Genomic DNA, 83,798 nt, shown 5'->3' with positions numbered 1-83,798 from the left:
GGCGAGAGGCTGGGCGAGAGGCGGGGCGACAGGGTGACACGTGACACCCACCTGTCACCCTGTCGCCCACACGGCCAAGCCATTGAGGCGCAGCGATTTTTCGCCCCCGAGCGCGCCGCAGGGTGACAGATCGGCGATTGGGCACCCCGCCTTCGCCCCTGCCCCCGCATCGCCCGCCAACATCACCTGCGGCCCCAGCGGCGGGAATTCTCCGCCTCGTCGAGCGCGTGGCGCTGCATCATCTCCTCGCCCAGCTTTGCATCGTCGCCGCGCACCCGCACGCCGTCCTCGTCCTGCCACACGAGCGGCCCGTGCTCGACCCGATCGAGCATCTTCTCCCACCGGTCGGACCAGAACTCGGCCGCCGCGCCATAGCGCGAGAGCCGCTGCGCCCCTTGCGCATTGCGGCGCGAGAGGAGGAAGACGGTCAGCCGCTCGTCATAGCGACGCCGCGTGCCGACCTGCTCGCCCGCATGGAACACCGGCTCCTCCACCCCGTGCAATGCGCGTTCGAGCGCGGCCTGGTGGAGCGCGTCATAGCCATGCTGAAACGCCGCCTCCCACGCGATATCGAACGGCTCCCCCTTCAGCCGGTTGCGTAAGCGGTAGGCGGACTGGCGCGACATGCCGACCGCCCGCGCCGCCGCCGCGACGCACTGATGCGCCGCGAGCTGGCGCAGGAACTCGGTCATCCTGGGCTTGGTCCAGCGGTCTTCCTTGGGGACGAAGGGAGCCGCGACCTGAGGGGGAACGGCGGGCGGGCGGGGTTTTTCGGTGCTGCTCATCGCGCAGGTTAAGGCAGATTTGCGCGGAGTAGGAAAGTTTGGGGGGCAGAGAGGTGGCACCACCCCTCCCCATCTCGTCATCCCGGATCCCCCGCGCAGGCGGGGGATCCGGGGTCCAGCTTACTTCTCGGGAAGGGCCGCGAAGAGCGTCAGGACGTCCCGCCGGCAAACCGATCCCTACCGGCTGAGCCGCTTGCGATTGGCGCGCACCGGCTTGCCGTAATGCGCCAGCGCGCGGCCGGTGGTTTCCTCGGCCGACTGGTCGAAGCCGCCCGCCATCAGCGCGGGCCACAGCGTCATCGCGGCGACGAGCTTCTCGCTCACCATCCGCTCCGCCTCCCGCTCGGCCAGCTTGCCGCCCGCCATCATGCGGAGGGATCGCAGCCAGATGACCATGCTCATCTCGGCACCGAGCATCCAGCTTTCGACCGCGAGTTCGGGCCAGGTCTTGGGGGTGGGCTTGGTCATTGGGAGCACTCCGGCAGCGTGATGCTGCTGAGGGGTAACGCGGGGGGAGCGGGAATGGGTGCGGGTGCCTTGAAACAACGGACGGCCCGAAGCCTGCGCAGGACCCTTGTTTGGAATATTTCACAAAGCACTGGTAGGGCGCGTGCGTTGTCAAGGAGAACCGTGCGCGTGCCAAACTCATCAATATGGAAGATCGCCGTTGCCTTCGGCCTGGCTCTTGTCGGACTATCGATGGGTGCTTCCGCACAAAGTCCTGCCGACGAATCTCTCACCGCAATACGCGCAGCTCATCTTGTCGAGGTGCGCAGCGGCCGGATACTCGACGATGTGACGGTCGTCATAGCGGGGGATCAAATCCGTTCGATCGAAGAGGACGGCGCGACCCCGCAAGGCGCGCGCGTGATCGATCTCGGCGAGGCGACACTCCTTCCGGGTCTGATCGACCCGCATACCCATCTGCTGCACCAATATTACCGCGAAAACGGCAGCGACAATGCCAACACGATCATCGAGATCGTCCAGATGAAGGGCGCCGACCGAGCGCTGCTGGGGGCGAAGATCGCGCGCGACATGCTGGAGGCGGGCTTCACCACGGTGCGCGACCTAGGCAATTCGGGGGTCAACAACGACGTCGCGCTGCGCGACGCGATCGCCGCCGGCTGGGTCGCGGGCCCACGCATGTTCGTGTCGACCCGCGCGCTTTCGCCCGTGGGTGGCCAGTTCGAGAGCCTGGCGCCGGTGGCGCAGGATCTGGTGGCGCGCGAATATGTCGAGATCGACGGACCCGCGGACGCGCGCAAGGCGGTGCGGCAGGCGGTGTTCGACGGGGCCGACTGGATCAAGGTGATCGTCAATAGCGGGCCCCGCGTGCTTTCGGAGGAGGAGCTGGCCGCGATCGTCGACGAGGCGCACCGGGCGGGCGTGCGCGTGGCCGCGCATGCGACGAAGGGCGACCGCGCGGCAATGATCGCGGCGCGCGCGGGAGTCGATTCGATCGAACACGGTTACACGATCTCCGACGAGGTGCTGGCGGTGATGAAGGAGAAGGACATCGTGCTCGTCCCGACCGACAGCGCGACCGCCGACCACCACAAGGCGCGCATCCGCCGCGCGGCGGCCATGGGCGTGCGGATCGCGATCGGATCGGACCGCTATTACGAAGTTGACGGCCTGACGCGCGGGCAGGAGGCGGCGCAGATGTATCCGCGCTATGTCGAGGCGGGCATGTCCACCCTCGCCGTGCTGCGCTCGGCCACGATAATTCCCGGCCGCTTGCTCGATCCGAAGGGCAGGCTCGGCACGATCGAGCCGGGCGCATGGGCCGACATCATTGCCGTGCGCGGCGATCCGCTGAAAGACATCGGCGCGCTCGAACGCGTCGATTTCGTGATGAAGGACGGCGAGGTCGTCTTGGACCGCATCACCTGGGCGCAGGCTGTGCCGCAGCGCGACGGTTCTACCCAGTAGCGCGCGCCCTCTCAGTTCCAGAAGCGCAATCGGCGATAGTGGGAAATCCGTTCGTTTGACTCGGGTGCCGGCAGACGTTCCGCTCACTCCCCACCCGCAATTCGCCGATGCTCGTCCACACTGCGCCGCATCTCGCGGGCCTGCAGGTGGAGTGCCTGGTTGCTCAGGCGGATCTCGCGGCTTTGCTGGAAGAAGCCGAGCACCAGCCACAGGAACGCGAGCGGGCTGGATACGCCGCCCAGGAAGTCTCCCAGCTCGTTCAGCCGCAGGTCCGCCGGGTTCTGCCCCTGCACGGCGAGGTACACCACCAGCCCCACGACATAGAGCGCGCTCAGCCACAGGCCGATCACCGGCAGGCGGCGGCGTTCGCGCCGTTCGTCCGGGGCCGGATCGTCGAGTATGTCCTGCGGGTCGCTCTCGCTCATGTCATCCTTGCTTTCAGTCGGCTTCGACGATCTCCAGCACGCTCGTCTGGCGGGCGGTGACGCCGGCGATCTCGTCGGTCACGGCCAGCTGCACGGTGTATTCGCCCAGCTGATCGCCATCCTCGATCACCAGGCCGATCGAATTGGGGGCGAGGCCGAAGCCCTGCGCCACGGGGGGCGAGAGCGGGAGCGCGTCGAACGCCAGCGGATCGCCATAGGGCGTACCGTCGGGCGCGGTGATGGTGACGACGGCGGACAGATGGCACTGCGCCGCAAAATCGCGCTGGCAGCCGGAATAGAGGATGAACTGCCGGATCGGCCGGTTGCGGGCCGTCCGCGTTGTCGTCGGCGCAGTGGTGGTCGGCGGGTCGGGCTGGTTCCACTGCGCGAGGAACGCCTCGGGATCGGCGGACCACAGGTGGACGATCCGCAACTCGCCCGCCTGCGCCGCAGCGCTGCCCGCCTCCTGCGCCGCCGCCGCACGGGGCACGAGGGCGAGCCAGAGCGCTAGCGGGAGCGCGGCGGCGATGGCGGACGGCTTCATTCGGTCTCCTGCTCTTTCTGCGCATGCTATCGGGGCGAGTCTTCGCCCTTCAGGTTCTCGCTCGCCAGATAACTGTCGCGGTTCTGTTTTGCGACGAACCGCCCACCAGCTTACCCCGCAGAGCGGGCCTTGCAAACGGCCTCCGGAACAGCGCGGGTAGTTGCGGCACTGAAGCATCCGAAGTGGATATAATCCGCCGGGGCTCCGACCGCTTCGCCCCGGTGCGGCGCGCGTGTCGATCTCCGCCCCGTTATCTCCGCAGTTCCGCGCGCCGGATTGCCAGCCTCGCACTTCGCGGCCTGCCCAGGTCCGGTCCGCACGGCCCCCTCCATCCCCCTCTCGGACCCGGTCCGGCATCCAAAACCGAGGCAGCCGTGCGCGACAAGGGCAGGCCGCCCGGCGCAGTCTGGCATCGGACCCGGGCGGCGAGCGCTGCGGGCATCAGCCTCGGCAGGAGGGGCCGCGATGATCAGGTTCACCGATCTGGTAAACGGTATCCAGAGCGCGATCACCGGCGCCGTCCGCGGGGTCGAGGGCCAGCAGCTCGAAGCGCTGTTCGACTTCTTCCACACCGCCTCCGACGAGCAGGAGGGTGAGAGCACCGCGCGCTCCGAAAAGCACGACGTCGAGTACGAAAAGGTCAGCGTGAGCCAGGGCGTCGGCGGGGATACGCGCTTCCTCAGCCCCAAGCTGGTCGAGATGCGCTTCGCCCGCGAGACCGCCGAGGGGCCGCAGAGCCACTCGGTCTTCGTGCCGCTGATTTCGCTGGTTCCGATGAACGAGCTGCAGATCGAGTCTCTCGAACTCGAAATGGATGTCGAACTCGTCAACCACGAGGACGAGATGCTGGTGAACTTCCCGCAATCGCGGCGCAATTTCCTCAATCGGGAAAATGCCGTCCAGGCGACGAAGGCGAATGCGAAGCTCAAGCTGCACGTCACCGCTGGCCCGCGCCCGCCGGGCGTGGATATCGTCATGCAGGGCTACGAACGCGCGCTGAAGGCGCAAATCCCGTGATCCCCCGCCCCCCGTCAGCATCGCATCTGCGCCCCGCCCGTGCGCGGCGGCCGATCTCGCGACCGACCGACCAACTGCCCCACCCGATTTTCTAGAGGAGGATAAACAGAATGCCCGAAGCACCCGCAGTACCCGGCCCCGCCCTTGCGTCGATGGCGCAGCAATTTGCCGGGCTGCCCATGCCTGCGCTGATCGGGGGGCCGCTGATGGCCGCCTGTTCGGCGAACCAGCAGATGGCTCTGACCCAGATCGACTTCCTGATGAAGACCTGTTTCGTCGAAGGCACCGACGGAACCGACAAGAGCCCCAGATACGCACCGGTGATGGTCAACATGACGCTGTCGCAGGGCATCATCGTCCCGCCCGGCGAGGGATCGACCACGCCCACCGTGTCGCATGTCGACACCACGATCATGATTCCGCTGCTCACCATCCTGCCGATCAATTCGCTGGCGGTCGACAATGTGACGATCAATTTCGACATGGAGGTGAAGAGCAGCTTTACCGACGATACCTCCAGTTCCACCTCGTCGTCGACCAAGGAAGACGCCAGCTTCGATGCCAAGGCGGGCTGGGGCATGTTCTCGGTCGAGATCAAGGGCAACGTCAGCCACGACAGCTCTTCGGCCTCGTCCGACAAGCAGCATTACTCCAAGAGCAACGACGCGAAATATTCGGTTACCGTGCATGCGGGCCAGCTGCCGCTGCCACCGGGTATCACCACGATCATCCAGGCGATGACCAGCACGATGGCACCGATCCAGCTGCCCGCCGGCCCGGCGAAGGACAGCGGGGGGGATGAAGGTTGATGGGTGTCACCATCCCCTGCCCCGCCTGCAACGTGGGCTCGATCCTGATCGAGCCCCGGATGCTGGCCTCGGGATCGCGCTTTGCCTGCAACCATTGCGGCGCCGCCCTGGCGATCGCGCCGCAAAGCGTCGAGACGCTGGAACGCGGCATCAACGCCTACGAGAAGATCAGGACCCGCGCCGCCTCGCTCGTGGAACAGGACTAGGCGGATGGCCATCTACGTCGCCTGGTTCAATGTGGAGAAGGTCGGTCGATCTTCTCCACAGGACAAGGAAACAATCGCCAGTCATTTCCTGGATTACTGTTTCCGCAGCGAATTTGACATCGTCACGCTGCTGGAGATCCATTCCATGCGCAAAACGGATATCGCGAGCTACATCAACAGCGTCTACGGAAGTCATTACAGCGCCGGGTTCATCAACGGCGGCTATAGCAACGCCTATGTCTGCGCGATCAGGAATGCGACGACCACCTACGATGGCTCGGTCCCCCTCGTCGGCCTCAACCGCCAAGTCGCGGAATTCAGTACCAGCGTGAGCGGCGGTTTCAGACTGAAAACTTACCTCGCCCATTTCAAGTCGGGCCAGACTGGCCTTACATCGACGCAAATAAGACGCGCGGTCCGCGCTGCGGAGACAAATTCGGGCGGAACCTGGATGATCGGCGGCGACATGAACTGGGATTTTCACCGCAGGGATGAGCTTGACCTCCCAAGAGGGGTCAAGGCTTTCAGTTACTGGCCTGATTCGACACAACGCAGCGGCAACATTCTCGACTGGACTGTCTACAGCAACAACCTGAATATCAAGGGCGCCGGAATAAGCGAATTCAAGCGCAGGCATCCCGAATTCGGCGCCATGGCGGGACCTGATCACAAGCCCGTGGCGCTTCAGATCGGCAACACATTTCGATGACCAAAAATTTCGCCTAGTCTTTGAATAACTTGAGGGTTCAGCAAACGGGACAGGAATCTACTATTCCCGGCAAGGGCGCGGTTCGTGAAAACCGCGCCCGTCGCTGCAGATTTCCAGCCCCTCAATCGCGTTCGCGATCGCCCTGACCGATATAGAGCTCGCGGCCCGATTGCTCATAGACGCGGCTCATCTCCTCCATCCCCTCGCGCGCTTCCTCGGCCTCTTCGGGTGAGGTCTCGGCACGCAAGTTCTCGCTCGCCAGATAGCTGTCCGAATTCTGCCTGGCGGCGAATTCGCGGACTTCCTGGCTGATCTTCATCGAGCAGAATTTGGGGCCGCACATCGAGCAGAAGTGGGCGGTCTTGGCGCCTTCTGCGGGCAGTGTCTGGTCGTGGTACTGCTCGGCGGTGTCGGGGTCGAGCGACAGGTTGAACTGGTCGCGCCAGCGGAATTCGAAGCGCGCCTTGCTCAGCGCGTCATCGCGCACCTGCGCTGCCGGGTGGCCCTTGGCGAGGTCTGCTGCGTGGGCGGCGAGTTTATAGGTCACCACGCCGACCTTCACATCGTCACGGTCGGGCAGGCCGAGGTGCTCCTTGGGCGTGACGTAGCAGAGCATCGCGGTGCCGTACCAGCCGATCTGCGCCGCGCCGATGCCGCTGGTGATGTGGTCGTAGCCCGGCGCAATATCGGTGACGAGCGGCCCGAGCGTGTAGAACGGAGCCTCGCCGCATGCCTCCAGCTGCTTGTCCATGTTCTCCTTGATCTTGTGCATGGGAACGTGGCCGGGGCCTTCAATCATCACCTGCACGTCCTGCTCCCACGCCTTCTTCGTGAGTTCGCCCAGCGTGTAGAGTTCGGCGAACTGCGCCTCGTCGTTGGCATCGTAGATCGATCCGGGGCGCAGGCCGTCGCCCAGCGAATAGGCGATGTCGTAGGCCTTCATGATCTCGGTGATCTCGTCGAAGCGCTCGTACAGGAAGCTCTCCTTGTGATGCGCGAGGCACCACTTGGCCATGATCGAGCCGCCGCGGCTGACGATCCCGGTCATGCGCTTGGCCGCCATCGGCACGTAAGGGAGGCGCACGCCCGCGTGGATCGTGAAATAGTCGACGCCCTGTTCGGCCTGTTCGATCAGCGTGTCGCGGAAGATCTCCCAGGTCAGGTCTTCGGCAATACCGCCGACCTTTTCCAGCGCCTGGTAGATCGGCACGGTGCCGATGGGGACGGGGCTGTTGCGGATGATCCATTCGCGCGTGTCGTGGATGTTGCGCCCCGTGGAGAGGTCCATCACCGTGTCCGCGCCCCAGCGGATCGACCAGACCATCTTGTCGACTTCGTTCGCCACGTCGCTCGCCACGGCGGAATTGCCGATATTGGCGTTGATCTTGACCAGGAAGTTGCGCCCGATCGCCATCGGCTCGGTTTCGGGGTGGTTGATGTTGTTGGGGATGATCGCCCGTCCCCGCGCCACTTCGTCGCGGACGAATTCGGGGGTGATGAAACCGGGGATCGCGGCGCCCCAGCTGTCCCCGTCGCGGTCCTGCGCGATCTGTTCGCGGCCCAGGTTCTCGCGCTCCGCAACGTATTCCATCTCGGGCGTGATGATGCCCTTGCGGGCGTAGTGCATCTGGCTGACGTTCGCGCCCGATTTGGCGCGCAGCGGCCGCTTCACCGTGCTGGGGAACTGAGGCACGCCGCCGCTGCGATCCGGGCCGAGCTGGCCGTTATCCTCCGGCTTCACCTCCCGCGCGTCGTATTCCTCGACATCGCCGCGCCCCATGATCCACTCGCGGCGCAGCTGCGGCAGCCCAGCGTTGATGTCGATGGCGGCGTTCGGATCGGTATAGGGGCCGGAGGTGTCGTAGACGCGCAAGGACGGCTCACCGCCCTCGAGGTCGATCTCGCGCATGGCGACACGGACGCCGCTGCCGGTCCGCGCGGCGACATGGACCTTGCGGCTGCCACGAATGGGCCCGGTGGTGACGCCGATTTCGGTGCGTTCGATCTCGGTACGTGCGGGGATGTCGGCCATTAAATAACGCTCCTCAGAATCGGAGCGAGGGCGGCAGCCGGGCGTTTTTCCGAAAACCGCTCCCTCCCTCCGCCCGTATTACCGGGATCAGGTTCGACGGGTCGCGGTGTATTCCGCTCTCAACCTGCGATTGCACGACAGGCTCCCCGGGGATGGCGGCAACTGTAGGGAAGGCAATGCCCCGCGTAAAGCGGGCGCCGGATCAGTCGAGCGCGTCGCTCGCCTTCTTGCCCGCGAAAATGCCGAGCAGCAGGAAGACCACGAACAGCACCACGGCAATGATGGCGATCCAGACCGCGATATCGACGAAAGCGCCGGCGACCCCGCCGAAACCCAGGATCGCGGCAATTGCGGCGACGACGAGACACATGATGGCGAGTTTGATCATGCCGGTGAGAACCGCCGACGCGAGCCGGGGTTCCCCTCGCCTCTCCAGTTCGAAACCCGTTCTGCCAAGGTTCAGGCGCACTCGGGCCTGTTGAGCTTTGCGCATCACCGACTTGCGCTTTTCGAGCCATTCGGGCCAGAGCGCCCGCACGACCCCGCCGCCAATCCCGACGGAGCCATGATGACCGAATTTCCCCCGCCCGCAGACGATGGCCAGCCCGAAGCCGGGGTGCCGAAAAAGCGCAATGCCTTCACCCGCTTCCTCGACGCGGTCGAATGGCTGGGCAACCTGCTGCCCCACCCCGTCACTTTGTTCGCGCTGCTGGCGGTGGGCATCGTGCTGCTGTCGGGCCTGTTCGGCTATCTCGGTGTCGCGGTGGTCGATCCGAGACCCGCAGGCGCGCCCGGCGTGGCCGAGGACGGGATGATCCGTGCGGTCAGCCTGATGAATGTGGAGGGGCTGCAACGCATCTTCACCGGTCTGGTCGACAATTTCACGTCCTTCGCGCCGCTCGGCGTGGTACTGGTCGCGATGCTGGGCGTCGGCGTGGCGGAGAAATCCGGCCTGCTGAGCGCGGCGGTCCGCAGCCTCGTGCTGGGCGCGCCGCCCAAGCTGGTGACCGTGGCGATCGTGTTCGCCGGGATCATCTCCAACACTGCGAGCGAGGTTGGCTATGTGGTGCTGATCCCGCTGGGCGGCGCGATCTACTACGCGCTCGGCCGCCATCCGCTGGCCGGGATGGCCGCCGCCTTCGCGGGCGTTTCGGGCGGCTACAGCGCCAACCTGCTGATCGGCACGATCGACCCGCTGCTGGCCGGGATTACCGAGGAAGCGGCGCAGCTGATCGACCCCGACTACACCGTGCTGGCGACCGCCAACTGGTACTTCATGGTCGCGAGCACATTCCTGATCACCGCGATCGGCAGCCTCGTCTCGATCTACATCGTCGAGCCGCAGCTGGGGAAATTCGACGCCTCCAAGGCCGATCCCGACATCCTCGACGACGGGATGATGCAGCCGCTGCAGCCAGCCGAGCGCAAGGGCCTGCGCTGGGCGGGCATCGCGATGCTGGGCGTCTTCGCGCTGATGGCGCTGACGCTGTGGCCCGAATGGGGCGTGCTGCGCAATGTGGAGACGGGCGAGCGGATGGATTCGCCCTTCTTCGACGGGTTCGTGGTGTGGATCCTGATCTTCTTCGTCGTCATCGGCTATGCCTATGGTCGCGCGGCGAACACGATGAAGACCGACCGCGACGTGATCGACGCGATGGCGGGCGCGCTCAGTTCGCTCGGCCTCTACATCGTGCTGGTGTTCTTCGCCGCGCAGTTCGTCGCCTTCTTCGGCTGGACTCATCTGGGCGGGATCACCGCCGTCACCGGCGCGCAGTTCCTCAAGGACACCGGGATGACCGGCCCCGCGATGTTCTTCGCCTTCATCGGCATCTGCGCGCTGATCAACCTCTCGCTCGGCAGCGCGAGCGCGCAATGGGCGGTCACCGCGCCGATCTTCGTGCCGATGCTGATGCTGATCGGCTATTCGCCCGAGGCCATTCAGGCCGCCTACCGGATCGGCGATTCCACCACCAACATCATCACCCCGATGATGAGCTATTTCGGGCTGATCCTCGCCTGGGCGACGCGATACCAGAAGGACCTGGGCGTCGGCACGCTGATCGCGATGATGCTGCCCTATTCGATGGTCTTCTTCGTCGCGTGGTCGATCTTCTTCTATCTGTGGACCTTCGTCTTCGGCCTGCCGGTGGGGCCGGGTTCGCCGACCTACTATCCGGCGGGCTGAGGCCCGGGCTTCCTTTTGCCCCGCGATCTGCCTAGGCCTTTGCTTCGGAAGGAATAAACGAGGAGCACGGCGGGCGTGATCGCGATCACGACATTCGGACGTCTGCGGGTGTGGCACGATGGCGGGGAGCTTGTGCTGCCCTCGTCGCGCAAGACGCGTGCGCTGCTCGCCTATCTGGTCGTGATCGACCGGCCCGCCTCGCGGCAGGAGCTATGCTCGCTGCTGTGGGACCTGCCCGACGATCCGCGCGGGGCCCTGCGCTGGTCGCTTTCCAAACTGCGCCCGATCATCAATGCCGGGGGCAGCGAGCGGATGATGGTCGACCGCGAGTCGATCGAGATCGATCGGTCGAGGGTTTCGATCGACGTCAGCTCGCTCCACCTCCTGCTCGCCGATCCCGAGACCGACATCGCCGCGACGGCAACGGCGTGGAAGCTGACGGGCCGTCCCTGGCTGGAGGATTGCGAGCTTCCCAACCTGCAGGAATATACGCTGTGGCTGGAGCGCGAGCGGCACGAGATCGAGGGGCTGCGCGCATCGCTCACCCGGCGGCTGGCGCAGTCGCCGGACATCTCGCCGGCCGAACGCGAATTATGGGCCGATCGCTGGCTGGGCGATGCGCCGCTCGATCCCGATGCTGCTGAGGAAGCGGTCGCCGCGCGCATGCGGGCGGGCAAGCCCGAAGCGGCACGCAGCCTCGCTGGTACCCTGACCGAGACTTTTCGCGACGCAGGCATCGCAACGCCGGAATTCGCGGAGAAACCGCGGACCGATGCCAACCGCATCCCGCGACGAACCTCACTGCCATCGCAGGACGTCGGCTTCATCAAGACCACCGACGGTGTCTCGATCGGCTGGGCCGTGACCGGGGACCGCGCCAATCCACCGCTGGTCAAGGCCGCCAACTGGCTCAGCCATCTCGAGCTCGACTGGGAAGCCCCGATCTGGAGCCCGCTGTTCCGGCGCCTGTCGGCCCATCACTGCCTCGTTCGTTACGACGAGCGCGGCTGCGGCCTGTCGGACTGGGACGTGCCCGATATCAGCCAGGAAGCCTTCGTCGCCGATCTCGAAGCGGTGGTCGAGGCGAGCGGGCTGGAGCGGTTTCCGCTGCTCGGCATCAGCCAGGGTGCGGCCGTCTCGATCGAATATGCCGCGCGCCATCCGGAGCGTGTTTCGCACTTGATCCTGTTCGGCGGCTACGACCGTGGCTGGCGGTTGACCGCAACCCAAGAGGAACAGCGCATTCGCGAAGCGGTGACGACGCTGACCGAAGCGGGTTGGGATGTCGACAACCCTGCCATACGGCAGATTTACGGGCACACGATGATGCCGACAGCGAACTCGGCGGAGATGAGCTGGTTCAACGATTTCCAGCGCCAGACGACCTCGGCCGCCAACGCGGTGCGCTTCCTCGAAGCCTTCTCGCAGATCGACGTGTCCGACAGGCTGGCCGAAATCCGCTGCCCGACACTGGTGATCCATAGCCGCGGCGATGTGCGCATTCCGCTGGAGACCGGACGTGCGCTGGCGGCGAAAATTCCCGACGCGCGTTTCGCCACGCTCGATACGGAGAATCACCTGCTGCTGGGGCGAGAGCCTGCCTCGGCGGAATTCGTCCGGCTGGTCACGGATTTCATCGCGAGCTAGCGCGAAACGACTGGAATCCAGCTCGAAAAATGCATCGAGCGCCAATTTCCACGCTCGTTCACACGGTTCTTCACACGCTCGTTCACACGCTTGCCTGTCATGGCGCTCCGCACAGGGACGCCGTCTCGTGCCTGAGGGGCGGGCCGTTATTCGACCCGACGCGACTCGCCCCGTTCGGCAAGACGGCACCCCTAATCTCTCTCATCGAACACCAAGACAGGACTTCCCCCCCCATGACCAAGACCCTTCTCCTATCGACCGCGGCGCTGGCCGCCATGGCCATCTTCCAGCCCGCCCCGGCAGCGGCCGAGGACTGCCATCTCGACACCAACGACAACGGGACCGGCGATGGCGTGGCAGGTGCCAATTCGGACGGCATCGACACCGCACTCGCCTGTGGCAGAGATGCGAGTGCCGCGGTTGACGGGGCTACGGCGGTTGGCGCTGACTCCCAAGCTTTCGGCGATGAAAGCGTAGCGCTTGGTTATTCCTCCCGTGCAAACGGAAGCCGCGCCGTGGCGGTTGGGACCAGCACCCAAGCGGTAGCCGACGATGCTACCGCGCTGGGCGCGATTGCTGTGGCGTCAGAAGTCGGTAGCACTGGGGTGGGCGCGAACTCGATTGCTGCTGGCGTGAACTCCACGGCGGTGGGGTTTCAAGCCGGTGCTAATCGTCAGAACGCCACCGCACTGGGCTTTAGCTCCAGGGCTCTCGGCGAAGATGCCACCGCGCTGGGCGCGAATGCCGCTGCTAATCGTCAGAACGCCGTGGCGCTGGGCGTTGATGCTACGGCCGATGGCGCCTCTGCAATAGCTCTTGGCAGAAGTACGCAAGCGGCAGGCTTTGCATCCATAGCATTTGGCGCTGACGCCAAGGTGGACGAGGGTGCCGAAGGCGCTGTCGCCATTGGCAACTCCAGTTCGGCCAAAGCCCAATTTGCCACTGCCCTGGGCGACTCGGCTTTGGCGCGCGCACCAAATTCCTTGGCCATCGGGCGTAACTCAAATGCGGGTGGCGTAGACGCGATCGCGCAAGGAGCCAGCGCGTCTGCTGGCGGCTCCTCGGCGGTGGCGATCGGGCGCGGTTCCAAATCGGATGGCAACGCATCCATTGCTATCGGGGCCCAGGCGACCGCAGAGTTCGGCGGCGGTGGCAATATCGCAATCGGCACCGGAAGTCTGAGCAAAGGGGTGAGGGCCAACACCTTGGGGGCCTTTGCCATCGCGGATGGCGACGAGACGGCAGCCCTGGGTTATGCGACAAAAAGCGTAGGCAAGCAGGCTACATCCGTCGGCGCGAATGCCAATGCCAACGGCCAGTTCAACACCGCGATGGGCGCAAACAGCGTGGCGAGCGGATTGAACGCCACGGCGGTAGGCCAGGCCGCTTCGGCCACCGGAGTGCAGGCGGCCGCCTACGGCGCGGGATCGAGGGCACAGGGCGGCGGCGCGCTGTCCTTCGGCGCGTTCTCGGTCGCAGTGTCGGATTTCACCACCGCGCTCGGCTACGCCAGCTACGCCAACAGTGCCCAGGCCACTGCGGTAGGCAACCGCGCAGCGGCGCAGGCCGTCAATGCCACCGCCATCGGCACCCAGGCGAAGGCGGCCCACTTCGGCTCCACCGCGATCGGCGCGGGCGCGGTCACCACCGCCGTCAACCAGGTCGCCATCGGCAAGGCCAGTGATACGGTAAAGGTCGCAGGGCTGGGCGCGGCGAGCGATCAGCAGAGCGGCACGATCTACCTCGTCACCGCCGACGAGGATGGCACGCTGGGCCGCACCGCCTTCGCCCCTGCCGCCGCAAGCCAGATGTTGATGATGGCAAGCCCCGCCCCGCGGAGCAGCTTCGCCAGCGCGCTCGCCGCGCCCAGCGACGCGCAGTTCGATGCGCTGACGACGCGGGTCGGCACGCTGGAAGGCCGGGTCGACGCGATGGACGGGCGGATCGACGATCTCGACGGACGCGTCGCCGGGCTCGAAGGCCAGTACGACGAGCTCTCCTTCCGCCTCGAAGACCTCGACAAGCGGATGAGCGGCGGGATCGCGCAGGCGATGGCGATGGGCAATGCGCCGATCATCCCGGGCAAGTCGGTTTCCGTGTGGGTCAACGCTGCGACCTATAATGGCGAGCAGGGCCTCTCGGGCAGCTTCACCGGACAGGTGAGCGAGGCGGTCTATGTCTCGGGCGGCTTCGGCACCAATACCGGCAGCGACCAATGGGGCGCGCGGGTCGGCGTCGGCTTCGGCTTCTGAGCGCTCGCCACGCCTGAACGCAGCGGCGGCGGTGCCCGAAGGGTGCCGCCGTCCGCTTGCAGACCTGATCGACCGGGAGGCCTAGAACGTCTCCAGCCGCGACAGCGCCACCAAGATCATCCCCGCGCCAAGTACTGCCGTACCCCCGGCCCACACATCGCTCGCGCCCCCACGAGCCCGGCGGGCCAGCGCAACGAAGCGATCCCCCGCAGCGAGCAGCAGGATGCCCATCACCGTCAGCACCCCGCCAAACGCCGCGACGGCGATGCACAGCCAGTCGCCGGATCGCCACGGTACCGCCAGATACAAGATCGCGCCCAGTGCCAGTGCCACAAGCCCGGCGATGAAGCGCATACCGGGCGACCGCTCGAAATCCTGCATGATCCCGCTCCACGTGCCGGGCATCCGCAGCTCGCCCATCGCGGGGGCGAACGCAGAGATCCCCAGAAACAGCGCGATCCATGCGGGAATGGTGTCGGCAGTGGCCATGGCGCTGTCGGCCCTCCTCACAAAACGTGTCACACCGTCAGGCGGGCGGCGCACCTTTGCGGGCCGAACCTTTCGCGTCGGCGCATGGACCGCCCATGCCGATCGGGATGCGCGCCGGCCCGGCCTGTGACCGGACCGGCGGCACCCCCTCCCGTCCTATCGCCACACCGCGAACTGCGGGTGACGATCGGCCGGAACCGATGGTTAACGGGCATTTCATGCCCAAAGCGCGCGGGCCGTGCAAGCGCGTGGCACCGAGCCGCAGCGCCCCGCCCCACAATGCGACAAATGGCGCGGCCCCCTTGCCGGACGGCGCGCGCGCCGGATCAGCCGCCCCCGTTCGCGATCCAGCGATCGATCTTGGCTTCAAGCACGGGCAGCGGCAGGCCGCCGGTGTTCAGCACCTGCGCGTGGAAATCCTTGATATCGAAGGCATCGCCCAGCTGCGTCTCGGCCCGCTCGCGCAGTTCCTGGATCTTCAGCGCGCCGATCTTGTAGGCCAGCGCCTGGCTCGGGATAGCAATGTACCGCTCGACCTCGGAGACGACTTCGGTGCGCGTCATGCCCGAATTTTCGAGCATGAAGTCGATCGCCTGCTCGCGCGTCCAGCCCTTGGAATGCAGCCCGGTGTCGACCACCAGCCGCATCGCGCGCAGCTGTTCGTCCTGCAGCGTGCCATAACGCGCCCACGGATCGTCGTAGAAGCCCATCGGGAAGCCGAGCGTTTCGGCATAGAGCGCCCAGCCCTCCACGAAGGCGGTCGTCCCGCCGAAGCGCATGAAGGCGGGCAGGTCGGTATTCTCCTGCGCGAGGCTGATCTGGAAGTGATGCCCCGGCGCGCCTTCGTGCAGGTACAGCGTGACATTGCCGGTCGTCAGGCGGCTGGGCAGATCGTAGGCGTTGAAGAAGAAGGTGCCCGGGCGCGATCCGTCGGGCGTGCCGTTCTGGTAGGAACCGCCCGCGCTGAACTGCTCGATACTGCGGTCGTAGGGCTCGATCTTGAGCTCGGATTTGGGCGTGAGCGAGAAGTAGTCGCCGATCTTCGCGTCCACCTTTTCGCCGATGTCGTAATAGGTCTGCGTCAGCGCCTCGCGGCTTTCCGGCTTGAACTTGGGATCGGTGCGCACGTAGTCGAAGAATTCACCGAGGGTGCCCTCGAAGCCGACTTCGGCCTTGAGCGTTTCGAGCTCGCCCTTGATCCGCGCGACTTCGGACAGGCCCAGCCGGTGGATCGCGTCGGCTTCCAGCGGCAGCGTGGTCGTCTGCTCGATCAGCAGGGCGTAGAGCTTGTCTCCGCCCTTCATCGCGCCCAGCCCGACATCCTCGCGCGTCGCCGCCAGATATTCGTCGCGCAGGAAATCGCGCAGCCGCGCGTGCGCGGCGTAGATATCCTCGGTCTTGGCGCGATAGGCCTTGGTCAGACGGGCCTTGTCGGCGTCCGAGAAATCCCCGGGATACATCTTCGTCGGCCCCAGGAACTGCGAGCCTTCGACCGGAATCGCGAGCTGGGTGTCGAGCTGCGAGATCACGTTGCCGATCGTCAGCCTGGTCTCGACGACGCCGGTCTCCATCCCTTCGCGAAACTTGTCGATCGAGCGGTCGGTGATGGCGATGTAGTCGTCGTGGCGGCTGAGATTGTCCTCGTAATTCGCGATCGTCTTGAACGGTGCGGCACCCGTCCCGCTCGCGAAATTGGGGTAGAAGGTGTGGAAGCCGCTGAAGTGGTTCACCGGGCGCACTTCGGTCAGCGCGCGGATTTCGGGCGTGCTGCCCTTCAGCGATTCCTGCTGGTTGTAGAGGAACACGTCGTAGGCGAGCTGGTCGGTCGGGGAGAGCTTCGCCCGGTCGATCTGTTCGAGCAGCGCGACGTTGAGCTGCGTGTCGCGCAGGCTCGCGTAATAGGCAGAGTCGGTCAGGAAATCGCCCAGCCGGTCGGCATTGGTGTCGTCGCCGCGGAATAGGCGGCCGAGCGGATTGAGCTCGAGGCTGCGCGCGTCGGAATCGGCGAACAGCGCGAACAGCCTGTCATGCTCGGTCTGCTGCGTGGCGGCGGGCGCATCGAGATCGACATCGAGGCGCGGCTGCGCGGCGGTCTGTGCGAAAGCGGCGCCCGGCACGGCGAGAAGCGCCAGCGCGGCGGTTCCGGTGAGCAGGTTGCGGATGGTCAAGCTGGTGGTCTCCCCTGAATTCGATCAGGCGCGACGTTAGGCGGCCCGCGCCGTTCCGCCAATCGGGTTCTGCGAAGGCCTGCGCTCAGCCGACCAACGGTGCCTCGCTCACTCGATCACCCGCCCGCGCACCATCACGAAACCGACATCCTCGAGCACGCTCACGTCCTCCAGCGGATTGCCGTCCACCGCGATGATATCCGCCGAGTAACCGGGTGCGATCCGCCCAATCTCCCCCTCCATGTCGAGCACCTGAGCGGCTACCGTGGTCGCACTGGCGAAGGCTTCGCGGTCGCTCATGCCCTGTGCGCGCATCAGCGCGAATTCCTCGGCATTGCGGCCGTGCGCGAACACGCCTGCGTCGGTGCCGAAGGCGATCGGCAGGCCCCACTCGTGCGCCTGCCGCATGAAGACCTGCGCCTGGTCGTAGACCGCGCGGATCTTCTCCTCGACCACGGGGGTGTAGATGCCCTTGCCTAGCCCCTCGCTCACGCCCTTGAACGCCATCAGCGTGGGGATCAGGATTGCGCCGTTCTCGCGCATCGCACGCGCCGCTGCCTCGTCCACGAAGGTCGAATGCTCGATCGTGTCGATCCCTGCGCGTGCCGCCGCTTCGATCCCGCGCGCGCCGTGTGCATGCGCCATGACCTTGAGACCGAGCGAGTGGGCAGTGTCGGCGATCGCCGTCATCTCTTCATCGGAGAAATGCGCGCCCAGCCCGCGCCCCTGCTGGCTCAATACGCCGCCGGTCGCGGTGATCTTGATCACGTCGGAGCCGTTCTGGCTGGCGAGGCGCACCTTGGCCGCGCATTCGACCGGGCCGGTGCAGGTAAAGCCGCTATCGAGCAATTCGTTCACGTCGGGCCGGAAGCCGTTGACGTCGCCATGCCCGCCGATGATCGCGAGCGGCGGACCTGCGGCGACGATGCGCGGACCGGGGATCAGCCCCTCTGCCGTGCCGCGGCGCAGGGCGAAGGCCGATTGCGGCCCGCTGCCCGCCTCGCGCACGGTGGTGAAACCGGCGAGCGCGGTCAGCCGCGCATTCTTGGCACCGACCACCACGCCCCATTCGTCGGCCTCGGTCGCGCCTTTCCAGAAGTCCCCGCCCGGATCGCCGGTCAGGTGGACATGCAGGTCGATCAGCCCGGGCAGCACGGTCTTGCCGGTGAGGTCGATCACCTGCGCATCGGCCTTGCCCTGCCGGATGCCCGGCTCGATCGCGGTGATGCGCCCGTCCTCGACGACGATCGTCGCCGGGCCGCTCGGCTCGCTGTCCGCATCGGCGAGCACCGATCCGGCGTGGATGATGGTGGTCTGCGCCGCCGCGGGCGCGGCCAGCAGGGCCATGCCGCCGGCGATCATCGTGAACAGGTTGCGCATCGTCTTTCCCCCTCGTTGCACGCGTGATGCATGCGCCGACGGCCGGGCGCAAGCGGAACCGCCCCGCCGGTTGTCGTCGCCTCGCCAGTCTGTATGACGGCGCGCAATGCGACCGAACGAGAGGACATTCATGACCCGCAGACTTGTTGCCGCCGCCGCCCTGCTTGCCGGTGTTTCGCTGACCGCCACCGCGCAGGCGCGCCCGATGACGCCCGAAGATGTCGCCGGACTGGAAAGCCTCGGCAGCATCGCCGTCTCCCCCGATGGCAGCCGCGTCGCCTACACCGTCTCCAGCCTGCCCGACGTGACGCAGGGCGAGAAGGACGGCAGCACCGACCACCAGCTGATGGTCGCCTACGGCCCCGACAATACCCGCACCTTCCTGCCCGAGGATGTCTCCGTTTCGAGCGTGGCGTTCTCGCCCGACGGGCGGATGATCAGCTTCCTGTGGTCGAAGGAGGACGAAGATCGCGCGGTCTGGGGCATCCCCGTGGACGGCGGCGCACAGGTCAAGCTGGCGGCCGTGGAAGATGCGGGCGTGCGCAGCTACGCTTGGGGCCCCGATGGCCGGACGATCTACCTGCTGGCCTACGCTGCGCCCGACAAGGACCGCAAGGCGGAGGCCAAGGACGGCTTCAAATCGGTCGTCTACGAAGAGGAATCGCGCTTCAACCGCTTGTTCTCGGCGCGCGTCGGCGGGGCGGAGATCGACGCCGAACCGGCCGAGATCGCGATCCCGGGCTATGTCTCCAGCATCGCGGTCACGCCCGACGCCCGCTACGGCGTGATCGAAAGCCAGCCGACCCCGCAGATCGACGACACCTATACTTCCAAGCGCGTCAACATCCTCGACCTTGCCAGCGGCGAGGTGCTGCGCGAGGTCGAAACCCCGGGCAAGCTCGGCGATATCGAGATTTCGCCCGACGGACGCCAGCTCTCGATGGTGGCCGCGATCGACCAGAACGATCCCGCGGCGACCACGCTGCACCTCGTCGATCTGGCGAGCGGCGCCTACCGTGCGCTGAACGAAGGCGCGGCCGAGGCGGTGACCGATACCGAGTGGATGGCCGACGGCAGCCTTGCGGCGATCGTCGATCAGGGGGCGGACACGATCCTGCGCTTCTACAACGCCGACGGCAGCGTGGCGCGCGAGGTCGACCCGGGCGAGCTGATCCTCACCGGGCTCGAGAACGGCGGGAGCGAGCGGATGTTCGTCGAGGCGAACAGCCCGCGCCATCCGGGCGAGCTGTTCGCCTTCGACGGCAACACCTTCGCGCGGTGGACGAAGCTTAATCCCTGGCTTTCCGAAATCGACTTCGGCGAGCAGCGGACCTACACCTACACCGCGCGCGACGGACAGCAGATCGAAGGCGTGCTGATCGAACCGGTCGGCGGCGCACCACGCGGTGGCGCACCGCTGATCATGGATGTGCACGGCGGGCCCGAATCGCATGAATCGAACGGGTGGCTCACCAGCTACAGCAACCCCGGCCAGGTCGCCGCAGGCCAGGGCTATGCCGTGTTCCTGCCCAATTATCGCGGATCGACCGGCTATGGCACCGCCTTCGCCAAGGCGCACCAGAACGACTATGCGGGCAAGGAATTCAACGACATCGTCGATGCCAAGCGGGCGCTGGTGGAGGATGGCATCGCCGATCCAGAGCGCACCGGCATCACCGGCGGCAGCTATGGCGGCTATGCCAGCGCATGGGGCGCGACCGCGCTGAGCGAGGAATATGCCGCTGCCGTGATGTTCGTGGGCATCTCCAACCAGATCAGCAAGTTCGGCACGACCGACATTCCGATGGAAATGTACAATGTCCACGCCCGCAAGTGGCCGTGGCAGGACTGGCAGGGGATGCTCGAAGTCAGCCCCATCTATCACGTCGACAAGGCCGAGACCCCGATCCTGATCATGCATGGCGAGGAGGACACCCGCGTCTCTCCGACCCAGAGCTACGAGCTGTATCGCAACATCAAGGTGAGGAAGCCCGAGACCCCGGTGCGGCTGGTGCTGTTCCCGGGCGAAGGCCACGGCAACCGGCGCGCGGCCAATCGCTACGACTACAGCCTGCGCATGATGCGCTGGTTCGATACCTACCTGAAGACCGGCGACCGCACCGCAGAGATGCCTGCCCCGCGGCCCGAGCTGGTAATTGAGGACAAGAGCGAGGACTGACGCAGAGCGAAACCGCGTTTCTTTCCGGTTTGGAAAGTTATCTCTTGCCAGGTTGGAAAGTGACGATTAGTTCCTTTCCAATCTGGAAAGGGATGATGCGATGCAACCTGTCTACCTGGCTGTTCTGAGCGCGCTGATCTTCGCTCTGGCATGGCAGACGCTGCGCGACCGCCGCGATTACGAGGTGTTCAAGCAGCTTGCCGATACTAGGAAGCGCCGCAGCTTTTACGCCCGCTGGACGGTCTTCCTCTGGCTGGCCTTCGGCGGCGGCGCGCTGGCTATTCTCGGCGTGATGGGCAGGCTGGATGCGCTTACCCGCTTTCCGGCGGAATTCCGGGCGGACCTGCCGGTGACGGCGCCGCCGGAGGCCGAGACAATGAGCGCCGACACCATGATCGGCTTCGCCGTTGGCGCTGCGATCGCGCTGACGGCATTGTTCTTCCTTTGGCGGATGCGGATCCGCACGCTGCGCCAGCCGGTGATTGGGGATATCGAGCCGATGCTGCCGCGCGAACATGGCGAATACCCCTATACCGCCGCGCTGTCGGTCGCCGCAGGCTTTACCGAAGAGCTGTTCTTCCGCCTCGCGCTGCCATTGCTGGCATTCTACGCGACCGGCAGTGCCATTGCCGCGTTCGCGATCGCTACCGTGCTGTTCGGCGCGATGCACTGGTACCAAGGGGGCAAAAGGCGTGCTGGCGACGATGCTGGTCGGGGCATTCTTCGCCTATCTCTATGTCGACAGCGGATCGCTGGTGAAGCCCATCGTGCTGCATGTGCTGATCGACCTGATGGCGCTCGTCGTGCGCCCCGCCCTATCATCCCGGCTGGCTGCTCGGACCGAAACCGGCGATAGCACTCTTGCAGGAGGATAGTCGCATGGATCGTGACGAAGCGCTGGCGTCGCTCGACGCTGTCAGGAATGCCGATCGCCGCATGGCCGGGCGGATGCGCTGGCCGTTCTATCGCCACGCCATGTTCGGAGTTTCCGAGGCGCTGATCGTGATGGGCATCGGCATTCCCGGAAGCACCGGGATCGCGTTCATCGCGGCCGGCCTCGCGTTGCTGGTTGTGCAATTCTATGGCGACAAGCGGCGGGACGGGATGTTCGTTTCCGGATACAAGGGCACAAACACGCGGCGGCTTACCTTAAGCCTGGTCCTGCTGCTGATGATGGCGGTCGGTGCGTCGCTGATCCTGCGCTGGGATCACGGTACCAATCCACTCGTCGTCGGCCTGGGGGCGTTGGTGGCCATCGTCTGCACGTTCGCCAGCCTGTGGTGGGAGCGGCTCTATCGCGCCGAATTGCTGGGCGGCGGTCTGCGATGAGCGCCCCTGCCATCGATCCCGTCCTGCACCCGCCCGCTCGCCTGCAAATCGCTGCTGCGCTGGAGCGTGTCGACGATATCGAATTCCAGACCTTGCGCGACATTCTCGAAGTCAGCGATTCGGTACTGTCGAAGCACCTGTCGGCGCTCGGCGATGCGGGTTATGTCGAACTTGCGAAGGCCAAGCAGAACGGCCGCCAGCGCACCTGGGTCAAGGCAACGAAGGCGGGGCACAAAGCCTTCATCGACCATATGACGGCTTTGCACGAACTGGTCCGCGCGACCCAGGAGGCTGCGCTCGCTGCGGAGTGACCGCTAGAAGGTGTAGCCCACCCCTGCGCCGACCATCCACTGGTCGGCAGAGCCGCGCTGCGCGACGAAGGGCGAATCCGCCGCATCGCCGATCATCCGCGAATATCCGCCCAGCGCAAAGATCGCGAGACCGCCGTTGGTGAGGTCGCCATCGAGGTCGAAGCCGCCCAGCAGCGTCGCGCCGACCTTGTTGAAGCCGCCGCCCGCATTGTAGACCGGCAGGCCGCTCGCCGCGGACTGCGCGGGCGTGACCGAATAGTAGTATTGGGCGAAATCGTCGTCGCCATGCTCGGCCGAGAGTGCGAGGCTGACCGCTGCTCCGCGGCTGACGGGCGTGAAATAGGTGACGCCCGGGCTGATCGTCATCCCTTCATGCGCGCCCGCCACGTCCCACTTCGCATCCACGTTGAGCGTGATGCTGTCATAGGGGTTGAGCAGGCCCGAATAGCTGACCCCGGCGGTCGGCCCGACCTCGACAGCGGTGTCGAGCTCGCCCGCGGCGGCCACGACCGGATCCTCGATATCGCCGGTGCGGCTGGTGCGCAGGCGGACCGCGGGGCCGAATGTGAACGAGACGTCGCCGTCGCCATCGGGCACGAAGTCCAGCGCGACGCCCGCAGCGCGCGGCTGGATGCCGATCCCGCCGATGCTGCCGCGGACCAGCGGCAGGGGGAACACCTCGTAATCGTCGGACCCGTCGTAATCGGCGGCATAGGCGATGCCGACGCCGACCTGCACCCAGTCGCCATCGAACACGGTGCCTTCCTCCCGGTCATCGGGATAGGCATCGTTCGAATTGTCGCTCTGCGCGAATGCGGGCGTGGTGGTCGCGCACAGCGCGAGGACGGCAAAGGCCGGGGCGATACGACGCATGTGGGTATTCCTCCTGTAGAGTCAGCCGAACGGGTTTTCTTGCGCAACGTTCCTTCAAGGTCGCGCAGAATCGCAATAAGCTTCACATCCAATTGCACCTTTCCGGCCAGCACCCTACGAGCAAGGCATGACAGGGGCACGCGCCGACTTTGCAATCCTTGGCGGGGGCCTCGCCGGAGGGCTGATCGCACTTGCGTTGAGGCGCGCCGATCCCGCGCTGTCGGTCGTGCTGGTCGAGGCGGGCGAGATGCTGGGCGGCAATCACCGCTGGAGCTGGTTCGAAAGCGACCTGCCCGAAGGGGGCGAGGCGCTGCTCGCGCCCTTCCGCAAGCTGCACTGGCCGCTAGGCTACGACGTCCACTTCCCCGATCATTCGCGCCAGCTCGGCAGCGTCTATGTCTCGCTCTCGTCGGTCGATTTCGACGCCGCCTTGCGCCGCGAACTGGCGCAATCGACGATCCGCACAGGGCGCGAGGTCGCTTCGGTCGATGCGCGCGGCGCGACGCTTGCGGACGGCGGGCGGATCGAGGCGCGCTGCGTGATCGATGCGCGCGGACTGATCCCATCCGATGCCTTCGAAGGCGGCTGGCAGGTGTTCATGGGCCGGCACCTGCGCACCGATCGGCCGCACGGGGTCGATCGCCCGATCATCATGGATGCCAAGGTGCGCCAGCACGGGGCCTTCCGCTTCGTCTACACCCTCCCCCTCTCCGCCGACGAGCTGTTCGTCGAGGATACCTATTACCAGGACAGCCCCGTGCTCGACCGTGCAGCGCTTTCCGCCCGGATCGACCGCTATTGCGCGGCGATGGGCTGGCTGGGAGAGCCGCTGGCCTACGAAACCGGCGTGCTACCGGTGGTGACCGGGGGCGACCTCGCACGCTACCAGCGCGAGGTGCGCGTGCCCGGCGTCGCGATGGCGGGCGCGCGGGCGATGATGGCCCATCCGCTGACCAGCTACACCCTGCCCTTCGCGGTCGATACCGCGCTGCTAGTGGCTGAGAACCGCGATCTCCCCGGCGACCAGATGGCCGCACTGCTGGAGACATCCGCCCGCCGCGCGTGGAAGCGCACGGGCTTCTACCGGATGCTGGGCTCGATGCTGTTCGGCGCTGCGAAGCCGGAGGAGCGATATCGCATATTCTCGCGCTTCTACCGCCTTTCTCCTGCGTTGATCGAACGCTTCTATGCCGCCAGATCGACGCGGGCCGACAAGCTCAGGACTTTGACGGGCAAGCCGCCCGTGCCGATACCAAATGCCTTGCGCGCGCTGGCCTCTCACCGCCCGCCGCTCGCATCACACGAAGGAAACCACTCGAATGGCTGAAGGCCGCACAGCATGCGTGATCGGGGCCGGTTTCGGCGGGCTCGCGCTCGCCATCCGCCTCCAGAGCGCCGGAATCGCGACCACCGTGATCGAAGGGCGCGACAAGCCGGGCGGCCGTGCCTATTACTGGGAGCGCGAGGGCTTCACTTTCGACGGCGGCCCCACGGTCGTCACCGATCCGGACTGCCTCAAGGAGCTCTGGGCGCTGACCGGCCACGACATTGCCGAGGATGTCGAGCTGGTCCCGGTCAAGCCGTTCTACCGCCTCAACTGGCCCGACGGGACCAATTTCGACTATTCGAACGACCATGAAGAGCTGTTCGCCGAGATCGCGAAGCTCAACCCGAAGGACGTCGAAGGCTACCAGCGTTTCCTCGAATATTCCGCCGGGGTTTACGAGGAAGGCTACGTCAAGCTGGGCACCGTGCCGTTTCTCGACTTCAAGTCGATGCTGAAAGCCGCGCCCGCGCTGGCCAAGAAGCAGGCCTACCGCAGCGTCTATTCGATGGTCTCCAGCTTCGTCGAGAACGAGAAACTGCGCGAGGCGCTGAGCTTCCACACCCTGCTGGTCGGCGGCAATCCGATGAAGACGTCCAGCATCTACGCGCTGATCCACAAGCTGGAAATGGACGGCGGCGTGTGGTGGACCAAGGGCGGCACCAACCGGCTGATTGCGGGGATGGTGCGCCATTTCGAGCGGATCGGAGGGAAGGTCCGCCTCGGCGATCCGGTCGCCAAGATCGACGTCGACGAGAACCGCGCGAAGAGCGTGACGACGGAAAGCGGCTTCGTGCAGGGCTTCGATGCGGTCGCCAGCAATGCCGACATCATGCATTCCTACCGCGACCTGCTCGGGCGATCGCAGCGCGGGTGGAAGATGGGCCGCAAGCTGGCCCGCAAGAGCTACAGCCCCGGGCTGTTCGTGGTCCATTTCGGCCTCGAAGGCAGCTGGCCGGGCATCGCGCACCACATGATTTTGTTCGGCCCGCGCTACAAGGGCCTGCTCGACGACATCTACACGCACGGCGTGCTGCCCGAAGATTTCTCGATCTATCTCCACCACCCGAGCAAGAGCGATCCGAGCATGGCACCGCCGGGGATGAGCACGTTCTACGCGCTGGTCCCTGTCGCCCATCAGGGCAAGCTGCCGGTCGACTGGGACGAGATCGGGCCCTTGCTGGAGAAACGCATCCTCGACGAGGTGGGCAAGCGGCTGGTGCCGGACATCCACGAGCGGATCGTGACCAAATTCCACTACGCGCCGAGCGACTTTTCGGCCGATCTCAATGCCCACCTCGGCAGCGCCTTCAGTCTCGAGCCGGTGCTGACGCAGAGCGCCTACTTCCGCGGCCACAACCGCGACGATGTGATCAAGAACTTCTACCTCGTCGGCGCAGGCACCCATCCGGGTGCGGGCATTCCCGGCGTTGTCGGCAGCGCGAAGGCAACCGCCGGGCTGATGATAGAGGATTTGCTCAAATGATGATGCTCGCCGCCCTGCTGCTTGCCGGAGTGACTGCTCCCGGGCCAGATGTTTCGCCACTGGCCGAGGCTGATCACGTTCACGAATGGACGGAAGCCTATGCCGATGACGTAGGCACCCTTTGGGTAGATTCCACGTGGCACGTTTCGCAGGCGGTCGATGGCATCGAACTGCCGCTGTTTCTGATGCGCATGGAAATGACCCCCGATGGCATGACGACGACTGTCGTCGCCGATATGGCGATGGCGGTGGATTGCGAGCGGGACCGAATGGGGATCGCCGGAATGTGGACTGAGGCTCCGGAAGCAGGCACCCCTGGTACGGTATGGGCGGACGAGATCGATATGAACTTCGTCGAGAAACCGCTCGGCGATGACGATATCGCGATCTTCCAATTCGTCTGCGGATCGACATGGCAGGCTTGAACCGCCTCGCCATCTATTGCGGCGCCGCGACGCCGCCCGACCCGCGCTATATCGAGCTGGCGCGGGACGTCGGTTCCGAGTTGGCCCGGCGCGGCATCGGTGTCGTCTATGGCGGCGGACGGCTCGGCCTGATGGGTGCGCTTGCGCAAGGTGCGCTGGCCAAAGGGGGCGAGGTGATCGGGGTTATCCCCCATGCGATGGTGGAGCGTGAATTCGCCAATCACGACTGCACGCAGCTGATCACGGTCGATTCGATGCACGAACGCAAGGCCCGCTTCACCGATCTGGCGGACGGCTTTATCACTCTGCCCGGCGGCATGGGCACGATGGACGAACTGTTCGAAGCGCTCAGCTGGGCGCAGATCGGCTATCACGACAATCCTGTCGGCCTGCTCAACGCTTTCGGTTTTTACGATGATCTTGTGCAATTCGTAAACCGGATGGCAGATACGGGTTTCGTCCGCGCGGTGCATCGCGATATTCTTCAGGTTGCGGGCCGCTTGCCGGAACTGCTCGACAAGCTCGCCTCTTATACTCCTAATACCCCGATCTATCGCATGAGTGCCGACCAGTTGTGACCCAGCCCCGCCCGCTTGTCCCCTCGCGCTTCGTGCGTCCGTCCGTCCCCCGCCCCGGTGGCGGGCGCGAACGCTCGGGTCTCGTACGCCAGTCCTACGAGGCGATCGCGCAAGGATCGCGCAGCTTCGCCTTCGCCTCGAAGCTGTTCGACAGGCCGACGCGCGAACGCGTGTGGATGCTCTACGCCTGGTGCCGCCGGTGCGACGATCTGGCGGATGCGCAGGACAAGGGCGGCGGGCTGGGCGATCAGGCGGGGATCGAGGACCGGCTGCAGGCGATCAAGGTGCTGACCCGCCGCGCGCTGGAAGGCGGCGCGACCGCCGATCCCGCGTTCGACGCGCTCGGCCAGGTCGCTGGCGAGGCGGGCATCACGCTCGACATGGCGAACGAGGTCATCGCCGGCTTCGCGATGGACGCCAACGGCTTCAGCCCGGCGAGCGAGAAGGAGTTGATGCGCTATTGCTACCACGTGGCGGGCGCGGTCGGCGTGCTGATGGCGCGGGTGATGTTCGCGCCCAACGACAGCTTCATCTACGACCGGGCGTGCGACCTTGGCCTCGCCTTCCAGCTCGCCAATGTCGCGCGCGACGTGATCGAGGATGCGCAGGCGGGGCGCTGCTACCTGCCCGACGAATGGCTCGCGCGAGCGGGGCTCGACTGCGACACCTACGCCGCGCCGGAAAATCGCTTCGCGCTCGCGGGCGTCGTCGCCCGGCTGGTCGACCGGATGGAGCTGTACGAGGATGCCGCGCGGCTGGGCGCGAAGCACCTGCGGTTCCGCCAGCGCTGGGCGGTGCTGTCCGCCATGCGCATCTACGGCGCGATCGGGCGCAAGGTGCGCGAGCGGGGCCAGCTGGCGTGGGACCGGCGGGTCTATGTGCCGTCGTACCAGAAGCTGTGGCACGTGATCGCCGCCTTCGGCGAGGCGGTGACGAAACATGCGCCCGAACCGCGCGAATGGCCGCCCTACACCCGCGAAGACCTGCGCCCCATCGCGGGGTGGTAGACCTGCGCGCCGCTTGGCGGTAGCGCTGCGGCCATGATCCAGAAGCTCCTGATCGCCAATCGCGGCGAAATCGCCTGCCGCATCATCCGCACCGCACGCTCGATGGGTATCGCCACCGTGGCGGTCTATTCCGATGCCGATGCCGGCGCGCTGCACGTGCGCTCCGCCGACGAGGCGGTGCATATCGGGCCCTCGCCTGCCGCCGAAAGCTACCTCGTAGGCGAGAAGATCATCGCCGCCGCCAAGCAGACGGGCGCGGAGGCGATCCACCCCGGCTACGGCTTCCTGTCCGAGAACGCCAATTTCGCGCAGGCCGTGAAGGACGCAGGGCTCATCTGGGTCGGCGCGCCGCCCTCCTCGATCCGCGCCATGGGGCTGAAGGATGCCGCCAAGAAGCTGATGCGCGAGGCGGGCGTGCCTGTGACTCCCGGCTACGACGGCGACGACCAGTCACCTGAGCGCCTGAAATCCGAAGCAGATGCGATTGGCTACCCCGTCCTCATCAAGGCGGTCGCGGGCGGCGGCGGCAAGGGGATGCGCAAGGTGGATGCTGAGGAGGATTTTCTCTCCGCGCTCGAATCCTGCCGCCGCGAGGCCAAGGCCAGCTTCGGCAATGACGACGTGATCCTCGAAAAATGGATCACCTCGCCCCGCCACATCGAGGTGCAGGTGTTCGGCGACAGCCACGGCAATGTCGTCCACCTGTTCGAACGCGACTGTTCCTTGCAGCGCCGCCACCAGAAGGTGATCGAGGAAGCGCCTGCGCCGGGCATGGACGAGGCGACGCGCGAAGACATCTGCTCCGCCGCCGTACGTGCGGCCAAGGCGGTCGATTACGAGGGCGCGGGCACGATCGAATTCATCGCCGACGCTTCGGAAGGCCTGCGCGCCGACCGCATCTTCTTCATGGAGATGAACACCCGCCTGCAGGTCGAGCATCCGGTGACCGAGGAGATCACCGGGGTCGATCTGGTCGAATGGCAGCTGCGCGTCGCGGCGGGCGAGCCGATCCCGAAGAAGCAGGACGAGCTGAGCATCGCCGGCTGGGCGATCGAGGCGCGGCTGTATGCCGAGGACCCCTCGAAGGGGTTCTTGCCGTCGACCGGCCCGCTCCACCATCTCGACCTCGGCCACGAGGGGCGGATCGAAACCGGCGTCGAAGAGGGCGACGAGATCAGCCCGCATTACGACCCGATGGTCGCCAAGCTGGTGGCATGGGGCGAGACGCGCGACGATGCGATCGACCAGCTGATCGAAATGACCGACGGGGTCGAGATCTGGCCGGTCCGCACCAACGCCGCCTTCCTCGGCAATGCGCTGGGCGAGGACGATTTCGCCGACGCGCAGCTCGACACCGGCTTTATCGAGGCGAAGGGCGATGCCCTGCTCGCCGATCCGGAGCCCAATGCCGCGATCCGCGCGGCGGCTGCCGATATTGCGCTGCTCGCTGCGGGCGTGACCGAGCAGCCGATGGCGGGCTTCCGCCTCAACCGGCCGATGCGGCTGACCGTAGCGCTGGGCCAGGGCGGTGAATTCACCACCGTCGATCCGGCCGAGGCCGCGCCCTTCGAACCCCTCCCCGGTTTTGCCGACGATGCGCGCGTCGTCGTTTTCGCCGACGGTCAGGCGCACGAGTTCGATCTCGCCGCGCGCGGCGGCGGGGCGCTGGCTGCCAGCGATGGCGCGATCCTCGCCCCGATGCCGGGCAAGGTCATCGCGGTCGATGTGGCGGACGGCGACAGCGTTACCGCAGGCCAGCGGTTGATGGTGCTCGAAGCGATGAAGATGGAGCATGCGCTCACCGCGCCGTTCGATGGCACCGTGACGCAGCTTGCCGCCAGCGAAGGCGGTCAGGTGCAGGTCGAGGCGGTGCTGTGCGTGGTGGAGCCTGCGGAATAGAACCCACCCCCAACCCCTCCCGCATGCAGGAGGGGAGCGAGACTTGCGAGCTTGCTCGCTAGTCGCAGCGGGGTGGGCTCACCCTTAGCTCAAGCCTCGTGCACCGGCGGGCCGAACAGCTTGCCCCGCTCCGCAAACAGCACCAGGCCGATGCAGATGAGCGCACCACAGAACAGCGCGGTCGCGAGCGGGACTGCGGTGCCGTTGTAGGCATAGCCGATGCTCGCGCCGATCACTGCCGCGGTGGTCATGCGCACGAAGGTCTGCACGCTGGCCGCCGCGCCCGCCGTCTCGCGGAAGGGCTGCATTGCGATCGAGCCGAAATTGGCGCCGATAAAGCCCAGCAGCATCATGTTCGCCGCCATCAGCGGGACGAAGGTCCACAGCGTTTCCTCGGTCATGGTCGCGAAGAACAGCTGCATCGCGGCGACGAGCAGGAACAGGAACAGGCCCGTGTGGCTCACCCGGCGCGCGCCGAAACGCTCGACGATGCGCGAGTTGGTCCAGCTCGCGATCGCCATCGCGCCCGCACAGCTCGCGAAGATCAGCGGGAACCACGGGCCCGCGCCGAAAGCCTCGCCCACCAGCTGCTGCGCCGAGTTGATGAAGCCGAACAGCGCCCCGAAGATCACCGCGCTGCCCAGCGTGTAGCCGAGCGCCTGCCGCATGGTCAGCGTGGCGCGCATGTTGCGGGCGATCACGCGTGGCTGGATCGGCTGCTTGTCTTCGGGGTGCAGCGTTTCAGGCAGGTTGCGCCATGCCCATGCGCCCATGCACACCCCGGCCAGTGCCGTGAACACGAAGATCCAGCGCCAGTCGCCCATCAGCATCAGAACACCTTGCCCTATGCTTGGCGCAATCGCCGGCACCATCAGGAAGATGACGAAGATCAGGCTCATCATCCGGGCCATCTTGTCGCCACCCACCCGGTCGCGGATGATCGCGGGCGGCAGCGCGACGATGCCCGCCGCGCCGAAGCCTTGCAGGAAGCGCAGGACGAGCAGCGATTCGAAGCTCCAGGCGAGCGCGCACAGGATCGAGAATGCGATGTAGAGCGCCAGCGCGGTGAACAGCACCGGGCGCCGTCCGTAGCGATCGGCGAGCGAACCGGGCACGAGCGCGCCGATCCCCGCTGCGAGCAGATATGCGCCGACAACGAACTGACGGGAATTGCCCGTCGCGCCGAGATCGGCAGCGAGGTTGTCCAGCGCCGGGAGAACCGCATCGATGCCCAGCGCGTTGAGCGCCATCAGCAGCGCCATCATGCCGATCAGCTGGCGTTCCCCGATCGGCCTGCCCGAGGGAGGCAGGGGAAAGGGCGAACGCGCAGCGCGCGGCGCTTCGGGCTGTTCGTCGGCCCCGCCGGGTGTCTCGCCCGGCCCATATTCGTTATTTCGCATTTGCACAAAACCGCAAATGGCCTCGGCGGTTCCGATTGGCAACCTGTGTGCTATCGAAGACCTGCGATGAGCGATGCCGAAACAGCGTTGGACGATGGCGGGAATGCGCCCGCGCAGCGCAAGATCATCCATGTCGACATGGATGCCTTCTTCGCCAGCGTCGAACAGCGCGACAACCCGGAGCTGCGCGGCAAGCCGGTCGCGGTCGGCGGGGCGAGCGGGCGCGGCGTGGTGGCCGCCGCCAGCTACGAGGCGCGCAAGTTCGGCGTGAAATCCGCCATGCCATCGGTCACCGCCAAGCGCCTGTGCCCGGACCTGATCTTCGTGAAGAGCCGCTTCGATGCCTACCGCGAGGCGTCAGACCAGATCCGCGCGATCTTTCGTCACCACACCGACCTCGTCGAACCGCTCAGCCTCGACGAGGCCTATCTGGACGTCACGGTCAACAAGCTCGGCATCGCCTCGGCGACGCAGGTCGCGCAGATGATCCGGCAGGAAATCCGCGCCAAGACGCGGCTGACCGCCAGCGCGGGGGTGAGCTACAACAAATTCCTTGCCAAGCTGGCGAGCGACCAGAACAAGCCCGACGGGATGTGCGTGATCCGCCCCGGCGAAGGCGCGGCCTTCGTCCAGACGCTGCCGATCCGCCGCTTCCACGGCGTGGGGCCGCGCGGCGAGGAGAAGATGGCGCGGCTCGGCATCGCGACCGGCGCCGATCTTGCCACGAAGGACCGCGCGTGGCTCACCCAGCATTTCGGCAGTTTCGGCGACTATCTCTACCGCGCTGCGCGCGGGATCGACCACCGGCCCGTGCGCGTGAACCGTATCCGCAAGTCGGTCGGCGGTGAACGGACCTTCTCGGTCGATCGGCACGAAGCGGAGGAGCTGCGCACCACGCTGGCCGAAATCGTCGAGATCGTGTGGGACCGGATCGAACGCTCGCAGGCGCGCGGGCGGACCGTGACGCTCAAGCTGAAATACAACGATTTCCGCCAGATCACGCGGGCGCGGTCGCTGCTGCGCAATGTTGAGGGGAAGGCGGAGTTCGCGCAGCTCGCGGGCGAAATCCTCGAAGACCTGATGCCCCTGCCCCGCCCCATTCGGCTAATGGGGCTGACGCTCTCCAATCTGGACCGGGACGATGCCCAGGACGAGGAGGAAGCACGGCGGCGCGACGGGAAAAACGGCCAATTGGCGCTGTTCTAGGCGCGGTCGCTCCGGCGCAGAACGTCCAGCCGGCGGCGAGTCAGCGCGCTGATCGGCCCGGGCACCTCGTCCATTGCGAAGAACTGCGCGGCCACCACCTCGCGCCCGTCGGGCACGGGCTCGGCATCAAGCCGCGCGGTGAAGACGTGCGCCCGCTGCGGCGCGCCCGAAACGGTCTCGTCGAAGGTTTCGAGCAGCTCCAGCCCGTCCAGCCGCACACCCAGTTCCTCGTGCATCTCGCGCCGGGCCGTCTCTTCGGGCGCTTCGCGGGCGGACATGCCGCCGCCGGGCAGCGTCCAGCCGGAGGGGCCGTAGCTATGACGGATGAACAGCACTCGCCCGCCGCGATCGCGCAGCAGAACCGTGACCGAATAGAGCTGCGGCTTCGCAATCCGGCGCCAGTGGTGACGCAGTCGGTTCGCGATCCGCAGGGCGAACCGTTCGACCGGTTTGGGGAGCAGATGCCTCATGAAGACGAACGATAAAGCAAAGGGCCGACCCGACACAATGCGGATCGGCCCTTCGGCTTTTCAGTTTGCGCGACTTAGCCGAGCGTGGACTTGAGGAACCACGCGCGTTCCTCGGCCATGTCGGTCCAGTCGTCCAGCAGGCCGTCGGTGGCATTGTCGCCGGCCTTTTCGGCCAGCGGCTTCATGCCCTTCAGGCGCTTGACCATCGCGACATTGTCGGCGTGCAGTTCGCTCACCATCGCGTCGGGTTCGAGATCGGTCGAATCCTGGTCCTTCACCTGGGTCGCACGGGCGACCGAACCGATCGAGGTCAGCGTAACATCGCCCAGCTTGCGGACGCGCTCGCCGATCGCGTCGATCTGATCGCGAATTTCGATCGCCTGCTCGTCGAACAGCAGGTGCAGGTCGCGAAAGCGCGGGCCCTTCACGTGCCAGTGGAAGTTCTTGGTCTTGAAGTAGAGCGCAAGGTGATCGGCCAGCAGGCCGTTAAGTTCCTGCACCAGTTCGGTTTTCGAATTATCACCGGCTTCGGCCATGATCGGTTCTCCTATTTTCATCATTTGGCTTTGAGGATGTTTCACTTCACCAACGCCGCAACCCGGCCCGGTATCCGAGCGAAGCTTCGATCACTGTGATTGACAGGTTTCGCGGTCAGAGGATGCCGCGTGCGCCCAGCCCCAGCCCCATGCCCGCAATCAGGACGATCGCCCCCATTGCGAGGCGGAAGGGGCGCAGCGGCAGCGCGTCCAGCTCGTCCCCCAGCGCCCAGCCGCCGGCCAGCGCGAATGCCGCGCCCAGAGCGCCGCCTGCAGCGACGAGCGCGGGCAAGGTGGTCGCCGCAGCCAGTGCGAACAGCAGGAACCGCGCGGCATCGCCCCACTGGCGCAGCAGCAGGACGACGAACGCCGCGAAGGGCGAATGCGTGGGCTCCTTCGGGCGCTTCTCGCGCGTGGGCCAGGACAACTCGAAGGCGGCGACCACCAGCGCGATGGCGACCAGCATGTGGCGCGCCGCAGCGGGCATGATCTGAGCGATCATATCGCCCAGCATGGCCATCAGTCCGGCGGTGAAGATGGCGGAGAGGATCGCGGCGAACAGGATCGGCGCGCCAAGCGGCCGGGATAGCCGCGCGACGAGCAGCTGGTCGCGCGCGCCGATGGTCAGCAGCAGGGCTGCCGCAAAGCCGAAAAGGAAAGACGCCATGGCCCGCGCCGCCGGTTCAGGCGGCGTCCCCCACCCGGCCCGTCTCGGGTGCGATGAGCACCTTGTTGCGGCCCGTCTTCTTCGCCTCGTACAGCGCATTGTCCGCGCGGCGCAGCGTCTCCTCGCTCGTCTCGCCATTCAGCGAGACGCCGGCGGAGAAGGTGATTGCGCCCATCGGCTCGTCGGTTTCGCGCAGCTTCAGGTTGCGCTCCGACAGGGCGTCCTTGGCGAGGCTCACCTTGTCGGCCAGCCGCTTGGGATCGGCCACTTCAGCGATGACGAGGAACTCCTCCCCGCCCCAGCGCGCCACCGGCCACGGGGCCAGCGATTCGGTCAGCGCCTCGGCCACCAGCCGCAGCGCGCGGTCGCCGACCGCGTGGCCATAGGTATCGTTGATCGCCTTGAAGTGATCGATATCGATCATCGCGGCGCTGTAGCGGACCTTGCGAATCTCCAGATCCTGGATCGTGGAGCGGGTCGCCCGGCGGTTCGGGATCCCGGTCAGCTCGTCCACCAGCGCCTTGTTGCGCGCCTCTTCGAGATCGCGCTGCAGCCGGTCGATCTGGCTCGATGCGGTCGAAAGCTCGCGCTCGGCCTCCGCTGCGCGCGCGACGATCCGGCGGATCGAATCCTTCAGGTCCTGCCCTTCGGCCCCGTCCCTGATCGCCTGGCTTTCCTCGGCAATGTCGCGCCCTGCACCATCGGCTTGGCGCTTGGCATCACGCGCCAGCTCTCCAGCGGCGGAAAGGAACAGCTCGACCGCTTCGTCGCGCGCGGCAATCCGCTCTTCGGGATCGTCGGAGGCAGAGGCGTGCTTGCCCATGAACTCGATGATCGTCTCCTGCTTAAGGCGCAGGCCGTTCTCGATATAGGTGTCGGTCTCCTCCACGATCACCTTGCTCGACCGGGTGAGGTAGAGGTAGCCGAAGCGATAATTGAGCGGCGTGGGATCGAGCAGATTGCCCGAAAGGAACGTGAGGACGTCGCGCCCGATGCTAGCCTGTTTCATCACCCCAACCACTTGTTGTTCGCTGGGCGCGGCATCCTGCCCGCCCGCAAGAGCTCTCTTACCCGCCGGGAGTGAATTTTTAGCGAAGACGAAACCGGAATCCCAACCGGGACGGGGTGAAAAAGGGGGGGATATTCCAAACCGTTAGGCGGACCGGCGGGCCACCGGCGCACGCCATCACCGATGGGCGGGCCGCGCCGCTTCCTGCCGGGTCCCATAGGGCAGGTCGAGGACGGTCTGGGCCCCGGTGCGGGTATCGTCGACCGTCAGCCGCAAGCCCTGCGCCCCGGTCTCGAACTCGATCGTCGCATCGCTCGTGACGATCAGCCCATGATCGGCGCTGCCGGCATCGGCGCAGAAGGCCCCGGCGAAGCTTTCGCACGCCGGTGGCCCCGCCGGTGCGGCGACGGCGAGTATCGCCATCGCCGCGAGGCGCGCTTCAGTTCTCATCGCGCTCGTCCCGCGTCTCCCCGCCGCTCTGGACGATGGAGTACCCTCCCCCGCCCTCGCTCGGGCCCGAATAGGCGATGCTGAAGGCGTTGTTGTCGCCGCTCTGGCTGATGGTGACGTCGTAGCCTTCGCCGCTCTGGGTCACATCCACCGAATTGCCGCTGCCATCCTGCGAAATCGTCGCGCCCAGCTGGCTGCCGTTCTGCGTGAAGGCGATCTGGTTTTCGTCCCCCTGCTGCTGGAACTCGCCCTGCAGCCCCCCCGAACCCTGCGCGATCTGGGCGATGCGGGTCTTGTTGCGCGCGCCCGACATCTGGACGTTGGCAGTGACCTCGTTGCCATCGCCGGACTGCTTGATCTCGCCATCGTTCTCCTTCCCCGACTGCGTGAGCGAGGCGCTGCGCACCGTACCGCGCCCCGACTGCTCGATCCGCGCCTTGTTCTGCACGTCCGAGCTCTGGTCGATATCGGCCTCGACCGTGCCATTGGCGGGGGCCGCGTTGATCTGCTTGATCGTGGCGGTGTTGTTGGGCGAGATCTGGTCGATCGCGGCGATCGTCCCGCCGCTTTGCTGCTCGATCCGCGCGAGGTTGTTGTCCGTCCCGCTGCCGGTCTTCACCGACGCCTCGGCCGCCGGACCCGATCCGGTCTGCGCGATACGGCCCTCGTTCGCGTTGCCGTTCTGGTCGATCTGCGCCTTGAGCGAGGGGCCGTCTTGTTCGACCTTCGCCTTTCCCCGCATCCCCGGCTGGGTGATCGTGGCATTGCTGCCGGTACCGCCGCTGGCACGGCTCTGCTTGGCCTCGGCACTGTTGGCGCTGCCGCCTTGGTCGATATCGACCGTGTCCGTGCCCGACCTGGCATCGATGACCTGTTCGACCAGCGCCTCGTTCTCGTCGGTGCCGTCGGTCGACTGGTCGATCCCGGCAACACTGCCGCCGCCCTGGCCGCTCTGCCGGATCGCCGCCGAATGCGTTTTGCCGGTCTGGTCGATATCGGCCTCGTTGCCGCCGCCGGCGCCGGTCTGTTCGATGGTGCCCTCCAGGCTGCGGGACGCCCCGCCCTCCTGGTCGATCTGCGCCTTGTTGGCGGGCGAGCCCTTCTGGACCACCACCGCCTTTCCGTCGCGGCCATTCTGGTTGACGGAGCTGACATTGCCCTGTCCGCCATCCTGCACGATGCGGACCTGCGAGTTGGTGCCCGTCTGGCTGACGCCCGCTTCCTGCCTGCCCGCGTCGGAGCGCTGCGTGACCCGGGTATCGTTCTTCGCGCCGTCGATATCCGCGTCGGCACCATTGCCCCGGCCGCTGCCCGCCTGGACGATCTTGCTGCGGCTGCCGGGTCCGTTCTTGATCGCGATCGACGCCTTGGCCCCGGCCTGGGTCTGCAGCACGAGCCCGGTGCTGTTGGTGCCCTGCGACAGCGTGACATCGGCTTGGGTCGCGACCGCCCGCTGGATGATCTCGCTGCGGTGATCCTTCCCGGCGAGCGTATGGGTCTGCTCGGCCCCCGTGCTGCCCCCGTCGAGGTTGGCCCGCTGGATGCCGAGCGAGAGGTTGCCGTCACCCTGCTGGTTGATCGCGACCACGCCCTTGTCGCCGCGCTGGTCGATATAGGCGGTGCTGTTGGTCGCAAGCGCGCTGTCGTTGCCCAGCGCGATCGTGGCCGAGGCGCCGCTGGCCCCGTCGCCGGTATCGTCGGCCTGGCGAATGGCGGCGGCGTTGCCGGTGCCCGACAGGTTGATCCGCGCGGTCGACCCGCGCCCCTTCTGGTAGATGCCGCTCGCGGGATCGGGATCGATCCGCTCGCCGGTGAAGGCATCCATCGCCGGCACCTCTTCGAGCGCGCCGGTCTCGTCCGACTTGCGCGCGATCTGGGCGGTGCTGGTCTTGCGCGTCACCTCCCCGTCCTGGCGTACCGCCGGATCCCCATCTGCAGTCGTGCCCGCGCCCGCGTCCCCACCGTCGGACCGGTTCTGCTCGGCCGAGCCGGGCTGGCCACAAGCCGCAAGGCTCAAGGCCAGGGCGTAGGCGCCCGTCTGGCTGGCGAATTGTGCTGAAAGTTTCATGTCGTCTTCTCCTGTGCTGGATCGAACCTCCCGCGCGGGGTGCTAACCCGCGTTTTCCGTCTCTTCGGCGTTCTCCGCCTCGCGCTTCCCGCGATCCTCGTTCTCACCGCCATCGTTGGCGAACAGCTGCGCGTTGAGCGGCTGGCCGACCTGATCCTCCCAGAAATCGAGGCAGAAGCGTTCGAACCGTTGGCCGAGGGCGAGATGCGCGCGCTCCTCGTCCCAGCCCTGCTTGCGGCCGAACAGGTCCTCGACGCGGTCATATTTCTCGAGCCGTTCGCGGCACTTGCCGGCCTGTTCGCGGGCCAGTGCCACGACATCCGCCGGGCCCACGATGCCGGCGAAGTAGAGCCGCAGCAGGCCCGGATCGTTCATCGGTTCGCGCAGCCATGTCCTGAGCGCCGCTTCGCCCGCGGGTGTCACGATGAAGGAATGGCGCGGGCGGCCGACGCGGCGCTCCTCCTCTTCGTAGAGCAGGCCCGCCGCCGCCAGCCGCGCCATCTCGGCGTAGAAGGGATCGCGATCACGGTCGGCATAGGCATGCTTGTCGTGCCGCCGGACGGTGACGACGAGGTAGGCTAGCAGCACGAAGATGCAGGCGATGATGAGGATGATGATGAGCATGGCGCCTATTCCCCCTGTGAATCGGATTCGTCTGAATCGGACCGGTTTTGATCGGACTGGGCGTCGAGCGAGTGCTCCGTCGCGATGTCGTTCCAGAAATCGAGGCAAGCGCGCTCGAACCGGATGCCGAGGCGGCTGGCGGCCAGCGCGTATCGCCACTCGGGCCGGTTGATCAGCAGCTGTTCGAGCCGCTCGTATTCGGCCTTGCGCGCGAGGTGGATCGGCCGCCTGCTCTTAGCGACCTGACGCGGTTCGTGCCGGTCCACGATCCCGGCATAGTTCGCCATCAGGAAACCGGGATCATTGGTCGGCTCGCGCAGCCAGGCGCGCAGGCCCGCCTCGCCCGCCGGGGTCACCGTATAGGTGTGCTGCTCGTTCCCCTCGTAATTCTTCTGCGAATAGAGCAGCCCGCCTTCGACCAGCTCGTCCGGCTCGGCGTAGAAAGGCTGGCGGTCCTGGTCGAAATAGTTGTTGCTGTCGTGCCGTCGCAGCGCCGCGACGACCAGGCTGGCGAGGATGACCACGATGGCCAGGATGAGGATGATCGTGAGCATGGTGGATTACCTTTCCGTCTCGAGCTGGTCGGCATTGTCGATGGGCTGCGCGGGCGGATTGTCGATCGCGCCGCCGGAATCGGATTCGGGCCTTTCGGGCAGCGCGGCGTCGGCATCGTCGAACAGCGCGGCGACCGCCGCCTTCAGCGTGGGGCGCATCAGCACTCGGTCGCCGAAGACGATCACGACCTGCTTGAGCTCGGGCACGCTGGCGAGCTGCGCGCCGCGCAATTCGGACACGCTCGACTTGTCGGCCTGCACGAACAAAGGCTCGACATAGATGATCGCATTGTCGAGCGGGACGGCGAGCAGCCTGCCGCGCGACACGCGCGAGCCCGATTGCATCCGCAATGTCATCCAGGCCGAAATGCGCGCGTCCTGATCGATCCGCGCCTGCGCCTGCGCCGGGCCGAGAATGGTGACGTCGGGCGCGAAATTGTACGAGGTCAGCTTGCCCAGCCGGTCGCCGTCGCTCCCGCCGACGAGGTAGCCCGACAGGACATTGCGGCTTTCCGGGCTGAACGGCTGGACGATCGCGAATTCCGCGGCGTCGTGCCCGGGGAAGCGGGTCTTGAGCCAGTAGGGTCGCAGATCGACATTGCGCTTCTCGTGCTCGGGCCGGTCGCGTTCGCGCCGCAACGAGATGAAGTCGGCGTCCTGCGGAATGCGCCATGCGCCTTCGCGGGTGTAATAGGCCTCCGGCGCGCGCATGTGATAATCGGCCCAGATCACCGACTGGATCTGGAACTGGTCCTGCGGATAGCGGAAATGCGCCCGGACCTGCGCGCTCGCCTCCTCCACCGGCCGGAAGGCGTGCGGGAAGGCATTGCGCCACGCCTGGAGCACCTTGTCGCTCTTGTCGGTATAATAGAGGACGACGCTGCCGTCATAGGCGTCGACCACCGCCTTCACGCTGCCGCGCACGTAATTCGCGCGCGTCGTGCGGCGTTCGAGCAGGCGAACGAACTCTGCCGGGATCACCCCTGCGTCGTCCTGCTTGCCTTCGAAGACCTGCGAAAAGTCGCTCAGATTGATGCGCTTGGAATAGGGCATCATGTCGCTGACGGTGTAGCAGTCGACGATCCACTTGATCCGCCCGTCCGCCGCGATCGGATAGGGATCGGCATCCACTTCGAGGAACGGGGCGACGCGCTGCACGCGTTCGCGCACGTTGCGATGATAGAGCACCCGGCTGTCGTCGCTGAGCAGCGTGGTCAGCGCGAGGCGGATGTCCCAGAAGCGGATCGCGAAAAGCACGCGGGAAAACAGCCCGTCGATCGCCACGCCGTTGCTGGATTTGTAGTCATGCTTGGCGAAGCTTCGCCCTTCGCGCGGACGGTCGAGCTCGATCGTGTCCGACCGCACGATCGAGAATTCGGGCGAGTTCTCGCCGAAATAGATCTGCGGTTCGCGGACCGACAAAGGCCCGGGGCCCGAACTGGGCACATCGCCGGTAAGGAACAGCGGCAGGCCCGCCGGGCTCGCCTTGGCCACCGAGGCCGAAACGAGCCCGTAGCTATGGGTGTAGATCAGGTGCTCCGACTGCCAGCGGCGCGAATGTTCGGGCAGGTTTTCGGTATCGAGCTCGCGCGCGGCGATCATCACCGGCTCCAGCTCGCCGTCGATCAGATAGCGATCGACGTCGATGTCGGTGAAATCGTAGTAGGCGCGAAAGGCCTGCATTTCGCGGAAATTGATCAGCAGAGTCGCCGGGTCCCACAGGCGCAGCTTTTCCAGAACCTCGCGATCGCCGCGGATCGCTTCGACATCGCCGGTATCCGCAATGCCCGCGGTGCGCCGTTCGACATCGTCGAGCGCGAAGCCGTAGCGGGTGAATTCGAGATGATCCTCGATATAGGGCCGCTCGCGCTCAAGCTCCTGCGGCTCGACGATGATGAGCTGGAACAGGTTGGGATAGAAGCGGATGATCGAGAGCGCGACGAGGATGAGGTAGACCATCACGATCGTCGGGATGATCCAGCCGGGCTTCCGGATGTTGACCTGGAACATGAAGAACCCGGCCACCACTGCTGCGGCGACGAACTTGTAGGCCAGCAGGCTGGCGTTGGAATCGGTAAAGCCCAGCCCGGTCACCACCCCGCGTTCGGAATAGCTGAGCAGGTGCAGTTGCAGCAGCATCCCCCAGCCGAGCAGCGCCATCAGCGCGAAGACCAGCATCGAGATGTGCAGGTTGACCTGGAAGGGCAGCATCGAACGGGGCGCCTGCGGGCGGATGCCGCCGAAAACGTAGCTGGTGATGACGGTCAGGATCAGGGACACCAGCACGCACACGAACAGCCAGTGATTGATCATCACATGCAGCGACAGCTCGAACATGAAATAGCTGAGGTCGCGCCCGAACTGCGGATCGTTGCGGCCCCATTCGACCTTGTTCGACCACAGGATCCAGGTCTGCCAGTGCGGGTAGGTCCGCAGCCCGACCAGCAGCCCGCAGAAAAGCGAGATGGTCAGCACGATCGGCTGGAAATAGGGTTCCGCGGCGCGGCGCCACGCATCGACGCGCCGCTCGTCCGCAGTGATGATGCGATCCACCCGCGCCAGCTTGTGCGCCAGCAGCATGTTGCCCGCGACCATTGCGGCCATGATGATGAAGGGGACCACCCCCATCCAGATCTTGGTCTTCACCACGGTGAGGTACACGTCGAGATACCCGATCTCGTCGAACCACAGCACTTCGGTGTAGAACCGGGCGGACAGGATCACCGTCAGCAGGAAGGCGGCGAGGCCGACGACCCAGTAGAACAGCCGACTGGTGACCCCGCCGATGAGGAAGAAGGTCGCTGCGCGAACCGTGGCGGCAGGATGTATGCTCATGACACGCTCGGCGGCTTGCCGGACAGGGCGGTCTCGACCGCATCGGCCGCCTCACCGATTTTCCGGACGTCCTCGTCCTCGGCCACGGCGCGCGCCACGGCACGCTCGACCAGCGCCATCTGATGCGCGACATGCTCGCTCTGCTCGTCGCTCTCGACCGCGGCCCGCCCGACATCGGCGAGCATTTCCGACAGGCGCAGCATCACCGCCATGTCGGCGGGGCAGGTCCGCCGCAGCGGCGTGACCACCATGTCGAGATAGGATGCGAAGTTGCGGCGCGGCACCGCCACCCGCACGACGCCGTCGCCATCGCGCAGCAGCAGGTTGCCCAGCCGGTGCTTGCACAGCTGGACCAGCACGATCTCCGCCGACCGGATCGATGCGCAGGCGGTCGTCGGATCGTTGATCGCGGTGGAGACCGCGCGCAACGCAATATCGACCAGCTGGGTGAGGCCGAAGGCGACATCGGCCTGCACGCTGCGTTCGCGTCCGAACTGTACGGTCTTGGCAATCCGGGGGCCCAGCTCCCCTTCCGGATCGGGCAGGCGCCCATCGGGATCGCAGGTCCACACCCAGGCGAGCGCGGTGTCCTTCACCGCCTGGTCCCCCAGCATGTAGACATACTGGATGACCAGATCCTGCGCGGCCGCATAGTCCAGCAGAAGCTCGGCATTGATGCGCTGGATGATGCCGGAGGACGTCGTCATGATCGGCACGGCGCGATCGGGAATTTCGGGCAGCCGGGGCTCGGGATCGTCCTTCTCCCGGCGCTCGTAATTCGATCCAAGCGCCTCGACCGTGCGCTCCTCCACGTTGCGCAGGATCTGTTCGATGCGGATCGCGTGGACGATGTGGTGGATGAAGTAGACGAAGGCGGCGACGCTGATCAGCGCGAAGATGAAGGCCAGCGTGACCGCGAATTGCGGCACGACCTGCGTATCCTCGCGGATCGATCGCAGCACCGCGAGGCAGTAGACGAAGGTGAAGATGAACACCGCCAGCGTCAGCTGTGTGGCGCGGTCGCGGATGAACTGGCGCGGCACCCGCGGCGAATATTGCGCCGCGGCCACCTGCAGCGCGACGATCGTCACCGAAAAGGTGATCGTCACGACGGTGAGAGACGTCGACGCAACGGTTTCCACCAAATTGCGCGCGCCCACCGGCCCGCCGGTGCTGAGCAGGCCTCCAAGGCTGGCCGAGGTCGTGAAATTGAGCCGCGCGACGAAGGTCGCCGTCAGGATGCCCGCGAAGATGGCGATCATCGGGAAGATCCAGAACGCCTGGCGAACCGCCATCCTGATCCGCCCGAGCCGCGCCGAATAGTTGACCGGTATCGTCATGACGCCGCCCGCCTGACCTTGAGCGATTGCGGGCGCTGCTTGGGGCCCCTGCTCAGCAGGCCGAGCAGAAAAGAGGACCGGCGCGGGCGTAGGCTCTCCTCATATCCCAGATCGCGCGCGACGGTGGCGACGAAGGCCTGCGTCCGCCGGTCCGCCGGCAGCCATTCGCAGTACCGCCGGTAGGCATCTGCCGGATCGGGCGATTGCCCGGTCATCTCCTTCAAGGCGCAGCAGGTTTCGATGAAACGGTGCACCGACTTCGGGACCGCCCAGTCTTCCCCGCGCACGGCGGCGTCGAACTCCGCCCATGACACCGGGGGGCTCCGGTCGATGTGGTGCACGGGCACGTAGGCGTCGCGCAGATCGCTCACCAGATCGTACATCCCCGCCTTCAGCGCCCGCAGCGCGGGGATCGGGCGCGACCGGCCCGGCCAGCAATAGGTCAGCCCGTCGGCGATCGTGCCCAGCGCGTTCAGCGTATGGGGCAGCCCCCGCTCGCTCGCCTGCGGGCGGTAGAAGTAGACGATGGGATAACGGCTGAGCCCCTGGTGCATCCCGATCAGCCCGTCGTGCAGGCGTTCCAGCCAGTGCTCGAGCCCGGCCGTGTCGCCACTGGCGAGATGGTCCGCCACGCTCGCCATGGGGCCGCCCTTGCCCCCCATGCGGTGATGCAGGTCGGCGACGAGCCGGTCGTAGAGCAGCACGCTGCGATGGACGCTCAGGAAGTAGGTGATCGAGAAGGTCAGGATCACGCTGCCGAGCAGCGCTTCGAGCGCCACGGCGACCGAATACATCATGTTCGACGGGCTGATCTCGACGAAGCCGATCGTCGACAGCGTCACCCAGCTGAGGCGGAAGGCGGCGGAAAGGCTCGGCTGCGATCCGCCACCCGTGATGACGTCACCGAACGACATCCCGCCGTAGAAGATGAGCGCGAAGCCGGTCACGATGCCGCCGATCCAGACCGAGATCATCATCACGATCATCAGCGGCGCGGCCATGCTGAGCATGCGCTGCGCCATCGACGCCGGCAGTAATCGCGCGGTGTAGCGCCAGATCCACCAGAACAGGCGATAGGCCCTGGCTGAAAATATGCTCCGCCCGCTGGCGTCGAGGATGGTCAGCAACGCATCCAGCACGGTCAGTGCAAGGAACAGAATTCCAATCGATGAAAGAAGCATTTCCCAATCGCCCAGATGGCTGTTTGCCGAGCGTTCAAGGGCTATTATTTATTAGTTTATTTCTTATGTATAAATATTAACTACAAGTAGAATGAATTTATAAAGCACGTTTCTTATCACTTATTTCGCCATAAGATGACCTCCGGAAGGGCGGCGGCGGGATACGTCGCAAGCGGCGGCACGGCTGCAGAATCGAGCGCTGGCTGGCGGACCACACGCCCGGTCGACCGCGTCCTCAGACGCCGCAGAAACGCCGTTCGGGCGTTGGGATTTGCGAGCTATCGATGGGGGATGGAGCGGGTGAAGGGAATCGAACCCTCGTCGTCAGCTTGGGAAGCTGCTGCTCTACCATTGAGCTACACCCGCATCGGCACGCGCCATTAGCGCTGTGCGAAACAAATTGCCAGCACAAGCGCTGACTCCCCGTAACCATCCGCGAATGCTTTGCAAGGCGTCAGAAGCGACGCTAAGCCGCGCGGCAAATCAGAATATCACGCTCGCTGCGTCGCGATGCGAGAGATTACGGAGAGAACCCCCATGCGCAATATCGACCATTTCATCGTCGGCGGCCCGGCGAGCAGCTCGGGCCGCACCCACAAGGTCTGGAACCCGTCCACGGGCGAAGTGCAGGCCGAAGTGCCGCTGGGCGATGCCGCGCTGCTCGACCGGGCAGTGGCGAAGGCTAAGGAAGTGCAGCCTGAATGGGCCGCGCTCAATCCGCAGAAGCGGGCCCGCGTGTTCTTCAAGTACAAGGAACTGATCGAGGCCAACATGCAGGACCTCGCCGAGCTGCTTTCGAGCGAGCACGGCAAGGTGGTCGACGACGCCAAGGGCGACGTTCAGCGCGGGCTCGAAGTGATCGAGTATGTCTGCGGCCTGCCGCAATTCGCCAAGGGCGAATACACGCAGGGTGCCGGGCCCGGGATCGACGTCTATTCGATGCGCCAGCCGCTCGGAATCGGCGCGGGCATCACCCCTTTCAACTTCCCGGCGATGATCCCGATGTGGATGTTCGGCATGGCGATCGCGGCGGGCAATGCCTTCATCCTCAAGCCGTCCGAGCGCGATCCGAGCGTGCCCGTCCGCCTCGCCGAACTATTCGTTGAAGCCGGCGCGCCCGAGGGGCTGCTGCAGGTGGTCCATGGCGACAAGGAGATGGTCGACGCCATCCTCGATCATGAAGACATCGCGGGCGTCAGCTTCGTCGGCTCGTCCGACATCGCGCACTACGTCTACAAGCGCGGCGTCGCCGCCGGCAAGCGCGTCCAGGCGATGGGCGGGGCGAAGAACCACGGTGTGGTGATGCCCGATGCCGATCTCGACCAGGTGGTGAACGACCTTTCGGGCGCGGCTTTCGGTTCGGCGGGCGAGCGCTGCATGGCGCTTCCGGTCGTCGTGCCGGTGGGCGAGGACACGGCCGAGCGCCTCAAGGAAAAGCTCATCCCGGCGATCCACGCGCTCAACGTGGGCGTCTCGAACGATCCCGACGCGCATTACGGCCCGGTCGTCACGCCCGAGCACAAGCAGCGGATCGAACAGTGGATCGACACCGCCGAGAAGGAAGGCGCCGAGGTCGTGATCGACGGGCGTGGCTTCAGCCTGCAGGGCCACGGGAAGGGCTTTTTCGTCGGCCCGACGCTGCTCGACCGCGTCACCACTGACATGGAAAGCTACAAGGAAGAGATCTTTGGCCCGGTGCTACAGATCGTGCGGGCAAAGGATTTCGAAGAGGCCGTGCGCCTGCCGAGCGACCACCAGTATGGCAACGGCGTCGCCATCTTCACCCGCAACGGCCACGCCGCGCGCGAATTCGCCTCCAGAGTGAATGTCGGCATGGTCGGCATCAACGTGCCGATCCCGGTACCGGTGAGCTACCACACCTTCGGCGGCTGGAAGCGCTCGGCCTTTGGCGACACCAACCAGTACGGCACCGAAGGCTTCAAGTTCTGGACGAAGGTGAAAACCGTGACCCAGCGCTGGCCCGACGGCACGGCGGATGCGGACAACAAGGACGCGTTCATCATCCCCACGATGGGATAGGACGGAGACGAGCGGGAATGAGCGAGGAGCCTTCTGCGCCCGATGCGGCGCAACTGATCGACGCGGCGCGCACGATCGTCATCAAGGTAGGCTCCTCGCTGCTGGTCGACCGCGACCGGCGCAAGGTGCGCGCCGCGTGGCTGGCCGCGCTGGCGGAGGATGTCGCCGCGCTGCGCGAAATCGGCAAGCGGGTGATCTTGGTCTCTTCGGGCGCGGTCGCACTCGGCTGGCATCACATGGGGATCGAACGGCCCGCATCGCTCGAGAGCAAGCAGGCGGTCGCAGCGATCGGCCAGGGCCTGCTGATGAACGCCTGGCGCGCGGCCTTCGACCCGCATCACGTCGAGGTCGCGCAGTTGCTGCTGACGCGGGGCGACACCGAATCCGACCGACGGCGAGCCAATGCGCGCGCGACGCTAACCATGCTGCTCGAAATGGGCGCCTTGCCGGTCATCAACGAGAACGACAGCGTCGCCACCGAGGAACTGCAATATGGCGACAACGACCAGCTCTCTGCTCTCGTGGCCGAGCTTGCCGGGGCCGACGCGCTGCTGCTGCTCTCCGATGTCGACGGGCTGTACGATGGCGATCCCGCACAGTCCGATGCGCGCCATATCGGCCATGTCCCGCAAGTGACGCCCGAGATCGAAGCGCTAGCCCGCAAGCCGATCGAAGGGAGTGTCGGCACCGGCGGCATGGCCTCCAAGCTCTCGGCCGCGAAAATCGCGAGCGCCCGCGGCTGCGGCACGATCATCGCCTCGGGCCGTCCGATGCATGCGCTCGCCAGCCTGAAGACCGGCGCAGCGCGCTCGACCGTGATCGGCGTGCCGTCCGAAGGAGCGGAAACCGCCGCCACTCGTTAACCACCCAAAACCACCATACGAAGGTTCGCCATGCGCACGATTTCGCTCTTCGCTACTGCCGCCCTGATCGCCCTTGCGGGCTGCTCGATCTCGCAGACCGGGCAGGACGATGACGCAGCCGAGGGCGATAGTGCCGGCACGCAGCAGCCGGGCACCGCAGGCAGCCCGATCCCGGTCGAGCCGGATGGCGGAATCGGCGATGGCGCGCCTCCTCTCGAAGACATGGTCCTGGGGCAGGAAGAAGGCGAGGTCGAGGAGCCGAGCGCCTTCGCCAAGACCTTCCCCGTGGCAATCCGTGGCAAGTGGCGCGAGACGAGCGGCGCCAAGCCGACCGCAGCACAGTGCGACGGCTACAAGCAGGATAACATGGGCAAGGTGCTGACCGTGCGGGAGGACAGCTATTCCTTCTTCGAGACCGGCGGGCACTTCATCGCGATCTCCGATCGTGCGCCGGGCCACATCCGGGCGGTGTACGATACGACCTATGCGGACGAGCCGACCCGTGACGAGCTGGAATTCCGGGTCGATCCGGTCAAGCGGACGCTCACGGTCGAGAACTTCGACGCGGGCGAAAAGGGCACCACGGTCTATCGCCGTTGCGCGGCGGAATAGCGCGACGCGCCTGAGATTCCGCTTCGCCCCCGCCCGCCGACCGGCGGCGAAACGCCACGGGTGACCGCTTTGGCCGAGCATGCGCGCAGCCATGCCGGTACCGATCGGATCGGCGCAGGATCGATCGAGGGGGAATGGACATGACTTCACTGCGACGGGGCATTGCCCTGCTGCTCGCCCTTATGCTTTCGGCCTGCGCGTTCGCGCAGGAGCAAGCGGCGGCGCCGCCCGCCTCCACCCAACCGGCAGAGAAGCGGATCGCCTTCAGCTTCGACGATGCGCCCCGCGCCCCCGGTGCCTTCCTGACCGAGGACGAGCGGACCAGGCTGCTGATTGCAAACCTCGCGGCGGCGGGCGTCGATCAGGCGGTGTTCTTCGTCAATCCCGGCAGGATCGAGACCCCGCAGGACGCACGGCGGATCGCCGCCTATGTCGACGCGGGCCATGTGATCGCCAACCACAGCGCCACCCATCCGCGCCTCTCGCAAACCGACGTCGACACCTACATCGCCGATATCGACGCGGGCGAGCGCTGGCTGCGCGGGCGGGAAGGCTATCGCCCGTGGTTCCGTTACCCCTTCCTCGATGAAGGGCAGCAGGACAAGGCGAAGCGCGATGCGGTGCGCGCCGCCCTCGCCCAGCGCGGGCTCGCCAATGGTTACGTCACCGTGGATGCGAGCGACTGGTTCTACGAAGGCGCGGCCAAGGCGGCGGCGGTCGACGGCAAGGACATCGACCGCGAGGCGCTGCGCGATCTCTATATCCAGACGCACGTCGAAGCGGCGGAATATTACGACGGGCTCGCGCGGGAGGCCATCGGACGCTCCCCGGTGCACATGATCCTGCTGCACGAGACCGACATCGCCGCGCTGTGGATCGGCGATCTGGTCGCCGCGCTGCGGGCGAAGGGCTGGACCGTCGCTGACGCGGACGACGCCTATGCCGATCCCTTCGCGCACTATGCGAAGACCTACGACACCCCTTCGGCACAGGGCACTCTGACTGAGATGGTCGCGTGGGAGAAGGGCCTGGCCGCCCCCCGCTGGTATCGCGGCAACAATACGCGGCTGGCGCAGGAATGGTTCGACACCCGCGTGCTCGGCCTGCCTGTGAAACAGGCGGACTGACGTCATAGCCGACCTCTGGCGGCTACTCGATCAGATGCCAGCCTGCGGCGGGGAATCGCGGCCCGCGGGCGGCTGAGCGAAGATTTTTGATCAAATCGAACCGTTCGACTATAACCGGCGTTTACGCCTGGTGTGCCGGGCCGCAACGGGGGAAACGAAATGAGGGGGATCGCCACCTGCCTGTTTGCCGGCACCGTACCGCTTGCCGGGTGCGATACCGATCGCCCCGCACCCGCCCCCGAGGCCAGCGCGACCACGGCGCGGAGCGAACAACCCGTCGTGATCGCGCCCGCACCGGAGACCGTTCCCGCTGCTTCGGCGGAGATGACTGTGCCGGAGCCAGACGCAACACCGACATCGCAGCCCACGCTGTTCAACCTGCCCGACGTGCCCGCAAGCGACGTGGCGGAAGATCGCGCGGCGCTCACCGCGATTCCGGCGCGCTTCCTCGGCCAGTGGGACGCGCCCGCGGGGCCATGCTCGCCCGAATCCGACATGTTCCTCACCATTCGCCCCGGCACGATCACGTTCTACGAATCGCTGGGCGAGGTCAGCGCGGTCCGGCGCGGCAATCCGGGGATCGTCGTGCGCCTCGAGATGGAGGGCGAAGGCGAGCGCTGGACGAACGAATATGCGATGCGCCTGGTCAGCAACAGCGAACAGCTGGCGATGCGCGCAACCGCGGGATCGGCCTCCGCGACGACCCGCCGTCGCTGCCCACCCCTTGCCGCTGCGTCCGAAGCGAGCGGCGCCTGATCGACTGCCCCCTTTTATTGGCTCGCCGGTGGGGCTAGGTCGCCCGCATGACCGGACAATTCCAGCTTTCAGACGACCAGCTCGCGATCCAGGACATGGCGCAGCGGTTCACCGCCGACAACATCACGCCCCACGCGGGCAAGTGGGACGAAGATCACCACTTCCCCGTCGACACGATCAAGCAGACCGCCGAGCTCGGCTTCGGCGCGATCTACGTCAGCGAGGAGAGCGGCGGGATCGGCCTCGGCCGGCTCGAAGCGGCGCTGATCATGGAGGCGATGGCCTATGGCTGCCCCACCACCAGCGCGTTCATCTCGATCCACAACATGGCGAGCTGGATGATCGATCGCTTCGGCGGCGAAGGGGTGAAGGAAAAGTACCTTCCCCAGCTGGTGACGATGGAGAAGCTGGCTTCCTATTGCCTCACCGAACCGGGTAGCGGATCGGACGCGGCGGGGCTCAAGACTCAGGCGGTGCGCGATGGCGACCACTACGTGCTCAACGGCACCAAGCAGTTCATCTCCGGCGGCGGGGTGAACGACATCTACGTCACCATGGTCCGCACGGGCGAGCACAAGACCAAGGGCATCACCTGCCTGGTGGTCGACAAGGATACGCCGGGCGTTTCCTTCGGCGCGCCAGAGAAGAAGCTCGGCTGGAATGCCAGCCCGACCGCGCAGGTCATCTTCGAGGATGCGCGCGTACCGGTCGAGAACCGCGTGGGCGACGAAGGCGAAGGCTTCCGTTTCGCGATGATGGGGCTCGACGGCGGGCGGCTGAACATCGGCGCGTGCTCGCTCGGTGGGGCGCAGCGCTGCCTCGACGAGGCGGTGAAGTACACCAAGGAACGCCAGCAGTTCGATCAGCAGATCGCGGACTTCCAGAACACGCAGTTCATGCTCGCCGACATGGCGACCGATTTGGAAGCGGCGCGCGCCCTGCTCTATCTCGCGGCGGCGAAGGTCACCGACAATGCGCCCGACAAGTCGCGCTTCTCCGCGATGGCGAAGCGGCTGGCGACCGATAATGGCAGCAAGGTCGTCAACGACGCGCTGCAGCTGTTCGGCGGCTATGGTTACCTCAAGGATTACCCGATCGAACGCTACTGGCGCGACCTGCGCGTGCACTCGATCCTCGAAGGCACCAACCAGGTGATGCGGATGATCGTGGGGCGGGATCTGCTGCGGCAGTGACCGGCCTTGCCATGACTACCTTCCTCGTCCCCGATTACGACGAGGCGATCGCTTTCTTCCGCGAGGCGCTGGATTTCGCGGTCGAGGAAGACAGCGATCTGGGCGGCGGCAAGCGCTGGGTCGTCGTGGCAGGGGCACGCGGCGGGAAACTGCTGCTCGCTCGCGCCGCAAACGACGAACAGACCGCGGCGATCGGCCATCAGGCAGGGGGGCGCGTCGGCTGGTTCCTCCAGTCGGACGATTTTGCGACCGACCATCGGCGCATGACGCAATGGGGCGTCGAATTCACCGAAGCACAGCGCGAAGAGCCCTATGGCACCGTCGCGGTTTTCAACGATCCGTGGGGCAACCGCTGGGATCTGATCGAACACAAGGACGCAGCATGACCGACCAGCTCAACATCCACGCCCACCAGAACGTGGGCCATATCTCATTGAACCGCCCCAAGGCGATCCATGCGCTGACCACCGAAATGTGCGTCGCGATGGCCGATGCGCTGGGCGAGTGGGCCGACCACGCCGGCATCGCGGCGGTGATGATCGACCACGCTGAGGGACGCGGCTTCTGCGCGGGCGGCGATATTGCGATGCTGCGCAATTCGGCGCTGAACGATGGTGGCAAGACGGGCCGCGAATTCTTCCATGCCGAGTACCAGCTCAACCACCAGCTGTTCACTTACAAGAAGCCGGTGGTCGCCTTCATGGACGGGATCACGATGGGCGGCGGGGTCGGCATCAGCCAGCCCGCGGCCTACCGCGTGGCCACGGAGAACACCAAGTTCGCGATGCCCGAGACCGGGATCGGCCTGTTCCCCGATGTCGGCGGCGGATGGTATCTCAGCCGCCTGCCGGGCCAGACGGGCAAGTTCCTCGCGCTAACCGGCGCGCGGCTCGACGGGGCGGAGTGCCACGCGCTCGGCCTCGCCACGCACTATATCGCTAGCGAGAACCTCGCCCGCGCGAAGGCCGCGATCATCGACGATCCGGCCAATATCCAGGTAATCCTCGACGAGGCATCCGAAACGCCGCCCGAACCGCGCATCCTCGCCAACCGCGAGACTATCGACCGGCTGTTCGCGGGCCGCACGCTGGAGGAGATTCTCGCCGCGCTCGAAGCCGACGATTCCGAGTGGGCCGCGAAGGAACTCAAGACGCTGCGCGCCAAGAGCCCGCAGAGCTGCAAGGTCGCGCTGCGCCAGCTGGCGGACAGCCTGACGCTGGGCAGCTTCGCGGACGAGATGCGGATGGAATACCGCATCGGCAGCCGCGTGCTCGTCAGCCACGATTTTGCCGAGGGTGTGCGTGCCGTGATCGTCGACAAGACCGGCGACCCGCAGTGGAACCCCGCCACGCCCCAAGGCGTAACCGACGAACAGATCGAGGCGATCTTCGCCGCCCTGCCCGAGGGCGAGGAGTGGACGCCGCTCGGCAACTGAACTTGCCGTCGCCCCTGCGAAGGCAGGGGCCCAGATGCGGCCGGCAGGTCGTACAACAGACGTTATCTAGGCTCCTGCCTTCGCAGGAGCGACGAGGAGCAGACATGGCCTACGAAACCATCACCACCGAGACCGACGGCGCGGTCACGACGATCACGCTCAACCGCCCGCAGGCATTGAACGCGCTCTCGTCCGTTGTGCTCGATGAGCTCATCGAGGCCTTCGCCGCCTACCAGAATGACGACAGCCAGCTGTGCGCGATCCTGACCGGGTCGGGCGACAAGGCCTTCGCTGCGGGCGCGGACATCAAGGAGATGTCGGACAAGGACGCGGCGGATTTCTTCCTGCAGGATTTCTTCGCCAAGTGGACCAGCCACATCGTCGAAGCCGTTCGCAAGCCGTGGATCGCGGCGGTCAATGGCTTCGCGCTCGGCGGCGGGTGCGAGCTCGCCATGATGGCGGACTTCATCATCGCGAGCGACAAGGCCAAGTTCGGTCAGCCCGAAATCAAGCTGGGTGTTGCGCCGGGCATGGGCGGATCGCAGCGCCTCACCCGCGCGGTCGGCAAGGCCAAGGCGATGGAAATGTGCCTTACGGGCCGGATGATGGATGCCGAGGAAGCCGAACGCAGCGGCCTCGTCGCGCGTGTCGTGCCGCATGACACGCTGATGGACGAAGCGCGCACCACCGCCGCCACCATCGCCGGGATGCCGCCGATGGCCGCGATGGTAAACAAGGAAATGGTCAACGCCGCCTACGAGACCTTCCTCGGCCAGGGCCTGCTGCACGAGCGCCGCCTGTTCCAGATCCTCACCGCAACCGAGGACAAGGCCGAAGGCATGAAGGCCTTCATCGAGAAGCGCGACGGGCAGTGGAAGGGGCGGTGAGCCTCTAAGCCCTCTCCCCTTGAGGGGAAAGGGTTGGGAGAGGGGCCTGCAAGCCATCGGCCTGGCATCACCCCTCTCCAACTTCGGCTAGCGAGCGGGCTCGCAAGCCTGCGTATCCTCTCCCCGTACGGGGAGAGGGCAATTGGAGAGATGCTATGAAAATCGCCTTTATCGGCCTCGGCAACATGGGCGGCGGGATGGCCGCGAACCTGGTCAAGAACGGCCACGAAGTGCGCGCGTTCGACCTCAGCGAAGACGCACTCGCCAAAGCAAAGTCGAACGGCTGCGAGACCTTCACCGATGCCAAGCAAGCCGTGCAGGACGTCGATGCCGTGGTCTCGATGCTGCCCAATGGCGGGATCGTGAAGTCGGTCTATTCCGACGCCGTGATCGGCCACGCGCCCGAAGGCGCGGCGCTGCTCGACTGCTCGACCATCGACGTCGCCACCGCCAAGGAAGTGACCGAAATGGCCACCGCCAAAGGCTACAAGATGGTCGACGCGCCCGTCAGCGGCGGGATCGCGGCGGCGGATGGCGGCACGCTGACCTTCATGGTCGGCGGCACCGAAGACGCCTTCGCAGCGGCCAAGCCGATCCTCGAAGGCATGGGCAAGGCCGTGATCCATGCGGGTGACGCGGGCGCGGGGCAGACTGCCAAGATCTGCAACAACATGCTGCTCGCAATCTCCATGATCGGCGTTTCCGAGGCGATGCAGATGGCGCAGAAACTCGGCCTCGATCCGCAGAAGTTCTACGAGATCAGCTCGCAGTCGAGCGGCTATTGCTGGTCGCTCAATGCCTACACCCCACTGCCGGGCGTGGGCGTCGAGAGCCCGGCGGACAATGGCTACCAGGGCGGCTTCGCGACCGCGCTGATGCTGAAAGACCTGCGGCTCGCGATGGCAGCAGCCGAAGAGGTCGATGCAGGCGTGCCGCTGGGTTCGCGCGCGGCGTCGCTCTACGAAGATTTCGCGGGCGCGGGCAACGTAGGGCTCGATTTCTCGGCGATCATCAAGACGTATAAGTAGTCTAACGATCCTCCCCGTTTTCGCGCCAGCGCAAAAGGGGAGGTGGCACGCAGCCGTAAGCTGCGTGACGGAGGGCAATCGCTCGCAAAGCCCCTCCACCACCCTGAGGTGGTCCCCCTCCCCGTTTATCCTGCGGAGAAACGGGGAGGATCAGATTTCTGCAATCACCCGCGCGAGCCATTCACGCGGGGCCTTGCGGCGCCCCACATCGGCGACAAACTCCTGCCCCCGGCTGACTGCGATCAGACGACCCGCCTCGGCCCAGCGCCATTCGGCATCGTGGTAGGAGAGGTCGCCTCGCCTTAGCCACTTGGGCCGCTCCCACCGGCTAAGCGCTTCATCTGGCGCGGTCAGCCGCAACGCATCGGATGCCCGCGCTGCCATGCGCCCCGGCCCGACATAGAGCGTATCATTGGTCCCATGCATGCCCAGCGCATGCGGATGGCCGAGCGCGGCGTACTCCGCGCGCACCGCATCATCGCAGCATGTCAGGTCGATCACCCGCTCGACTTCCAGGTATCCGAAAATGCGGTGGTGCGGCCCGTGCCCGTCACCCTCGAAGCGCCCGAAAAACACGAACACATCGCCCCGTCCCACGCCGTGATTGGCAAGGTGCGTCTGCGCCGCGCCGACCTGCCCGAAAATGCAGCGGGCCTCGCTGGTGAACATCGGATCGTGGTGGCACAGGCTGTCCGCGCCATAGGCACCCCGGCTGGCGGCATGCGCCAGCTCCCCGAGCCCGAGATCGCCATAGGTCGTGCGCGCGATCCACTTGGTGTCGGGGATCGGGAGCGAGACCGGGCGACCGTCGATAATCGGCGAAGATCCGCCGCCCGATCCGCTGTCGAACCCCTTGCGGCTGAAGACGATCTTCATGCCGCGCGAGTGCTACTGCCCGCCGATCTCGCTCGCCACCGGCTTGCCTGCGGGGGCGAGCTCGCCCTCCCACGCCAGCACCGGCTTGCGCGCCGCCTGCGTTTCGTCCAGCCGGCGGCGCGGCGCGAAGTAGGGTGCGGCCTTCAGGCTCTCGTCGCCCGCCTTCGCCCGCTCTGCGACCGAGCGCAGCGCACCGATGAACTGGTCGAGGCCCGCCTTGCTCTCGGTCTCGGTCGGCTCGATCAGCATCGCGCCGTGGACCACCAGCGGGAAATACATCGTCATCGGGTGGTAGCCTTCGTCGATCAGTGCCTTGGCCAGATCGAGCGTGGAGAGACCCTCGGCAAAGCCTTTGTCGCCAAACAGCGCCTCGTGCATGCACGGGCCGCTCTCACCGAACGGTGCGTGGAGCAGGTCCTCCAGCGAGCGCAGGATGTAGTTGGCGTTGAGCACCGCATCTTCCGCAACCTGCGCCAGCCCGTCGGCCCCATGGCTGAGGATGTAGGTCAGCGCGCGGGTGAACATGCCCATCTGCCCGTGGAACGCGGTCATCCGCCCGAAGGCGTCCGAATGGCCGAACTCGTGCGCGTTTTCTTCCTCGACCAAATGCACCGTGCCGTCCGCGTCCCGTGCGGTGAACGGCAGCGGGGCGTAAGGGGAGAGAGCTTCCGAGAGGACCACCGGGCCCGAGCCCGGTCCGCCGCCGCCGTGCGGGGTGGAGAATGTCTTATGCAGGTTGATGTGCATCGCGTCGACGCCGAGGTCGCCCGGGCGCACCTTGCCCACGATCGCGTTGAAGTTCGCGCCGTCGCAATAGACGAAGCCGCCCGCCGCGTGGACCGCGTCGGAGATTTCCTTCATGTCGCGCTCGAACAGCCCGCAGGTGTTGGGATTGGTGATCATCACCGCCGCGACATCGGGGCCGAGGCGTGCTTTCAGCTTCTCAAGATCGACGCGGCCTTCGGCGGTCGCGGGGATATCCTCCACCTCGTAGCCCGCGAAGGCGGCGGTGGCGGGATTGGTGCCGTGCGCGCTCTCGGGCACCAGCACGACCTTGCGGGCATCGCCACGCGCTTCGAGCGCGGCGCGGATGCACAGGATGCCGCACAGCTCGCCATGCGCCCCCGCCTTGGGGCTCATCGCGACCGAGTGCATGCCGGTGAGGCTGAGCAGCCAGTTGGCCAGCTCGCTGATGACTTCGAGCGCGCCGGGGACCGTATCGACCGGCTGCAGCGGGTGAATATCGGCAAAGCCGGGCATCCGCGCGACTTTCTCGTTCAGGCGCGGATTGTGCTTCATCGTGCAGCTGCCGAGCGGGAAGAGCCCGAGGTCGATCGCGTAGTTCTGCCGGCTCAGCCGCGTGTAATGGCGCACGCATTCGGGCTCGGACAGGCCGGGCAGGCCGATCGGGTCGGCGCGGTCGAGCCCGGCGAGGCGGTTGGGCGCATCGGCCTGCGGTTCGGGCAGGTCGACCCCGGTGGTCTCGGTATGGCCGATCTCGAAGATCAGCGGCTCTTCCAGCATCAGCGCGCGGTTGCCGGTGAAGGTCGGGCTTTCGCTGTCGCCAGAGACGGGCGCGCTGGGTTTCCAGCCGGACTTGTTGGGCGCGTTCATGCCAGCACCTCCTTCAGGGCAGCGCAGAGGGTGTCGATATCCTCCTCACTGGTGGTTTCGGTGAGCGTGACGAGCAGGCCTTCGGACAGCGCATCATTGGCCGGGAAGAGCCGTCCGAGCGAGACGCCTGCGAGGATGCCCTGATCCGCCAGCTTGCGCACGACCTTGCGCGCGTCCTGCCCGATCATCAGCGTGAATTCGTTGAAGAAATTGTCGTTCAGCACGGTCACGCCGGGCACCTGCGCCAGCTTGTCTGCCGCGAGGCACGCGAGCCGGTGGTTCTCCGCCGCCAGCTGCCGCAAGCCCTTCTCGCCCAGCAGGCTCATGTGGACATTGAAGGCGAGCGCGCACAGCCCGCTATTGGTGCAGATATTGCTGGTCGCCTTCTCGCGCCGGATATGCTGCTCGCGCGTCGAGAGCGTCAGCACGAAGCCGCGCTTGCCCTCGGCATCCTGCGTCTCGCCGCACAGGCGCCCGGGCATCATGCGGACATGCTTTGGGTCGCGCACCGCGAACAGGCCGAGATAGGGCCCGCCGAACTGGAGGCCGACGCCGAGCGACTGCCCCTCACCGACAACAATGTCTGCGCCCATCTCGCCGGGCGACTTCACCGCGCCCAGCGCCACGGGTTCGAGGTTCACCGCAATCACCAGCGCGCCCTTGGCATGCGCGGCTTCGCTGATGGCTTCGAGGTCGGACAGGCGCCCGAGGATGTCGGGGTACTGGACCACGACGCACGAGGTATCTTCGTCGATCCGGCCGATCAGCCCGTCGAGGTCGGGCGAGCCCTGCAGCGTCGGCTGCGCGTCGGCGATCTCATCATCGGTGAACTTCGCCATGGTCCGCACGACCTCGGCATAATGCGGGTGCAGCGCGCCCGAGAGCACGACCTTCTTGCGCTTCCCGCGCGCAATGCGCCCGGCCATCGCAATCGCTTCCCAGCACGCGGTCGAGCCGTCATACATCGAGGCATTGGCGACCGCGCAGCCATAAAGCCGCGCGACCTGGCTCTGGAACTCGAACAGCATCTGCAGCGTGCCCTGAGCAATCTCGGGCTGGTACGGCGTGTAGGCCGTCAGGAACTCGCCACGCTGGATGATGTGGTCGACGCTTGCGGGCACATGGTGGCGATAAGCGCCTGCGCCGAGGAAGAAGGGCGCATCGCCCGCGGCGAGGTTCTTGCCGGAGAGCGCGCGCATGTGCCGCTCCACCGCCATCTCGCTGGCGTGCATCGGCAGGCCCTCGATTGGGCCTTTGAGCCGGGCGTGTTCGGGCACATCGACGAACAGGTCGTCGATGCTGGACGCACCGACTTTGGCGAGCATCTCGCCACGGTCGGTATCGGTGAGGGGGAGGTAGCGCATTGAAACTCCTTAGCCCCTCCCGCCTGCGGGAGGGGAGCGAGACTTGGGCCGCGAAGCGGTCTTAGCCGCAGCGGGGTGGGCCTATTGGGCCCCGGTACACTTGGGGCCCACCCCCACCCCCAGCCCCTCCCGCGAGCGGGAGGGGAGATCGTCATCAAAGCCCGTCGACAAAACTCTTGTAGGCGGCTTCGTCCATCAAGCCTTCCAGCTCGCTTTCGTCGGCGATGGTCAGCTTGAAGAACCAGCCGTCTTCCTCGGGCGAGGAATTGACCAGCGCGGGTTCGTCTTCGAGCGCGGAGTTCACTTCGATCACAGTGCCGCTGATCGGCGCGTAGACGTCGCTTGCGGCCTTGACCGATTCCACGACCGCCGCGTCCTTGCTCTTTTCCAGCTCGGTGCCTTCGTCGGGCAGTTCCACGAACACGATGTCGCCCAGCTGTTCCTGCGCGTATTCGGTGATGCCGACCGTGGCGGCTTCGCCTTCGACTTCGATCCACTCGTGGTCTTCGGTGTAGTAACGGGACATGTGCTAGCTCCCCCGGAAATAGCGGTGTTGGACAAAGGGCATTTTCGCGACGCGCGCGGGCAGGCGTTTGTTCCGGACCTGCACTTCGAGCGCGGTATCGATTTCGGAATGGGCGGCGTCGACGTAACCCACGGCGATCGGGTGGCCGAGCGTGGGCGAGAAGCCGCCGCTGGTAACGGTGCCGATCTGCGTATCGCCTGCGAAGATTTCCGCCCCCTCGCGCGCCGGCAGGCGACCATCGAGTGCGAGGCCGACCCATTTGCGGGTCGTGCCTTCGGCGATCTCGCGGTTGATGCGCTCTGCGCCAGGATAGCCGCCTTCGGTACGGCGGCGCTTGTTGATGCCGAACACCAGCCCGGCTTCGATCGGGCTCGTCTCGGGAGAAAGGTCGTGGCCGTAGAGCGGCAGGCCCGCCTCCAGGCGCAGCGAATCGCGCGCGCCCAGGCCGATCGGCTTCACTTCGGGCTCGCCGCAAAGCAGCGTCGCGACCTCTTCCACCGCATCGGCGGCAATCGAGATTTCGAACCCGTCCTCGCCGGTGTAGCCGGCGCGCGCGATGGTCACATCGTGACCGGCGATGGTGTACTGGCCGAACTTCATGAAGGTCAGCGCCGAAAGCGGATATTCGCCCTGCGCATGCCGCGCCAGCGCATCGGCTGCCTCGGGCCCCTGCAGGGCCAGCAGCGCGCGATCCTCCAGATGGTTGAGCGTGATATCGTCGGGCAGATGCTCGCGCAGGTGGCCGATATCGTCCCACTTCGTCGCGCCGTTGACGACGAGATAGAGATGCTCGGGCCAGCGCGAGACCATCAGATCGTCGAGCACACCGCCGTTTTCGTCGAGCAGCAGCGAATAGCGCTGACGGCCCAGCTTCAGCGTCGACAGATCGATGGGGAGCACCGCCTCGACCGCCGCATCCAGGTCGGGGCCCGAAAGCAGCAGCTGGCCCATGTGGGACACGTCGAACAGGCCAGCGTGGGTACGGGTCCACTCGTGCTCGGCAACAATGCCCCCGAACGGACCGGTATACTGGATCGGCATTTCGTAGCCCGCGAAAGGCACCATGCGCGCACCCTGCGCGCGATGCCACGCGTCCAGAGCCAGCTTTTCGGGCGGAGTTTCGGTCTCTTCTTCGCTCATCATTTCATATCCGACAGCCGCGGACGGTCGCGCGATCCCGCGCTCCCTTGCCGCCTGCCCCCTCTGTCGGAATACCTGAGAGCTTACCCCTTCGGTGGCCTGCCTTGTGGGGCGAGACGCTTTCCAGAGTGTCCGTTCGGTGCGCGCGGTCCCAAGTGCCTGAGAGTTTCCGGGGCGGTTGCTCCTTCGGCGCCGCCAGCCGCCCGGTTACCCCGACGCATGGCGATCTCTCCCGCGCGCTCCGCCGCAGGTTTGCACCTGCGAAGAACATGTGTGCCATGCGCGATTCGCAAGCCACGGTCAATCGGCCTTGAGGCGATAGCGCCCGTCATAATGTCCACCGCCCGCACGATCAGCGCCACTGGCTGCGGATCGGCATGTCGGGCGAATAGTAGTTGAGGTACTGGACCAGCCGCGGCCGGTCGGAACGGTTGGGGCTTGCCCCGTGCGGCAGGTCCTGGCGCCAGATGATCAGGTCGCCCGCGCTGGCTGCGATGCGCTTCTCTTCCCGCGAAAGATCGACCGCCCTGGGGTCGCCCGCTCCGATCCCGTCGAGCCACGCGTCGATCCGCCGGTGAAACCCCGGTACGCAGCGGAAGGCACCCTGATCCTCGCTCGTGTCGGTCAGATAGAGCACGCCCTGCGTGCCGAAGGGAATCGGCCGGGCCAGGCTGACATCCCAGTGCAGGTCCGAACCGGCGAAGCGGTACGCAGGCGTTTCGGGCGGATTGAAACCGATCCGGTCGATCGTGCACCACAGGTTCTCGCTCCCCCACAGCTGCGCGAAGGCCTTGTGCACCCGCGCACTGTTGCGGGCGGCGGCGATCGCCGCGTGGCGATAGACCGGGATCATGATCCCGTCGGTTTCCGCAGCATACCAGCTGCGGGGATCATCGGGCGTGGCGCCGAGCGAATCCCACACGAGCTGCAATATGGCGGCGATATCTTCGGCGGGAACCGCGTCGGTCAGGACGACATAGCCGTGCTCGTCCCAGAAACGCAGCGCGGCCTCGTCCAGCACGGGCGGCATCGCGGCAATGTCCATCAGCGCGGCTTTGGCGTCGCCCTCCAGCGGCATATCGCGCAGCCACGCGTGATAGCGCGCGAGCAGCGCCGGATCGGGCGGCCCCGCCGTGGCAATAATCCAGGCGCGAAATTCATCGAAGGATGGCCTAGCGCGATGGAGGAACTGGTAGACCTCCTTGTTGCCCAGAGCGAGCGTGTCGAGCAGCAGTCTGGAGGTCATCTCGGCCAGCTGCGGCCCGCCTCGCACGAGCGCGGCATGAAATTGCTCGAGGCATGCGACCTCGGGAAGGACATCGAGCCCTGTCGAGGGGCCTGCGACCTCAGCCATCGTTCTTCAGCGGCCGGCGCGATGACGCTTCGAAACCCATACCCGGCGCGCCAGTGGACTTGGATCCGCGCGGCACGCGGCGGGCGCTAAAGGCGGGCTCGACTCCCTCGGTCGCGGTGCGCATACAAGGCCGGGGCGCAAAGGAAACGAAGAGGGAGGACAAACGCATGGCAGACGATCCATATTATCCGGTGGCCACTGCAAGTGTCGGCTGGACCGATAAATCCGGCGCGGGGCAGATCCACGTCTTTTCCACCAATGGCTACGACGTCGTCGAACGCTACTGGAACGGATCGGGCTGGTCGACGGGCGATTTCAAGCAACCCGGCAGCGAAGTCTCCGCCACGGGGTTCATGGGCGAGGACGCGTTTCACATGCGTGTCTACTGCACCTCCGGCACCAAGACGACCGAATGGTGCAAGGATGGCGACGGAGACTGGTTCCAGGGCGGCTACACGTTCGAGTAGGCAAGCGGCCGGACAGATCTAATCGAGGTTCGGCCTCAGCCACCGTTCCGCGGTGGCGAGGTCGACCTTGCGCCGCCGCGCATAGTCTTCCAGCTGATCGCGCCCGATCGTGGCAACCCCGAAATAGGCGCTTTCTGGGTGCCCGAAATACATCCCGCTGACCGCCGCTGTCGGGAACATCGCGAAGCTCTCGGTCAGTTCGAGCCCTGTGCTCTCCTCTGCATTCAGCATGTCGAACAGGATCGGTTTGAGCGAGTGGTCAGGGCATGCGGGGTAGCCCGGTGCGGGGCGGATGCCGCGGTACTTTTCCTTGATCAGCGCTTCGTTGGTGAACTGCTCTTCGGCGGCATAGCCCCACAGATCCTTGCGGACCTTCTCGTGCAACGCTTCGGCAAAGGCCTCGGCAAAGCGATCCGCCAGCGCCTTAAGCAGGATGTCCGAATAATCGTCCTTGGCTTCCTGGAAGCGCTTCGAGGGGCCGTCGATGCCGTGGATGCCGACCGCGAAACCGCCGATCCAGTCACCATCGGGATCGATGAAATCCGCAAGGCACATGTTCGGGCGTTCCCGACTCTTTTTCACCTGCTGGCGAAGCATGGGGAGCCGCACGCTCTCCTCGTTCGTGCGGTCGAGATCGGGGATCGCGCCATCGGGATAGGTGCCGCCATCCTTGCTCACCCGGTCATGCACGTGCCGGTAATGCACGACCAAGTCGTCCCCGTCGCGGTGGCAGGGCCACAGGCCGGCAACGCCGCGCGCCTGCAGCCAGTTTTCCTCCACGATCAGGTCGAGCATCTTTTGCGCATCGTCCCACAGGCTGCGCGCGCTTTCGCCCACCACGTCGTCTTCCAAGATCGCGGGGTAATTGCCGTGCAGTTCCCACGCGCGGAAGAAGGGTGTCCAGTCGATGTAGTCGCGCAAGTCCGCGATCGACCAGGCTTCGAACACGTGCAGGCCCGGCTTGGCGGGCGCGGCAGGCTTTTGCGCGAAGTCGATCGGCGCGGCGTTCTCGCGCGCTTCCGCCAGCGGCAACAGCTTGCTCGGCCCCTTGCCCGCGCGCTTTTCCCGCACGGTGTCATATTCGTCGGCAATGTCGTTCACATAAGCATCGCGCTGCGTGTCCGACAGCAGGCGGCTGGCGACGCCGACCGCGCGGCTCGCGTCGAGCACGTGGATCACCGGCCCGTCATAGGCCTGGTCGATCTTCAAGGCGGTGTGGACCTTGCTGGTGGTGGCCCCGCCGATCAGCAGCGGCAGCGACATGCTCGCCTTCTGCATCTCCTCGGCCACGGTCACCATCTCGTCCAGCGAAGGGGTGATGAGGCCCGACAGGCCGATGATATCCGCGTTGTTCTCGTTGGCGGCTTCGAGGATGTCGCTCCACGGCACCATCACGCCAAGGTCGATCACTTCGTAGCCGTTGCACTGGAGCACGACGCCGACGATGTTCTTGCCGATATCGTGGACGTCGCCCTTCACGGTCGCCATCACGATCTTGCCCTTGCCCTTGGCGTTCTCGTCCTTTTCCTCTTCGATATAGGGGAAGAGGTGCGCCACGGCCTTCTTCATTACGCGCGCGGACTTCACCACCTGCGGCAGGAACATCTTGCCCGATCCGAACAGGTCGCCGACGACATTCATGCCGTCCATCAGCGGGCCTTCGATCACCTCGATCGGTTTGCCGCCGCGTTCCTTCACCGCAACGCGCATTTCCTCGGTATCGTCGACGATATGCGCGTCGATGCCTTTGACCAGCGCGTGCTCGACGCGCTTCTCGACCGGATATTCGCGCCACTCGGCGGCTTCCTTCTCGGTCTTGGCGTCCTTGCCCTTGTAGCTTTCGGCGAGCGCGATGAGGTTCTCGGTCGCGTCCTGGCCATTGGCGGGGGTCCGGTTGAGGATCACATCCTCGCATGCATCGCGCAATTCGGGGTCGATATCGTCGTAAATGTCGAGCTGGCCGGCATTGACGATCGCCATGTCGAGCCCGGCGGGGATCGCGTGGTAGAGGAACACCGAGTGCATCGCGCGCCGCACCGGCTCGTTGCCGCGGAAGCTGAAGGAGAGGTTCGATAGCCCGCCGGAGAAATGCACGTGCGGGCAGCTCTTCGAGAGGTGCCGCACCGCCTCGATGAAATCGACGCCGTAGGTCGCGTGCTCCTCGATCCCCGTGGCGACCGCGAACACATTGGGATCGAAGATGATGTCCTCGGGCGGGAAGCCGTCCTCGGTCAGCAATTTATAGGCGCGCTCGCAGATCTCGATCTTGCGCTCCCTGGTGTCGGCCTGACCGTCCTCGTCGAAGGCCATCACCACCACCGCCGCGCCATAGGCCCGGCACTTGCGCGCATTGGCGAGAAATTCGTCCACGCCCTCCTTCATGCTGATCGAATTGACGATCGGCTTGCCCGAGACGCACTTGAGCCCGGCCTCGATCACCTTCCACTTGGAACTGTCGATCATCACCGGCACGCGCGCGATGTCGGGCTCGGCCGCCATGAGCTTGAGGAACTTGACCATCGCCGCTTCGGAATCGAGCAGGCCCTCGTCCATGTTGACGTCGATCACCTGCGCGCCGTTTTCGACCTGGTCGCGCGCGACCTCGATCGCGGTCTCGTAGTCCTCGTTCAGGATCAGCTTCTTGAAGCGCGCCGATCCGGTGACGTTGGTGCGCTCGCCGATATTGACGAAACTGGAGGATGCGTTGGAGGTCATGGGTCAGGTCTGCTTGAGGTCGAGGGCGAGGACCACGTCGTCGTACAGCGTGCCGCCGACATCGAACCGGCGCGTGCCGATTTGGTGGAACCCCTGCTTGGTATAGAAGGCGATGGCGCGGCGGTTGTCGTCCTTGACGCCCAGCAGCAGACGCGCGTGACCGCGCGCTGCGGCGATTACCGCGTCGAACAGGCGGGCGGCAATGCCCGACCCGTGGAAGCGCGACAGGAGGTAGATTTTCTTGAGCTCGACATCGCCGTCCTGCGCGGCGTCGAGTTCGGGCGCGGTCAGCAGCGCGTAGCCCACGGGCGCGTTGTCGACTTCCGCGAGCCACGCCCGTGCACCTTCACCGAGGAGCCGCGCCAGATAGTCGGGCGCATGACGCTTGGTGCAATGCGCCACCAGCGCCTCGCCGGAGATCATCCCGGCGAAGGTTTCGAGAAAGGTCGCGCTGGCGACAAGCGAGAGCCGATCCACATCCCCGCTCGTGGCTTCGCGCACCACCGCAGTGCCGGAAGAAGTCGTGTCGGTCACGCAGCCGCCATGGTGAAGGGTTCGAGCCCGGCAAGGCGCGTCTTACGCTCCACCTCGGGAATGGCGCGGGGGTCGGCATCCTTCGCCGCCTGAGCGATCGCCGCGATATGCGCGGGCGTGGTGCCGCAGCAGCCGCCCACGATATTCACGAGGCTTTCCTTGAACCAGACCCCGACCAGCTCCGCCGTCTCGTCCGCTTCCTGGTCGTATTCGCCAAGGTCGTTCGGCAGGCCGGCGTTCGGATAGGCGAGGATCAGCGTGTCCGCCTGCCGGGCGAGCGCGGCAAGATGCGGGCGCAGCTTGTCCGCGCCGAAGGAACAGTTCACGCCGACCGCGATCGGCTGGAGGTGGCGCACCGCATGCCAGAACGCCTCGACCGTGTGGCCCGACAGGTTGCGCCCCGAATTGTCGGTGATCGTGAAGCTGAGCATGATCGGCACGTCGCGCCCCGCCGCCTCGGCCGCCTGCTGCGCCGCCATCCCGGCGACCTTGGCGTTGAGCGTGTCGAAGATCGTCTCGATCAAAATGAAGTCCACCCCGCCCTCGATCAGCGCGTCGCACTGTTCGCGGTAGACGGCCAGCATCTGGTCGAAATCGACCTCGCGAAAGCCCGGGTCCTCGACATCGGGGCTGAGCGAGAGCGTCTTGTTGGTCGGCCCGATCGCGCCCGCAACGAAGCGGCGGCGGCCGTCCTTCGCCTGCGCCGCTTCGGCCGCTTCGCGCGCGATCTTCGCGCCGGCAAGGTTCACCTCGCGCACCAGATGTTCGGCCTTGTAGTCGGCGAGCGCGATGCTGGTCGAACTGAAGGTGTTGGTCTCCACCATGTCCGCGCCCGCCGCCAGATATTCGGCGTGGATGTCGCGGATGACATCGGGCCGTGTCAGGTTGAGCAGGTCGTTATTGCCCTTCTGATCGGCATCGAGGCCAAGATCGCCGGCATAGTCCGCTTCGGACAGCTTGCGGTTCTGGATGCCGGTGCCGTAGCCGCCGTCGAATACGAGGACGCGCTCGGCAGCGGCTGCGCGCAGCGCCTGCGCCGGTGATTGTCGTTCCGTCATGCTGCGGACTCCCTGGCACCGTTCGGCCGCATCCCCAGCAGGTGGCAGATGGCATAGGCGAGGTCGGCGCGGTTGAGCGTGTAGAAGTGATAATGCCGGATGCCGCCCGCATAGAGGCGGCGGCACATTTCGGCGGCAACGGTCGCGGCAACGAGCTTGCGCGCATCGGGCCGCTCGTCCAGCCCTTCGAACAGGTCGTCCATCCAGGCCGGGATTTCGGCCCCGCACTGCCCGGCGAACTGGCGCGCCTTCGCGACATTGGTGATCGGCAGGATGCCGGGCACGATCGGCACGTCGATCCCCGCCCGGTCGGTCTTGTCGAGGAAGTCGAAGAAGGTATCGGGCGAGAAGAAGAACTGCGTGATCGCCCGGCTCGCGCCGGCGTCGATCTTGCGTTTGAGATAGTCGATCTCGTCCTGCGGGCTTCGAGCATCCGGGTGGCATTCGGGATAGGCGCTGACCGAGATTTCGAAGTCCGCGACTTCCTTCAGGCCGTGGACCAGCTCTTCCGCGCTGTTGTATCCTTCCGGGTGCGGCTTGAACGGCCCGAGCGAGCCGTCTTCCTGCGGCATGTCGCCGCGCAGCGCTACGATATGCCGGACGCCCGCTTCCCAGTATTGCTCGGCGACCTTCTGCGTTTCCTTTTTCGAGGCATCGACGCAGGTGAGGTGCGCTGCCGCCGGCAGCCCGGCCTCGGCGATGATCCGCGCGACCGTCTTGTGCGTCCGCTCCCGCGTGGAGCCGCCCGCGCCATAGGTGACCGAGACGAAATGCGGATTGAGCGGCTTCAATTCCTGCACCGCGTTCCACAAAGACTGCTCCATCTTCTCGGTCTTGGGCGGGAAGAATTCGAAGCTGACGTCGATATCGCCGGGCAGCCCGCTGAACAGCGGATCGTACTTGGCGCGGGCGCGCTCGCGGTTCGCGGCGAGGCCGTTCTCGTCATGGGTATTGGCCTGGGCAGTCATGGTGCCGCCTTTCTCGTCTTTGCGGTCGATCGCAGTCCGGCCCTGCGCCGTGCGACCCAGATCTTGACCACCAGCGCCTCTCCTTCGAGCGCGACGGGTGGCTGCGTCTCGAAACCGGCCTGCTCCAGCGCGTCGAGCAGGTGCTGCTCTTCGAAGCCGAGGCGCGCGTGCTGGAAGCGTTCGCGCAGTTCTTCCTGCTGGTGTGCGGCGAAATCGACGATCGCGATCCGCCCGCCGGTGCGCAGCACGCGGGCGGCCTCGCGCAGGGGCACGAGCGGATCGACCGTGTAGTGAAGCACCTGGTGCAGCAGCACCGTGTCGAAACTCTCGCTGTCGAAAGGAAGCGAGAGAAAATCGCCCTGCACCAGCTCGACCTGCTCGGCCGGCAGGTTCTGGAGCCTGGCACGCGCGACCCGCAGCATTTCGAGGCTCTTGTCGAGCGCAACGACCCGCCCCGCGTCCTCACCGAACAGCTCGGCCATCCGGCCCGTGCCGGTACCGATGTCGAGCAGCTGGCCCAGCGGCTCCCCGCCAAGCGCGGTGCGAAGGGCGGCTTCGACCTGCGCATCGGGGCTGTGCCGGCGGCGCAGATCGTCCCATTCGTCGGCATGCGCCTCGAACCATTGCGCGGCCTTGTCTTCGCGCGCTTCGCGGATCGCGGCGAGCTGCTGGCGATCCTCCTCGCACTGCGCGGCGAATACCGCGTCCTCGCGCTCGGCGGTCGACAGGAAGCGGGCGACGGCCGCGGTCAGCGGAGAACCCTCCACGCTCCCGGACGCTGCGCGCAGATAGATCCAGCTCCCCTCGCGCCGCCGCGTGGCGAGGCCCGCGTCGCACAGGATCGAGGCATGGCGCGAAACGCGCGGCTGGCTTTGCTGGAGCACCTGCGACAGTTCCCCGACCGCAAGCTCCATCGTGCCCAGCAGCCGCATGATCCGCAGCCGGGTGGTGTCGCCGAGCGCGCGCAGGATGGCTTCGGTCCGCATGGCGACCGGCATATAAAGATATTCTTATATCTACAAGTCCCCCGAGGACATGCAGCGCCACCAGGGCGACGAGGCGAGGATCAGCCGCCCTCGATCTGGCGCAACAGCGCGAGCTGGGCGTTGCCCGCCTCGGTCAGCTGCCAGCCGGTCTGCGTGTGCACGATCAGTCCGTCGGCCAGCAGCCGCTCCTTCTGCGCATCGCTCGCCCGGTCGCCTTCGGGCATGACCCGGCCATAGCGCCCGCTGTGATAGATCAGCGGCTCGGCAACCGTGCGCTCGAAATCGACCACCTCGCCAAGGAAGATCGCGTGGTCACCGCCTTCGTATTCGAACTTGGCGGTGCAGCCGAAACGCGCCGCACATCCTTCGATCCTGGGTGCCCCTTCGGGCCCGTCGCCATGGTCGAGATCGCCGAACTTGTCGGCCCCGCGGCTGGCGAAGCGGTTGGACAGGTCCTGCTGGTCGGCCGCGAGGATGTGGACCGCCCACGCGCTCGCCTCCCGGAACACCGGCAGGTTGCGGCTGCCGAGCGAGAGGCTCCACAACACCATCGGCGGGTCGAGCGAGACCGAGTTGAAGCTGTTGGCGGTCAGACCGGAGGGCTGCCCTTCGCCGTCGTAGGCGGTGACGATGGTCACGCCTGTCACGAAGGTGCCGAGCGCATCGCGAAAGGCGGATTGATCGATCACGGGTCAAGCGACTAGGCAGGCACGCGAACATGCGCAAGGCACGTTTGCCCGATCAGGCGCGTTGCCCTGCTGACAGATCCCCCGCGAGAAGGAGAATTCCCCATGAAAACCCGCGCCGCCGTCGCCTTCGAAGCCAAGCAGCCGCTCGAAATCGTCGAGCTCGATCTCGAAGGCCCCAAGCCGGGCGAAGTGCTGATCGAGCTGAAGGCGACGGGCATCTGCCATACCGATGCCTACACGCTCGACGGGCTCGACAGCGAGGGCTTGTTCCCCAGCGTGCTAGGCCATGAAGGCGCAGGTATCGTGCGCGAGGTCGGTGCGGGCGTGACGAGCGTGAAGGAAGGCGATCACGTGATCCCGCTCTACACGCCCGAATGCCGCCAGTGCAAAATGTGCCTTTCGGGCAAGACCAACCTGTGCAGCGCGATCCGCGAGACGCAGGGCAAGGGCCTGATGCCGGACGGGACGACGCGCTTTTCCTACAAGGGCAAGCCGATCTACCACTACATGGGCTGCTCCACCTTCTCGAACTACACCGTCCTGCCCGAAATCGCGGTCGCAAAGATCCGCGACGACGCGCCGTTCCACACCACCTGCTATGTCGGCTGCGGGGTGACCACGGGCGTCGGCGCGGTGGTCAACACCGCCGATGTGCGTCCGGGCGACAACGTGGTCGTCTTTGGCCTCGGCGGGATCGGGCTCAATGTGATCCAGGGCGCACGCATGGCGGGCGCAGACCGGATCGTGGGCGTCGATATCAACCCCGAGAAGCGATCCTACGCCGAACATTTCGGGATGACCGATTTCGTCAATCCGAAGGACGTCGACGATATCGTCGCCCACCTCGTCCAGATGCTCGACGGCGGGGCGGATTATTCGTTCGATTGCACCGGCAATACGGACGTCATGCGCCAGGCGCTCGAATGTTGCCACAAGGGCTGGGGCACCAGCATCGTCATCGGTGTGGCCGAAGCAGGCAAGACGATCGAGACGCGCCCATTCCAGCTGGTGACGGGCCGCAACTGGCGCGGCAGCGCCTTCGGCGGTGCCAAGGGCCGGACCGACGTGCCCAAGATCGTCGACTGGTACATGGACGGCAAGATCCAGATCGACCCGATGATCACCCACGTGCTCAAGCTGGAAGAGATCAACAAAGGCTTCGACCTGATGCACGCGGGCGAAAGCATTCGTTCGGTGGTGGTCTACGACTGATGGAGACCGCCGGCACCCCCACCAAGGTCAACCTGGCGGAGAAATTCGCCAGGTTCGACGACCACTGGGCCCCGCGCATCGCGGGTCGGTACAACGATAACGAAATCCGGCTGGCCAAGGGATCGGGCGATTTCCAGTGGCACAGCCATTCCGATTCCGACGAATTGTTCATCGTGATCGAAGGGACCCTGCGCATGGAGTTTCGCGACCGGGTTGAAACGCTCGGCCCCGGAGAGCTCATCGTGGTGCCGCGCGGCGTCGAACACTTCCCGAGCGCGCCGGAAGGCGAAACCAAGCTGATCATCATCGATCCGGCAGACACGCCCAATACCGGCGATCCGGCCACCGCGTTCAATCCTCTGGAGATATAGGATGACGACACAGACCGTCAGCGAGAACCGCAGCCATGGCGGCACGCAGGGCGTCTATCGCCATGCGAGCGAGGCCACCGGCACGGACATGACCTTCTCGGTCTTCGTGCCCGAGCACGAGGACGGCGCGAAGCTGCCGGTGCTGTGGTATCTTTCCGGCCTCACCTGCACCCACGCCAACGTGACCGAGAAGGGCGAATATCGTGCGGCCTGCGCAAAGGCGGGAATCGTGTTCGTCGCGCCCGACACGTCCCCACGCGGCGAGGGCGTCGCCGATGACGATAGCTACGACATGGGCCAGGGCGCAGGCTTCTATGTCGATGCCACGCAGGCGCCGTGGACCCCGCATTTCACGATGCGCAGCTATATCGAGAAAGAGCTGCCGCAGCTGATCGCGACAAACTTCCCGGTCGACATGGACCGGCAGGGGATCACCGGGCACTCGATGGGCGGCCACGGCGCGCTCACCATCGGGCTGCGCAATCCCGACACCTTCCGTTCGATCAGCGCCTTCGCGCCGATCGCCAGCCCGCTGAACTGCCCGTGGGGTGAAAAGGCGCTGTCGGGATATCTTGGCGATGATCGCTCGGCGTGGCGCCAATACGATGCCTGCGCCCTGATCGAAGACGGTGCACGCGCCGACGCGCTGCTGGTGGATCAGGGAACGGGCGACCAGTTCCTCGAAGACCAGCTCAAACCCGCGCTCCTCGAAGCGGCGTGCCGCGAGGCGGGGATCCCCCTCTCGCTGAACATGCGCAAGGGTTACGATCACAGCTATTATTTCATCTCGACCTTCCTGGCCGAGCATGTGGAATGGCACGCAAAGCGGCTCAACGCCTGAATGATCAGCGCCTGAGGGATCAGGTCGCGACGAGCCGCGGGCTCGGCGTTTCGACCGCCTTTTTCTTCGTCAGCCTCGGCGCGGCATGGACCTGGTTCTTGCCCGCGCCCTTGGCTTCGTAGAGCGCGGCGTCCGATGCGGCGAGCAGGTCTGCCGAGGACTTGCCCGTTTCCGGCAACGAGGCGACGCCGATCGAGGCGGTGATATGGCAGCCATGCGGTTCGGACAGCCCTTCGACCCGCATGCGCACCTGCTCGGCCCGCATGATCGCATCGTCGAGCCCGCAGTCAGGCAGGATTACCAGCAGCTCTTCGCCGCCGTAGCGGCATACGACATCCGACGGGCGCAGCGCGCCGACCACATTGGCGGCGACCTCCTTGAGCACCGCGTCGCCCTTGGCATGCCCATGCTCGTCGTTGAGATGCTTGAAGTTGTCGAGATCGATCATCAGCACCGAAGTGGACTGGTGCTGGCGATGCGACAGCGCAATGAAGCGGTCGAGCGTGTCTTCCATGTAGCGACGATTGTAGAGACCGGTCATCGGATCGCGCAGCGACTGGGTGCGCAGCTGCTCGCGCAGCGAGATGTTGGACAGCGCAAGCGAGGTCGAATCGGCCAGAGCGCGGGCGATCCGCTGCGCCCGGTCCAGATTGTCGCACTTGCCACCGCGATCGCCCAGAACGAGCAGGCCGAACACCTGGCCGCGCGCCATCATCGGCACTTCGATGCTGGCGACATCGCCGATGTAGTGCGAACAGCACAAGGATTGTTCGAGCGGATTGTTGAAATGGTCCTTTCCGCGCTTCAGTGCCCAGCAGTTCGCGGGCACGAGGCTTTCGGTCGGCATGTAGCTTTCGGGCATGTCCCAGCAGTCGACAAGGTCGAGCCGGTCGCGCGAATTGTTGAATACATACAGCGCGACACCGCAGCCGGGCAGCAGCTTGCGGCTGGTGGCGCGTAGCACCTGCGCCGCATCGGAATTGCTGTCCGCCGACTGCAGCGTGTCCGTCATCGAGAACAATTCCTCGATCTGGTCCTGCGTTTCGTTGATCGATTCGACGTGCCGCTTGTAATGGGCGACCTGCAAGTCCTTCACCCGATCGCTGACGAAGCTCGCAATGATCGCGAGGCCCATCAGGAGGCCGCCGACAGCCAGCGCCCCGATCCGCAATTCGGCCGGCAGGGCCAGCGACCCGAGGCACGCCGCCATCGCGATGACCAGCGCGGTGCGCAGACCACCCTGAAGCATGGTGACCAGCTTCAGGCCCGCCCGCCCCTCGAGTACCGAATGTGACAGCATGGACGCCCCCCTCTTCTAGGCCGGTTGCTAGATAGGAAACGTAAAACATCGCTTAACCAGCGGAGAATTTGCAACAATTGCAGGATGAGAGGAACGCCACGCCGTCAACGCCGCGGGGCCGTGCGCGGGTGGGGACGACCGGTGTGCGAAGCCCGGGGCTGGAGGCGGCCGCACAAGGTGCCGGCTTCATGCCGCTTCTAAAAGAAATCACCCGCAGCCCCGGCAACATACCGCGGCGAGCATCGAGGGGGTTGCCAGCCGGGAATCTGACCGGGCAAGGTGACCGGCAATCATTAACGGATTGGCAGTTTTCACCGGGCAGAATACTGATGATTGCAAGTGACGGAAATTGCTCGATAATGATCTTGGTTGTCGAAGATGAAGCCGACGTCCGGGAGGAACTGGTCGAAATGCTCGAGCTGCGCGGTTTCGATGTCTGCGGAGCGGCGACAGTGGCGGACGGACTGGATACGGTCAGGAATGCATCGCTTCCGCTCACCGTGCTCACCGATCTTCGGCTGGGGGAAGGCAGCGGGCTGAACCTGCTGCGCGAGATCAGGTCGGATGTTGAATTGCGGCCGAAGGTGGTACGATCGATCCTGATGACGGGGCATATCGATCTGACCGAACAGGTGCAGCGCGAAATCGCGAAGCAAAATATCCCGCTCCTTTTCAAACCCGTGGATGTCGATGTGCTGTTGCCCTTGCTGAACCAAGACACCGTAACCTGATGGACAGACCTCTGTCCCGCTTTCCCAACTTGCCCGACCCGGCGGCCGGGCGGGAACCGCTTGCGCGCATGACGGCATCGGGCTGGGCTCTGGGGTTCGTATTCGTGGCCGTCGCGGTTTTCGCCAGCTCTTTCCGGATCGTGATCGCCCCCGGCTTCGAGATGTATCTCGGGCCGTTCTTCTACCTCCTCGCCTACCGGCTGGGCGGTCTCAGGCTGGCCATTCCCATGGTGCTGCTCACCATGGGGGCGTCGTACCTGTGGTGGGGGCATGCCTTTACGCTGGCCATGGCGCTCGCCCAGGTCCTTTTCATCGACCGGGTCCGCTTCGCAGGCCGCTCGCTGGCCATCGCGACGATCGTTTTCTGCCTCACGATCGGCGCAGGGTCGGCCTATCTCTTCCTGCACTTCTACTACAGCGCGTCCGGGACGATCATCGCGCTCGCCATCATCCGAAAGCTCCTCAACGAGGTGGTGATGGCGGCGCTGGTCGATCTGATCGTGTCGCTGCTGGCGATTGACCTGCGTGCTGGCCGGATCTCGCGCCTGCGTACGGTCAGCCTGACCGAACTGCTGCCTGCCTCGATCACGCTCATCGTGCTCACGTCAGCAGTGGTTCTGTTCGTGGACGGCGTGCGCAGCTTCCCACAGGCTTTCGCAAGCTTCCAAGCCGATACGGCGCTTCGGGTGGAGATGCGGATCGGCCGCGGGCTGTATTACGCGGAACCCTTCCAGGGACTGGCCGATCTGCAGAATTCAGGCATTGCGCATCAAAAAGTGCTGATCACGGACGAGGAGGCCAGCCTGCGCACGCCTGCCGCCATGGCCCAGTTCGGCTGCGAGAGGATCGACGACGGATCGCAGGTGACGGGCCCGAACGATCGCAACACCTTCGTCTACTGGGTCACGGCATGTCAGCTGGCGGATATCCAGCTGGCAGGCCAGACGTTCTACTATCTGTATTCGACCCAGCCACTCGCCGAGCAAGCCTATCGCGGCGTGTTGCTAAAGATGATCGGTCCGGGGCTGATCCTCGCCCTTGCCATCTTGCTCCAGCTGTCCCTCACGCGGGCAATGACGCGATCGCTGCGGGCGTGGAAAGAGGTCGCCGAGGGTTTCGGTCGCCCCGGCCTGGCCGCTCCCGGAAGACTGGCATTCGACGAATTCGAACAGCCGATCGCTGCGATCGTTGCGGCCAACAACAGTTTTGCCGGACTGGTCAAGGAGCGCGAGCGGATTGCCGGGGCGGTCGACGAACTCAAGAAGGAGATGGACCTCAGCCTCGCCGCGAATATCAGATTCGACCCGGCGACGGGCACGCTGCGCTTCCAGGACATCAGCATGGATCGGGTGGCCCAGGGACGCACAAAGCAGGTGCATCCCAACGACTGCAAGGTCTTCAGCGAAATGCGCCACGAGTCCGAGGTCTTCCTCGAGTTCCGCATGGCGGGCGAGGATACGAGCGACTGGTATCTGCTCGTCGCCCGGGATCTGCTTGCGCCGGGCAACTGGCGCTCGGGATGGCTGGTGCGGTTGCGCCAGTCGAAGCTGGCCCAGAACCGGATGCTGCAGCAGGCGCGGCTGGTCGAGCTGGGCGGCATGGCGTCGGCCCTCAGCCACGAGCTCAAGCAGCCGCTCTTCACGATTTCGCTGTGCGCCGAGAATGGGCGCCTGCTGCTCGACCAGGAAACCGCGGACGGTGTGACCCGCGCGCGGGGAAAAATGGACCGGATCAGCGAACAGGTGCACCGTGCCCGCGACATCATCGCCCGCATTTCCCGCTATGCGCGGATCGAAGACAGCGATCCCGAACCGCTGGACCTGGCCGATGTGATCAGCGCGACCCTTTCCTTCATGCGGCCCCTGCTGATCCAGAACGATGTGACCGTGCAGATCACCATGCCCGAAGGCGCGCCGCTTCGCCTTCTCGCGCCGCGGGTCGGGCTCGAACAGGTGCTGGTGAACGCGATCCAGAACTCGGTCGATTCGATATCGATGCGGCGCGAGATCGAAGGCCGGAAACTGACCGGCGAGCTCGAGCTCGCGGTCGCCCTGGCCGACGGCGGGCTGCAGATCAGCATCGTCGACAATGGCGTGGGCCTTTCGCTCAGCCACCCCGAAACCGCGTTCGATGCCTTTATCACGACGAAGGATTCGGATCGCGGCACCGGCCTGGGGCTCTACATCTCCCGCCAGATCGTCATGGAAATCGGCGGGAAGATCGACATCAGATCGCGCCAGTCACCCGAGAGAGGCGCGATCCTCACCATCGACTTCCCGGCATTCGTTCTCCTGCCCCCGGTCTCGCCCTCCCTCGGCAGCGAAGGGGAAACGGCGGATGCCTAGGCCCTGTGTGCATATCATAGACGACGACGAGGAAGTCTGCTCCGAACTTTACGGGGCACTGCTCGCGGCCGGATATGATTGCACATGGTCGACCTCTGCCGATCGCCCGACACGCCCCGCCAACCGCGATCCGGATATTCTCCTTCTCGATCTGGGCTTGCCAGATATGGACGGTTTTCAGGTCATCAGACGGCTTGCCGAGGCGGACCACCAGCCGCATCTCATCGTGGCCAGCGGGCAGGAACACAGGATCATCCAGATCGCGGTCCGCTATGCGCGGGACGTCGGCCTGCCGGTTCTGGGATCGCTGGAGAAGCCCTATTCGATCCGCTCGCTGCTGGCCCTGGTCGACGCGTTCGCGACGCCGAAACGAACCGTGGCAAGCAGTCCGGATACGCCGATCGGGCGCCTCGACGGGATCGAACACGAGACCCGAACCGTGTTCCAGTCCAAGCGCAGGCTCTCTGACCGGACGATCACCGGCTACGAGGCGCTGTTGCGGGTCGCGCTGAATGGCGAGCCCATCAGTCCGGAAACGATGTTCGGCGAGGGCGTGGAACAGGAGACGCAGCTCGCGCTGACGCGGGCGGTGCTGGACGACGCCTTGCAGTTCGGATCGCAGCTCCGCCGCGTCGGCACGCCAGCCCGGATGTCGATCAACTGCCCGCCTGCCATTCTCTGCTCTTCCGGGTTTCCCGAGATGGTGTTCGATGCCCTCGATCGCTGGCGAATGCCCGCAGCCTCGCTCATGATCGAGATAACCGAACAGCCCACAGGCCACTCGTTCGATGCCGTGGCAACGGCGGCCTGCCGTCTCGCCATGCGCGGCTGCGGCATCTCGATCGACGATTTCGGCCGCGGAACGACCAGCCTGGAACGGCTCTTCGATTTGCCGCTGCACGAACTGAAGATCGACAAGGAGATTTTCTGGAAGTGCTTCGAAGGGCGCGAGCCCCCGGGACTGCTCAAGGAGGTGATCCGCTATTGCGAGGAACGCGGCATTGCCTCAACCATCGAGGGCATAGAGACGATCGAACATTTCGATTACGCTGCCTCGCTGGGCGCACAACAGGGACAAGGCTATTTTTGGGAACGCCCGTGCGAGGCCGCAAGCCTTTCGAGATCGCCGAGGACTGCGTCGCCCGGACGCTGAGTGATGCCGTGAACCAGAACCGACATTATGAAGTCGAGCCCTTTTATGCGTAACATCTACATAGTCGACGACGACCCGATCATTCGGTCAGAGCTCTATTCGCTGCTCTCCATCTATCCCGACACGATGCTGCGATCGTTTGCCTCCGGCGACGATTTCATCGCCGAGTGCGAAGGGCTGCAGCCATCCGTCATCCTGCTCGACATGAACATGCCCGGGGCGAGCGGGCTGGACGTTCTTGGCGCCATCCGCGACCGGCCCGAACTGCTGCCGATCGTCATCACCGGAGCGGGTGACACGCAGCTGGCGGTGCAGGCCATGAAGGCCGGCGCGACCGACTTTCTGGAAAAGCCGTGCGAGCCACGGGCGCTGCTGAAAACGATCGACCTCGCGTTCGAAACCCTCGAGGAGACCGAGCAGGTCATCGCCCGCACCGAACAGGCACGCGACAAGCTGTCGCGCCTCTCGGCGCGCGAGCGCGACGTGCTCGAAGGGCTGATCGAGGGGAAGTCGAACAAGATCATCGGCTACGAACTCGACATCAGCCCGCGCACGGTCGAGGTCTATCGTGGAAAGATGATGGACAAGCTGGAGGTGCAAAGCCTCTCCGAAGCGCTGCGCGTGGCTTTCGCGGCCGGCTTGGTCGAAGCCTGAAAAGGGCCACGCGGCACAGGGAAAACCGCGTGACCCAATTTCGGGCTTGCGATGATCAGAAGCTGACCGTCACATCCGAAAAGATGTAGCGCGTATCGCCCGTATCGGGAGCGTTCGCAGCCTGTTCGAGGAAGCGCCCCTTGCTCAGATAGGCGCCGCCCAGGCCGAAGCGGACGGTCTTCGGCACGATCCAGTAGCCCATCGAGGCTTCGATCTGGGTACCGGCAAAGCGGCCCGCACTGCCCGCCGGATCCGCCACGCCCGTTTTCGCGAAGGAATCGCCGGCCGTCTCAAGCCATGCGAGCCGGGCGGAGAGACTGCCGTCGACGCGCTTGCTGGGCTCTGCCTCGAGGCGCAGCCCCGGCGAGAGAATGTTGGCGAAGGACAGCGGACCGTAATTGGCGGTCGATCCGAAGGTGCCGCGACGTGCGCCGAAAAGAGAGTCGAAGCACGTGTAGTTCCCGCCATCGCGATCGCCCGAGGCAGCGTCGAACATCGCCGCGACGCGCAGACCCGCCGGGCCACCCAGCGAACGGCCGACTTCGCCGTGCAGCATCCAGGCCGAAACGTCCTGCCGCGCGGCGGTTGCCGCCTTGCTCGTGCGGATCGTGCCCAGCTGATAGGCAGCCTCGAAATCGAAATCGAACGCCCCATCCTTGGGCTTGCGCACCAGACGCAGACCCGGGGTGTAAAGCTGCCGGTTGCGCGTTGCGCGATCGTCGCGATCGTCTTCGAGCAGCCCGTAGCCGTAGAGTTCGAGGGTCGCCCCCAGCCCGCTGAGCTTGGTCTGGTAGTGGGTACCGAACAGCTGCAGGTCGGTTCCTTCGCGGTCGAGTTCGAACTCGTTGTCGCGGATGGATGCGGCATCGCCCGGGCGGCGCTCCTGCGGCATGGTCCAGAAGGCGCTCAGCTTGTCACCGCGCTCGCCCTGCAGATCGAGCTTCGCGCCGGTGAAGGAGTTCGTCACGTTCGAGAAGCCGACCTTGCCCACGAGACGCCCCGAACCATGCTTCATCGTGAAGCGGCCCGCCTGCAGACCGCCCTTGAGGCCGCCTGCCATCTCGCCGGAATCGATCGCGACATAGGCCTGGATCGGCTCGATCACGTTCACCGTGGACGTGCCCGCGGCCGAGCCCGGATCGATTCCGTAGGCCCGCGCATCCTGGAGTTCGCCGACGAAACGAATATTTCCGGCGGCATATTCGGCTTTCACCAGCGCGCGGCTGGACCAGATCGTTTCATCGGGAAGCTTGCCCGGGCGGAACTCGTTTTCGATCCGTTCGACCCGCGCACGCACGCTGCCTTCGATCGAGAAACCGTCATCCTTTTCGGACTCGTCGGCGGCCAGCGCCGGCACGGGAAATGCCAACAGCGCCGCCAAAGCGACAAGCGAGGCCCGGCAACCGGAAGTGGCGCCAAAAGTCATAATCTTCTCCAACTGGAAATCGTCCTCGCTTTATAGGAAGAGCCGAAGGTGCCGGGCGCGCGGCGAGCGCATTTTCTTCGCGAAAAGGGCCGCTGTTCATCGCGGGCGCGCTCCGGGGCACAATTTCCCCCCGCCCGGCCACCGCCGCTCCAAACATTCTATAATGGGCGCACAATCTGTTCCGCCCGTTTCAACCAGTTATGGAGTGTCTAAATGCTGAGTCGCCTCAACGACTGGCCACTGTCGCGAAAGATGCTGATCGCCTTTGGCGCTCTGTTCATCGCCTTCGCAGCAATGGCCACGATCTCGTATATCGCCGAAAAATCCGCCACCACTTACGCGGAACAGTCCAACAAGCGCGGCCTGAACGCGATCACCGCCCTCGCGAAGGTGCAGGACCAGATCAAGCAGTACCGCATCCTCGTCTTCGCCCACGTCAACCGGATCAGTGAAGAGGATCGCGTCAATACCGAAGAGCGTATGGTCAAGGCGCACGACCAGCTTCATGCCGCGATGGAAGAATATGCGGAAGCGGCGGAACTGTCGGAACGTGAAGGTTCCGGGGTCGCTCGCGATTACGCCGCGCTCGAAAGCGCGGTGGCCGGGCTCGAGGCGACCAACGATGAACTCGTCGCGATCAGCAGCACCCAGACGCGCGAAGAGGCCGTCCAGTTCCTGCGCACCGACGCCAAGGAGGCCTCGCACGCCGCCATCGCAGCTGTCGAAGCGCTGGTGAGCGAAGTGGTGCAGACGCGGCAGGCTGCCTTCGAAGACGCAAGCGCATTCGGCAGCCGTATGGAAATCCTGTCGATCCTGATTTCCCTGTTCGGGATCGGTGCGCTCGCTGCCATCTACTTCGGCCTCAATAAGAGCGTCGCCAGGCCCCTCGCCTCGCTGGCAGACACGACGCAGCGTCTGTCCAGTGGCGCCGACCTCCCCGTGCCGTCGACCGATCGCGAGGACGAAGTCGGCCAGATCGCCAAGGCTGTCGACAGCTTCCGCCTGGCCGCCGCACAGCGCGCCGAAAACGCCATTCGCGAAGCCGAAGAACAACGCGTGGTGACCACCGCGCTCAGCAATGGCCTGACGTCGCTTTCCGAAGGCGATCTCACCAGCGAGGTGAAGGCCGACTTCCCACCCGCCTATGCCGAGCTGAAGACCAACTTCAACGAAGCCGTGGCACGCCTCCGCGAGATGATCTCGGCCGTCGGTGCCAGCACCGATGCGATCGGCACGGGTTCGCAGCAGATCGCCCAGGCATCGGAAGATCTTGCCCGCCGGACCGAAAGCAACGCCGCCAGCCTCGAGGAAACCTCGGCCTCGCTCGCCCAGATCGACGAGCGGCTCAGGACTTCGGCCAAATCGGGCCAGCAGACCGTTGCCCGCGCCGATTCCGCGATCACCACCGTCAAGGAAGGGCGTTCGATCGCCGACGATGCGGTGAAGGCCATGGGCCGTGTGAGCGAAAGCGCCAAGGGCATCGACGCAGTCATCGAAGGGCTCGACAAGATCGCCTTCCAGACCCGCGTGCTCGCCATGAACGCCGCCGTCGAAGCGGGCCGCGCCGGTGAGGCAGGCCGTGGCTTCGCGGTCGTCGCCGACCTCGTCAGCGCGCTTGCCATGCGTGCCGAGGAAGAGGCGCAGCTCGCCCGCGACCAGCTGACCGTCACCCAGACCGACATCGGCACTGCGGTGAGCGCGGTGGAGCGGGTCGACGGTGCGCTGGCCGAGATCACCGACGGCGTGGGCGAGGTGCACCACCTGCTCGGCGAAATGGCTGCCGACAACCAGACCCAGTCGGCTTCGGTCAGCGAGATCAGCTCCGCGATCTCGAACATGGACCAGTCCACGCAGCAGAACGCGGCGATGGTCGAGGAAACCTCTGCCGCTGCACGCAGCCTGATGAACGAAGTCTCCGCACTCTCCGAGCGGGCATCGATGTTCAAGACCGGCAATAGTCCGACCGCACTGCCGAAGCCGGGCAACGCGCCCGCCAAGGTCACTGCGCCGAAACCGGTTGCTGCCTCGCCGGCCAACAACCGCAAGGAAGCTTATGTTTCGCCGGTCGCGCCCCTGGCCTCGAACGGAGCGGGCAACGCTTCGGCCGAAGACTGGAACGACTTCTAGACTCTCGTCCCGTCAGGCCGGCCACTGCCCCAGGTACCCGGCCTGACGGCGCCCGCCGCTATCGATCAGCAGTACGAAACCCAGCAATTTCGTCACTATCCTGACCGAAGAGCACTCCGTAAAACTACGTAATACCCTCCATTTATACCCAACCGCCATCTCCATCGACGGCGTTCCTCTATAATGTTTCCAGGAGAGAGCAGTATAAAAAGGTCGCTGGAATACGTGGCCCAACAAGATGAGGTTTCTCTATGCACTGGTTCAGGACAATTGCGCCGATCAGGTTAAAACTGCTCGTGGCATTCGGTTCTCTTACGGCGCTGACAGCGATGGTAGCCATCGTCGGCGTCATCATGGGCGACGTCATCACCATGGTTGCCGGAGCGGCAGCCACTCTCCTCGCGGCGGTCCTGGGGGCGATCTATCGCACCAGCATCGCCGATCCCTACGTGGCCACAGTGGTCCGCATGGAAGGCCTCGCTGCGGGTGACCTCGACTCCCCGATCGAGTTCGTCGAGTACCAGGACTGCGTCGGCCGCCTTACGCGCGCAATGTTCACCTTCCGCGATGCCGCCGTCCAGCAGAAGCGGCAGGCCGACGAGCAGGCCGAGGTCGTGCGCGTCCTCGCCGCCCATCTGGCCAAGCTGTCCGAAGGCGACCTGACGTCCGAAGTGAATGCGCACTTCCCGGCCGAATACGAAGAGCTCAAGACCAATTTCAACGAAGCTGCGGCCCGCTTGCGCGAGATGATCTCCGCAGTTGCCGACAGTGCCGAAGCGATCGGCACCGGCTCGCGCGAAATCGCGCAGGCATCGGAAGATCTTGCCCGCCGCACGGAAAGCAACGCCGCCAGCCTCGAGGAAACCTCGGCCTCGCTCGCCCAGATCGACGAGCGCCTGAGGGCGACTGCAGGATCGGGCCAGAAGACCGTCGAACGCGCCGATTCCGCGATCTCCGTGGTCAGGGGCGGACGCTCCATCGCGAACGAAGCGGTTCAGGCAATGGGCCGCGTGAGCGAAAGCGCCAAGGGTATCGACGCGGTCATCGAAGGGCTCGACAAGATCGCCTTCCAGACCCGCGTTCTCGCCATGAACGCCGCCGTCGAAGCGGGCCGCGCCGGTGAGGCGGGCCGTGGCTTCGCGGTCGTCGCCGACCTCGTCAGTGCGCTCGCCATGCGTGCCGAGGAAGAGGCGCAGCTCGCCCGCGACCAGCTGACCGTCACCCAGACCGACATCGGCACTGCGGTGAGCGCGGTGGAGCGGGTGGACGGCGCGCTCGAGGAAATCACCGAAGGCGTCAGCGAAGTCCACACGCTGCTCGGCACGATGGCCGCCGACAACCAGACGCAGTCTTCCTCGGTGACCGAGATCAGCTCCGCGATTTCCAGCATGGACCAGTCCACGCAGCAGAACGCGGCGATGGTCGAGGAAACCTCCGCTGCCGCACGCAACCTGCTGAGCGAGGTCGGCGCATTGTCCGAACGTGCGGCGCTGTTCCAGACCGGCAAGGCGGTTTCCGGCAATCCTAGACCGACGGTCACCGCGCCGGCATCGAAGGCCCGGTCGCTTCCGGCCCCGGCAGGCAAGCCTGCGAACAGCTACGTATCACCTGTCGCCGCCCTGCCGGGCAACGGCAAAACGCACAACAGCGCGGACGACTGGAACGATTTCTAGGCCAGCTGCTCGGTAAGATCGGGCGAGACGGGCCGTCGCTTCGAGGGAAGCGGCGGCCCGTTTTCGTTTCCCTGCCCGCCCGGCGCAATGCACAAAAAAGGGGGGAGCGACAGCCAGCCTGTCGCTCCCCCCGATTGTCCTGCTGTGCGGCGGTCAGGCGCTTGCGACGCGGTGCGCGGCGAGCCCTTCCATCACGGAACGATTGACCTCGATCAGGTCGTCGATGCTCTCGCGCCCGGCGATGACTTCGCTCGAATAGCGATCGATCCACAGCGCGAGCGAGATGATCGAGGCGCGCAGCTGGGAGGGAAGTTCGTTGCCGGGAGACCCGCAATCGGCGGAGAACAGGTTCCACATTTCCCGATTGCGATGCAGCGTTTCGGCCAGTGCGGCCCCTTCCCTGCGCGCATCGCGGGCACTGATCATCTCTCCGGTGATCTGCCCCATCAAGCGATGCTCGGTATCGCGGGGCGCTTCGGAGAGCCGGCGAACACTCTGGTAAGCGGCAAGCGACATGAAAAACTCCTCTGGCGGTCTTCTCCTATTCTAGAGGAAACGCGTTTGTCCGTGATCCGATGGGCCTATTTTCCCGGCGGTCGCCGCCGTAATCCGCTGCAATCCCTCTATAATCGAAAGGTGCGAGCCGTTCGCACGATAGAGAGGACTTTTCATGGATCTGCCGACCCACCCTCTCGCGGGATTGCGGCTTGCGATCAGCGAGACGATCAATACGGCCAGGGTGGACACGGTCTATGCCATCGGCAAGCTGGATCCGTTTACCGAGGATGCTCTCTCCCAGTTCGCCAAGGATGGCGGCAAGATCGAGATCGCCGATTGCACCTGCGGCGTATCGGCCTTCCCGGTCAGCGGGGGATCGTGCGCCTGGATCATGCCAGCCGTTTCGACCTACTATCACACCTATCGCCTGCTGCATGGCATCCGCGCCGTGTGCAAGATGCAAGAGAAACCCATCCTGGTGCTGCGACCGCAGCTCGAAGGCGCGATCGCCCGCCGCGATCACTACCGCGACACGCCTGAAGTTCCGGCCGCTTGGCGGCACTGCTCCGAAACCTGCCAGGTGCACGGAGAATCCGTCGAACGGGCGGCCTTCAAGGGCGGCCTGCGCAACGGCGTGCTGACCGCGATGGAGGATTTCACGCAGGAGCTGTGGGATGAAGGGACCGCCCTCGCCTACACCTGCCTGCCCACGATCGGCGGGTTCTGCGCGCTGTTCGACGTGGACGCCGACTGGGCGGCCGAGCTCGCCTATCGGCTGGCCCGGTTCCACGACAGCGCGACGATAGCCGCGATGAGCAAGCAGGAACTGCTCAATTATCTGGACATCGTCGAGGGGCCGCGCGGGCGCCCCCGCCCGCCGGCGGTATAAAAAACACCGACC

At 65.6% G+C, this 83,798-nt stretch carries 77 protein-coding genes, 1 tRNA gene, 1 pseudogene and 2 riboswitches; of the genes and pseudogenes, 41 read left to right on the top strand and 38 right to left on the bottom strand.

Annotated elements, in window-relative coordinates; genetic code table 11:
- Nucleotides 1–182: 182 nt before the first annotated feature.
- Both ACYQ0L_RS14900 and ACYQ0L_RS14895 read right to left on the bottom strand, forming a co-directional pair.
- Nucleotides 183–785, bottom strand: coding sequence for a hypothetical protein (locus tag ACYQ0L_RS14900; RefSeq protein WP_459790163.1), 603 nt, complete (start codon nt 783–785; stop codon nt 183–185).
- Between the two features lie 177 nt (nt 786–962).
- Nucleotides 963–1,253, bottom strand: a complete 291-nt coding sequence (locus ACYQ0L_RS14895) for a hypothetical protein (protein ID WP_459790161.1) — start codon at nt 1,251–1,253, stop codon at nt 963–965.
- A 231-nt stretch (nt 1,254–1,484) separates the two neighbouring features.
- On the opposite strand from ACYQ0L_RS14895, the gene ACYQ0L_RS14890 reads away from it, so the two are divergent.
- Nucleotides 1,485–2,720, top strand: a complete 1,236-nt coding sequence (locus ACYQ0L_RS14890; RefSeq protein ID WP_459790159.1) for an amidohydrolase family protein — start codon at nt 1,485–1,487, stop codon at nt 2,718–2,720.
- A gap of 83 nt (nt 2,721–2,803) precedes the next feature.
- Here ACYQ0L_RS14890 and ACYQ0L_RS14885 read toward each other — a convergent pair whose 3' ends face one another.
- Complete coding sequence (locus tag ACYQ0L_RS14885; protein ID WP_459790158.1) at nt 2,804–3,145, bottom strand: hypothetical protein; 342 nt, start codon at nt 3,143–3,145, stop codon at nt 2,804–2,806.
- A 13-nt stretch (nt 3,146–3,158) separates the two neighbouring features.
- Nucleotides 3,159–3,689: a hypothetical protein gene (locus tag ACYQ0L_RS14880; RefSeq protein WP_459790157.1), complete on the bottom strand. Its 531-nt coding sequence runs from the start codon at nt 3,687–3,689 to the stop codon at nt 3,159–3,161.
- A gap of 465 nt (nt 3,690–4,154) precedes the next feature.
- Here ACYQ0L_RS14880 and ACYQ0L_RS14875 point away from each other — a divergent pair, with 465 nt between their 5' ends.
- The 4 genes from ACYQ0L_RS14875 (at nt 4,155) to ACYQ0L_RS14860 (ending at nt 6,430) form a co-directional block, all read left to right on the top strand.
- The gene (locus tag ACYQ0L_RS14875) at nt 4,155–4,706 is read left to right on the top strand and encodes a DUF2589 domain-containing protein (RefSeq protein ID WP_459790155.1); all 552 of its coding nucleotides are present in this window, start codon (nt 4,155–4,157) and stop codon (nt 4,704–4,706) included.
- A 110-nt stretch (nt 4,707–4,816) separates the two neighbouring features.
- Entirely contained in the window at nt 4,817–5,515 is a 699-nt protein-coding gene (locus ACYQ0L_RS14870) for a DUF2589 domain-containing protein (protein ID WP_459790154.1), read from the top strand.
- The gene (locus ACYQ0L_RS14865) at nt 5,515–5,721 is read left to right on the top strand and encodes a hypothetical protein (RefSeq protein ID WP_459790152.1); all 207 of its coding nucleotides are present in this window, start codon (nt 5,515–5,517) and stop codon (nt 5,719–5,721) included. The genes ACYQ0L_RS14870 and ACYQ0L_RS14865 overlap by 1 nt, the downstream gene beginning before the upstream one ends.
- 4 nt (nt 5,722–5,725) lie before the next feature.
- Complete coding sequence (locus ACYQ0L_RS14860) at nt 5,726–6,430, top strand: endonuclease/exonuclease/phosphatase family protein (RefSeq protein ID WP_459790151.1); 705 nt, start codon at nt 5,726–5,728, stop codon at nt 6,428–6,430.
- A gap of 121 nt (nt 6,431–6,551) precedes the next feature.
- Here the strand turns inward: ACYQ0L_RS14860 and thiC are convergent, their stop codons facing one another.
- The gene (gene thiC, locus ACYQ0L_RS14855; protein ID WP_459790150.1) at nt 6,552–8,462 is read right to left on the bottom strand and encodes a phosphomethylpyrimidine synthase ThiC; all 1,911 of its coding nucleotides are present in this window, start codon (nt 8,460–8,462) and stop codon (nt 6,552–6,554) included.
- A 47-nt stretch (nt 8,463–8,509) separates the two neighbouring features.
- Nucleotides 8,510–8,621: riboswitch (TPP riboswitch) on the bottom strand.
- A 43-nt stretch (nt 8,622–8,664) separates the two neighbouring features.
- Complete coding sequence (locus ACYQ0L_RS14850) at nt 8,665–9,000, bottom strand: DUF1328 domain-containing protein (protein ID WP_459790149.1); 336 nt, start codon at nt 8,998–9,000, stop codon at nt 8,665–8,667.
- 30 nt (nt 9,001–9,030) lie between these two features.
- Between ACYQ0L_RS14850 and ACYQ0L_RS14845 the strand changes: the two genes are divergently transcribed.
- The 3 genes from ACYQ0L_RS14845 (at nt 9,031) to ACYQ0L_RS14835 (ending at nt 14,546) form a co-directional block, all read left to right on the top strand.
- Complete coding sequence (locus ACYQ0L_RS14845) at nt 9,031–10,647, top strand: AbgT family transporter (protein WP_459790147.1); 1,617 nt, start codon at nt 9,031–9,033, stop codon at nt 10,645–10,647.
- Nucleotides 10,648–10,722: 75 nt separating this feature from the next.
- Nucleotides 10,723–12,294 (top strand): bifunctional AfsR/SARP family transcriptional regulator/alpha/beta hydrolase, encoded by a 1,572-nt coding sequence (locus tag ACYQ0L_RS14840; protein ID WP_459790145.1) that lies wholly within the window; start codon nt 10,723–10,725, stop codon nt 12,292–12,294.
- Between the two features lie 233 nt (nt 12,295–12,527).
- Nucleotides 12,528–14,546 carry a hypothetical protein gene (locus ACYQ0L_RS14835; protein WP_459790144.1) on the top strand — a complete coding sequence of 673 codons (2,019 nt, stop codon included), beginning with the start codon at nt 12,528–12,530 and terminating at the stop codon, nt 14,544–14,546.
- An 81-nt stretch (nt 14,547–14,627) separates the two neighbouring features.
- Here the strand turns inward: ACYQ0L_RS14835 and ACYQ0L_RS14830 are convergent, their stop codons facing one another.
- From ACYQ0L_RS14830 to ACYQ0L_RS14820, 3 genes are all read right to left on the bottom strand, one after another.
- Complete coding sequence (locus tag ACYQ0L_RS14830) at nt 14,628–15,035, bottom strand: hypothetical protein (protein ID WP_459790143.1); 408 nt, start codon at nt 15,033–15,035, stop codon at nt 14,628–14,630.
- A 326-nt stretch (nt 15,036–15,361) separates the two neighbouring features.
- Entirely contained in the window at nt 15,362–17,203 is a 1,842-nt protein-coding gene (locus tag ACYQ0L_RS14825; protein WP_459790142.1) for a DUF885 domain-containing protein, read from the bottom strand.
- Nucleotides 17,204–17,311: 108 nt separating this feature from the next.
- The gene (locus tag ACYQ0L_RS14820) at nt 17,312–18,583 is read right to left on the bottom strand and encodes a metal-dependent hydrolase family protein (protein WP_459790140.1); all 1,272 of its coding nucleotides are present in this window, start codon (nt 18,581–18,583) and stop codon (nt 17,312–17,314) included.
- A 130-nt stretch (nt 18,584–18,713) separates the two neighbouring features.
- On the opposite strand from ACYQ0L_RS14820, the gene ACYQ0L_RS14815 reads away from it, so the two are divergent.
- From ACYQ0L_RS14815 to ACYQ0L_RS14795, 5 genes and pseudogenes are all read left to right on the top strand, one after another.
- Complete coding sequence (locus tag ACYQ0L_RS14815) at nt 18,714–20,762, top strand: S9 family peptidase (protein WP_459790139.1); 2,049 nt, start codon at nt 18,714–18,716, stop codon at nt 20,760–20,762.
- Nucleotides 20,763–20,862: 100 nt separating this feature from the next.
- Nucleotides 20,863–21,432, top strand: a pseudogene (locus ACYQ0L_RS14810) (CPBP family intramembrane glutamic endopeptidase); the annotation flags it as partial.
- 34 nt (nt 21,433–21,466) lie between these two features.
- Complete coding sequence (locus ACYQ0L_RS14805) at nt 21,467–21,637, top strand: hypothetical protein (RefSeq protein ID WP_459790138.1); 171 nt, start codon at nt 21,467–21,469, stop codon at nt 21,635–21,637.
- Nucleotides 21,638–21,641: 4 nt separating this feature from the next.
- Nucleotides 21,642–22,091 carry a hypothetical protein gene (locus ACYQ0L_RS14800; RefSeq protein WP_459790136.1) on the top strand — a complete coding sequence of 150 codons (450 nt, stop codon included), beginning with the start codon at nt 21,642–21,644 and terminating at the stop codon, nt 22,089–22,091.
- On the top strand, nt 22,088–22,402 hold the full coding sequence (locus tag ACYQ0L_RS14795) for a transcriptional regulator (protein WP_459790135.1): 315 nt from the start codon (nt 22,088–22,090) through the stop codon (nt 22,400–22,402). Before ACYQ0L_RS14800 ends, ACYQ0L_RS14795 begins: the two co-directional genes overlap by 4 nt.
- A 3-nt stretch (nt 22,403–22,405) precedes the next feature.
- Here the strand turns inward: ACYQ0L_RS14795 and ACYQ0L_RS14790 are convergent, their stop codons facing one another.
- Nucleotides 22,406–23,275 (bottom strand): MipA/OmpV family protein, encoded by an 870-nt coding sequence (locus ACYQ0L_RS14790; protein ID WP_459790134.1) that lies wholly within the window; start codon nt 23,273–23,275, stop codon nt 22,406–22,408.
- 127 nt (nt 23,276–23,402) lie between these two features.
- On the opposite strand from ACYQ0L_RS14790, the gene crtY reads away from it, so the two are divergent.
- From crtY to ACYQ0L_RS14760, 6 genes are read left to right on the top strand one after another with little or no spacing between them, the layout of a single operon-like run.
- A complete protein-coding gene (crtY, locus tag ACYQ0L_RS14785; protein ID WP_459790133.1) occupies nt 23,403–24,602 on the top strand; it encodes a lycopene beta-cyclase CrtY in 1,200 nt (399 codons plus the stop codon).
- Nucleotides 24,595–26,085: a phytoene desaturase gene (locus ACYQ0L_RS14780; RefSeq protein ID WP_459790132.1), complete on the top strand. Its 1,491-nt coding sequence runs from the start codon at nt 24,595–24,597 to the stop codon at nt 26,083–26,085. The genes crtY and ACYQ0L_RS14780 overlap by 8 nt, the downstream gene beginning before the upstream one ends.
- On the top strand, nt 26,082–26,510 hold the full coding sequence (locus tag ACYQ0L_RS14775) for a hypothetical protein (protein ID WP_459790131.1): 429 nt from the start codon (nt 26,082–26,084) through the stop codon (nt 26,508–26,510). Before ACYQ0L_RS14780 ends, ACYQ0L_RS14775 begins: the two co-directional genes overlap by 4 nt.
- A complete protein-coding gene (locus ACYQ0L_RS14770; RefSeq protein ID WP_459790167.1) occupies nt 26,507–27,088 on the top strand; it encodes an LOG family protein in 582 nt (193 codons plus the stop codon). Before ACYQ0L_RS14775 ends, ACYQ0L_RS14770 begins: the two co-directional genes overlap by 4 nt.
- A complete protein-coding gene (locus ACYQ0L_RS14765; protein ID WP_459790129.1) occupies nt 27,085–28,095 on the top strand; it encodes a phytoene/squalene synthase family protein in 1,011 nt (336 codons plus the stop codon). Before ACYQ0L_RS14770 ends, ACYQ0L_RS14765 begins: the two co-directional genes overlap by 4 nt.
- Before the next feature lie 33 nt (nt 28,096–28,128).
- Nucleotides 28,129–29,994 carry an acetyl/propionyl/methylcrotonyl-CoA carboxylase subunit alpha gene (locus ACYQ0L_RS14760; RefSeq protein WP_459790128.1) on the top strand — a complete coding sequence of 622 codons (1,866 nt, stop codon included), beginning with the start codon at nt 28,129–28,131 and terminating at the stop codon, nt 29,992–29,994.
- An 89-nt stretch (nt 29,995–30,083) separates the two neighbouring features.
- Here the strand turns inward: ACYQ0L_RS14760 and ACYQ0L_RS14755 are convergent, their stop codons facing one another.
- A complete protein-coding gene (locus tag ACYQ0L_RS14755) occupies nt 30,084–31,394 on the bottom strand; it encodes a multidrug effflux MFS transporter (protein WP_459790127.1) in 1,311 nt (436 codons plus the stop codon).
- A gap of 66 nt (nt 31,395–31,460) precedes the next feature.
- Between ACYQ0L_RS14755 and dinB the strand changes: the two genes are divergently transcribed.
- Complete coding sequence (gene dinB / locus ACYQ0L_RS14750; RefSeq protein ID WP_459790125.1) at nt 31,461–32,600, top strand: DNA polymerase IV; 1,140 nt, start codon at nt 31,461–31,463, stop codon at nt 32,598–32,600.
- Here dinB and ACYQ0L_RS14745 read toward each other — a convergent pair.
- The 12 genes from ACYQ0L_RS14745 to ACYQ0L_RS14690 form a co-directional block, all read right to left on the bottom strand.
- Entirely contained in the window at nt 32,597–33,070 is a 474-nt protein-coding gene (locus tag ACYQ0L_RS14745) for an NUDIX hydrolase (protein ID WP_459790124.1), read from the bottom strand. The genes dinB and ACYQ0L_RS14745 overlap by 4 nt on opposite strands.
- Nucleotides 33,071–33,144: 74 nt before the next feature.
- Nucleotides 33,145–33,606, bottom strand: a complete 462-nt coding sequence (locus ACYQ0L_RS14740) for a Dps family protein (RefSeq protein WP_459790122.1) — start codon at nt 33,604–33,606, stop codon at nt 33,145–33,147.
- 115 nt (nt 33,607–33,721) lie between these two features.
- Nucleotides 33,722–34,273 (bottom strand): TMEM165/GDT1 family protein, encoded by a 552-nt coding sequence (locus ACYQ0L_RS14735; protein ID WP_459790121.1) that lies wholly within the window; start codon nt 34,271–34,273, stop codon nt 33,722–33,724.
- Nucleotides 34,274–34,289: 16 nt separating this feature from the next.
- Nucleotides 34,290–35,282 carry a GGDEF domain-containing protein gene (locus ACYQ0L_RS14730; RefSeq protein ID WP_459790120.1) on the bottom strand — a complete coding sequence of 331 codons (993 nt, stop codon included), beginning with the start codon at nt 35,280–35,282 and terminating at the stop codon, nt 34,290–34,292.
- A 177-nt stretch (nt 35,283–35,459) separates the two neighbouring features.
- On the bottom strand, nt 35,460–35,732 hold the full coding sequence (locus ACYQ0L_RS14725; RefSeq protein WP_459790119.1) for a hypothetical protein: 273 nt from the start codon (nt 35,730–35,732) through the stop codon (nt 35,460–35,462).
- A complete protein-coding gene (locus ACYQ0L_RS14720; protein ID WP_459790118.1) occupies nt 35,722–37,800 on the bottom strand; it encodes a hypothetical protein in 2,079 nt (692 codons plus the stop codon). Before ACYQ0L_RS14720 ends, ACYQ0L_RS14725 begins: the two co-directional genes overlap by 11 nt.
- A 42-nt stretch (nt 37,801–37,842) precedes the next feature.
- Entirely contained in the window at nt 37,843–38,424 is a 582-nt protein-coding gene (locus ACYQ0L_RS14715) for a PadR family transcriptional regulator (protein ID WP_459790117.1), read from the bottom strand.
- A gap of 5 nt (nt 38,425–38,429) precedes the next feature.
- The gene (locus tag ACYQ0L_RS14710; protein ID WP_459790116.1) at nt 38,430–38,978 is read right to left on the bottom strand and encodes a hypothetical protein; all 549 of its coding nucleotides are present in this window, start codon (nt 38,976–38,978) and stop codon (nt 38,430–38,432) included.
- Between the two features lie 6 nt (nt 38,979–38,984).
- Entirely contained in the window at nt 38,985–41,813 is a 2,829-nt protein-coding gene (locus ACYQ0L_RS14705; RefSeq protein ID WP_459790115.1) for a UPF0182 family protein, read from the bottom strand.
- Nucleotides 41,810–43,153 carry a DUF2254 domain-containing protein gene (locus ACYQ0L_RS14700; protein ID WP_459790114.1) on the bottom strand — a complete coding sequence of 448 codons (1,344 nt, stop codon included), beginning with the start codon at nt 43,151–43,153 and terminating at the stop codon, nt 41,810–41,812. Before ACYQ0L_RS14700 ends, ACYQ0L_RS14705 begins: the two co-directional genes overlap by 4 nt.
- Entirely contained in the window at nt 43,150–44,334 is a 1,185-nt protein-coding gene (locus ACYQ0L_RS14695; protein WP_459790113.1) for a hypothetical protein, read from the bottom strand. The genes ACYQ0L_RS14700 and ACYQ0L_RS14695 overlap by 4 nt, the downstream gene beginning before the upstream one ends.
- A 292-nt stretch (nt 44,335–44,626) precedes the next feature.
- Nucleotides 44,627–44,700: transfer RNA gene (locus ACYQ0L_RS14690), tRNA-Gly, on the bottom strand.
- A gap of 171 nt (nt 44,701–44,871) precedes the next feature.
- Here ACYQ0L_RS14690 and ACYQ0L_RS14685 point away from each other — a divergent pair.
- From ACYQ0L_RS14685 to mmsB, 10 genes are all read left to right on the top strand, one after another.
- On the top strand, nt 44,872–46,374 hold the full coding sequence (locus tag ACYQ0L_RS14685) for a CoA-acylating methylmalonate-semialdehyde dehydrogenase (RefSeq protein ID WP_459790112.1): 1,503 nt from the start codon (nt 44,872–44,874) through the stop codon (nt 46,372–46,374).
- A 17-nt stretch (nt 46,375–46,391) separates the two neighbouring features.
- On the top strand, nt 46,392–47,237 hold the full coding sequence (gene proB / locus ACYQ0L_RS14680) for a glutamate 5-kinase (RefSeq protein ID WP_459790111.1): 846 nt from the start codon (nt 46,392–46,394) through the stop codon (nt 47,235–47,237).
- A gap of 30 nt (nt 47,238–47,267) precedes the next feature.
- Nucleotides 47,268–47,849: a hypothetical protein gene (locus ACYQ0L_RS14675; RefSeq protein WP_459790110.1), complete on the top strand. Its 582-nt coding sequence runs from the start codon at nt 47,268–47,270 to the stop codon at nt 47,847–47,849.
- A 140-nt stretch (nt 47,850–47,989) separates the two neighbouring features.
- Entirely contained in the window at nt 47,990–48,976 is a 987-nt protein-coding gene (locus ACYQ0L_RS14670; protein WP_459790109.1) for a polysaccharide deacetylase family protein, read from the top strand.
- Between the two features lie 159 nt (nt 48,977–49,135).
- The gene (locus ACYQ0L_RS14665) at nt 49,136–49,732 is read left to right on the top strand and encodes a hypothetical protein (protein WP_459790107.1); all 597 of its coding nucleotides are present in this window, start codon (nt 49,136–49,138) and stop codon (nt 49,730–49,732) included.
- 47 nt (nt 49,733–49,779) lie between these two features.
- The gene (locus ACYQ0L_RS14660; RefSeq protein WP_459790106.1) at nt 49,780–50,925 is read left to right on the top strand and encodes an acyl-CoA dehydrogenase family protein; all 1,146 of its coding nucleotides are present in this window, start codon (nt 49,780–49,782) and stop codon (nt 50,923–50,925) included.
- A gap of 11 nt (nt 50,926–50,936) precedes the next feature.
- Nucleotides 50,937–51,311 carry a VOC family protein gene (locus ACYQ0L_RS14655; RefSeq protein WP_459790105.1) on the top strand — a complete coding sequence of 125 codons (375 nt, stop codon included), beginning with the start codon at nt 50,937–50,939 and terminating at the stop codon, nt 51,309–51,311.
- Nucleotides 51,308–52,360, top strand: a complete 1,053-nt coding sequence (locus ACYQ0L_RS14650; protein WP_459790104.1) for an enoyl-CoA hydratase/isomerase family protein — start codon at nt 51,308–51,310, stop codon at nt 52,358–52,360. Before ACYQ0L_RS14655 ends, ACYQ0L_RS14650 begins: the two co-directional genes overlap by 4 nt.
- A gap of 104 nt (nt 52,361–52,464) precedes the next feature.
- Nucleotides 52,465–53,247 carry an enoyl-CoA hydratase-related protein gene (locus ACYQ0L_RS14645; RefSeq protein ID WP_459790103.1) on the top strand — a complete coding sequence of 261 codons (783 nt, stop codon included), beginning with the start codon at nt 52,465–52,467 and terminating at the stop codon, nt 53,245–53,247.
- Nucleotides 53,248–53,402: 155 nt separating this feature from the next.
- A complete protein-coding gene (gene mmsB / locus ACYQ0L_RS14640) occupies nt 53,403–54,275 on the top strand; it encodes a 3-hydroxyisobutyrate dehydrogenase (RefSeq protein ID WP_459790102.1) in 873 nt (290 codons plus the stop codon).
- A gap of 150 nt (nt 54,276–54,425) precedes the next feature.
- Here the strand turns inward: mmsB and ACYQ0L_RS14635 are convergent, their stop codons facing one another.
- From ACYQ0L_RS14635 to ACYQ0L_RS14610, 6 genes are all read right to left on the bottom strand, one after another.
- A complete protein-coding gene (locus ACYQ0L_RS14635; protein ID WP_459790101.1) occupies nt 54,426–55,151 on the bottom strand; it encodes an Nmad3 family putative nucleotide modification protein in 726 nt (241 codons plus the stop codon).
- Nucleotides 55,152–55,163: 12 nt separating this feature from the next.
- Complete coding sequence (gcvPB, locus tag ACYQ0L_RS14630) at nt 55,164–56,765, bottom strand: aminomethyl-transferring glycine dehydrogenase subunit GcvPB (RefSeq protein WP_459790100.1); 1,602 nt, start codon at nt 56,763–56,765, stop codon at nt 55,164–55,166.
- Complete coding sequence (gene gcvPA / locus ACYQ0L_RS14625; RefSeq protein WP_459790099.1) at nt 56,762–58,129, bottom strand: aminomethyl-transferring glycine dehydrogenase subunit GcvPA; 1,368 nt, start codon at nt 58,127–58,129, stop codon at nt 56,762–56,764. The genes gcvPB and gcvPA overlap by 4 nt, the downstream gene beginning before the upstream one ends.
- Before the next feature lie 154 nt (nt 58,130–58,283).
- Nucleotides 58,284–58,655 (bottom strand): glycine cleavage system protein GcvH, encoded by a 372-nt coding sequence (gene gcvH / locus ACYQ0L_RS14620; protein ID WP_459790098.1) that lies wholly within the window; start codon nt 58,653–58,655, stop codon nt 58,284–58,286.
- Nucleotides 58,656–58,658: 3 nt separating this feature from the next.
- Nucleotides 58,659–59,795, bottom strand: coding sequence for a glycine cleavage system aminomethyltransferase GcvT (gene gcvT, locus ACYQ0L_RS14615; RefSeq protein ID WP_459790165.1), 1,137 nt, complete (start codon nt 59,793–59,795; stop codon nt 58,659–58,661).
- Nucleotides 59,796–59,931: 136 nt separating this feature from the next.
- A riboswitch (glycine riboswitch) is annotated at nt 59,932–60,040 on the bottom strand.
- A 107-nt stretch (nt 60,041–60,147) separates the two neighbouring features.
- Nucleotides 60,148–61,149 (bottom strand): phytanoyl-CoA dioxygenase family protein, encoded by a 1,002-nt coding sequence (locus tag ACYQ0L_RS14610; RefSeq protein ID WP_459790097.1) that lies wholly within the window; start codon nt 61,147–61,149, stop codon nt 60,148–60,150.
- Nucleotides 61,150–61,316: 167 nt separating this feature from the next.
- Here ACYQ0L_RS14610 and ACYQ0L_RS14605 point away from each other — a divergent pair, with 167 nt between their 5' ends.
- Nucleotides 61,317–61,616, top strand: a complete 300-nt coding sequence (locus ACYQ0L_RS14605) for a fucose-binding lectin (RefSeq protein ID WP_459790096.1) — start codon at nt 61,317–61,319, stop codon at nt 61,614–61,616.
- An 18-nt stretch (nt 61,617–61,634) separates the two neighbouring features.
- Here ACYQ0L_RS14605 and metH read toward each other — a convergent pair whose 3' ends face one another.
- The 6 genes from metH to ACYQ0L_RS14575 all read right to left on the bottom strand — a co-directional run bounded on the left by metH (nt 61,635) and on the right by ACYQ0L_RS14575 (nt 68,566).
- Nucleotides 61,635–64,331 carry a methionine synthase gene (gene metH, locus ACYQ0L_RS14600; protein ID WP_459790095.1) on the bottom strand — a complete coding sequence of 899 codons (2,697 nt, stop codon included), beginning with the start codon at nt 64,329–64,331 and terminating at the stop codon, nt 61,635–61,637.
- Between the two features lie 3 nt (nt 64,332–64,334).
- Complete coding sequence (locus ACYQ0L_RS14595; RefSeq protein ID WP_459790094.1) at nt 64,335–64,865, bottom strand: GNAT family N-acetyltransferase; 531 nt, start codon at nt 64,863–64,865, stop codon at nt 64,335–64,337.
- Nucleotides 64,862–65,923 carry a homocysteine S-methyltransferase family protein gene (locus ACYQ0L_RS14590; protein WP_459790093.1) on the bottom strand — a complete coding sequence of 354 codons (1,062 nt, stop codon included), beginning with the start codon at nt 65,921–65,923 and terminating at the stop codon, nt 64,862–64,864. Before ACYQ0L_RS14590 ends, ACYQ0L_RS14595 begins: the two co-directional genes overlap by 4 nt.
- A complete protein-coding gene (gene metF / locus ACYQ0L_RS14585; RefSeq protein ID WP_459790092.1) occupies nt 65,920–66,891 on the bottom strand; it encodes a methylenetetrahydrofolate reductase [NAD(P)H] in 972 nt (323 codons plus the stop codon). Before metF ends, ACYQ0L_RS14590 begins: the two co-directional genes overlap by 4 nt.
- A complete protein-coding gene (locus tag ACYQ0L_RS14580; protein WP_459790164.1) occupies nt 66,888–67,877 on the bottom strand; it encodes an ArsR/SmtB family transcription factor in 990 nt (329 codons plus the stop codon). Before ACYQ0L_RS14580 ends, metF begins: the two co-directional genes overlap by 4 nt.
- Before the next feature lie 80 nt (nt 67,878–67,957).
- Nucleotides 67,958–68,566 (bottom strand): flavin reductase family protein, encoded by a 609-nt coding sequence (locus ACYQ0L_RS14575; protein WP_459790091.1) that lies wholly within the window; start codon nt 68,564–68,566, stop codon nt 67,958–67,960.
- A gap of 102 nt (nt 68,567–68,668) precedes the next feature.
- On the opposite strand from ACYQ0L_RS14575, the gene ACYQ0L_RS14570 reads away from it, so the two are divergent.
- The 3 genes from ACYQ0L_RS14570 to fghA are packed head-to-tail and all read left to right on the top strand — an operon-like array spanning nt 68,669 to nt 70,990.
- Complete coding sequence (locus ACYQ0L_RS14570) at nt 68,669–69,778, top strand: S-(hydroxymethyl)glutathione dehydrogenase/class III alcohol dehydrogenase (protein ID WP_459790090.1); 1,110 nt, start codon at nt 68,669–68,671, stop codon at nt 69,776–69,778.
- Complete coding sequence (locus ACYQ0L_RS14565) at nt 69,778–70,149, top strand: cupin domain-containing protein (RefSeq protein ID WP_459790089.1); 372 nt, start codon at nt 69,778–69,780, stop codon at nt 70,147–70,149. Before ACYQ0L_RS14570 ends, ACYQ0L_RS14565 begins: the two co-directional genes overlap by 1 nt.
- Before the next feature lies 1 nt (nt 70,150).
- Nucleotides 70,151–70,990: an S-formylglutathione hydrolase gene (fghA, locus tag ACYQ0L_RS14560; protein WP_459790087.1), complete on the top strand. Its 840-nt coding sequence runs from the start codon at nt 70,151–70,153 to the stop codon at nt 70,988–70,990.
- 19 nt (nt 70,991–71,009) lie between these two features.
- Here the strand turns inward: fghA and ACYQ0L_RS14555 are convergent, their stop codons facing one another.
- Nucleotides 71,010–72,290, bottom strand: coding sequence for a sensor domain-containing diguanylate cyclase (locus tag ACYQ0L_RS14555; RefSeq protein ID WP_459790086.1), 1,281 nt, complete (start codon nt 72,288–72,290; stop codon nt 71,010–71,012).
- Between the two features lie 188 nt (nt 72,291–72,478).
- Between ACYQ0L_RS14555 and ACYQ0L_RS14550 the strand changes: the two genes are divergently transcribed.
- The 4 genes from ACYQ0L_RS14550 to ACYQ0L_RS14535 all read left to right on the top strand — a co-directional run bounded on the left by ACYQ0L_RS14550 (nt 72,479) and on the right by ACYQ0L_RS14535 (nt 77,173).
- Nucleotides 72,479–73,021 (top strand): response regulator, encoded by a 543-nt coding sequence (locus tag ACYQ0L_RS14550; RefSeq protein WP_459790085.1) that lies wholly within the window; start codon nt 72,479–72,481, stop codon nt 73,019–73,021.
- Nucleotides 73,022–73,089: 68 nt separating this feature from the next.
- Entirely contained in the window at nt 73,090–75,366 is a 2,277-nt protein-coding gene (locus ACYQ0L_RS14545) for a sensor histidine kinase (protein ID WP_459790084.1), read from the top strand.
- On the top strand, nt 75,359–76,519 hold the full coding sequence (locus tag ACYQ0L_RS14540) for an EAL domain-containing protein (RefSeq protein ID WP_459790083.1): 1,161 nt from the start codon (nt 75,359–75,361) through the stop codon (nt 76,517–76,519). Before ACYQ0L_RS14545 ends, ACYQ0L_RS14540 begins: the two co-directional genes overlap by 8 nt.
- 45 nt (nt 76,520–76,564) lie before the next feature.
- A complete protein-coding gene (locus tag ACYQ0L_RS14535) occupies nt 76,565–77,173 on the top strand; it encodes a response regulator transcription factor (RefSeq protein ID WP_459790082.1) in 609 nt (202 codons plus the stop codon).
- Nucleotides 77,174–77,228: 55 nt separating this feature from the next.
- Here the strand turns inward: ACYQ0L_RS14535 and ACYQ0L_RS14530 are convergent, their stop codons facing one another.
- Nucleotides 77,229–78,542, bottom strand: coding sequence for an alginate export family protein (locus tag ACYQ0L_RS14530; RefSeq protein WP_459790081.1), 1,314 nt, complete (start codon nt 78,540–78,542; stop codon nt 77,229–77,231).
- Between the two features lie 270 nt (nt 78,543–78,812).
- Between ACYQ0L_RS14530 and ACYQ0L_RS14525 the strand changes: the two genes are divergently transcribed.
- Nucleotides 78,813–80,726: a methyl-accepting chemotaxis protein gene (locus ACYQ0L_RS14525; RefSeq protein ID WP_459790079.1), complete on the top strand. Its 1,914-nt coding sequence runs from the start codon at nt 78,813–78,815 to the stop codon at nt 80,724–80,726.
- Between the two features lie 329 nt (nt 80,727–81,055).
- Nucleotides 81,056–82,399: a methyl-accepting chemotaxis protein gene (locus tag ACYQ0L_RS14520; protein WP_459790078.1), complete on the top strand. Its 1,344-nt coding sequence runs from the start codon at nt 81,056–81,058 to the stop codon at nt 82,397–82,399.
- Nucleotides 82,400–82,552: 153 nt separating this feature from the next.
- Here ACYQ0L_RS14520 and flaF read toward each other — a convergent pair whose 3' ends face one another.
- Nucleotides 82,553–82,915: a flagellar biosynthesis regulator FlaF gene (flaF, locus tag ACYQ0L_RS14515; protein WP_459790077.1), complete on the bottom strand. Its 363-nt coding sequence runs from the start codon at nt 82,913–82,915 to the stop codon at nt 82,553–82,555.
- Nucleotides 82,916–83,069: 154 nt separating this feature from the next.
- Here flaF and ACYQ0L_RS14510 point away from each other — a divergent pair, with 154 nt between their 5' ends.
- Nucleotides 83,070–83,786, top strand: a complete 717-nt coding sequence (locus ACYQ0L_RS14510) for a hypothetical protein (RefSeq protein WP_459790076.1) — start codon at nt 83,070–83,072, stop codon at nt 83,784–83,786.
- The last annotated feature ends 12 nt before the right edge of the window (nt 83,787–83,798 follow it).

The organism is Alteriqipengyuania triglochinis, assembly GCF_054655655.1.
The sequence above is the reverse complement of the archived record's forward strand: the minus strand, read 5'-3'. Positions and strand labels throughout refer to the sequence as shown.

Coding starts and splice junctions, on each gene's coding strand:
- ACYQ0L_RS14545 (WP_459790084.1), top strand. CDS start 73,090: ATGACGGCATCGGGCTGGGCTCTGGGGTTCGTATTCGTGGCCGTCGCG.
- ACYQ0L_RS14540 (WP_459790083.1), top strand. CDS start 75,359: ATGCCTAGGCCCTGTGTGCATATCATAGACGACGACGAGGAAGTCTGC.
- ACYQ0L_RS14860 (WP_459790151.1), top strand. CDS start 5,726: ATGGCCATCTACGTCGCCTGGTTCAATGTGGAGAAGGTCGGTCGATCT.
- ACYQ0L_RS14635 (WP_459790101.1), bottom strand. CDS start 55,151: ATGAAGATCGTCTTCAGCCGCAAGGGGTTCGACAGCGGATCGGGCGGC.
- ACYQ0L_RS14835 (WP_459790144.1), top strand. CDS start 12,528: ATGACCAAGACCCTTCTCCTATCGACCGCGGCGCTGGCCGCCATGGCC.
- ACYQ0L_RS14830 (WP_459790143.1), bottom strand. CDS start 15,035: ATGGCCACTGCCGACACCATTCCCGCATGGATCGCGCTGTTTCTGGGG.
- ACYQ0L_RS14740 (WP_459790122.1), bottom strand. CDS start 33,606: ATGGCCGAAGCCGGTGATAATTCGAAAACCGAACTGGTGCAGGAACTT.
- ACYQ0L_RS14570 (WP_459790090.1), top strand. CDS start 68,669: ATGAAAACCCGCGCCGCCGTCGCCTTCGAAGCCAAGCAGCCGCTCGAA.
- ACYQ0L_RS14550 (WP_459790085.1), top strand. CDS start 72,479: ATGCCGCTTCTAAAAGAAATCACCCGCAGCCCCGGCAACATACCGCGG.
- ACYQ0L_RS14735 (WP_459790121.1), bottom strand. CDS start 34,273: ATGGCGTCTTTCCTTTTCGGCTTTGCGGCAGCCCTGCTGCTGACCATC.
- ACYQ0L_RS14755 (WP_459790127.1), bottom strand. CDS start 31,394: ATGCGAAATAACGAATATGGGCCGGGCGAGACACCCGGCGGGGCCGAC.
- ACYQ0L_RS14710 (WP_459790116.1), bottom strand. CDS start 38,978: ATGCTCACGATCATCCTCATCCTGGCCATCGTGGTCATCCTCGCCAGC.
- ACYQ0L_RS14510 (WP_459790076.1), top strand. CDS start 83,070: ATGGATCTGCCGACCCACCCTCTCGCGGGATTGCGGCTTGCGATCAGC.
- ACYQ0L_RS14645 (WP_459790103.1), top strand. CDS start 52,465: ATGGCCTACGAAACCATCACCACCGAGACCGACGGCGCGGTCACGACG.
- ACYQ0L_RS14685 (WP_459790112.1), top strand. CDS start 44,872: ATGCGCAATATCGACCATTTCATCGTCGGCGGCCCGGCGAGCAGCTCG.
- ACYQ0L_RS14705 (WP_459790115.1), bottom strand. CDS start 41,813: ATGAGCATACATCCTGCCGCCACGGTTCGCGCAGCGACCTTCTTCCTC.
- ACYQ0L_RS14870 (WP_459790154.1), top strand. CDS start 4,817: ATGCCCGAAGCACCCGCAGTACCCGGCCCCGCCCTTGCGTCGATGGCG.
- ACYQ0L_RS14880 (WP_459790157.1), bottom strand. CDS start 3,689: ATGAAGCCGTCCGCCATCGCCGCCGCGCTCCCGCTAGCGCTCTGGCTC.
- ACYQ0L_RS14820 (WP_459790140.1), bottom strand. CDS start 18,583: ATGCGCAACCTGTTCACGATGATCGCCGGCGGCATGGCCCTGCTGGCC.
- ACYQ0L_RS14655 (WP_459790105.1), top strand. CDS start 50,937: ATGACTACCTTCCTCGTCCCCGATTACGACGAGGCGATCGCTTTCTTC.
- ACYQ0L_RS14720 (WP_459790118.1), bottom strand. CDS start 37,800: ATGAAACTTTCAGCACAATTCGCCAGCCAGACGGGCGCCTACGCCCTG.
- ACYQ0L_RS14730 (WP_459790120.1), bottom strand. CDS start 35,282: ATGAAACAGGCTAGCATCGGGCGCGACGTCCTCACGTTCCTTTCGGGC.
- ACYQ0L_RS14795 (WP_459790135.1), top strand. CDS start 22,088: ATGAGCGCCCCTGCCATCGATCCCGTCCTGCACCCGCCCGCTCGCCTG.
- ACYQ0L_RS14670 (WP_459790109.1), top strand. CDS start 47,990: ATGACTTCACTGCGACGGGGCATTGCCCTGCTGCTCGCCCTTATGCTT.
- ACYQ0L_RS14700 (WP_459790114.1), bottom strand. CDS start 43,153: ATGACGATACCGGTCAACTATTCGGCGCGGCTCGGGCGGATCAGGATG.
- ACYQ0L_RS14890 (WP_459790159.1), top strand. CDS start 1,485: ATGGGTGCTTCCGCACAAAGTCCTGCCGACGAATCTCTCACCGCAATA.
- thiC (WP_459790150.1), bottom strand. CDS start 8,462: ATGGCCGACATCCCCGCACGTACCGAGATCGAACGCACCGAAATCGGC.
- ACYQ0L_RS14845 (WP_459790147.1), top strand. CDS start 9,031: ATGACCGAATTTCCCCCGCCCGCAGACGATGGCCAGCCCGAAGCCGGG.
- ACYQ0L_RS14745 (WP_459790124.1), bottom strand. CDS start 33,070: ATGAGGCATCTGCTCCCCAAACCGGTCGAACGGTTCGCCCTGCGGATC.
- gcvH (WP_459790098.1), bottom strand. CDS start 58,655: ATGTCCCGTTACTACACCGAAGACCACGAGTGGATCGAAGTCGAAGGC.
- mmsB (WP_459790102.1), top strand. CDS start 53,403: ATGAAAATCGCCTTTATCGGCCTCGGCAACATGGGCGGCGGGATGGCC.
- ACYQ0L_RS14875 (WP_459790155.1), top strand. CDS start 4,155: ATGATCAGGTTCACCGATCTGGTAAACGGTATCCAGAGCGCGATCACC.
- ACYQ0L_RS14775 (WP_459790131.1), top strand. CDS start 26,082: ATGATGATGCTCGCCGCCCTGCTGCTTGCCGGAGTGACTGCTCCCGGG.
- ACYQ0L_RS14885 (WP_459790158.1), bottom strand. CDS start 3,145: ATGAGCGAGAGCGACCCGCAGGACATACTCGACGATCCGGCCCCGGAC.
- gcvT (WP_459790165.1), bottom strand. CDS start 59,795: ATGAGCGAAGAAGAGACCGAAACTCCGCCCGAAAAGCTGGCTCTGGAC.
- ACYQ0L_RS14715 (WP_459790117.1), bottom strand. CDS start 38,424: ATGCTCATCATCATCCTCATCATCGCCTGCATCTTCGTGCTGCTAGCC.
- ACYQ0L_RS14695 (WP_459790113.1), bottom strand. CDS start 44,334: ATGCTTCTTTCATCGATTGGAATTCTGTTCCTTGCACTGACCGTGCTG.
- ACYQ0L_RS14660 (WP_459790106.1), top strand. CDS start 49,780: ATGACCGGACAATTCCAGCTTTCAGACGACCAGCTCGCGATCCAGGAC.
- ACYQ0L_RS14900 (WP_459790163.1), bottom strand. CDS start 785: ATGAGCAGCACCGAAAAACCCCGCCCGCCCGCCGTTCCCCCTCAGGTC.
- ACYQ0L_RS14805 (WP_459790138.1), top strand. CDS start 21,467: ATGCTGGTCGGGGCATTCTTCGCCTATCTCTATGTCGACAGCGGATCG.
- ACYQ0L_RS14555 (WP_459790086.1), bottom strand. CDS start 72,290: ATGCTGTCACATTCGGTACTCGAGGGGCGGGCGGGCCTGAAGCTGGTC.
- ACYQ0L_RS14675 (WP_459790110.1), top strand. CDS start 47,268: ATGCGCACGATTTCGCTCTTCGCTACTGCCGCCCTGATCGCCCTTGCG.
- fghA (WP_459790087.1), top strand. CDS start 70,151: ATGACGACACAGACCGTCAGCGAGAACCGCAGCCATGGCGGCACGCAG.
- ACYQ0L_RS14590 (WP_459790093.1), bottom strand. CDS start 65,923: ATGACGGAACGACAATCACCGGCGCAGGCGCTGCGCGCAGCCGCTGCC.
- ACYQ0L_RS14535 (WP_459790082.1), top strand. CDS start 76,565: ATGCGTAACATCTACATAGTCGACGACGACCCGATCATTCGGTCAGAG.
- ACYQ0L_RS14780 (WP_459790132.1), top strand. CDS start 24,595: ATGGCTGAAGGCCGCACAGCATGCGTGATCGGGGCCGGTTTCGGCGGG.
- flaF (WP_459790077.1), bottom strand. CDS start 82,915: ATGTCGCTTGCCGCTTACCAGAGTGTTCGCCGGCTCTCCGAAGCGCCC.
- metH (WP_459790095.1), bottom strand. CDS start 64,331: ATGACCTCCAACGCATCCTCCAGTTTCGTCAATATCGGCGAGCGCACC.
- ACYQ0L_RS14800 (WP_459790136.1), top strand. CDS start 21,642: ATGGATCGTGACGAAGCGCTGGCGTCGCTCGACGCTGTCAGGAATGCC.
- ACYQ0L_RS14760 (WP_459790128.1), top strand. CDS start 28,129: ATGATCCAGAAGCTCCTGATCGCCAATCGCGGCGAAATCGCCTGCCGC.
- ACYQ0L_RS14725 (WP_459790119.1), bottom strand. CDS start 35,732: ATGAGAACTGAAGCGCGCCTCGCGGCGATGGCGATACTCGCCGTCGCC.
- ACYQ0L_RS14865 (WP_459790152.1), top strand. CDS start 5,515: ATGGGTGTCACCATCCCCTGCCCCGCCTGCAACGTGGGCTCGATCCTG.
- dinB (WP_459790125.1), top strand. CDS start 31,461: ATGAGCGATGCCGAAACAGCGTTGGACGATGGCGGGAATGCGCCCGCG.
- gcvPA (WP_459790099.1), bottom strand. CDS start 58,129: ATGCGCTACCTCCCCCTCACCGATACCGACCGTGGCGAGATGCTCGCC.
- ACYQ0L_RS14520 (WP_459790078.1), top strand. CDS start 81,056: ATGGTAGCCATCGTCGGCGTCATCATGGGCGACGTCATCACCATGGTT.
- gcvPB (WP_459790100.1), bottom strand. CDS start 56,765: ATGAACGCGCCCAACAAGTCCGGCTGGAAACCCAGCGCGCCCGTCTCT.
- ACYQ0L_RS14525 (WP_459790079.1), top strand. CDS start 78,813: ATGCTGAGTCGCCTCAACGACTGGCCACTGTCGCGAAAGATGCTGATC.
- ACYQ0L_RS14665 (WP_459790107.1), top strand. CDS start 49,136: ATGAGGGGGATCGCCACCTGCCTGTTTGCCGGCACCGTACCGCTTGCC.
- ACYQ0L_RS14650 (WP_459790104.1), top strand. CDS start 51,308: ATGACCGACCAGCTCAACATCCACGCCCACCAGAACGTGGGCCATATC.
- ACYQ0L_RS14895 (WP_459790161.1), bottom strand. CDS start 1,253: ATGACCAAGCCCACCCCCAAGACCTGGCCCGAACTCGCGGTCGAAAGC.
- crtY (WP_459790133.1), top strand. CDS start 23,403: ATGACAGGGGCACGCGCCGACTTTGCAATCCTTGGCGGGGGCCTCGCC.
- ACYQ0L_RS14790 (WP_459790134.1), bottom strand. CDS start 23,275: ATGCGTCGTATCGCCCCGGCCTTTGCCGTCCTCGCGCTGTGCGCGACC.
- ACYQ0L_RS14610 (WP_459790097.1), bottom strand. CDS start 61,149: ATGGCTGAGGTCGCAGGCCCCTCGACAGGGCTCGATGTCCTTCCCGAG.
- ACYQ0L_RS14815 (WP_459790139.1), top strand. CDS start 18,714: ATGACCCGCAGACTTGTTGCCGCCGCCGCCCTGCTTGCCGGTGTTTCG.
- proB (WP_459790111.1), top strand. CDS start 46,392: ATGAGCGAGGAGCCTTCTGCGCCCGATGCGGCGCAACTGATCGACGCG.
- ACYQ0L_RS14605 (WP_459790096.1), top strand. CDS start 61,317: ATGGCAGACGATCCATATTATCCGGTGGCCACTGCAAGTGTCGGCTGG.
- ACYQ0L_RS14580 (WP_459790164.1), bottom strand. CDS start 67,877: ATGCGGACCGAAGCCATCCTGCGCGCGCTCGGCGACACCACCCGGCTG.
- metF (WP_459790092.1), bottom strand. CDS start 66,891: ATGACTGCCCAGGCCAATACCCATGACGAGAACGGCCTCGCCGCGAAC.
- ACYQ0L_RS14565 (WP_459790089.1), top strand. CDS start 69,778: ATGGAGACCGCCGGCACCCCCACCAAGGTCAACCTGGCGGAGAAATTC.